The organism is Pseudomonas sp. RGM 3321 (assembly GCF_022836805.1).
GTDB lineage: Bacteria > Pseudomonadota > Gammaproteobacteria > Pseudomonadales > Pseudomonadaceae > Aquipseudomonas.
In genome coordinates this window covers 1-81,023 of record NZ_JALHBH010000094.1, presented here as the reverse complement: position 1 = coordinate 81,023, position 81,023 = coordinate 1, and the positions used below count along the sequence as shown (strand labels likewise).

Below are 81,023 nucleotides of genomic sequence, written 5' to 3'. Positions count from 1 at the left end.
TGGCAGCATCATTTTCAGCAGTGCAGCTTTACGTTCTTCTGAGTAGAAAGGCATGACCATACTCTTGCCGCCCCCGGAATACTTTTTAAAAAGCGGGGGACACGACAACTACCCTGACACCGGGGGAAACCGACAAGCCATTTTCTACCAGCTCGAAACGCCAGGTCGATTTGAGTCGGCTCATCATGACTCACAGCGCATCATTCCTGCTGTTACAAAAGCCATACGTGAAACCTTGCGCAATGTGGTGTTTCTTGATCCGTGTCCTGCGCTGATGCGTGACTATGCGTATGTGAAGGACGACCTCATCAAAGAGGACGGCAGCAATCTGTCTGCGGTCCTCTACAGGATTTCTCAAGAGCCGGAACAGAAAGCCAGACTGCTCGCCTTTATCAAATCCTTGCCCGAACAGGACATCACCGACATAGAGTTTATAAAGACTGACCGCAACGACGTCATGGTGAGGCTGGTGGAGTCTTTCGGACAGAAAAGCAGAACCGTGGACGCACCGCTGCTCTCTGATGGGACCCTTCGCGTTCTAGCCGTCGGCGCAACGCTTTTAGCCGCTCCTGAAGGAGCGCTGGTGGTTATCGAAGAGATTGACAATGGTGTCCATCCCAGTCGGGCGGAAACCCTTGTAAGACAACTCCGAGCTACCGCTGCCGAGAGAAAGCTGCAAGTCCTGCTGACATCACATAACCCTGCTTTGATGGATGCGTTGCCTGATAGTGCGCTGGCTGATGTGGTTGCCTGCTATCGCGACCCTGAACACGGCGACAGCCGTCTGGTGCGCTTGGGAGACCTGAGTCGCTATCCAGAATTGGTCGCGCAGGGGCCATTGGGGCAACTCATGACGCGGAGGGTCCTGGATCGTTTCTTGAAGGACGATACCACGGAGGATGAGCGCAAGGCACAAGCACTGGACTGGTTGACTGAACTGCGCCAAAGCACAGACGGAGGAGCAGAATGACAGCCGTCTGCTTGATTGATACCACTGTTTTCGTCGAAATTCTCAATGTGCCCATCAAGGCGCAACAACACATTAAACCCTTCGTCAGTTAGAACAACGCATACTTGCTGGAGAGCCGCTGTTTTTGCCGATGGCTACGATACTCGAAACCGGCAATCATATTGGACAGAATGGAGACGGAGGCACTCGACGCAAATGTGCAGAGCGTTTTGTCAGGCAGGTACAGGATGCATTGAAAGGGCGTTCCCCGTTCAAAGCCATCAGCTTCCTGCAAGAGGATGAAATGAGCGGCTGGTTACGCGAGTTTCCAGAGCATGCAATGTGTGGCAGCGGGCTTGGCGATCTTTCCATCATTCATGACTGGAGACGACTCTGTTCTCTGAATCCATCGAGACGGGTTTATATCTGGTCTGAAGATGTACATCTCGGTGCGTTCGATCAACTGCCCCGGTTGTAATATCCTCAACGCCGCGCCGACAGCTGCTGCGGTGCCAGAAACGCATCGTGAAAATAGTTACGAAACGCTTGCATCGCCGGGCTCAACTCGCGCTCGCGGTGCCAGGCCAGGCCGACGCTCATTGGCGTTACCGAGTCGGTGACAGTCAACGTTTCAATACGCTTGCCTTCCAGCGACCAGGGGCGATGCACCAGGTCGGAGAGAATCGCCACTCCGCTGCCGTTGGCGACCATGCTGCGCACTGCCTCCACGGAGCTGGTGCGCACTCTGACATTGGGTCGTTGGCCGGCCAGTTCCCAGTAGCGCATTGCACTTTGCTCCGCTTCGTCGACGGTCAGCAGGATATAAGGCTCTTGTGCTACATCGGCAAGGCTCACGGCGGCGCGCTGGCACAGCGGGTGGTGGCTGGACAGCCATAGACGGCGTTCGGAGTTGAACAGTGTCTCCGAGACGATATCCGGGTGAGTGATGTTGGCTGTCAGCACCACCGCCATATCGAAGCGTCCCTCCAACAGACCCTGTTCGATGGCTTGCCGTTCGCGTTCATGAACCTCGATGGCTACATCGGGGTGCCAATGTTCCAGACGTTGCAGGTGGTGAGGCAGAAAGTAGCCAATCACGGTGTAGCTGGCGGCCAGGCGCAATACGCCGCTGGCGCGAATATCGGGTAGCGGGCTGTTCAACGCATCATCGACGCTTCGCAGGATCACGTAGGCCCGGTTCAGAAAATGTCGACCCGCTTCGGTCAGGCTCATGCCCTGAGCCGAGCGCTGGAACAACAGCGTGCCGAGCATGCTTTCCAGTTCCTTGATTGCCGTGGTCACCGCAGACTGGGAAATGTTCAGGTGAATGGCCGCCTGTGAGATTTGCCCGATCTCGGCCGTTGCCACGAAATAACGAACCTGGCGCAACGTCAGGGACATAAGCACTCCAATTGGCGGGTATCTGTTTTTCAGAAGATGATGTATCTGTAAATAGATCTACCCAAGGGGGGGCGAGCGAATCTAACGTGTTTTGTATGAAGCCGGATAGCTTCCTTTCCGGACGGACCCTTAACCCGATAGCCCCAGGAGCAAAAGCCATGCAGGTGGATTTCAACTCGGATATGGGGGAAAGCTTCGGCGCGTGGACCATTGGTGACGGCGTCGATAGCGAATTGATGGCCTTCATCAGTTCCGCCAACGTCGCTACTGGTTTTCACGCGGGTGACCCCGGCACTATGCGCCGGACCATAGAACAGGCAAAACAGCTGGGCGTTGCCATTGGCGCGCACCCTGGGTTCCGCGATCTGGTCGGCTTTGGGCGGAGGCACATCAACGCAGCGCCTCAGGAACTGGTCGATGACATGCTCTACCAGTTGGGGGCATTGCGTGAGCTGGCCCGGGTTCAGGGCGTGACATTGCAGCATTTCAAACCTCATGGGGCGCTGTATATGCACCTTGCCCGGGATGAAGCCGCTGCCCGTCTGCTGGTGGAAAACCTTCAGCGTCTGGAGCCTGAATTACTGCTTTACTGCATGCCCGGTTCGGTTATCTGCAAGATAGCTCAGGAACTCGGTCAGCCGGTAATCCGCGAGTTCTACGCTGATCGCGACTACGACCTGAGCGGCTCCATCGTCTTCACCCGTAATGTGCGCGCGCATGACCCGACCGAGGTCGCGGCACGCGTGGTTCGCGCGTGCCAGCAAGGTCTGGTGCGTACCGTCGAGGGCGAGGACCTGAGCATCGAATTCGATTCGATCTGCCTGCACAGCGACACGCCGGGCGCTCTGGGCCTTGCCGAAGCGACCCGGCAGGCGCTGGACGCTGCCGGGATCACGGTGCGTAAACCACGCTGAGTCAAATGGCATCGTGTGCACAGACACAGGAGCCACGTTACTGATATTTGCCTGCCGTTCTACAAAAAATTCAACAAGGAACAGACATGGCTGATCCGATTCGCTACAGCTTTGGCGCTGATGAACACCTGTTCGCGGAGGTCAGCGAGAGTATGTCGCTGGAGGCCTTTTTCAAAGGGCTGGCGGTGACCCGTGCGGTCGAGCGTCTGGAACTGGACGGTGTACTGGACGTATGCCTGGCCAACGCGTCCTTCCAGATTCGCTTCGACCCGGACCGTATTGCACCGCATGTTTTGCTTGAAGCGGTGAGAGCTGCCGAGGCCGATGCGGTGGCCGAACGTACGCTGCAAACCCGCATCATCGAGATTCCGGTGCTTTACAACGACCCCTGGACCCATGAAACCCTGATGCGTTTTCGTGACCGCCACCAGGATCCGGGTTCGACGGACCTGGAATACGCTGCGCGTATCAATAACCTGGCGGATGTAGATGCCTTCATTGCTGCTCATAGCGGCGCGCCGTGGTTCGTCTCGATGGTCGGTTTTGTGGCCGGTCTGCCATTCATGTTTCAGATGGTCGAACGCGAGCGCCAACTGCAAGTGCCCAAATACCTGCGGCCACGTACCGATACACCAAAGCTTACGCTAGGCCACGGCGGCTGCTTCGGCTGCATCTACTCGGTGCGCGGAGCGGGTGGCTACCAGATGTTCGGCGTCACGCCCGCGCCGATCTACGATCCGCAGCAGGGTCTGGCTTATCTGAAAGAACACATGGTGTTTTTCCGGCCGGGCGACATCGTCCAGTTCAAACCGGTTGATCGGGACACCTATGATGCGGCCGTTGCAGAGGTTGAAGCCGGGCGCTTCGATTTGCGGATTCGTCCCGTCGAGTTTTCCCTGGATGCCTTTCTGGCTGATCCCGCTGGTTATCCCAAGTCGTTGCAGGAGGTGCTGGCATGATCAAGGTGCTCAAACCCGGTCTGGCGACCTCGGTGCAGGATCTTGGCCGCGAAGGCTATTACCACCTGGGTATTCCGCCCTCCGGTGCGCTGGACCAGTACGCGCTCAGCGCTGCCAATCAGCTGGTTGGCAACCCACCTGGTGCCGCCGGGCTTGAATGCACATTGCTGGGGCCGGAGCTGGAGTTCCAGTGCGATACATTGGCCGCGGTCTGTGGCGCGCACATGACGGCGCGCCTCGACGGTGTGGAAATGCACCACGACACCGCCTTTGCGGTAAAAGCCGGACAGGTGCTGCGTTTCGACTTCCCCAAAGACGGCGCGCGCACCTATCTGGCGGTTGCCGGAGGGATTGATGTGCCGCTGGTGCTGGGCAGTCGGTCGACTTACACGCTGGGTGCGCTTGGCGGTTTTCAGGGCCGTCGACTGATGGCTGATGACCAGTTGCCGATAGGCATTCCCGGCGGCAAGGGGCGGGCCGGGGCGAGCTTGCCGATGGCTTTGCGCCAGTCTTTGGGCGGGGAAGTGTATTTGCGTGTGGTGCCGGGCCTGTATTACGAGCGTCTGACCGAATTCGCAGCCACCAGCTTTTTCTCAGAGTCCTGGAGCGTAGGCTCGGAAGCCGACCGCATCGGTTATCGCTTCAAGGGCGGCAGGGCGTTGACATTCCAGCCCAGGGAGCAGCCTTTCGGGGCAGGCTCCGATCCATCGAATATCGTCGACAGCTGCTACCCGATCGGTTCGATTCAGGTGCCTGCCGGGCTGGAGCCGATTGTCTTGCACCGTGACGCGGTGTCTGGCGGAGGCTACGCGATGATCGGCACTGTGATCAGCGCCGACCTCGACCTGATTGGTCAGATGCAGCCCAACCAGAAGGCCCGATTCGTGGCGGTAACGCTGGAGGAGGCTCTGGAGGCGCGAAAGTCGTACAAGAAGAAGCTGGCGTGCCTGAGCAAACTGTTCCCCTCATAGACGCGATCAAAGACCCTGCAGTTGCTCAAGCATTTTCGTACGGCACACATCGAGTATTTCGTCTGCCAGTGGCGAGTCGTTCGGGCAACTGCGCGATAGCAACAGCGCGCCCAGTGCATGGGCGAATATATCGATGGTGTTTGCCCGCGCCTGTTTCCACTCGTTGTCGCCAGGAGATGCATCTGCCGGAGCCAAGGCGGCAAGCATGCTCTCGATGCCCTCGGCGAACGTTGCCTTGACGTCGTCTGACTGACGTGCGGCATCAGCGCTGAGCGCGGCCATCGTGCAGCCTGTGCCAGGGTTATCCCGGTGCTCTCTGGACAGGTAGTACTCGATGAACCGCGCAGGATCGACGTCTTTCGATTGCTCCACGGTGCGCGAGATGGCGCAGGCTGCCGATTCGGCCATCAGGTCGGACTTGGAACCGAAATGCTTGTAGAACCCGCCGTGGGTAAAGCCCGCCGCGGCCATCAGGTCTGCCACCCCGATACCGTCAAAGCCGTGCTCGCGAAACTGAACGGATGCCGTCTCGACAATGTGTGCCCGGTTGGCCTGGGCCTGCGCCTTGGTGACTCTCATGTGGCTTGCCTCTCTTGCTTGCTTGGTTTTTTCCCGTCCGGGTTCGGCAGGATGTGAATATAACATTGATGCTGACCGTCATCAAAGTCATTGACAGTTAAGATGCTGATCGTAATCATAACTGCTCAAAGCTGACTGATATCTGTCCACCTTGTTTCTCAGCAACAGGATCGCACCACGGGCGATCCTCAACCGGCAGGAGCAAAACCATGAAATACAGAACGTTTGGCAAAACCGGGCTCAATGTTTCGCAACTGGCGCTGGGAACAGGAAACTTCGGCACGGCCTGGGGCTACGGTGCCGACCCGGTTGCCAGCAAGGCAATTTTCAACGCCTATGCAGAGGCGGGTGGCAACTTCATCGATACTGCAGACATTTATCAGTTCGGTCAGTCCGAAGAGCTACTCGGTACGCTGCTGGAAGGCCGGCGCGATGATTTCGTGCTGGCGACCAAATTTACCAACGGTGCCTCGGCCAATCCCGGCCGCCTGGCCATCGGCAACAACCGCAAAGCGATGGTCAGCTCTGTGGAGGCAAGTCTCAAGCGCTTGAAGACGGATCGCATCGACATCTATTGGGCGCACCATCCAGACGCTGTTACACCCATCGAGGAAATTGTCAGAGGGTTTGAAGATCTGGCGCGTGCAGGGAAAATCCTTTATGCAGGCCTGTCCAATTTCCCTGCATGGCGGCTTGCTCGCGCGGTTACGCTGGCCGAAATCAGCCGCGCATTACCGATTGCAGCCGCTCAGTTCGAACATAGCCTGGTGCATCGCGAGCCGGAGGCCGATCTTTTTCAGGCTTCTTACGCGCTTGGCCTTGGCGTCGTGACCTGGTCACCTCTGGGGGGTGGCATGCTGACCGGCAAATACCGCAAAGGGGAGAGCGGGCGCGCTGAGGGGTTTGGCGGCAAGGTGTTCCAGCCTGAGAACTCGGCGCAGCGCACACGGATTCTCGATACTGTTCTTGAGGTTGCCGGTGAGCTTGGCGTCAGCGCGGGTCAGGTTGCCATTACCTGGGCCGGTTCGCACGGCGCTGTTCCTATCATCGGGCCTCGTTCGCACGAGCAGATTGCCGATAATCTGGGCGCCTTGTCGCTGACGCTGGCTGACGAACAGATTCAACGGCTCGATGCGGTCAGCAGTCTGGACCCCTCCGCTGGACCAAGGTCGGCGGCTGATTGGTCGAATGAGACTCGCGCAAGGGGCGTTGCATGAGTTGTTGTTGGCCTGGCTCGGATAGTTGGTTACCAGTCGCCAAATGAGCGGCTGGAATCGAGTAAATTGGGTAGTATGAGCCATCAAATAAGATGCGTGGTATCCAGCGATGGTCATTCTGGCAATTCTGATCCTTGCGGTCATGCCGTCTCTTCTTCCAACGTGGCGGAGCACGCTGATAGCGGCATGCAATGTGTTGGTTTCGCATACAGCTGATTAACTTGATTGGTTTGCCCTTCCTCTGGCTATCTCTGGTCATCTGGTGCATGCCAAAAGAGGACGCGAGGTCTTGAGTTAACGAGCTTTGCGACTCAAGGCTTTGACCATCCGAAAGAAAGGCGGTGATCTTCGCCTTGGCGTTGAAAGTGTTAGCGTATTCCCCGCGTTTTTCTTTGTAATGAGAAAGACCAAACTACTCGCAGTCTTGTCTATTCATCGTCCTTGAGCCACGTAGGGTGATGAACGCCATCACCTTCCGCGTGCACAGCCCGTATTACCGAATACCGATGAGCAGCCCTGGCTGCCCCATCAGGAGAGCACCATGCATCGAAAATCAATTTGCGCAGCACTGGCCATCCTGTCCGCAGCCACACTCACCACCTCACTGGCCTACGGCGCGACCATCACCGGGCTCCCTGTAAGCGCCCCTGCCGACAGACCGGTAGGCAAGCTTGAACAGGGGCATGCCTTTTACGATGCGATGCCTACCGGTGTGACGGTCACTGAAACCGGGCGAATTTTCGTCAACTTCCCTCGTTGGGGCGACAAGGTGCCTTTTACGGTGGGCGAGATTCGTGACGGTAAAGTGGTTGCCTACCCGGATCTGGGGGTCAACCGCGAGAATCCGAAGGACCCCGGCGACGGGCTGATCAGCGTGCAGAGTGTGGTGGCCGACGGTAAAGGACGCGTCTGGCTTCTGGACACTGCCGCACCGCAGTTTGCTGCTCCGCGTCCGGGTGGTGCCAAGCTGGTTGCGGTAGACCTGGCCACCAACCGAATCGTCAAGCGGCTGGTGTTTCCGGATAACGTCATATTGCCCAGCACTTATGTCAACGATATGCGCTTCGACTTCCGCAAAGGATCGCAGGGGACTGTCTACGTTACTGACTCTTCGGTGAGCGGTCCGGGTGCGATCATTGTCATGGACATTGCCAGTGGGCATGCCGTACGGCGCCTGAGCGGCGCGAAGTCGACGTCTGCCGACCCGGCTTTCGTGCCCGTGGTCGAGGGCGTGCCGGTACTGGGTGATGGCCCGGACGGATCGCGCAAACCGGTTCACGTAGCCGCAGACGGCATTGCGCTGTCGGCCGATGGCAAGACGCTGTATTTCTCGCCACTGTCCAGCCGCCACCTGTACTCCGTCGCTACCGAGCTGTTGAACGACAGCGGTGTAAGTGAGCAGCAACTGGCTGCAGCTGTTCAGGACCTCGGTGAAAAGGGCGCCTCCGATGGTCTTGAGGCTGATGCAGATGGCGCTGTGTATGCAGGTGACTACGAGCACAATGCAATTCGCAAACGCTTGCCGAGCGGTGTCTGGCAAACCGTGGCGCACGATTCTCGCATGCTGTGGCCTGATACGTTGTCTATCGGTCCAGATGGCTACCTGTATTTCATCGTCAACCAATTGCACCGTCAGGCCGGTTTCAATTCGGGCCACGACAAGCGTGCAAAACCTTATAGCCTGCTACGCGTGAAAGTCGACGCTGCGCCTGCACCCACTCATTGATCGAATTGAATACCGGAGCATTGATAATGAATACACCTGCAAAGCCGTTGGCCTTGATCGCAGTTCTGAAAGCCGTTACGGGCAAAGAGTCCGCATTGAAAGAAGCATTATCGGCACTGGTGGAACCGTCCCGATCAGAGCCGGGCAATATCGAGTACACGCTGTTCGAGGCGCGCGATGAGCACGGCACGTTTTACATGCGTGAATGCTTCAAGGATCAGGCTGCACTGGATGCGCACGTTGCCACGCCGCATTACCAACAGTTTGCAGCTGCAAGCGGCGAGTGGCTGGCAGAGCCACCGCAGCTGATATTCCTGGATCAGGTGTCTGGCTGATCTGGATAAGCGGCTCGACATGTTCGAGCCCCTGTACGGCTACCCCAAACACGCTCTAACCCATGATGGGCACCCTCTCTCAAGAGATAGGTATCATCAGTCATTGATCAAGGCGGGCACTGCCCCGGACATCACTATTATCAGCTGAATGCCTAGCAGTACTGCCAGCCACTTCGGGCCTCTGCGGATAAACCAGTAGGCTGCATTGAGCACTGTCGAGATCAGGTTGGCGAACCACAGCACAGTAATCGCCAGCACTTTCTTCACCTGAAACCAGTCACTTTGCAGGCTTAGGAAAAAGAGGGCGAAACCGATGCCGATCACGACAACTGCGATGGACGCAAAACCGATATACCTGCTTCGATAGAACGAGCTGAAAGGCATGCCCGTCTGGTTTTCCATTACGGGGTAAAGGTCTGCTGGTCTGTCATCGAAGTGCGGATGAGTTGCTTTTAATGGCGTAGCAGGGCCACCGATGACTTCAGGCTTGCCAGGATCGGTTTCAACAACCAGTAAGACAGTGGGGCGGTCGTGATCGGTGGGGGCTTCCGGGATTGTTTTATCCATTGTTTTCGCTTCCTCTGCAGGGTGCAAAAGTTATAACGAATGTTGTGACCAGCACGAGCACTTGTGCATGCGGTCAACCAACCCTCAGGCAGCAGATACACCCCGTATCTGCCACCCACTCGGGTTTTAAAAGATATTAATCGGATAGCTGACAATGATCCGGTGCTCGTCGGCATCACGCTGGCTGGCAAACTCGGTGCGAAGTTGCGCATGGCGCAGAGCAACGCTGAGGTTTTTCGCCGGGCCGGACTGCACCACGTAACTCAGGGTAACGTTGCGTTCCCATTCCTTCTTGTCGCCGTCGGACGTCTGGATGTTCGAACCGCTTTCATACATGGCCAGGAAGTTCAGCCCGGGAACGCCTAGCTTGGCGAAGTCATAGCCGTAACGGACCTGCCAGGTGCGTTCTCCGGCGCGCTGGAACTTGCCGATCATGGATTCGGTCATGAAGTAAGCGGTTGATCCATCGCCCTGATTCAACCATACCGCGTCGCTGTCACCGGTCACGGCCTGATAACCGGCAGCCAAGGTATGACCGTCGATGAGGTAGGTGAACTGAGCGCTGGACAGGCGGCTGTCGACTTCTCCCTTGGTAACGCCGTTGCCGTAATAACCCACCGTGTAGAACGATGGATCGTGACCGTTGGCGCCGTCCGAGCGGTTGTCGAAGTGGCGCAGGTCGGTGCGCAGGGTGCCCGGACCGAGTTGCATGTCGTATTTCAGCCCGAGAAAGTTCTGTTTGTAGAAGTTTTCCAGATTGCCGTAGTAGTACTGCAAGGTCAGGTCTTTGGTCGGTTTGTAATCGACACCTGCGTAGTAGAACTTGTTGACGAATTCACCGGTCAGCGGGTTGTTGGCACCCGGAATCGACATGCCCATCTGGTTGGTCGAACCGCGGCCCATCACATGTTCCAGTTGCCCGGCAGTGAAGGTGAAATCACTCAGGTCTTTCGACTGGATCTGCCCACCGCGAAAAGTCTGTTGCAGCATGCGATCAGTGGACATGACCACCGGAAGCATCGGCACCAGTGTGCCGTATTTCAACTCGGTTTTTGAAACGCGTGCCTTGAGCGTCGCGCCCAGGCTGCTGAACTCATCGACCGCGCGGCCGTCACTGTCAGTCGGGAATATGTTGCCGTTGAATGCGGTACTTTGCGGGTTGTAGTGGCGGCCCTTGCCCGAGTCCAGACGAATGCCCAACTGGCCCAGCGCATCGACACCAAAGCCGACTGTGCCGGGCGTGTAGCCGGACTGGTAGTTGAGCATGAAGCCCTGGCCCCACTCCTGCGTGTAGTTCGGGTCGGCAGCACCGCTGCGGTTGTCTGCGTTGCTGAAGAAGTTGCGCGCCAGAATGCTGGCCTTGCTGTCTTCCAGAAAACCTTCGCCGAAGCTCTGCTGCGCGATCAGCAGGCCACAAAAGCCCGCAACGAAAGGGGTGGCGCGATTGAGACGCTCCATCGGGTTCATCCTCATGCTGTCATTAAGTTTTGTGAGAGGCAGGGTCGGGCGGCAGTCAGGTTTCTTGTTGTTTTAAGAGGCGTGTTTTGCAGCTGAATCCGTTTCAGGTGTCGTTGTGCGAGGCGCTTGATACAGAGCGACGCGAGGTAAACGGGAAAGAACTACCAATGCGAGTACGCCCAGTGCGGCGCAGATCAATAGCCCCGTACCGACTGCATGGGCGAGGGCAGTGCGAGCCATCTGCAACGTGGTGTCGATATCTGTGGGCGTGTGCTGCAGCAGGACCTGAGGGTCGGTCAGACGCGCTATTGCCTGCATCTGGCCTGCCGCGGCCAGCGCATGCTGCAGATTGGCGACGTACAGCAACTTGACCAGCACACCCATGGCCGCAGTGCCCAGCAAGCCGCCAACCAGTCGCAACGATTGAGTGAGTGCTGTGGCGATACCGAGAAACTGCCGCTCGGCAAGCGTCTGGGTGAATACAGTGAGGTTGAGCAGAATGAACCCCAGACCCAGCCCCGCCAGCAGAATCAGTCCCAGCAAGGTAGTGAACCCGGCGTGCAGTCCGACCAGTGCCAAGGCGATGCAGGCAACCGACAAGGCAATGAATCCGCCAATCGGTAACCAATTGGGGTTTGCCAGACGCGTGACGATGCGACTGTTTACGATTGCGCCCAGAGTGATACTCAGGGCCAGCGGTGTCAGCAGCAGCCCGGCGTCCTGCGGCGAGTAGCCGTAGCTGCCCTGCAATAGCAGCGGCAGGTAGTAAAGCAGGGTGAACATGATCGCGCCGGCCAGCAGCGACATGATGAACAGCAGGCGGATGCTGCGATTGGCAAACAGCCCGGCAGGCAGCAAGGCAAATGCGCAACGGCGCTCCCTGAACCAAAGTCCGGTCATCGCGATAACGGTAATGGCGCCGCACAGCAGGCTGATCGCCAGAGAGCGCTGGCCGAGCCATTCAACAAACAATTGCAGGCTGCCCAGGCTCAGGACAATCAACACCGCGCCGATCCAGTCGAGCCTGATCGCATCGGCTGTTTGCGGGCGATACCAGGGTAAAAAGCGCCAGGCAAAAAACAACGCAATCACGCCCAGCGGCAGGTTCAGCCAGAACACCGAACGCCAGCCGAACTCGCCGGACAGGTAACCGCCCAGCCCTGGGCCGATGGCATTGACCACGCTGAACATGGCACTCAGCAGCACCTGCCAGCGCAGCCGCTGGCGGGTGTCGGGAAACAGCTCCGGCACACAGGCAAATGCCGTACCGATCAGCATCCCGCCACCAACGCCTTGCAAGGCCCGGCCAATGACCAGCAGCAGCATGCTGTCGGCCAGCGCGCAGACCAGCGAAGCGAGGGTGAAAATGACCGTGGCGGCCAGCACGAATGGTTTGCGCCCGTAGAAATCGCCCAGTCGGCCAAAGATCGGAATGGTCACGATGGAGGCCAGCAGGTAGCCAGTGGCGACCCAGGCATATAGCTCGAAACCATTGAGTTCCGCTACGATGCTTGGCAATGCGTTGCCGATCACCGTCTGGTCGAGCGCGGAAAGCATCAGCACCAGTGAAATGCCGAGCATGGCCAACAGGGCCTGTTTGAAGGTCAGGGCCGGGTGGCTCGGCGTGGTCATGGCGAGGCGCTCAGCGCAACGCAGCGACAGCAGTCGCAATGCGTGTGCAACCGGTTTCAAGGGTTTCGAGGGCAGTCGCCGTAGACATTCGGAAGAACGGTGCCAGGCCATACGCAGTGCCTGCGACAACCGCAACACCCTGACTTTCCAGCAGGTACAGAACCACATCGGTGTCGGCTTCCAGTACCGAGCCTGACGGGGTGGTTTTGCCGATCAGTGCGCCGCAATTGACGTAGAGATAGAACGCGCCTTCGGGCTTGATGCAGCTCAGGCCGTCAATCGCGTTGATCAACTCCAGGCAGCGGTCGCGGCGTTGTTTGTAGACCTTGACGCTCTCGCCGATAAACGACTGATCGCCATTGAGGGCCGCCACTGCGGCGGCCTGGCTCACCGAGCAGGCGTTGCTGGTGGATTGCGATTGCAAGGTGGCCATCGCGTTGATGATATCGCTGGGGCCTGCGGCATAGCCGATGCGCCAACCGGTCATGGCGTAGGTTTTGGATACACCATTGATGATCAGCACGCGCTCGCGCAGGGCGGGCTCGACAGTCAGCAGATGGCTGAGCGGGGTGTCGTCATAGCGAATGTGCTCGTAAATATCATCGGTCATGACCAGCACGTCCGGGTAGTCGAGCAGCACGTCGGCCAGTGCCCGCCATTCAGTTGCGCTGTAGGTCGCGCCGGTCGGGTTGCTCGGCGAATTGAGCAGCAGCCAGCGGGTGCGTGGCGTGATTGCGTGGCGCAGTTGCTCGGCGGTGAGCTTGAACTGTTTGTCTTCGGGGCATGCCAGGGTCACAGGACGCCCGTCGCAGGCCAGCACCATGTCCGGGTACGACACCCAATACGGCGCGGGGATCAGCACTTCGTCGTCAATGCCCAGGGTCGCTGCGAAGGCATTGAAGATCGCAGCCTTGGCACCGCTGGTGACTACGATCTGGCCGGGGGCGTAGGCCAGGCCGTTTTCACGCTGGAGTTTGGCAACAATGGCCTCGCGCAGGGCGGCCGTACCGGCGTTCAGCGTGTAGCGGGTTTCACCGTTTTCGATGGCGGCAGACGCGGCCTGACGAATGTGGGCAGGCGTATCGAAGTCGGGTTCGCCAACCACCAGATTGATGATCGACTTGCCTGCGCGCCGCAGTTCATTGGCCCGATCGGCAGCAGCGCTGCTTGGCGATGGTTTGATGCGGAGCACGCGGGCAGCGATGCGAGATGCGGTCACGTTGGCATTCCTCGTTGATGGCCTTGACGGGGAATACGTTACGAGCCTGCAGAGGGCAGGCCATAAGACGAGTTTGTTCTGGGTTGATAGGCAGCGCTTATGACCGCATATGAACCAGTGCTGCACCAAAAGCGGGCGAGCAATGCCTGCGGGGGCATCCATGCGTTGCAAACACGCTCGGCAGTTGCTGACATAGCAATTGCTTATGTCTGGTTTTTTCAGAGCTGGCCTGTGTCTTGCTGAAGCATCGGGGTCGTGACTCTGGAGTGCAGCACCTTGAACCTTCGCCGCTTGAAATACTTTGTGAAAATTGTCGACATCGGCAGCCTGACCCAAGCCGCCGACGTACTGCACATCGCGCAACCTGCGTTAAGCCAGCAGTTGGTGACGCTGGAAGCTGAATTGCAGCAGCAGTTGCTGATCCGCACCAAGCGCGGCGTTACACCAACCGAGGCGGGCAAGGTTTTGTATGGCCATGCTCAGGTCATCCTGCGTCAGTGTGAGCAGGCGCAAAGTGATGTCAACGCCAGCGGCCTGGCGTTGTCGGGGCCGGTGTCGGTGGGGCTGGCCCCGGGCACCGCTGCGTCAACCTTGTCGCTGCCGTTGCTCAAACGGGTGCGCGAGCGTCATCCGGGTATTCTGCTGTACCTCAACGAGAACTTTGGCACCACGCTGAGCGAACTGATCATGAACGGACGCATGGACATGGCCGTTCTTTATGGCGGTCGCGAGGTGCATGGCTTGAGTTTTGTGCCGTTGATTCGCGAGCAACTGTATCTGGTCAGCGCCCAGGACACGCTTCAGGGCTGCGAGGAAATAGCGCTCGCCGAGCTGGCCGATATCGACCTGCTGTTGCCGCGCACCTACAACACCATCCGCCGTCTGGTGGACGAGGCATTTGTGCGCATCGAGCGCAGTGCGCGGGTGGTGGCAGAAGTCGAATCATCGACGACTCTGGCTGCCGCAGTAGCGGATCGATTCGGCTCGACCATTCTTCCCGAGTCGGCTGCGCGGGTGCTCGCCGATACGCATGCGGTCAACCTGAGCCGGATCGTCGAACCTGAGATCGAAGCGCCGCTGGCCCTGTGCCTGTCAGGCCACTTGCCGCTTTCGGTTCCGGCCCAGGCGGTCAAGGCCATCCTCCTGGAGCTGGTCGCAGAGATGCGCGGCAATCGCCGTACACAGTAACCCCGGCGTCATAAGGGGCGCTTATCACCCCACAGCCAAACCGTCTTGGCGGTCAAAAACCGCTCTCGTTACATTGCCCTCAGCCACATTTCTTTTGCCAGGCAAGGGCTCTTGCATGAAGCCGGAACGTATCAAAGCACTTATCGACCTGATGGCCGAATCGGATTTGAGTGAACTCAGCCTGTCTGAAGGCGATACGCAGTTGCGTTTGCTGCGTGAGTCGGTTCAGGCCGCCAGCGGCGTCAGTCTCTCTGCATCGACGTCGCTGAAAGCGCCTGCAAGCCAAGCTGTTTATTCCCCTCAGGCAAGTGCAACTGCCGATGCGCAAGCGGCACAGGCCTGCGCCTCGCTTTACGGGGTCTTGCACCTGACCCCGGCGCCCGACCAGCCGCCCTTCGTTGAAGTCGGCACGTCAGTCGACGTGGGACAGACCCTGGCAGTGGTTGAAGCCATGAAGATGTTTCATCCGGTGACGGCTGAAAAGGCAGGGGTCGTGACCGCCATTCTGGTTGCCAACGGCGAAGAGGTTCAGGCCGGACAAGCGCTGTTCAGCATCGGTTGAAGGTCTTGGGTGGCCGTGCGGCTGCCTTTCGGGTTCACAGATCAGGGGTTTTTGATGTTCGATAAAGTGTTGATCGCCAACCGCGGCGAAATTGCCCTGCGCATCCAGCGCGCCTGCAAAGGCCTGGGCCTGCGCACGGTGGCGATCTATTCCGAAGCGGATCGCGATGCCAGCTATGTACGGCAGGCCGATGAGTCACTGTGCATAGGTCCGGCCGCGCCGGGGCAGAGTTATCTGAATCAGGCTGCTGTGCTTTACGCTGCGCAGTTGACCGGTGCTCAGGCGATCCATCCCGGTTACGGGTTTCTGTCTGAAAACGCCGCGTTCGCCGAGCGGATCGAACAGGCTGGCCTGACTTTCATCGGCCCCAGTGCCGCCTGCATTCGGGTGATGGGCGATAAGGTCGCGGCCAAGCGGGCAATGCGTGAGGCCGGCGTGCCGTGCGTGCCAGGCCCGGACACCAGCATGCCTGCCGATCCGCAAGGCATCCTGAAAATTGCCCGTGACATCGGTTACCCAGTCATCGTCAAGGCCGCTGGCGGTGGCGGCGGGCGGGGCATGCGCGTGGTTCAGGAAGAGCAGCAATTGCTCGATGCAATTGCGCTGACCAGCGAAGAAGCCCGCAGGGCCTTCGGTAATCCCGAGTTGTATATCGAGAAGTTTCTGGGTCAGCCGCGCCACGTCGAGATTCAGGTGCTGTGCGATGCCTATGGCAATGCCGTCTGGCTCGGCTCGCGGGATTGCTCGATGCAGCGCCGCCACCAGAAGGTGCTTGAAGAGGCGCCTGCACCGGGCATCGACCCGGCACTCATGGCCAGGGTGGGCGAACGTTGCGCACTGGCCTGCCGGCAGATCGGTTATCAGGGCGTCGGCACGTTCGAATTCCTGTTTGAAAACGATGAGTTCTATTTCATCGAAATGAATACTCGCCTGCAGGTCGAGCACCCGGTCACGGAAATGACCTCCGGCATCGACATCGTCCAGCAGCAGATTCGCATGGCGATGGGCGAGCGCCTGAGTTTCAGCCAGGCCGACGTCAGCGTGTCGGGCCACTCGCTGGAATGCCGGATCAACGCCGAGGACCCACGCAGCTTCATGCCGACCCCAGGGCAGGTCACCCGCTGGGAGATTCCTGGTGGTCTTGGCGTACGGGTCGACTCGCACGTCAGCCACGGTTATCGCGTTCCGCCCTATTACGATTCGATGGTGGCGAAGGTCATTACCTACGGTGCCAGTCGCGATGAGGCCTTGGCACGTATGCGCCTGGCGCTGAGCGAAATGCACGTCGAGGGAATCTCTACCAACATTGCGCTGCATCGCGACATTTTGCAGGACCCTGTGTTCTGCAAGGGTGGCATGGACATTCACCACCTGGAGCGCTGGTTACAGACAAGGAGCCACCCATGACCCTCCAGCAGTTGCCGCCACGAATCACCTTGCTGGGAACCACCGCCTTGCTGTTCGAAGCACCCGGCGAGCTTGAGCTGGCAGCGCAGCAACGCATATGGGCACTGGCCAACCTGAGCAAGGACTGGTCGCAGGTGCGCGAAGCGGTGCCGGGCATGAACAACCTGATGCTGACCTTCGCAGCGCCGCCACGCGACCTGACCGGCTTGAAAACCCGCTTGCTGGAGGCCTGGGAGCAGTGCCAGCCGCTGCCGTTGCAAGGCCGGATCATCGAATTGCCGGTGGTGTATGGCGGCGACGGCGGACCGCACATGGCCGATGTCATCGCCCATACCGGGCTGGATATCGAGACCATCGCCAATCTGCACTGCGAACCCCTTTACCCGGTGTACGCCTTGGGCAGCCACCCCGGTTATTGCTATCTGGGCGGCATGGATCAGCGTTTGGCGACGCCTCGGCGCAAAGTGCCGGTACTCGATATCGGTGCCGGCTCGGTTTCCATCGGCGGCGTGCAGACGGGTATCTCCGCTTCAGCCGGCCCCAGTGGCTGGAACACGATAGGGCGCACGGAAATGGTGTTTTTCGACGCTGATCAGAACCCTCCGGCGCTGTTGCAGCCCGGCGATCAACTGCGCTTGCGTATCGAGAGGATCATTCGATGATCGAAGTTATCAGCGCCACCGCACTGGCGACGGTCCAGGACCTGGGCCGGCATGGCAGCCTGGGCTACGGCGTCGGCACTTCCGGCGCAATGGACACGCTGTCGTTGCAGCTCGGCAATCTGTTGCTGGGCAACGACGAGGGCGCAGCAGGCATCGAAATTCCACTGTTCCCGTTCGAAGTGCGTTTTGTCGAGGACTGCACTTTTGCTATCACCGGTGCTGCCTGTTCTGCACGGCTGGATGGCGAGCGACTGCCGGGTAACTGGGTCGCTCAGGCGCGCAAGAATCAGGTGTTGAAGCTGAGTTACCCAACGACGGGCAGTCGCGCCTATTTATGCCTGGCGGGCGGTGTGGATGTGCCGCAGGTATTGGGCTCGCGCAGCACGCAATTGCGTGGTGCATTTGGCGGCTGGCAGGGTCGCGCCTTGCAGCAGGGCGATCTGATTCCCGCCGGTGCGGCGAATCAACCGCGCGCCGGTGATTTTGGTCTGCAATCTGCTGCGGCGGCCTTGCCGTTGATTATCGACGGGCTACCGGCGATACGCGTACTGCCTGCCGCCGAGTTCGACTGCTTCAGCGTTGAAGCCCAACAAACATTTTTTGCCGGCGAATGGAAAATCACCACGCAAAGCAATCGCTACGGTTATCGCATGGAAGGTACGCCCCTATTGCCACTGGAGGTGCTGGAAATCCGCTCTCACGGCATTGTGCCTGGCGTGATTCAGGTGCCCCACGGCGGCCAGCCGATTGTGCAGATGCGCGATGCCCAGCCCAGCGGCGGCTATCCAAAGTTTGCCACGGTTATCGAAGCCGACCTGTGGCGTCTCGGTCAGGCCCCCATTGGCAGCAAGGTGCGCTTCGTGCAATGCAGTTACGAGGAGGCCGTCGAGGCACTGGACACCAATCACGCCTTCATCGAAGACGCCCGGCGCTTGCTTGCGCTGCGCGGCCTGCAAGGACATCGCTGATGAACATCAATGAAATTCGCCAGTTGGCAGCCTGGATTCGTGATGCCGGGCTCACGGTTCTTGAACTGAAGCGTCCAGGGTTCGAGTTGTTGATCCGACGCGGTGTACGTGCGGATAGCCCTGCATCGCGAGCTGACCTGGGCGTCGCAGTCGAACAGCCGCCAGCCACTGCGCTTGTAATAGCTGCGGATAACCCCGGCGTTTTTGTATCGAGACATCCCGACGAAAAAAACAGCTACGTAAAACCCGGCGACCCCGTTGCAGTCGGTCAATTGCTGGGCCTGTTGCGCATCGGCCTGCTTTATCTGCCGGTGCGCAGCCAGCAGGCAGGGCGTGTGACGCGTTTCCTGGCTGCCGAGCATGAACGGGTCGGTTACGGCCAGCCGCTGATAGAACTGGAGGAGTGACACGATGCGCATCGATCTGAATGCTGATCTGGGTGAGGGCTTCGGTCCCTGGACCATGGGTGAGGATGAGGCCCTGATGCAACTGATCTCCTCGGCCAACGTGGCCTGTGGTTTTCATGCCGGTGATCCATTGATCATGAACAACACCGTGCACCGCGCCAAAGCGCTGGGCATCGATCTCGGCGCACATGTCGGTTTTCCTGATCTGCAGGGGTTCGGACGGCGCAGAATGAACATCGAACTCAACGAGTTGTGCAGCATGGTGGTGTATCAGCTGGGCGCTCTGGCAGGTATTGCAGCCGCCGCTGGTTACCGCATGACGCACATGAGCTTCCACGGCGCGCTGGGTAATATGGCCGCGGCCGATGCCGAACTGGCCAGGCCGCTGGTCAAGGCGGTCGCCAGCTTCGACCTGCAGATGATCATCAGTTCATCCAGCAGCGCGGCCATTGAACAGGCCGCCGAAGCGTGCGGCCTCAGAGTCGCGACCACGTTTCTGGCCGACCGTGCCTACGACGAAAACTGCCTGCTGGTGCCGCGTGGCATTGCGGGGGCGGTGATCAAGGACCCGCAGCAGGTCCGCGCCAGGGTTGCGCAATTGTTGCAGGACGGCACGGTTACGACCCTGAGCGGCAAGCGCGTGGCGGTCAATGCCCAATCAATCCTGTTGCATGGCGACACGCCGGGGGCGGTGGAGCTGGCGCGCAGCATTCGCCAAAGCATCGAAGAGCAGGGCGGTGTCATTACCCCTGTTTCCCGGTTGCTCGGGTCATAAGCGCAGCTTATTGCCACACAACCATTGTGTCTTGGTCGCTGCCCATGACGCTCGTTAAAGTCCGGTACAAGACGATCAGCATTAAATAGCGGCACGACTGATCGACGCTTATTCAAGGAAACCCCGACATGCCTTTTTCCGATTACAAAACCGCGCTGGTCACCGGCGCTTCTTCCGGCATTGGCGAAGCCGTCGTCGAACGGCTGTGTGCCGAAGGTCTGCAGGTCCATGCGCTGGCGCGCAGTGCAGACAAGCTGGTGGCACTGGCGCAGCGCACCGGCTGCATCGCACATGCTATCGACGTGACTGATCTGGCCGGTCTGACGGCACTGTTCCAGGCCCATCAGTTCGATGTTGTGGTCAACAATGCCGGAGTCGACCGGCCCGGTTCGCTGCTCAAGGCCGACGCCGAAGGGATTGATCTACTGGTCGATGTGAACCTGCGCGCGGTATTGCAGATCGCCAGGCTTTCGTTACCGGGGATGGTCGAGCGTGACAACGGGCACATCATCAACATCAGTTCGATTGCCGCCGCCTACAACTTCGGCGGCAACTCGACGTACCACGCCACCAAGGCTGCCGTGAGCATGCTTTCTCGCCAGTTACGTATCGATGCGTTCGGCAAGCGCGTGCGGGTGACTGAAATCTGCCCTGGGCGTGTAGCCACGGATATTTTCGCCCATGTGCATGGCGATTCCGAGGAAGTGCGCAAACGCTTTATCGAGGGCTATGAGCTGCCTGTGGCCAAGGACATTGCCGATGCAATCGCCTACGTGATCGCTGCGCCCATCGCGGTCAATATCGGCCATATGGAAATCACCCCGACGCTACAGGTACCCGGCGGGCTGTCGACCGCGCGCCCGCAGGACTATGAAGGCTGAGACTGCGCCTCGCTGCAAGCGCTGTACCCATCACGAGAGCGGCACCAGCCGCCATGCGACGCCCGCACCAGTACCCCTGGCGCCTTGCTTCTGCCCTGGCTGAATGTCTATGGGAACAACCATGACGAGTAAATTCGATCTTTCAGCGATCCTGCAGGGCGAGTACGCCGAGCTGATCGTCAAGGGCATAGAGACAACCCTGCAACTGGCGTTCGTTGCCTGGTGCATGGCCATGGCGGTGGCCCTGCTGCTGGTGTCGATTCGACTGACCGGCAACAAATACGCGGAGCGTCTGGTGGCGGGTTATGTGTCCTATCACCGCAATGTGCCGACGCTGGTGCAACTGATGCTCTGGTATTTCGGCATTCCCACACTGCTGTCCGAAAACACACAGATCTGGCTGGCCAACTACAGCACCGAATACCTGTTTTCGGTGATCGCGCTGGGGCTGTGCCAGGCCGCCTACTTCAGTGAAGACATCCGCAGTGGGCTGCGCGCCATTCCGGCCGGGCAGGTCGAAGCGTCCCGTGCGCTGGGCCTGGGCTATGTGCGTTCGATGCGCTACGTGATCCTGCCGCAGGGCGTGCGCAACTGCCTGCCGTCGCTGATCAATCACACGGTCCTGTTGTTCAAGAACACCAGCCTGGTCATGGCCATCGGCGTCGTCGAGCTGACTTATGCTACCCGCGAGGTCGAGAATTACACCTTTCGCACCTTCGAAGCGTATCTGGTCGCAACTGTGGTCTACCTGGCCATTTCACTGATGCTGATGGGCCTGGGTGCGTTGCTGGCCCGGCATTTCAGCAAAGCCATGGCGAGGTAGGCGGTGATGTTCGATGTGTTCACGATTGTTCGCGATAACTGGACCTTGCTGCTGGTCGGCCAATATCCTCACGGCCCGATGGGTGGGCTGGTTTCAACGCTGATTCTGGCTGCGCTGGCGCTGTTGCTGGCGTTCCCGCTAGGGCTGCTGCTGTCGCTGGCAAGGGTCTCGCCGTGGCGCTGGCTGCGTTACCCGGCGACGGTCTGGGTCTATGTGATGCGCGGCATTCCGCTGCTGATGGTGATTTTCTGGACCTACTTTCTGGTCCCGCTGCTGATCGGCCATAACATCACCGGCTTCACCACCATGCTCTGCACGCTGGTGGTCTATCAGAGCGCCTACCTGTGCGAAATCATCCGTGGTGCCATTCAGGCGCTGCCGGCTGGTCAGTACGAAGCGTCCCGCGCGCTGGGCATGGGCTATATGCGCACCACGGTCTGGGTGATCTTGCCGCAGGCGCTGTACAACGCTTTGCCAAGCCTGATCAGCCAGTTCATTTCGATCATCAAGGAAACGTCGCTGGGCTACGTGATCAACGTCCAGGAAGTGACCTTCGCCGCCAATCAGATCAACAACCAGCTGCTGACCAAGCCGTTTCAGGTGTTCTTCATTCTGGCGATCACTTACTACGTGCTGTGCTACGGCCTGACCCGGCTGGCCGCAGTGGTGGAACGGCGGATTGCCCGCAAACGGGAGGGCAACGCGTCGCCTGCACGCGTTCCCCGGCCTTTGACTACCGATAATTGAGGGTTGCCCAATGCATCCGATGATCATGTTTTCCAGGATCAATAAGTGGTATGGCGAGTACCAGGCCCTGACCGACATCACCGCTGAAGTGCAGCGCGGCGAGGTGGTGGTGCTGTGCGGGCCCTCGGGCTCGGGCAAGTCGACACTGATCCGCACGGTCAACCGTCTTGAAGATGTTCAGCAGGGCCAGATCCTGTTTGACGGCCACGACGTGAACGGTACCGACGCCAACGTCAATCGCTTGCGCAGTCGGGTAGGTTTTGTATTCCAGAGCTTCAATCTGTTTCCGCATCTGTCGGTGCTCGACAACATCATCCTGACCCCGACCAAGGTCCGCGGCCTGAAAAGCAGCGAAGCACGCGCCCGGGCCATGGAACTGCTCGACCGCGTCGGGCTGGCACACAAGGCCGGCGCTTACCCGGCGCAGTTGTCCGGCGGCCAGCAGCAGCGCGTGGCGATCGCCCGGGCGCTGGCAATGGAGCCGCCCGTGATGCTCTTTGATGAGCCCACCAGCGCACTCGACCCAGAAATGGTCGGCGAGGTGCTTAGCGTCATGAAAGGCCTGGCCAAAGAGGGCATGACCATGATGTGCGTCACCCACGAGATGAATTTTGCCCGTGAAGTGGCCGACACCATCTGGTTCATGGATGCGGGGCAGATCCTCGAAAAATCCAGCCCGGAGGCATTCTTTCAGCAGCCTGAACACCCGCGTGCCCAACGCTTCATTTCAGACCTGCGCAGCCATTGAGCGCAGGCCCTTTTTTTCAACGAATGTTTCAGTGAATCACTCAATTCATCCAGGAGTCTCACCATGCGTATGAAGTCTTTGCTGGCTGCACTGGCGTTGTCGCCACTGGCTGTTGCGGTTGCCCACGCTGATCAGCTCAGTGATGTGATGAGCAAGAAAAGCCTGAGTTGCGGCGTCTATGCCGATGTGCCGCCGTTCTCGGCACCGGACCCGAAAACCCGTGAACTGGTAGGCATGGACGTCGACCTCTGCAAGGCGCTGGCCAAACACATGGGCGTCGAGCTGGAGCTCAAGCCGCTGTCGGTAGAAGCGCGCATTCCGGAAGTCAAAATGGGCCGTGTGGACGTGATCTTCGCCAACCTGGCCTACACCAAGAGCCGCGCCGACCAGATCCAGTTCAGCGACCCGTACTACATCGCCAAGGAAACGCTGGTGGTGCGCGCCGCCAATGCCGATCAGCCAAAATCCTTTTTCAAAGGCAAACGCATCAGCTCGACCAAAGGCTCTACGTCCGAACAGTCGATTCGGTTGGCTGACGCTACGCCTGTGACCTTCCAGGACACCGGTTCTGCCTACATGGCGCTGCAACAGAACAAGGTGGTGGGCCTGGTGACCAACACCATGACCGCGATCAAGCTGGTCGGGCAGGCCAAGTCCAGTGGTGTGGAGCTGGCAATTGCCAAGGAACCGATGGCGCTGGAGCCTATAGGTGCCGGTATGCGTCAGGGCGAGCCGGCATTTCTGGCCAAGGTCAACGAATCGCTGCGTGCGATGGAGGCGGCAGGTGAAATCGATGCGATCTGGGCGCAGTGGATCGGTCCGAATACCGAATACAAAATGGTTCGTGAAGACAAGGTGCAACGCCTCAGCGAATTGAAATTCGACCCGCTGCCTTGATCAAATCTTGATATTTCCTTGAGGGTTTATTGATAGTCCACGTTCAGAGTTTTGCCGACAGTATTAACCGTCGGCATGACCCCGTGTGGGCGCCTCAGAGGAACAAATGTCTGATCGCTCAGGTTCTGTTTCTGCATCGGCAATTGGCGCTTCAATCACTAGAAAAAGGCGATTCGGTGCCTCGCCGGTATGGCTGATTCCTGCGATTGCTGCCCTGGTATGCGTATCGCTGTTGATCAGCAGTTCACTGTCGAAAGGGCCGAGAATTTTCATCAGTTTTCAAAGCGCAGAAGGACTTGAAGCCCATAAGATCAGGGTCAAGGTCAAAAATGTCGTGATCGGCGAGGTGTCGGCCGTCACCCTCAGTAAAGACCCTACGGGTGTGGTGGCGACAGTGGATCTGAATACCGACGCCCGTGCCTCCACTGCCGAGGACTCCATGTTCTGGGTGGTGCGCCCGCGTATCGGGGCCAAGGGCGTGTCCGGCGTGGACACCCTGCTTTCCGGGCCGTTTATCGCAGCAGACAGCGGGACGTCCGAGCACCCGAAAAAACACTTTATTGGTCAGGAAAGCCCACCACCCCTTATGTTTGGCGCAAAAGGCACACGTTTTACCCTGCACGCCGAGGACATGGGCTCACTCGATGTCGGTTCTCCTGTCTATTATCGGCGCATTCAAGTCGGTCAAGTGGGCAGGCCAACGAAAAGATCGTAGAGACATTGGGCACACCCGACGATTCGCGTACCGCGCAGTTGATCGCCGACTTCGTCAAACAGGGCCTGCGCGCACAGCCTCGCAGTGCGAGCCTGCTGACCGGCCAGCTTTGTGTCTCTCTGGGTTTCTTTGCCAACGCTGCGCCAGTTCAATTCGATGTCAACGCACGGCCGCTGATAATCCCCACCATACCGGGGGAACTGCAGAAAATGCAGGAGCAGGTACAACTGATCGTTGAAAAGGTCAGCAAACTGCCGGTCCAGGAGATCGCCGGCAATCTGAATGGCAGCCTTGACGAAGCGCACAAGACTTTCAAACTGTTCAACGCGGACGTGATGCCCGAACTTCACACTGTTCTGGGGCAATCCCGAAACACGGTGGAGATCGCCGAGGCGTCCCTTGCAGAGGACTCGCCGGTACGCCAGCAGGTCAGCCGGACGATGGACGAGGTTCAGCGTACGGCCCGCTCGGTGCGGGTCCTGACCGATTACATAAGCCGCAACCCCGAAGCCTTGATCCGTGGTCGCACCCGGCAGGATGCGCCGAGTGTCTACCCGCCGGCCAATTCCACGCCAAGGCCTGACTGACGCTGTCCCGGCGTGCTCAATACCTTGGTTTTACGGCCTTCCATTGCGGCTGATACTTCTGCATCTGCTTCACATCATCGCGCTGACGAATGCCACAGCTGTGGTACTGATCGTTGAGCTTGCCAAGCTGGTCGTAATCCAGCTCAAGGCCCAGGCCCGGCGCGCGGGTGATGCTGACGCAGCCGTCGACAATCGGCAGCTTACCGCTCTTGATGACTTCCTCGTCCGGCTCCTGCCATGGGTAGTGCGTGTCGCAGGCGTAGCCCAGATTGGGCACGGACGCAGCGACGTGGGCCATGGCCATGAGGCTGATCCCCAGATGTGAGTTGGAGTGCATCGACACGCCCAGGCCGAAGGTGTCGCACATCTTCGCCAGCGTCTGGGTGTCGCGCAGGCCGCCCCAGTAATGGTGGTCGGCGAGTACGATCTGCACGCTGTCGAGGGCCACGCTGCGTCGGAATTCGTCGAAATCGGTCACGACCATGTTGGTCGCCAGTGGCAGGCCGGTGCGCTCGTGTAATTCTGACATACCATCCAGACCAGGGGTCGGGTCTTCGTAGTACTGCAGGTCATCGCCCAGCAGCTCGGCCATGCGAATCGAGGTTTCCAGCGACCAATTGCCGTTAGGGTCGATGCGCAGCGGGTAGCCGGGGAAGGCTTTTTTCAATGCCTTGATGCAGGACACCTCATGTTCCGGCTCCAGCGCACCGGCCTTGAGCTTGATGCTTTTGAAGCCATAGGCTTCGATCATGCGCTGTGCCTGGGCGACGATCTGTTCTTCATTCAGCGCTTCACCCCAGCTGTCAGGCGCGTAAGGCGCATCGGCATGCTGGGCGTATTTAAAGAACAGGTAGGCGCTGAAGGGTATTTGGTCACGAATGGCACCGCCGAGCAGTTCCACCAGCGGCAGGTTCATGGAACGTGCCTGCAAGTCCAGAAACGCCACTTCGAATGCTGAATAAGCGTTGCTTACCGCCTTGCTGGCGTGCGAACCCGGTGCCAGTTCAGCACCGGCCAGGCTGGCAGGTTTGTGTGCCGCAACTGTTGCCTGAACGATGCTGCGCAGTTGATTGAGGTTGAACGGGTCGAGCCCGATCAACTGGTTCTGCACCTGTTGCTGAATGGCCAGCGCCGGGGCGTCGCCATAGCTTTCGCCGAGGCCGATGTAACCGTTGTCGCTTTCCACCTCGATGATCGAGCGCAGGGCAAACGGTTCATGGATGCCGCTGGCGTTGAGCAGCGGCGGATCGCGAAAGGCGATAGGGGTTACGGTTACACGTATGATTTTCAAAGGGCGGTCTCCCGGTGATCAGGGTTTGAGGCTGGAAGGGGTGCCAGGCACGACGGCGCGGTGCGGTGTGGCTGGCTCATCTGTGGACGAGCGGCGCAGGTCACCACGCGGGGTGGTGCGGGCAAAGAAAATCACGACGGCAGCCAGTAACGAGGTGGCAGCCAGCCCATAAAGACCACCCTGAATCGAACCGGTGGTCTGCTCCAGAAAACCGAACGTAGTGGGGGCAACGAAACCGCCGAGGTTGCCGATGGAGTTGATCAGCGCAATGACCGCTGCGGCGATGCGCGCGTCCAGATAGCTCTGAGGGATCGGCCAGAACAGCGCCGATGCGGCCTTGAAACCGATTGCTGCGAAACAGATGGCGACAAAAGCAAACACCGGACCACCAATGGTGGACATGAACATGCCGACGGCGGCGATCACCAGCGTGACAGCGACCCAGGCCTGTTGGTGCTTGAAGCGTGCCGCCAGTGCGGCAAAGCCGTACATGGCCACAATGGAGATGATCCACGGCACCGAGTTGAACAGGCCGACCTCAAAGTCGCTGAAACTGCCCATCTTGCGGATCATGCTTGGCAGCCAGAAGGTAGCCCCGTAAATGGTCAGTGCCACCGAAAAGTAGATGAAGCAGAACAGCAGGATCTGCCGGTCCGCCAGCAAGCGGAACACCGATGGCCTGACGGTCTGAGTTGCTTCGCGCAGACGTTGCTCTTCGGCTATGGCGGTGCTGAGTGCGGTTTTTTCTTCGTTGCTCAGCCAGGTAGCTTCATGCGGGTGTGATTGCAGCCAGAACCAGACGAATCCGCACAGCACTATCGACGCGAAGCCCTCGATCAGGAACATCCACTGCCAGCCGTGCAGGCTCAGGCCTTCTATGCCCAGAAGAGCGCCGGACAACGGGCCGGAAATCACCGAGGCGATTGCCGAGCCACTGAGAAACAGCGCCATGGCCTTGCCGCGATCGCTGGAAGGCAACCATTGGGTGAAGTAATAGATGATGCCTGGAAAGAACCCGGCTTCGGCGGCACCCAGAATGAAACGCAGCACGTAGAAACTGGTTTCACCCTGAACGAACGCCATGGCCATCGCGGCCGCGCCCCAGGTGAACATGATGCGGGTCAGCCAGGCTCGGGCACCATAGCGCTGCAGCAGCATATTGGAAGGTACTTCGAACAGTGCGTAGCCGACAAAGAACAATCCGGCGCCCAGCCCATAGGCGGCCGCACCGATGCCCAGATCGGTTTCCAGATGGCTGCGTACAAAACCGATATTGACCCGGTCTATGTAATTGACGATGAACATCACCACAAACAGCGGCAACACGTGGAGTTTCACCTTGGAGGCCGCACGGGCAAGCACCGTGGGGTCCGTAGTGCCAGGGACGGTATTCAAGAGGCGACTCCCATTCATTGTTTTTTTGGGGATGAGTCGATCATGAGGGGGTGTATTATTCCCGTCCAATCCAGTTAGTGACTTGATTGATACCAGGAGTGGATCAATGTTCGAGCTGTCTCAACTGCGCTGCTTCACCACGGTGGCCACGGAACTCAATTTCCGGCGCGCCGCCGAACGGCTCAACATGACCCAGCCGCCGTTGAGTCGGCAGATTCAGATACTGGAGCACAATCTGGGTGTCGAGCTGTTCACGCGCAGCACCCGCAGTGTGGCTCTGACCGCAGCGGGCAGGGCGTTCTTCATTGAAGCGCAGACGTTGCTGGAGCGCGCGCAGCAGGCAGCCATCTCCGCGCGGCGCTTTGCCGAAGGCGATATCGGTTCGGTGACCATCAGTTTTGTCGGCAGCGCGGTGTACGAATTTCTGCCCAGAGTAATCGCCGAGGCGCGGCTCAAGCAGCCACAGGTGAAGATTTCCCTGACTGAAATGAACACCTATCAGCAGCACGAAGCACTCAGGGCGCGACGCATTGACCTGGGTATCGTGCGAGCGCCGCTGTTTCAGCCGGGCTACGAGAGCGAGTGCCTGGTGCGAGAGCCATTCGTGCTGGCGGTGCCGGGCAATCATCGGCTGGCTTACGCTGATTCAGTTACGGTGGCTGATCTGGAGGGCGCGCCGTTCCTGATGTATTCGCATTCGGCCTATCCACCGTTCAACGAACTGCTGACCGGTATGTTTCGTTCCGCACGAGTGGCCCCGGAGTATGTCCAATGGCTTGGATCATCACTGACTATTCTGGCACTGGTCAACGCCGGTATGGGCCTGGCACTGGTACCGCGCTGTGCGACCAATGTGGTGTTCAAGGATGTCGTGTTTCTTGACATTGATCTGGGCGAGGGCGTGCAGAGCGAGTTGCATCTGGCCTGGCGCGCCGACAATGACAATCCGGCGTGCCAGATGCTGCTCAAGGCCATTCGTGCGGCCGTCAGGGCGGATGAAAATTGACGCGAAAAACCTTGCAATGCGTTGACATCAACTATCATTCATTAGGTCGATAGTCATCATCAAGCAAGGCAAGTTCTGTTTTTCCGGCAAAGGAGGAGGATGGCGCCATAGCCACCTGCTCCAAAGGGAGACGACGCGATGAGAATGTTTAATCTGTTGACGTTTGTTGCCGTGCTAAGCACCAGCATGATGTTCACTGCGCCAGCCAATGCTGCCGTCTCGTCAGTCTCTACGGTCTCCGAACAGTCTTGCCATTTCATGCCGGTGGCCGACAGCGCCTCCAGTCTGCAACACACTCAGTCAGTGGGCGTGTTGTACAGCGAAAACACCGTCAGTAACCTCCAGTACCTGAACAACTATCACTCGGTAGCGCTCAGGAGCGGACAGAATGGCGCGCTCGATTCGCGTATCCGCAATGCATTCATCAGCAGCTCGGACCCGAAACTGGCAACCGACTGGCTGGTAGGCTCATTGCAGAAAGAGTTCGCGTCGGTGACCGTTTACGACAACCTTGACGCGCTGATGAAAGCGCGCCCCGACGTGGTGGTGATGCTTGACACCTATAACCGCCTGATGAGCAAGCGCAACAGTCAGGTCGAAGCGCGGTTCATGGCCCGGTTTTACGACACCAATCTGCAATACATTGGTAAGGCAGAAGGTGAAGTGGTCAAGGAAATGACCTCGGTCTGGGTGCAGGGCAAAGCTGCTCCGGAAATTGCCGCACAGATTGACCAGCAGCGTGAGCTTCAAGTGAATGCGCTAAAACAATTCGATGCGTCGCTCAAGGCGCTGGTCATGCAGGCCGACCGGGCTCAGGTGGCGGCGAACTGAGCCAGGGTCATGCCTGGTTCAAACCTGGTTGTTGATGACCTGAGCAAAATTCTTGCTGAACGCGAACTGCGACACACCCAGCACGGAGGTGATGGTTCGCGAACCGCTGCCTTGTAGTTGTATCTGTCCGCAGTGATTGTCCTGCGGCGTGATGCTCGTGTTGACGGACAGAAACTGCTCGTCGACTTTCGTCGCTTCAATACCGCCTGCCATCAGCATCGTTGCCAGCGGATCGAATATCGGTACCGGATAACCTTCGGCGTGCGTGCCTGATTTGGTTTCAAGCACTTGCCTGACCAGCGTGGCGACAGGGTCGCTCGCGGTAATCAGTTGCGAGTAGCTGGCGTCGAGAATGACCTGGTTGCAGACGTCCAGCGGGACCAGGGTCAACGGCAGGCTCGACTGAAAAACGGTATCGGCCGCCACAGGATCGACGAACACATTCCATTCTGCATAGTGGTTACTGCTGTAGGCCTCACCCTGATCCCATTCCTTTTGAGCGTCGTTCAATGCGGCGACGTTACCGTCAACATAGACAGCCCCTGCCATGGCGACGATCTGCTCGATCATCTGGAAGTCTGCGGGCTGGTTACTCAGTGAGAGCATCTTCGCAATGTTGGTAAAGCCACCCAGTGAAAGAACAGTGATTTTATCCTGGCTGTTCTTCACGGCCTGATACATGAACTCCCACGCGGGAAGGTTTGATAAAGCCGGCAAGGCAGCAGGATTGAGGGTTCCCAGAAGGCCCATGATGTCATTCATATCGTTTTTGAATGGTGGTGGAAACCGGTTGTCGTACTCAAGTGGTTTATCGGTGCCTTTTGCCACTACGGTACTGAGACGGTTGCCAATGCCCAGTAAATGCTGGGCGATGATGACGCCCCAGCCGAGATCCGTTTCGCCACATCCAGTGACCGTGATACCGACGATGTCGATGTCCGGTCTTTTCATCAGGTAGGCGATGGACAGTACGTCGTCCCAGCCCATGTCCGTATCGATAATGACTTTCCTGCTCATGCTAATGCTCCCTGCCCATAGAGGGACGATTGAAAAGAGGGGGTTGCAAGCGTTGTCGATATACCCGAGCACGTGCTCGAAAAGGATATCGCCTGTTTATTTCCATTAAACCGATGCATGGACCGGTTTTACCGTAAAGAATTAATCACACCTGCCGAGAGCATGACAAGTGGGCCGATTATTAATCGGTTCACATGATGAGCAGCAAGCCACGTGTGCTTTGACTGTAGTGACAGAGAAGCCTTGCGATGCTGAAAAAACTAGTGAGTGCCTTGCGCACCCTGATGTCTGTACCCGCTGATAATCCCAGGCTGTTGCAGGCCCAATACGTTGCGTTGTCCCGCCAACTGCCGTTGATGTATTTCGTGCTGCTGGTCAATACCTGGGCATTGGCATTCACCCATTGGGCAACTGCTCCGATGTGGCTGACGCTGCTGGTTCCGGCGCTGCTCACGATTGTTTGCGCTATTCGTGCGCGCAAGTGGCTGCTCACGGTAAACCGGCCGCCACCCGCGCCGACCACCATTCTGGCGACGCTGCGTGGGACCAACGGATTGGCAGGCGTGATCGCAGCCGGTTTTGCCGCATGGTCACTGTCGCTTTACCCCTATGGCAATGCCTATGCCCAGGCGCACGTGGCGTTTTTCATGGGCATCACCGTGATTGTCTGCATCTTCTGCATGATGCACTTGCGGCCTGCGGCGTTGACCACTGCTGTAGTGGTCAACACCGCGTTCGTTATTTTCTTCGCGTCGACGCACAACATTACTTTTATCGCCACAGCAGTGAACATCGTGCTGGTGTCGATTGGCATGCTGATCATTCTTCAGTATCAATACCGCGATTTCACCAGCCTGGTGAACGTGCAGGTAAGAACCGAGCAACTGAGCAATGAGAACCTGCTGCTGGCCAATCAGGACAGTTTGACGGGGCTGCCTAACCGACGACAGTTCTTTCAGACACTGGACGCGGCCATGCACGAGGCGCTGGCGCAGCAAACCGGGCTGGCGGTCGGGGTGCTGGATCTGGACGGGTTCAAGCCAGTCAATGACCTGTATGGGCATCGTACCGGCGACCGCCTGCTGATGCTGGTAGCCGAACGCCTGACCAGTGCCTCCAGCGATACAGTGCACGTGTCGCGACTGGGCGGTGACGAGTTCGCTCTGGTTATCAAGGGTGATATCAGCAACGATGCATTGCTGGCATTTGGCAAACACCTATGTGAACTCATGCATGAAAGCTTCGAGCTGTCGGACATGCCCATCCAGATTGGCGCAACTCTGGGTTTCGCTACGTTCCCGGCCACCGCAGACAACGCCACCCAACTGTTCGAGTTTGCCGACTACGCGCTTTATCAGGGCAAAAACCATAACCCCGGGACTACCTGCCTGTTCTCCGCCAGCCACCGCGAGCAGTTGCACGCCGATGGCGTAACCGAGCAGGCATTGCGGCGCGCCAATCTGGAGACCGAGTTCTACGTGCTGTTTCAGCCGATCATTGAAAGCTGCACACGCGAAACGGTGGCTTTCGAGGCTCTGGCCCGCTGGAACAGTCCGGAACTGGGTTCGGTATCGCCTGCGCATTTCATTCCGATTGCCGAGCGAATCGGCATGATCAACAAACTTACCGCCCCCTTGTTGACTCATGCATTGAAGAGGGCCTTGTCATGGCCGGCGCCCATAAGACTGTCGTTCAACCTGTCGGCGCACGACTGCGCGACCTGGGAAAGTGTCAGTACCATTGTCGAGATCATCGAAAGCAGCGGATTTGATGCCTCACGGCTCGATCTGGAAATCACCGAAACGGCGGTCATGCAGGATATCACCCAGGTTCAGCAGGCCATTGCGCAGTTCCGGCAACTGGGTTGCGGTATCTCGCTGGATGATTTCGGCACCGGATACTCCAGCCTCAGTCAGTTGCACGCGCTGGCGCTGACCAAGCTGAAGATTGACCGCAGTTTTGTAACCGGTGTGCATGACAATCCGGCGAGCTACAAGATCGTTAAATCGCTGGTTGCCTTGAGTCTGGACATGTCTCTTGGCTGCGTGATTGAAGGCGTCGAGACGCAGGATGAGCTGAATGCACTGACTAGCCTTGGGTGCACGATGGTGCAGGGTTACTTCTACAGTCCACCGATCAGTTTTGAACAAACCCTTGTGTGGATCGAAACGCCGGATGAAGAGCGCACCTTCGGTTATGCAGCCTCGTGCCGGATCTGATCGACTACGCTTGAACCATTCCCCTGTGTACGTGGAGTAAGATGCGTTTTTCGATCTCCACGGAATCCTGTCAATGAGCAAACCCGGGCAGACCATTCTTGTTGCGTTGCGCAAGATGATTGCGTCAGGCGAGCTGGCGGCCGGCGAGCGCTTGATGGAAGTGCCGACCGCTGAGCTGTTCGGCGTGTCGCGCATGCCGGTGCGTATGGCGTTTCGTACCCTGGAACAGGAAGGTTTGCTGGTGCCTTTTGGCGGGCGCGGTTTTCAGGTGCGCTCTATCAGCCCGATGGAAATCGCCGGTGCGGTCGACGTGCGCGGTGTTCTGGAAGGGCTGGCGGCGCGGCAGATGGCCGAACGTGGCTTGACGCAGGAGGCGCGGGACGAGCTTGAAGCCTGCCTGGTGCAGGGCGATGCTTTGTTCGAAAAGGGTTATGTCACTGAAGATGATCTTGAGGTCTATCATGACCTGAACATGCGCCTGCATCGGGTGATCGTGGCGGGCAGCGGAAACCGCGCCATTGCCAATGCGCTGGCGCGCAATGACCACCTGCCTTTTGCCTCGGTGACGGCGCTGGCAGTGGATCGCGATAACCTGATTCGCGAATACCGGCGCTTCAATTTCGCCCACATGCAGCATCACGCGGTGGTGGATGCGTTAGTGAGCGGGCAGGGCGCTCGTGCCGAGGCGATCATGCGTGAGCATGCCAATGCGACCCTGCGCTATGCGGAGATTTTCGGTGCCGGCGTCAACGAGCGCATGAAGGTCATTCAGCGCTCGGACTGATCAGATATCGAGCACCAGCAACGGGGTTTTCGAGCGTGAGCAGCATGGCGTGAACTGGTCATTGAGCGCCTGCTCGTCTTCGGTCAGAAACAGATCCCGATGATCCGGAATGCCTTTGAGAACGCGCGTCAGGCATGTGCCACACACACCTTGCTCGCACGACAGCGGAATATCGATGCCGTGGCTTTCGAGCACCTGGGCAACCGTCTTGTTGGCAGGAACGGCAATCACCTGACCGGTGCTGGCAATCTCGATAGAAAAGCTGCCGTCGTTGCTGGTGTCCACCGGCTCTGCGGAAAAATACTCCCGGTGCAGATTGTCTTCAGGCCAGCCGGCAGCACGGGCGCTGTCGAGGATGTGTTGCATGAAGCCACCCGGTCCGCACACATACAAATGGGTATCGGGATGTGGCTGAGCGAGCACATTGGCGGCATCCAGCGCGGTAGCGGGTTGTTCATCAAGGTGCAGTGTGACCCGGTCGGCAAACGGCGAGTGCTTCAGGCGCTCGATAAACGCGCCGCGCTCGACGGAACGAACACAGTAGTGCAGCTCGAAATCGGCACCGTCCAGCGCAAGCTGTTCAGCCATGCACAGAATGGGGGTGATGCCGATGCCGCCGCCAAACAGAAGCGTGCGACGGCTGTTCCCGGCCAGCGGAAACAGGTTGCGCGGCTCGCTGATGCGCAATTGCGCGCCTGACTGAATCTGCTCATGCAGGCTGCGCGATCCGCCGCGTGAAGCCGGATCGTTGAGGACGCCAATCAAATAGCGATGACGCTCGTTCGGCGCGTTGCACAGCGAATACTGGCGGATCAGCCCGTCAGGCAAGTGCACGTCAATGTGTGCGCCTGCCGTGAAGGGAGGCAGCAGCTCGCCATCGGCTCGCACCAGCTCGAAACTGCAGATATCCAGCGCTTCATCGTTACGTGATAACACGGTCACGTCGATCATGGTATTTCCTCGGGTGACCGCAGCAAGGGTCACTTCTGATTGTTTTCAACGCATTCGGGCAGGCAGCAGGCAGTCATCTAGTGGCCATTACGGGAATCTGTTCAGCCGTGCTGGCCCGTTCGGCAGCAATAAGGCGTTCCAGAATCTTGCGCGACTGCACGCCGCCGGCGTCGATGTTGAGCTTGAGCAGATTGCGTTGCGGGTGCTGAAGCAGGTTCTGTTGCTGGCGCTCAAGCATTTCCAGGTCCTCGCTGAAGATCTTGCGCTGACCCTCGCGGATGGTGGCCGTCAGCTGTTCGTCAGCCGGGTTGAAGTTGCGCGCCATGCCCCAGAAGTACCAGATCGAGGTGTCGGTCTCTGGCGTGATGAAGTCGACAACGATGCTCGATGCCTTGAACTCGTGGGGCGCGTGATAGCCACCTTTGCCCGCGTGGGCTACGCCTACCTCGATCAGTACATGGCTTGGCGGAGTGAAGCGGCAGATCTGCCAGCGATCGACTGGCACGTCATCGGCCAGGTTGTTGCCACGCAGCGCCATCTGCCAGAACGGCGGCGGCATGATGTTTTCCATGTGGCGCGCGGTAATGACTTCCTCGCCTTCGACCGTCGTCACAGGTGCCGCTTCGTCGATTTCCTTCTGGCCGATGCTCGACGCATGTACGTAGGTTTCGTGGGTGAGGTCCATCAGGTTGTCGATCATCAGGCGGTAGTCGCACTGAATATGAAACAGACCGCCACCGTAGGCCCATTCGTCGCTGACCGCCCACTCCAGATGATGAATGAGTGCCGGATCGGCCTTTTCCCGGTCGCCAGGCCAGACCCATATGAAGCCGTAGCGCTCGACCGCTGCGAAAGTTTTGTTGCAGGGGAAGCCCCGAACGCGCTGGCCGGGCATCGCGGCGGTCTTGCCATCGCCGCCCATCACCAATCCGTGATAACCGCATACCAGTTGACCGTTCTCGACATAACCCAGCGACAGCGGGGCACCGCGGTGCGGGCAGAAATCTTCTACGGCGACAACCTGCTGGTTCTGATCGCGATAGAAGACCATCTTTTCGTTGCAGATTTGCCGACCCAGAGGCTTGTCGGCGACTTCATCCGCTGTACAGGCGACGTACCACGCATTCTTCGGGTGCATGACGGTTCTCCACGGTTCGATTATCGGTCTTATGGATCCACAGAATGAATCATGTTGTTTTCCTCGTGATTATTAATGCCACAGGATCAAGATTAATCCAATGATTAATTTTATTAACTATTATTTAATGGATCCACAGACTGGCGATCAGGCGGATCTGGACGCCAGCAATGCTGCTCGCAGACGGGGGGCGAGTGCTTCCAGAAGGGTCTGCACAGAGCGCAATGCCCGGCAGTCGGGACGCGTCAGTAGCCATAGATCGGTGCTGCACCCTTGCAGTGGTTCACTCAACCTTTCCACTGAGCCAAGGCCCTGAATCGTGAAATCGGTCAAGGCCGCCACGCCCAGGCCGGCAGCGACCAGTTGAGAGACCGCTGACATGTTGCTGCAGCGATAGCGTGGGCTCACCGCCGGGAATGCCTGTTTACGCCAGATCACCGAAGGATGGTCGGGCATTGAGTCGTCCGGGCTGATCCAGGGAATGGAGGCAGGGCTGTGTGTCAGCGCATCGCGGTATTCGGGGCGGCCACAGATGAGGTAGTCCGCGCTGCCCAGGCATCGTCCGATCAGGTGTTCGGGCGGGGTATTGGTCAGGCGCAGCGCGATGTCGGCATCACGACGGCTGAGGTTGGCGAACGCATTTGAGGTGGCCAGTTCCAGCGTGAGGGCAGGGTACTGCGGCATGAAGTCCGCGAGCGTTGGCAATAGCAGGCTGTGCAATACCGCGTCAGTGCAGGTCAGGCGTACCGTACCGCTGACCACCTGTTCGCCTTGCTGCAAGGCGATACGGGCAGCGGCCAGTGCCTGTTCGGCGTGTTCCGCCTGCTCGGCCATGGCTTGGGCAGTATCCGTCGGAATGTAGCCTCGTCGGTTCTTTTCAAACAGCGCAGCACCGAGGGCTGACTCCAGACGTCGGATCGAGCGGAACACTGTCGAAATATCAACGTGCAGCAGATCTGCAGCACGCGCCAGGGTCCGGCCGCGTACCAACGCCAGTACCAGAGAAAGATCGGCATGGGTGATTTCATATTGCATCGCTGCATTTTTCCTTTGCCTGAATGCCTATTTTTGTTGCGTAGATGACTATCCTAGACTGGTTTTATCCCGGCTGGATAGCGTCATATCGACGTGCTGGCTCACCAGATTTACAAGGACTCAACGTATGTCACGACCTCCCTTGATCGGCGTTACTGCCTGCCGTCAGCAGTTGGGCAAGTATTCCTCCCATACCGCAGGCGATAAATATGTCGAAGCGGCGGCGTTTGCGGGTGTCCCGGTCATTCTGCCCGCGCTCGACGTGCCCACCGAGCCTGCGCAACTGCTGGCCTCACTGGACGGTTTGCTGTTTACCGGCTCGCCGTCCAATGTCGAGCCGCATCATTACAACGGCCCGGCAAGCGTGGAAGGCACTGCCCACGATGTGTTTCGGGACCGCACAACATTACCGCTGCTCAGGACCGCCATCGCCCAGGGTGTGCCGGTGTTATGCATCTGCCGTGGTTTTCAGGAACTGAATGTTGCACTGGGCGGCAGCCTGCATCAGCGGGTCCAGGAATTGCCCGGTTATCTGGATCACCGTGAGCCGCAAAGCGATGTGCTGGCCGTGCAGTACGCGCCGCAACACCCGGTGCAGGTGCAATCTGGCGGGGTGCTGGAAGCGCTCGGGCTGGCGCCGGGGTTCGAGGTCAATAGCCTGCACAGTCAGGGTGTCGATCGTCTGGCATCGGATCTGCGCCCGGAAGCACTGGCACCCGACGGTCTGGTGGAAGCGGTTTCCATGCCCGGTGCGCCAGGCTTTGTGCTGGGTGTGCAGTGGCACCCGGAGTGGGAGTTCATGAACAACCCTGTGTCGTTGAGCCTGTTTACGGCATTCCGTGAAGCCTGCCTGGCGTATGCCCGGAACCGTCAGGACAGGTAGTGCGATGAGCTGCTGAGTGTTGCTGGCAAACGTGATTTAATATCAGGCTTTGCGGCCTTGGGCGATGGACAATCCATTCCTCCTGGGCTTTGCTTCACTCATCGGATATCTTTCGCACAAGGCCACTATGGATACGGGAGCACGACTCAAACTGGTGCGTGAAAGCTACAAGCTGTCACAACGTGAACTCGCCAGACGCAGTGGTGTGACCAATGCCACGATTTCCCTGATTGAGCAAAATCGTGTCAGCCCCTCTATCAGCTCATTGAAGAAGCTGCTTGAAGGCATCCCCATGACGCTTGCGGATTTCTTCACCTTCGACCAGCCACCGGGGCAGGATCAGTATGTATTCCGCGCCGGTGACCAGCCTGACCTGGGGCGTAACGGTGTTCGCCTGCTGCTGGTCGGCGCAACCCTGCCGAGCCGCCAGATGCGTTTTCTGCGCGAGCAGTACGCGCCGGGCGCAGACTCGGGTGAAGAGCCCATCGTCCACAGCGAAGGCGAGGAGTGCGGGCTGGTGACGCGCGGCACCGTGGAGCTGACCATCGATGGGCAGGTCAATATCCTCGGTCCCGGGGACGGTTATTACTTCCCGACCACCTTACCGCATCGCTTCCGCAACATCGGCCAGGACGAGGCCGAGATCATCAGTTCCAACACGCCCGCCAATTTTTAGCGCACAGCGCCTGCGACGACGATAATTCCTGCCGCCTGACACCTCTGGCTGCCCCTCAACTGACCAGAGCTGTCGGCATATAACCCTGGGGGTTCATGCACTGCCAGCGCCAGGCGTCAGTGAGCATTGAATCAAGGTTGAACCTGGCGCGCCAATTCAGCTCACGCAATGCTTTCCCCGGATCCGACCAGCACACAGCAATGTCTCCGGTCCGGCGCGGCTCAAAGATCAAAGGCACGGTTTTGCCGGAGATACGTTCGAAAGCGTGCACCACCTCGAGGACTGAATAACCCTGCCCAGTCCCCAGATTCCAGACGGATAACCCTCGTTCGCTGCGTATCCTGTCCAGCGCCTTCAAGTGGCCCTCAGCCAGATCCATTACGTGAAGGTAATCACGCACACCTGTACCGTCCGGCGTCGGGTAGTCGGTGCCAAAAATGTGCAGGGCAGGGCGTCGTCGATTGGCAACCTGCAGCAGGAAGGGCAGCAAATTATTCGGCGTGTCGCAGGGCGACTCGCCCAGTAAGCCGGACGGATGGGCGCCAATGGGGTTGAAGTAGCGCAGCAGCCCGATGGACCAGCGTGGATCCGAGCGGGCGACGCTTTTCATCACATGCTCGGCCATCAGTTTGGAATGCCCGTAAGGATTGGTCGGTAAACCCAGTGGGCAGTTCTCGTCCAGCGGCATTTGCTCACGGTCGCCGTATACAGTCGCTGATGAGCTGAACAACAGGTTGAACACGCCTGCCTGCGCCATCGCCTGACACATGTTTACGCTGCCACTCACATTGGTCTCGAAATAGCGTAACGGCTCTGTGACGCTTTCGCCCACTGCTTTGAGCCCGGCGCAATGCACCACAGCTTTCACTGGGTGGCGAGCGAATAGCCGGTTCAACGTCGCTTTGCTGCGTACATCGCCGTGGATGAACTCCACCTGTCGTCCGCTGAGTGTCTCCACCCGGCTCAACGTCTCTCGCGAGCTGTTGCACAAGTTATCAAGCACCACGACATCGTGGCCCTCTTCAAGCAATTCAAGCGCAACGTGAGCGCCAATATATCCCGCACCACCGGTAACCAGAATCATGATTATCCTTCCTGGATGTTCGCCGCCTCGGCAAGAGGCGTGCTGAGGGCTCGGCGTCGTGACCTTTATCAACAGGACGACAGAGGAGCCTTGCTTGCGAAAATCAGGACCAGACCACCGCGAGGGGAAAACGTACTGCAGGTGCCAAAAAACATTCGCTCAAGAATAGGGGCGTATTTGTTCCGCCGAGTTCAACGGTTCATTCCCGACGGCGCATACCCTTTATCGGAATCAGCGAACAGCGGCCCGGGCGCATGCTCGAAACTGATGAGAATATCTATAGTTGTTCCATGCACGTGATTGTTCCATGCATGCAACAGCCGCCAACACACATCCTCATCATGAATGCCGTCGAAGTTCAGCCCTTTCGGAGCCCTTCAGTTTCATCCAGGACTTTTTAGAAAAAAGGGAGACTTCATGAACGGTGTCCAGAAAATCCAATCCGGAAGGTCAGCTTCAGCCAGAGTCGAGGCAGCCGTCAGACCGCTGTTGCTGTGCCTGTCCCACCTCAGGTGGGGGTTTGTGTACCAGCGTCCGCAGCACATCATGTCGCGCATGGCGCAGGATTATCGGGTGTTGTTTCTAGAGGAGCCTGTTTTTTCAGACTCGCCTCGCATCTGGCTTGAGTCACTGCCGCAAGCATGCGGTGTCACCATATTGGTGCCGCACCTGCCTTCGCAGATGCAGCCTGACCAGGTGATTACTGCACAGCGCACGTTGCTGGATGGTTTTATGGATGCGCAACAATTTGGGGAGCTGCTGTTGTGGTATTTCACCCCGATGGCCTTGGCGTTTACCGACCACCTCCGCGCGCAAGTGACGATCTTCGATTGCATGGACGAGCTGTCTGCGTTCAAAGGTGCGCCGCCAGAGCTTTTCGAGCAGGAGCAAGCGTTGATGAAGCGCGCAGATGTTGTCTTTACCGGCGGCTTCAGCCTCTGGGAGGCCAAGCGCCTACAGCATGCAAATGCACACTCCATGCCCAGCAGCGTCGATATAGAGCATTTTTCAGCCGCTCGCAGCGTGCAGCCAGAACCGGCGGATCAACACTGCATCCCCCACCCAAGGCTCGGCTTTTTTGGCGTCATTGATGAGCGTTTCGATATTGAACTGATTCGAGAATTGGCGGACTTACAGCCCACATGGCAAATTATTTTGATCGGCCCCGTGGTTAAAATCGATCCGGTAACCCTGCCGCACATGGCCAACGTTCATTATCTGGGCAGCAAGCCTTATGACGATTTACCTGCCTATCTGTCTGGCTGGGATGTCGCATTGATGCCGTTTGCCCTGAACGATTCCACACGTTTTATCAGCCCGACCAAGACGCCGGAGTACCTGGCTGGCGGTCGTCCGGTGGTATCAACCCGGATTGCCGACGTTGTCAGAACTTATGGTGAATCCGGTGTCGTCGCAATTGCCGATGATGCCGACGCGTTTGTGCGCGCGATTCGCGAAGCACTGGCGCATAAGGATTCTGCTGATTTTCTACGCACAGTTGACGCAGTGCTGGCCGGCGAGTCCTGGGACAACACGTGCGCTGCCATGAAGGCGCAAATCGGCCTGTTAACTACCGGGGAGCAAATCCAATGCCTCGGATAAATCCTCAATCAGCCGCGTTTGCAGAGACGCACTATGATTTTCTGATCGTCGGTGCAGGTTTTGCGGGAAGTGTAGTGGCGGAAAGGCTGGCGGGCGGTTTGGGTAAACGCGTTTTGCTGATCGACCGACGTCCACACATTGCGGGTAACGCTTACGACCACCTGGACAGCGCCGGGGTGTTGGTTCATCAGTACGGGCCGCATATCTTCCACACCAATGCCGAGCGCATTGTGGAATACCTATCGCGATTTACCGAATGGCGCGACTACGAACACCGTGTACTGGCCAGCGTGGACGGCCAATTGCTGCCTATCCCGATCAACCTCGATACGCTCAACAGCCTGTACGGTTTGCAGATGAATGAGCAACAAGCCGAAGCCTTTCTCGCCAGCCGGGCCGAGCCGGTAGAGATGATAAGAACCTCCGAAGACGTTGTGATCAATCAGGTAGGCCGGGAGTTGTACGAGAAGTTTTTCCGTGGCTACACCCGCAAGCAATGGGGGCTGGACCCTTCGCAACTGGACAGGTCGGTCACCTCTCGAGTGCCTACCCGTACCACTTCGGACAGTCGCTACTTCACGGATACCTTTCAGAAAATGCCGCTGCATGGCTATACGCACATGTTTGAACGGATGCTCGATCACCCGCTTATCGACGTGGCGCTGGGGGTCAACTTTGCCGATGTACGCGGGGCCTTGCAGTATCGGCACCTGATCTACTGCGGGCCGATCGATGAATACTTCGATTATTGCTATGGCCGTCTTCCATATCGGTCGTTGCGTTTCGAGCACAAGACCGTTGATCAGGCACAGTTTCAATCCGTGGCCGTGGTCAACTACCCGGATGAGGCCATTGCTCATACGCGAATAACAGAATACAAGCACCTCACCGGTCAACGGCATGCCAGGACCAGTATCAGCTATGAGTTCCCGACTGCCGAGGGCGACCCTTACTACCCCATCCCGCGACCGGAAAATGCGGAGTTGTACAAGTGTTATAAGGCTTTGGCCGATCAGTCAGATGAGGTGACGTTCCTTGGGCGGCTCGGTACTTACAAGTATTACAACATGGACCAGGTTGTCGGCCAGGCATTGGCGCTGTACCAGCGGCTGGCCCATGAGTTGCCGGAGCAGATTGCCGAACCGATTGAACAGCCTGCGCGAGGCTGAGCATGGGTCGTCTGTTCGACAGCTTCTTCATAGGCGGATTTGAGTGTGCCAGCCATCGACGACGCGACGGCGTGCGACTCGATCTGCTTCACTCCACCGGGCACGACCGTTGGGCACCCGAAGATTTTGCCGCGATGGCGGCGTGCGGAATACGTACTGTGCGTGACGGTGTGCGCTGGCACCTGATTGAAACCAGCCCGAACTGTTACGACTGGAGCAGTTTTCTGCCCATGTTGCGAGCCGCGCGGCGTCAGGGCACTCAGGTGATCTGGGACTTATGCCATTACGGTTATCCTGATGATCTGGATATCTGGCGGCCGGAATTTGTCGAGCGCTTTGCGCGTTTTGCCGCTGCGCTGGCTCAGGTAGTCAAAGACGAAGGGGAGACCGCCCCCTTTTATTCGCCAATCAATGAGATGTCGTTCTGGAGCTGGGCGGGTGGCGACGTTGCTTATTTCAACCCCGGTAGCCAGCAGCGCGGCATGGAGCTCAAGCAGCAACTGGTCCGGGCTAGCATTGCTGCGATAGACGCAATACGTGCAATAGAGCCAGGCGCGCGTTTTATTCAGGCCGAGCCATTGATTCATGTCGTACCTGCTACGCGCGGTAGTGCGGAGATAGCGGCAGCAGAGTGCTATCGGCAGGCGCAGTTCGAAGCCTGGGATCTTTTATCCGGGCGACAATGGCCTGGGCTGGGCGGCCGCCCCGAGTATCTGGATGTGTTGGGCGTCAACTTTTATCCACAAAACCAATGGCAGCTCAAGGGTCGAAAGCTCACCCAGGACGACCCGCAATACAGGCCTTTTCAGGGCATGTTGAGCGAGCTGCATACGCGATACGCAAGACCGCTTTTGATTTCTGAAACCGGTGCCGAAGATGTTCAGCGTCTGCCCTGGTTCAATTACATCTGTGCCGAGGTCAGTAAGGCTGTGAGAGCGGGCCTACCTGTAGAAGGTATCTGCTGGTACCCCATTCTCGATTATCCGGGCTGGGATGACGGCCGATACTGCCCGACGGGCCTGTTGGGTTATGCAGACGGGCAGGGCAAGCGGGCCCCTTTTCACCCTTTGCAGGTGGCGTTACGCGAGAGTGCGAGTGAATTTGCGGCTCTTATTCGACAAAAGGACGGAAAACCCGCTTTCCAAGTGAACGCTTTTTGAGTACTTAGCCCCTTATATGAATATAATTCGTTTTTTGCCCAAAACCTGAGAACCCTTTCGAGGCTCCACCAGTCCTAGCTTTGAGAACATTTATTACACCCAACCAATATGTGTGGAGTTTCTGGAGTGTCGGAAGAAAAAGCCCGTGTCGACAATGCTGCAACGGGAGATATCCAGCATCAGGGAAAAGATATCTTTTTTGCGGCAGTGGAAACGACACGGATGCCGATGATCGTGACGGACCCCAATCGTGCGGACAACCCGATCATTTTTTCCAATCGCGCGTTTCTGGAAATGACGGGCTATTCGTCAGAAGAAATCATCGGTACCAATTGCCGGTTTCTTCAGGGGCCGGAAACTGACCGGGCTGTGGTGCAGTCCATTCGTGAGGCGATTGACGAGCGTGTCGATATCTCCACAGAAATTCTTAACTATCGCAAGGACGGTTCTACGTTCTGGAATGCCTTGTTTATTTCTCCGGTTTACAACGATGCCGGGGACCTGATCTATTTCTTTGCGTCGCAACTGGATATCAGTCGGCGTCGAGATGCTGAAGAGGCCTTGCGTCAGGCGCAGAAAATGGAAGCTCTGGGGCAGCTCACCGGAGGCATTGCTCATGACTTCAATAACCTGCTTCAAGTCATGGGCGGCTATATAGATCTGATCGGCAGCGCTGCAGAGAAACCCACTATCGATGTGCAGCGTGTCCAGCGCAGCGTTTATCACGCCAAGTCTGCTGTGGAACGCGCGAGTACGCTGACCAAGCAATTACTGGCATTTGCCCGTAAACAGAAGCTGCAGGGGCGAGTGCTCAACCTCAATGGTCTGGTTTCCAGCACAGAGCCCTTGATCGAGCGTACGTTCGGGCCGCATGTGACGGTCGAAACCGATCTGGACCCGGCATTGAAGAACTGCCGTATCGACCCGACCCAGGCAGAAGTTGCCCTGCTGAACATCTTCATCAACGCCAGGGATGCGCTGATTGGCAGGCCTGACCCGAAAATATCCATTGAAACCCGCAATCTGGTCGTCGATGAGTTGGCCAACATGTCTCATGACGGCTTGCTGCCTGGTCGCTACGTCAGTATTGCCATAACGGACAATGGCATTGGCATGCCATCGAGTATTCGTGACCGTGTGATGGACCCGTTTTTTACCACCAAGGAAGAGGGCAAGGGTTCCGGGCTAGGTCTTTCGATGGTCTATGGCTTTGCCAAACAGTCGGGCGGCGCGGCGCGGATTTATACCGAAGAAGGCATTGGCACAACGCTGCGCCTGTATTTTCCGGTAGACGAGGCAATGCTGACCCACTCTGAGCCACCAAAAGCTGTCGACAGGCGCATTGGCAGCTGCGAGCGGATTCTGATTGTCGAAGACCGGCCTGACGTCGCCGAGCTGGCGAAGATGGTGCTGGATGACTACGGCTATGTCTGCGAAATCGTACTCAACGCTCGTGAAGCACTGAAGAAATTCGAATCCGGCAGCAGGTATGACCTGCTGTTCACTGACCTGATCATGCCGGGCGGCATGAACGGCGTGATGCTCGCGCGGGAAGTGAGGCGCAGGTATCCGAAGATCAAGGTGCTGCTGACCACCGGCTACGCTGAAAGCTCGATCGAACGAACCGATATCGGTGGCTCCGAGTTCGATGTGGTATCCAAGCCTTGCATGCCCCAAGACCTTGCCCGGAAGGTCAGGCAGGTGCTGGACGGACCTAACGGTATCGCTTGATTGTTCCGCTAACGAAGACCTGAAGGCCTGACCGTTCTCGGTCAGGCTGATGAGTGTCTGGTTATACCCAATATTGACTGTGCTTTATGGGGGGCGTTGATTATTAATGCCTGTCGAGCATTAACGGACATCAGACAACTTCACGTATACACATAAATAGATAATGAGGTCGCGAAGTTGTAAAGCGCTTGGAACGTAGCCGTCTCTTTCCGTTCCATTGATAGAGATCACTACTCGTAACGTTTTTATGTGACTCTGCAGCCGTGAAAAAAAGTCTATAAAAGTTTTAAACTTCTTGAGCGTCGTCTGGGTCATTAAAGTGTACGCCACACATTTCAGCGTTCACTGCCAATGACTCAAAGGACTATTATTATGATTCGCGACGACCGCATCGCTCCAGGCTCCCCTGTGTATCAAGACACGCATGCCATGGCTCCTCTGCTTAAACGAATTTCCTGGAGCGCTATTCTGGCCGGTGTTGTATTGGCCATGGTTGTTTCGCTTTTGCTGAACCTGTTGGGAACGGCCATTGGAAGTGCCAGTATAGACCCAATGCAGGAAGCCAACCCGTTGTCCGGAATTGGCACAGGTGCGGGTATCTGGGTTGTTGTCAGCTCGGTAATCTCGCTGTTCGTCGGTGGTTGGGCGGCTGGGCGTCTGGCTCAGCGTGAAGGCGCTTTTCATGGTCTTCTGGTATGGGCGAGCGTATCGCTGATCACTGTCTATCTGGTGTCCAGTGCCGTAACAGGCGTCGTGCGCGGTGGCCTTAATCTGGCAGGCAGCGGTATGTCGGCACTGGGCAGCGGTATCGCTCAGGTAGCGCCGGCCGTCGGCGGCAAGATTCAGGATCAGTTGCGCGCTCAGGGTATTGATTTCAATCTGGACGATATCCAGGGTGAAATTGAAACAGCCATGCGCCAGACCGGCAAAGCCGAGCTGAACCCTGACAACGTCAAGCAGGAAGCTCAGGCAACCCAGGAAGATGCCCAGAATACTGCCAAGCAGAGTGCACAAAATCCTCAGCAAGCCGATGAGCAATTGGGTGGTCTGATGGACCGCATCAAAGCCAAAGGCGACCAGGCGTGGGATGCTGCCGATCGTCAGGCGCTGGTTAATCTGATCAAGGCGCGTGGCAACAAGACTGATGCCGAAGCCAATCAGATTGTCGATCAGGCTCAAGCCAGCTATCGCCAGGCTTATGCCAAGTATCAGGAACTGAAAGCTCAGGCAGAACAGAAAGCCCGTGAAGCGGCTGAAGTGACCGCCAAACGCGTTTCGCAAGGTGCCTGGATTCTGCTGATCACTCTGGTGATCTCGGGTCTGGTAGCAGCGGGCGCCGGTGTACTGGGTCGTCGTACTCAGCCGCCAGCCAAAGTTGTCGCTGCGATCTGAACCAACGCAACAAGACTGAACTGAAGTACCAGACGGGGAGCGTTGATCGCTCCCCGTTTTCGTTTCAGCCATTCGATATCGTGTCGGTGCCGATCCGCTTCGACAACACGTTGGTAAAATCCATCCCTCACTCTTTTACCTTATCATCGTGCGGCTCTACAGCTTGCGTAATAGGGCAACTTTCAAAGAGCGTGCTGCGGGATATATATTCAATCTCAACGGTGGCACCTATGCCATTGATGTTGCCAAGTCTATATTCACTGGGTTTTGAGGGTTGTTACTGTGAAGGTGTCCGGATGGAATATCGGGTCGGGCTTTGGCTGTTCGGCAGTGGGCTCAGGCTGGGTGAATTCGGCACTGAGCAAGTATGCTTGTGAGCGTGCAGAATCAAACGTCATGTTGTGCGCCCACAAACGGGTGCTGACACTTCCTTTGGTCCGATACTGCCCATCCGGGTCATGTTCAACCACGGTCAGGCTCGCATCCGGGCCACTGGGTATCAGCAGACGGTCGTGTTGACGATCATAAGCCATGCTGTTGACGGCGCGAGTGGTGGGCAATGCTGCGAGGCGTTTGCCGGTCATCAAGTCGGCAATAATTAACTGAGGGCTCGCGCCACGACAGGCAATGAACAGACGTTGTCGCGATTCATCAGCGGTGACCGCGCTGGGTTTGTTGCAGCCCTCGAACGTCCAGTACTGATGTTTCTCCAGTAGCTGACCTGAAAGAACGGCCACTTGATTCTCGTCACGCATCGGCACTATCAGCGTGCCGTCGCTGAGGACGATCGGCGCGTCGAGTTTCTGTGCCGGAACCTGCCGGGAACCCACGGGTGCGTCGGTACGTGCGTCGATGAAATACAGTGTGGAGTGGTCGCCGCGACGGCCGCTGGTTACGATCACGCGCTGATGCCCGGCATCGTAGATGACATTGTTCAGGTTGCCTGAGTCCAGTTTGAGCCGGTTTTGCACGGCCATGCGGTCCAGCGCGACGATGCCTAATGTGCCGTCCATGTTGGCGACATAGGCGCGATTGTACTCGGGTGCAAAGGCAACGGCATTGGCACCGGTCGAGTTGTCCAGGGTCTTGATCAGAACCTGCCGTTCGACGTCGAACACGGATAAACCGTTCTCGCGGCGTGCGATGTACAAATGAGACTGTGCCGGTTGCAATGCCGCGAACCCCCAACTGTGGCCAGCGCCTGGCAGCACGGTTGCTGCGCGGATGGTGTACAGCAGCGAGTCATCCGCCTGAACCGAAAGAGGTGCCAGCAGCGTGAACACAGTGGCAAAAATCTGTAATCCCGCCACTTTGAGCCACCTGATCAACGACATCATCGGCTTAAAACTCCAGAGTGGTGGAAAGAATGAATTGCCGCGTATCACCAACGGACACGAAATACCGGTTGGCGCTGGAGGTGTAATACGTGCGGTCAAACAGGTTCTTCACGTTGAACTGGATGTTGAGCTTGTGCTCATCGACTTTTGTATCGTAAGACGCGAAGGCATCCGCCACGGTGTAGGCGGGCAGTTCGAATGAGTTGGCAGAGTCTCCCGGGCGCTCTCCGACGTAATGTGCGCCAGCGCCGGTGCGCAAGCGGTCACCGCCGCCGATGATGCTGCCCCAGTCGTATACCGCAGACACTGCCGCTGTGCGCCGCGCCACGTTCCACAACTCGTTGCCCTTGTAGAGCGGGTCCTTGGTGATCTTCGCATCCAGTAGTGCAAAGCTGCTGATCACGCTCCAGCGATCGGTCAATTCTCCAGCCACGTCCAGTTCTATGCCTCGCGAGCGGGCTTCTCCGGATGTCCGCCAGTCGGTGAGCTTGGTCGCATCGTTGAACTGGGAGACCAGAATGTTTTTCTTGCGAATATCGAAGACCGCTGCGGTAGCCGTAATGCGTCCCGGAATGTCCAGTTTGGCACCCAGTTCGTAGGACCTGGCTTGCTCAGGCAGCACGGCAGAGTCAATGACCACGCCACTGCTTAACGGCGCAATGGTTGAGCTGGGTTTCAGTGATTGCGTGTAGCTGCCGTAGAACGACAACACATCGTTGTATTTATAGACGACGCCACCGCGCGGCAGCCATTTCTGCCCATTGATATTGGTGTTTGCCACAAAGGGGCGACCGCGTCCGGCTATTTGATCGTAGGTTTGGTAGCGCGCACCGGCCACCAGAATCCACTGCTCGTTGAGGTGGAACGAGTCCTGAGCAAATAACGAGGTGGCGCGCAGTTTATCGGTCTGGTCACTGTCGCTGGCCGATACCGTGCTGGACGGCGACTCCCGGCCATAGACAGGGTTCAGATAATTGAAGCTGGACCGCGCCGTTTGACGCAGCAGGTCCGAGCGGAAGATTTTGCGCTTCTCATCATCGACGCCGACCTGCAAGTCATTCTGGAAGCCTGCGATCTGAAAGGTGCCTTCCAGGTCGGCAATTGCGAAACTGTCGGTGCTCACAGCACCATGGGTTGCATCGTTACTACGCGTCACTGCGCCCGTGGCGGCATTGATGGCATTGATCCGCAGTTGGTTGGCATCGTAGGTTTCACGGTTCCAGCTGTAACCGAAATGAGATTTCCAGTTGTCGTTGAACTGATGGTCGACGCTCAGTTGCGTGAGGTCCGAGCGACCTTCCATTTCATTGAACGGTTCGTCCAGGCGCCGGGTTCTGGGAATATCCAGCGGGTGATTGGTGCGCGGGTCCAGTGCCGTGCCGCGGTCGAAAGGGTAAAGAAATTCCCTGTGCTCATATGAAAGCACCACTTGTGTCGTGTCGCCGTACCAGGCAAGCGATGGCGCGACCAGCGATTCTCGATGGGTGCCGAAGTTACGCCAGTAATCCTCGTCTTCATAATCCACCACCATGCGATAAGCCAGACTGCTCTCGCCCAGCCCGCCGGTGCTGTCAAAGCTGCCACCGCTACCGTCGCGGCCATGCGCATAGGCGGAGGCGCGACCACTGATTGCGTTGTAGCTCTCCAGCTGCGGGCGTTTACTGACGACGTTGACTACGCCACCTGGGTCCATGATGCCGTAAAGCAGCGATGCCGGACCTTTGAGCACTTCCACGCTGTCAGCAGTAGCGTTCAGGCCACGTCCCTGAACGATGGGCATTCCGTTGTGCATGATCGAACCGTCGCGATTGCCGCCAAAGCCACGCTTCATCAAGGTGTCTTGGGTTGCCGCCAGGGTGTTGCCCTGAGTGATGCCACTGGTATTGGCCAGCGCATCGTCCAGATTGCGCGGCTTCTGATCGCGCAGAACTTGTGCAGAAACCACGTTCACGACCTGGGGCACTTCCAGCGTCGACCTGTCGCTGTGCAGGATCGAACTCGCACCGGTTGGCTGGTAGCTGGTACTGCGATCGGAGTTGGCTTCAACCTGTGTCGCGCGCAACTCCATCGACTCTGACGCAACCAGCGTGTAGCTGCCGTTGCTTTGCTGCGCGGCAAAGATGCCGCTGCCTGCGAGCAATGCGGTCAGTCCTTCAGTGACCGAGTAGTTGCCGTCAAGGCCCGGTCCGACCTTGCCGTCGGTATACGCCGCATTTCCGGCCAACTCGATACCTGCCTGCTGGGCAAAACGGACGAGTTGCCCGGTGAGTGGGCCTTTCTCGATGCTGAACCGGTGAGTCAATGCGCTTGCATCGGCGGCAGAGGCGGTTGAGACCCACGATGCGCTTACACCGCCCACCGTCAATGGAATGATCATGGCCAGCGGCGTCAGGCTGAGATAAAACGGGCGTCGTTTATGGAAATGCATAGTGCTGGCGTCCACGCTGATGAAAGGAAAAATATTGGCTTTCATCTACACCGGACGAGCAGGGCAAAAGGGGAACCACCGCGTGCAAAAAAAATCAGGACCGCGCAATTATGCCCGCGCCTCGACAGTGACCCACCAGGGCAGCGTGCGCTTGATCGCCACGGGCAGTACCGACGCGAGGGCAGCCAGTGCCCTGTCTGTATCCTTGATGGAAAAGGTGCCGACCACTCGCAGCCCAGCAATCTTCTCGTCACAAGCAAGGTAGCCATGCCGGTAGCGGGCCAGTTCATTGACGAACTGCAGGAGCGGCATACCTTCAGCGACCAGAATGCCTGAGGTCCACGCGCGGCCAGAGGCAGGAGCGGGTTGCGGGCTGTCGAGTCGATCCCCATAAAGGGTTATCTGCTGTCCTGCATGTACATCGCAGCGATGATCGGCTGCCATGACCGACACCTCGCCTGAATAGACCGTGATGCAGGTGGCGTCATCATTCAGCAGCCGTGCACTGAATTCTGCGCTGTATGCCTGCGCTTTTCCATGAAGGGTTTTTACCTGCGTCCGCTTGTTCCGCGAGCGGGTAGCGTCGATCAACACTTCGCCTTTCAGCAGTTGCAACGCTTGAACATCAGGGGCGGCCGTAACGTTCAATGCGCTGGCGGTGTTGAGCCAGATTCGGGTGCCGTCAGCCAGCGTGAACTCTCGCGTTTCGCCCGTTGAGGTGGATAAATCGGCCCGAATCGAAGCAAACAGCGAGCCGCTCTCACCGTTGCTCAGCAGTTTCCAGCCCAATGCCCCACCCAGTGCGAGAACGCCCATTGAAAGAAGGGTCTGACGACGGCTCATCGATGAAGAGCTGGTGGACTGTAGAACCTTGTAAGCGCCATTTCTTTCTAGCGGATCCTGAAACTGGGCGAAGCGACCACCTATCTTCTCCACCAATGCCCAGGCCTTGCGGTGTTCCTCGTTCTGGCTCAGCCAATTCTGCCACTTGCGTCGCTCGGAATCGCCAGCATCCTCTGCACCCAGACGCGCATACCATGCCGCAGCTTGGTGCAGAACGGCATAGTGATCACTGCGAGGACTGTTCATGGTCAAAACTCATCGGCACGTGCGGACAGTTCACGCACCATGCACTGATACATGACCTGTGCCATGTACTTTTTCACCATGCGCTCGCTGGTGCCAATCTGTTCGGCAATCTCGCGGTAAGTGTTGCCTGACAGTTGCGCCAGCAAAAAGGCGGTTCGCGCCTTGTGCGGCAAGTCACGCAGCATGGCGTCGATTTCATGCAGTGTCTCGAGAAGAATGGCGACGTACTCGGGGGAGGGGTGCAGGTTCTCGGGCCTGTTTGCCAGCTCTGTCAGCCATGCCTGCTCGATCTGCCCCCGGCGCCATTGATCGATGCACAGGCCGCGTGCAACGGTACATAGGAACGACCGCGCTTCACCGGGCAGCATGAATACTCGTGGCTTGAGCAACAGGCGCAGGAAGGTATCGTGAGTCAGGTCCGCTACGTCGGCAGTGTTGAACGAGTTGCCAAAGCGCCGGGTCAGCCACTGACGTAGCCAGCCGGAGTGCTGTGCATAAAGGTCGTCGATGCGGGTCTGATCAGGAGCGCTTGAGCAGGTCATGAGAAAGCAATTGTTCCGAAGTTATAGAGAATCATACGCATACAATAAACAATCTCATTGATAAAGCACAGAACAAGCGTGCCAATTGTCTTGTTGACTGACGTATGTCTTGCTGGCGTGTTCTGGCGTTGCCGCTCAATACGCTCGCCGCACGAGGGCGGGCGCTGTCGCAGATTCTGATCCTGCGTGCTATACCCACAAGCTATCGTTGATTTGAACCGGTTGCGTAAAGTGTCCAGCGTCGCGATATACCGCCCGTGCGTGATGCACAAACGTATCGTTTTGGTAAGCCATGAATATAAAAACCAACCTGAGACGTCGCATTGTGGTGGTGTTTGCGCTGATGAGCGCATTTGTGGCGGCCATGTTTGGCATCGGTATTTGCATGACCGAGCACTTCGTTGAATCCAGGCTCATTACCATTGATCCTGAAAACGATCTGCACCGTCTCACAACGCGACCCTGTTGCATTCGGTAATGGGGAATCTGCTGCGTAATGCTTGGCATTACACCGATACGGGGTATATCAAGCTGTCGCTGTTCAAGACTGGGTTTTCTGTGGAGGACAGCGGCTCGGGTATTTCCGAAGACAAGCAGAATGCGTTGTTCCGACCCTTCGTACGGAGTGAGGAACAAACGTGGTGAAGGGCTGGGAGTCGGGCTGTCACTGGTTAATCGGATCTGTGCCTACCAGCGATGGCAGGTGACATCAAGCAACCTGCCCGGCGGTTGCAGTTTTCGGGTGGAACTGCAACCGCCGGATGCGGACAACGAGCCCGTCAGAGTCAACTGAGTGATTTATCCGTTCTGGTTTCAAGCGGTTGCGCCAATTGCCGCCAGCCATAAAAAGCGAGCGCGGTAAGCAGCGCGCTGAGCCAGACGATCACACCAGCCCAGAATGTGTGGGACATGAAATGCCAGCCCTGAACAACTCGCGTGGTGCCGTAGATTGCACCCAGTACGGTCGATGCGTAGAGGATTGCCTTGGCATGGCGCCAGCAGTAACGGCGTGCAACGAAATACAGTGCCACCATGGTAAAACCACCCGAAGCATGACCTCCTGGCCAGCAACGACCCGCACCTGCTTCATGGAACAGGCTGAAGTTTTCGAACCACTCCTTTTTCTCCATTGTGCCGCCATACAGAGTGGTTTCCACAGGGCAGTAAATGCTCGTGTGACTTTTGAAAAAGTGGATCATGCCGGTGATCACCGCGAAAGAGACCACGATAAACAGCAGGTCGCGACGGTGACGAGCAGTGAAGCGTAACAATGGTGCTACCCGAGCGGTTTCCAGCAAGCCAATCAATCGGTCATTGCGCCCGGGTTTCAGCAGTGGCCATATAAAGGACAGCAATAGCCCGATCACTGCGGCTTCTCCCGTCCAGTCGGGAATGATCCTGGGCCAGCGGTGGGTCAGATTTTCAAATAGGCGGTCATGCTCAAACGGAAATACCTGAAGCGGGTAGTAAAGCCAGTTGCTGATCGCTTCGTCGAGCGAAGTAAGATCAAAAACGACAAAGGTCAGCAGCGCTATTGCAATCGGCACGCCGAAGTTCCACGCATAGAATCTTGATTTTTCGCTTTGCACTCTTTTTTATTCCGTAGTCATTTGCGTGGCTTGAGAGTTCAGGTCGATGTGCCCAAGTCTTCTGCGAGGCAGAATATACGTAGCAGCCTGTTCAATTCCTAGCAGGACTTTCATGAAAACCGTTTCATTCAGCTTTGGCGTTTTTTTCACATGTCATTGACCTGACAATGACGCGTCCTTGATCAAGCTGGCGGCCTTAAAGGACAGAGCCAGCGTGTTCGGTTGTCCATTGAACAGGCAGGCATACGGGGCAACTTGATGAAACGGTATGATAAATCCGCGTTCAGGGCATCTTCGCTTCTGGGCGGCAGGGTAAATGTTGTTCTGATGGCGGCCGCCATTGTGATTTCTTTGCTCGTGTTGACGGGTTACACCTATCGGCCGCGTTCGCCAGTTCGGCTTGTTCAGGGCGAGAATCTGGCCATGTCCGGTTTGTATGCCAGCTGGAAGAAAGGTGATGTGATGGTACTGGTTCGCCACGGCGAACGCTGCGACCGCTCCAGCAACGAGTGCCTTGGTGCAAACGACGGCATCACTCGCTACGGCAGTTCCGTTTCAACAGATGTCGGCCGGTCGTTCAGCGAACTCGGGCTCGCACACACCGATGTAATAACCAGCCCTTTGACCCGCACAGCCCAGACCGCACAAGCCATGTTTGGCCATCCGGTGGAGGCCCAGGAATGGTTGTACAACTGTGACGAGACGATGCTGAATGAGGTGGTGGCGCACAAGTCTCTGAATCGAAATCTGATTCTGGTGACGCACAGCGGTTGTATCGGTCAACTGGAAAATCTGCATGGGTATCCTCATGCAGCCGCCAGCGAGTACGACAGTGCACTTTTCATTTCGCTCGACAGCCAGGGTAAACCCGTTATACGAGGGATTATAAACCCGGAGGACTGGACGCAACTGGCGCAGCAGAAAAGCCGCTGAGTTGCCAGGTACGCAGGTAGATATTCTGTATGGCGTCGCAGGATGGGTCGATCCGTTATAAGTGATGCTCACCAGAGAGCAGCCGATATGACCTTTGCAGAGGCATCCGTACCGCGACGCACAAGCCGTTTTCCCCGGCTTCATCTGTGAAGGCGCGCCTGATAGTGGCATCCGCGCGATCCACTATCACCTTCACGATTGACAATCCAAGACCCGAGCCGAATTGCTCGCTGCCCAAGCCTCTATGGAACGGGTCAAATACTCGCTCACGCTCTTCTGCCGGTATGCCTGGGCCCGTGTCCTTTATCAGAAGACATGCCTTGTCCTGTTCGATTTCTACCGACAGATCGACCCTGCCGCCGTATGGGGTATAGCGGATCGCGTTATCGACCAGGTTTCTGACCAGCGTGTAAAGATCCAGCTCGTGCATGAACACGGATACGTCGTGATCGCCTTCGACGCCAATATCGATCTGTCTGTCTTCGGCCAGGGCGAGCAGGTCTTCCAGTACACGGCGGTAAATATGGTGTACCGAAACCGGCTGCTGCGGTGGGCTTGAATCGGACTGAGCCCTTGCCAGGGCGAGCATTTGATCGATCAGCTTTCGCCCGCGCTGGATTCCACGGCGCAAGGGTTGCAGGCGTTCGCGGGCGTTGGCAGACATCTCGGCGAGCGCCAGTCTTTATGCCTGCAGGGAAAGAGCGGTAAGGGGCGAGCGCAACTCGTGCGCGGCATCGGCGACGAAGCGATTGTGCAGTTCTACAGACTGACGGACACGGTCCAGCAGCCGATTGATCGCCACGACAAACGGACGAATTTCTGGCGGCACGCGCCTTTCGTCTACCGGGTGCAGTGCCTGATCCGCGCGCTGATCTATTTCACCCTACAACAGGGCGATAGGGCGGAACAGTTTGCGTACCAGATCGCCTACAACGATCAACAGCACCGGGAAAAGAATAAGGAAAGGAAGCAGGCTGCGCTGGGCACTTTCTCTGGCGTCCCGATCACGAATGCCGGTTTCCTGCGCTACCGCGATACGCTCGCCTCGAGAGGTCGTCCTGACCAGTACGCGGAACGGCTCGCCGCCTACATCAAGGGTCAAGAAGCCGTCCGGGAGCGTCGTCGGTAATGCCAGAGGTATGCTGGCGTCATCATCGTGAATGGCCTTGGCACCATCGGTCAGGTGCTGGATGATCACTCGTGACTCTTCGTCGTCACCTTCGATAGCCGCATTGTTAGAGTATTGCAGCGTCATCTGCTGGCGGTCGAACAGCACTGCAACTGAGCTGGGGTCCAGTGTAACCACGCCATTGCCGAGCAGAGGCATGCCGCTGCCTCCCTTACGGCGCAGGACGGCACGTATACGCGCCAGCAATTCGGTCATGTCGAACGGTTTGAGCAGGTAATCATCCGCACCACCGTCCAGCCCTCGCAGGCGATCATCCAGGCTGTCGCGGGCAGTGATTATCAACAAGGGGACAGCATTACTCTGAGCGCGAATACTGCCTAGTACTGCTTGACCATCCTTGCCTGGCAGGCCGAGATCGAGCAGTACCAGGTCGTAGTGTTGAGCGTCGAGCGCAGTCAGGGCGAGGAGGCCGTCCTTGACCCAGTCAGCCGCATAACTTGCATCATCCAGAGCACCCTGAATGGCTTCGCCGATCATGGGATCATCTTCGACAAGCAATATCCGCACTGCTTTTCTCCAATAGCGAAAGCCCTCCATAAGGAGGGCCTGAGCCGACGTAACACGGGTGAAAAATTACAAAAGGAAGAATTCAATCCTTGTGAGCCAGGGTTATTTTTTTCCCTGTAACGTATCGAAGGTTTTCAACAAATCGTCCATGCTGGTCTTGCATGTATTCTGCTCCGGATTGTTGGCCCGCAAGGCAGAAAGCGCACGGTCGATTGCCTTGTCCAGTAAATGCCAGTCGCTTGCTGCGCGTGGCTTGATACCTGCCTCCGCTGAATCCCATGCCGACTCAAGGTCCTTGATTCTGGCTTTGGCACCTTGCAGATCGTTTTTTTCGACGAGCCCGGCAACATCTATCGCTATTTTATGGAATGCCGACAAGTCGCCCAGTTTAGACGCCGCTGCCTGGCTGTCGTCCTTTTGCGACATGACAGCACCTGAGGCCGGCTTTGGCTGATCGGCAGGCTTTGAGCAGCCCGCAGCGACGCTGAGCAGAAAGATCGATGAAACGATAGCCACGTGACGAATTGCATTTTGAAAATAGCGCATGATTATTCCCGTATGTAAATGAAGAGGTTATTGACTGACCGGCTTGTGATGGCCGACGTTGAGCTGTGCAAGAGTCACCAGTATCAGGATGACGCAGAGGAAAATGGCGCTGGTCCAGGTCGCTCCCATCCCCAGGCCGCCATAGGTCTTGGCCTGCGTCAGCAGGTCGCCGAGAGAGGCACCAAACGGTCTGGTCAGGATGTAGGCTGTCCAGAAGGTCAAGACCGCATTTGCCCCCACACGCCAGGCAACGACGGTGGCGGCAATCAGTGCAGCAAAGATCAGGGCACCCAGAGTGAAACCCAGGCCCAGTGCTTCGGTTGCCAGATCACCCGCAGCGGTCCCCAAAGCAAAGGTGCAAAGCACTGTTGCCCAATAAAACAGTTCGCGACGCGGGGTAATAATTTCGTGGATGGACAGGCTGCGCTCGACGCGATACCAGCCAGAAAAGCTGCTAGCCAGAAGCACCGAAAAAACGATCGTACTGGTGTACAGGCTGACATCCAGCATGTCGGTAAGCACATCGGTTATCTGGGTACCGATGATACTGACCAGAACCACGCACAGCCAATAGATCCAGGGTGTGTAGGCTCGCGCCCTGAGTTGGACAGACAGTGCAATCGCCAACAGCACCGTCATCCCCAGCGTTGTTACTCCGGCACCAAGACCTGCATCGACCGCCAGAAAGTCAGCAACCGTTTCGCCCACCGTAGTGGACAGGATCTTGATCACCCAGAACGCAAGGGTGACCTCGGGAACTTTGTTCAGCCAACCGGCTGTTGTCGGATTCATGTGAGATGCTTCTCCGTGGTAACACTGCAATGTGCGCAAGGGAGAAGGTATGCAGTGAAACTTAGCAGTGACTGAGGGAGGCGCATCAAAGATGGTCGACGCGGATAAAGGGCAAACCGTGGCTTGCCCTCTATTAGGTGGCAATGTTGCGTTGCGGCTATGGCTTGGCGTTTTCAGGCTTCCAGCCGAGCAACTTGTGTTTGAACCCGTAACTGGCAACCTGGTAATAGGCGATGGCGCGAGTGATCAATGGATCATCGCTGGTCGCCTTGCTTTCGACACTTTCTCCAAGCGCATTGTCGTGACGACGCAGGCCTTGGCGAGGACTGAGGATCGCAAGGTTGCTGCCGTCAAACAGGCCCAGGTGCTGGTAATTGCCGACTACCACGCGAGGCGGCAACGAGGTGTCCAGAAACAGGTTGCGGCCGAAGAACGTCGATTGATAGTCCATGTTCAACAACCACAGCAAGGTGGGCGCCAGGTCGATCTGACTGGCCAGACGGGATATTTCTGCCGGCTGGATCAGCTTGGGGGCGTAGATGAACAGCGGGATAGCATAGTTATCGATAGGCAGGTCTTCCTTTCCGGCGCTGCCCGCGGTGTGGTCAGCGACGAAGACGAATATCGTGTTGTCGAACCATGGTTTCTGGCGCGCGTCCGCCAGGAACTTGCCAATGGCGTAATCGGTATATTTCACTGCGCCATCACGGCCGTTACCCGACGGGATGTCGATACGTCCTTCGGGATACGTATAAGGGCGATGGTTGGACGTCGTCATGAGTTGCAGCAGGAACGGTTTTTTTGCCGAAAAATCGGCATCCGCCAGGTCCAGTGCCTGACGATAAAGGTCTTCGTCAGCCATGCCCCAGGCATTCTTGAAGTGAATGTCCTCTTCCTTGACGCTGCTCTGATCGACGACGCGATAACCGTTGCCGCTGAAAAAAGCATTCATGTTGTCGAAGTAACCACGCCCGCCATAAACGAAAACGCTGTCATAGCCCACATGGGCCAATTGCTGACCCAGGCTGGCAAAACCACTTTCGCGTCCCACGCGCTTGACCACCGAGCGCCCTGGCGTGGGCGGAATGGAAAGGGTTATAGCCTCCAGACCACGGTCGGTGCGGGTACCTGTGGCGTAGAAGTTGTTGAAGTAAAGACCCTGTTTGCGTAGCGCATCGAGGTTGGGCGTCAGGTTGCGTGTGTCTCCATTGCTGCCCAGATATTTGGCACTGAGACTTTCGATGGTGACCAGTACGATGTTAGGTGTGCGTGGCGTTCCTGGGTTGTTGATCGACCGTCGAATATCCAGAGGGTCGTTGGCAGTGAGCTGGCTGTTGGGCTCGGCAAGCTCGTGGCGCATTTGACCGGCGACCTGAGTATCGGGGAGGGTGGCGTAGAACTGTTGATAGTCCAGTTCATTGTTGCGGAACGCAGCAAAAAATTGATAAGGCCCGTTACTGGCGAGTTCCCGCTGATAGGCATTGCCGCCCATACCGCGTGGTGTGTCCTGATCGACCCATTGCAGGCTGATACCCGCGAACAATAGCAATAATGCACTGGCGGCAAGACGACCACGATAGGACGGCAGGGGCGCTTTCACTGCTGCGGCTACTGCTCGACTGATCAGCAGACTAACGACGATAGCAACCAGCGCCAGAATGCCGAGCAGTTTACCAACAGGGTAGGATTCGAGAATGTTATTAACTACTTCATCGGAATAGACCAGGTAGTCCACCGCGATAAAGTTGAACCTCACCCCGAACTCATCCCAGAACAGCCATTCGGCGACTGACACAAACAGCATGACGAATATACTTATCGTCATGACCCCTTGAAGGAACCAGCGGTGCCCGCGGGCACGCCACAACACCGGCGGGCAGAGGAGTACGTAAATGCCCAGGGGGACGGCAGCGTAGCTCAGAAAGGCAAGGTCGTAGAGAAGTCCTGTTGCGAAGGTGGAGAAAAACTGCGTTCCTGCTTCATCCATATGAGTCGAAAATAAAAAAAGGCGTGTCAGAAAGAAAATGATCAGCCATGTACCAGTCGCCAGCAGCAAGAATCGTGCTGGGGCTGTTGAATAAATTCGCATTTGTCAATTCCTTGGGCGGGAAAAATCTGAAGTTTCAGGGTGAAGTGTTGAGCATCAGCGTCTACGGATGCGGCATGAAAGTTAGAAGAGTTTTTTGCGTTGTCAAATTTCTGTAATCATAAACACACGCGGAAAAATAGTGCATTCTGCATACTCTATTAATGAGTGTTAGCCGATTATTTATACACAAGGGTGAGTATTTGGTTGTGCAGACGTGAAAAAAATGTTTAAGAGCCGTTCAACAATTATTCAACAACTCACTGTTTATAATTTGTCGTCCTGTTGCCTGTCGGTATCCTCTTTCTCGTCAAACCGGTATCTCCCTTGATGACTTCTCGTGTGCGTTTGCCATTGTTGCTGCTGCTGGGTGTCTTGCTGTTTTTTCTCGCACTGGGAAATCACCAGTTGCAAAATTCGACGGAGCCACGCGTGGCTGGCATTGCCATGGAAATGCACCTGAGTGGCAATTGGATTACGCCGAAACTGAACGGCCAGCCTTTTCTGGAAAAGCCGCCGATGAGTGTGTGGCTGGATGCGGCGGCTATTCGAGTATTCGGTCCTGCCCCATGGGCGGTAAGACTTGCTTCTGCCTGCGCGGGCCTGCTCAGCGTGTTGCTGCTTTACAGCATGCTGCGACGTTTTGGGCGGCCGGCATCCGTGGCCTGGGTGGCGGCTTTCATGCTGGCGACCCAGGCCAGCTTCTGGAGCAATTCGCGGCAAGTGGGCGAGGATGCCTTGTTGGCGTTGGGGGTAACCACCGCCTTGCTGGCATTCTTCCATGCCAGTAATCGCCTGCATAGTCATGGGCTCTCGACAGGGCCCTGGCTGCTGTTCACGCTGGGTATCACACTGGCGACCCTGAGCAAGGGCGTGCTGGGTCTGGCAATGCCGGGCGTGGTGATTTTCTCCTGGCTTGTTTGCGAGTCATTGCAGAACAAACGCATTGTTATTGCTCACTGGCTGCGCCCGGCAATGCTCACCCTTGTGGCCCTGATTCCGCTACTCGTGTGGCTGTGTTTCCTGTACGGACAGGGTGGCACGCAGTCATTGAAGGACGTACTGTGGACCAACAGCGTCGGACGTTTCAGTGGTTCGTTCGAAGAGGCTGGGCACTACGAACCTGCCTATTACTACCTGACAAAACTGCCTGAGGCATTCTTGCCGTGGAATATTCTGGTTTATCTGGGGCTGTGGCATTTTCGAAAGCAGTTAATGGCCAATCGTTATCTGCTGTTCTTCGCCCTGTGGTTGGGCGCGCAGTTCCTGCTGTTGTCGCTGGCCTCCAGTAAACGCATGGTTTATCTGATGTCGCTGGCACCTGCGGCGGCAGTGATTGCTGCGGAATATGCTTTTGTTCTGGGTGAGCGATTGCAGGCTCGGTCTGGACGCCTATTTTTTGCGGCGTCTATCGTGAGGAATGGAAAGGCGCTCATGGCTGCGGGCTTTGTGCTGGTTGTAGCGAGCTATCTAAGTGCAGCCCTATGGCTCGTGCCACAAGCCGACAGGCAGTTGTCATTTCTGCCGCTGACCGACAAAGTCCATACCTTGCAGGTTCAGGGACGCCAGGTTGCCTTGTTCCAGCCCAGCGAACGGCTGGCGGGGGCCAGCGTGTTCTATAGTCAGAGCCTGCTGAAAACACTCGCTAGCAACGCTGAATTGACTGGTTTTCTTACCAGCGCTGATGGCAATGTCGCTGTGATGGAAAGCATGCAGCCACCCGAACCACCCCTGCGGATTGTTGACAGCGTAAAGGTCGGGGATCGTATCTACTATTTTGTCAGTCAGGCACCGCTGGCAGTGGCTGTCAGTCACTGACAGCCACTGCCGGCCACTCTGCACGGCGAGCGTCGCAGGTCCGTTATACGGCCTGACTGCTCACCACTTGATCATGCGGTATCCACTGTTTCTGCGGGATAGGCAAATCGCAGGATTTACCACGACCGATGGGGAAGTAGTGAAAGCCGCGTTTTGCCAGCCGTTCAGTGTCATACAGATTCCGGCCGTCGAAGATGATCGGCGCATTCAGCCGCTGCTGTATCAGATCGAAATCCGGGGCTTTGAACTGCTGCCATTCGGTGCAGATGATCAGTGCATCGGCATCGTTGAGCGCGGACTCAGGTGTGCCCATGAGAATCAGGTCCTTGCGATGACCATAGATACGCTGGGTTTCCTGCATGGCCTCGGGGTCGAATGCCCGCACGCTGGCACCGGCTTCCCACAGAGCTTCCATAAGCACGCGGCTGGGAGCGTCGCGCATATCGTCGGTATTGGGTTTGAACGCCAGCCCCCATAAAGCAAACGTTTTGCCGCGCAAGCCGCCTTGGTAGAACGCATTGACCCGTTCGAACAGCTTGCCCTTCTGCCGCTCGTTAATCGCCTCGACCACAGACAGCAGGTCGTTGGAGCAATGCGCCTCTCTGGCGCTGTGAATCAGGGCGCGAATGTCCTTGCCGAAGCATGAGCCGCCATAGCCGCAACCGGGGTAGATGAAGTCGTAACCAATGCGTGAGTCGGCACCGATGCCCAGCCGCACGGACTCGACGTCTGCGCCCAGATGTTCTGCCAGCTCGGCGATCTGGTTGATAAAGCTGATTTTGGTCGCCAGCATGCAGTTGGCGGCGTACTTGGTCAGTTCGGCGCTGCGCAGATCCATGAACATGATCCGGTCATGATTGCGGTTGAAGGGCGCATACAGCTCGCGCATGACTTTGCGCACCGCTTCATTTTCGCAGCCGATGACAATCCGGTCCGGGCGCCGGCAATCATTGACCGCCGAGCCTTCCTTGAGAAACTCGGGGTTGGACACTATATCGAACTGCAACAGCCGACCGGCCTGACGCAATGCCTTGTCGATATGGCTGCGCAAGGCGTCGCCACTGCCGACCGGCACGGTGGACTTCTCGACGATGATCAGCGGCTCACAGCGATGCCGGGCAATGGCTTCGCCTACCGCAAAAAAACCACCGAGATCAGCCGAGCCATCTGCTCGGGAGGGCGTGCCAACCGCGATGAAAAGCACCTCGGCATGCTCCACCGCCAGTCGCTCGTCGGTGGTGAAGTGCAGACGCTCATGGTCCAGGTTGTCACGCACGAGATTGGCCAGTCCAGGCTCGTAAATGTGTACCTGCCCCTGACGCAGTTGATCGATTTTGGTCTGGTCAATGTCCATACAGACAACATCATGGCCGACTTCGGCAAGTACGGTCGCTTGTACCAGACCTACATATCCGCTACCGAAAACGCTGATTCTCATGGGGAAGATCCTGAAGTGACGGGCTGGAGATGCGCCGCAGGTTTATGGTCAAGACACCTGCCACGATCAGCGTGACACCCACAGTTTTCGATACCGTGAACGTCTCATGGAAAAATGGCAGAGTTGCAGCCAGCGTATAAACCAGTGCATAGCTGATACTGAGAAGCGAATAGGCACGGCTGAGGGGCAAATCACGCAGCGCCAGCAGCCAGAAAAGCATGGAGAGTGCATAGGCTGTGATCGAGGCGCAGATGACGGCGACGGCACTGGACTGAACCTGCCCGATATCCTGCAGGTCGAGCCACTGCCCAGGCGAGGGCAGGCGGCTCATACCCCAGCGCATGCCCAATTGCGCCGAACTGACCAGCACAACACTTGTCATGGCGTACATCGTTGCGCTACGGCGGGTCATGCCTGGCGTCCGAGCTGAAACACGCCGACAAGGATCAGCGCGATACCAAGCCAGTGCTGTGGGTCAACCGGCTCTTTGAAGACATAGCGTCCCGCCAGGGTGATCAGCACGAAGTTGAGGCCCAGCATGGGGTACGCGATACCTACATCCATGCGTTGCAGCACCAACAGCCAGACCAGCAAACCCAGCCCCAGGCAGGCAATCGCCAGCCACAGCCATATCGAATGCAGTGCAGCCAATACGCCTGGAAATGTCCCGCGCCAGCCTTCCACAGCGTACTTTTGTGCGATCTGGCCCAGACACGTCAGCAGGCATGCGCTCAGGAGCATCAGCCAGGTCATAACGCTGACTTCTCATAAATGAGGATGGCCAGGTTGCCTTCGTCGTAACGCTGGCCGTCCTTGGGAAGCAGTTCAAGCTCCTCCAGCTCATCATCACTCTTGCCACGCATGATCACGCCGACCCTGCCTTCGCTTCGGGCTTTTCCAATCCAGGCGTCGATGTCCTGCAGACGGACTTGGCGGCCCTGTACATCCGGATAACCCAGGCCGTATTCAAGCTCGCCCCAAGTATTGAAAAGCGCGATGTCCGGTCGTTTCAGGCGCCACGACATGGCAGAAGCAGCGCCCAGATCATTGCTCAGCAAATATGTACAGGCTGCCAGCTCCGTTTGATGCCTGGCGACAAACTGGTCGGGTGTCTTGTTGTACACCACGTCGTTTGGCAGTGCCGCAGGCAGCAATACGATCAGCAGCCAGCTTCCCACCGCTGGCAGAGCCCAGAAGGTCAAAGGGCGGATGCCTTGCAGGGCGTTGGTGAGCGTCCATCCGGTAAGTACGATGACCGCCAGCAACAAGTGCATCGGTTCGTTTTCGTACACGGGCTGTTTCAACTGCACGTAGATCAGCGCTAAAAGCCCGAGCAAGGTCAATGCTGCGTTAACTATTCCGTTAACGCGCAACGCCGTGCCACGGCCTTGATTGAGACGTTCGACCAGAGCGTCAGCCATGAGCAATGCCAGCGGCAGCAAGCAAGGCAGTATGTAGGTCGGCAATTTGCCTTTGCTCACGCTCAGAAATGCCAGCGGCAGGACCAGCCATAACAGCAGAAAGGCGGCGTCGGGCCTGCTTTTTCGTTGCCAGGCCTGCTTCAACGTCACTGGCAGCAGCAGCGCCCAAGGCAGGCAAGCGGCGATCAGCAGAGGCAGGTAGAACCACCAGGGTTGGGCATGCTGTGCATTGTCCCCGGCAAATCGGCGAATGTGCTCGTGCCAGAAAAAGTAACGCCAGTAGTCGGGCTCTTGCTGGTGTACCGCCAGCGCCCACGGCAGACAGACCGCAATGGCAATCACCACCGCAAGCGGGCCGAACCTGAGCAGTTCAGTCAGACGCCGCTGCCATAGCATGTAGGGCAGGGTGATGATGACCGGCAACGCCCAGGCCAGAAATCCCTTGGTCATGAACCCCATACCGCAGGCTACGCCGACTACCGTCCAGGCTACCAGGCGGGCTCGGCCGATGCTGTGCACGGCGTACCAGAACGCTACCAGCGTCAAGTTGGTCCAAAGGGTAAACTGCGGGTCGAGATTGCTGTAACCTGCCTGACCGGCGACGAAACCGAAACTCATGAAAAGCAGTGCGCTGGCGAAGCTTTTGCGCGGGTCGCGCCAGATCTTTCCCGCCAGCAGGTAGGCCAGCAAGACACTTAAACCGGTGCTTATCGCCGAAGCAATGCGCACGCCGAACAGGTTCTCGCCAAACACCGCCTGGCCCAAGGCAATCAGCCAATAACCGGCAGCCGGTTTTTCAAAGTAACGCAAGCCCATGAAGTGCGGTGCGATCCAGTTGCCGCTGTGAAGCATTTCCTGGCCGATCTGAGCATAACGGGTTTCATCGGGAATCCACAAACCATGGAAACCCAGCGGCAGCAGGTAGGCCAGCAAGAATGCCGCTAACAGGAGTGCGCCATCACGGTATCTGGAGTGCATCACTGTTGCACCCCCAGCCAGCCTTCGCGACCGGGCAGGTGACCGCGAACAACTTGCCCGCAAGGCAGTTGCTCGATGGATTCCGGCAGCAGCCGGCCCAGCGGTTTGAACTCGATTCCCCGGGCGTTGGCCTGCTGTAAAAGCTGCCTGAAACCGTCTGCCATGACAATGCCCTCCACTTCAGCATGAATGGTGTAAACGTTGAGCTGCCGCGCAGCGAAGCGGTTGAGAATGTAGTCGTTGAAGGCCCCAGGCTGGAGTTGCGGGCCGACGACCTCATCGAAGGTTGGCAAGTCCACTGGAATCTGTGGCGTGCCGGGGCTGCCATCAGCCAGTAACGGGCGAAACAGGGTGGCACCGCGACAGTCGCTGTTGTAGCGAAAGCCAAACGCCTGCTTGGCCTGCACGACGTGCTGGTCGGCACGCCAGCCCGCTGCTGCGGAGCAGATCACCGGGTTGCCCAAAATGTCGCTCAGGCAGTCGACCCCACGGTGTATCTGTGCGGTCAACTGGCGATCGTTCCAGCGTCCGGCATTGGCTTGCCAGCCATGGTGATCCCACGCATGCAGGCCGACCTCATGGCCTGCATCCAGAGCACGACGCATCAACGGACCGAGGTCACGTCCGATCGGCTTGCCCGGCCACGCCGTACCCGCCAGCAGAATCTCCCAGCCGTACAGGCTCGCGGCTCTGGAGCGAAGCATCTTCCAGAAAAACGTCGGCCTCGCCATACGCCACAGGTGACGTCCCATGTTGTCGGGGCCGACACTGAAAAAGAACGTCGCCTTGACCTGAGCTTCATCGAGTACGTCCAGCAATTTGGGCACGCCTTCACGGGTGCCCCTATATGTGTCGACATCGATTCTTAAGCCTGCCTGCATCAGCGCATATCCGCCTTTTCAGCCATGGCTTCGCGAATGAAGAAGTCCAGGGTTTTGCCAATCGTTTCGCTCAGCTCGATACCAGGTGTCCAGCCAATCAACTGTCGGGCGTTGTCGATGCTCGGTTTGCGATGGCTGACATCCTGATAACCCTTGCCATAGAAGGACTGGCTTTCTACTTCGCGAAAGCCTGCGAATGGCGGGAAGTTGCCGCGCAACGGGTGCGCTTCGAACTGGCGCAGCAGCTCTTCACCCAATTGACGAATGCTGGCTTCATTGTCGGGGTTACCGATGTTGATGATCTGACCATTACAGCGCCCATCGCGATTTTCGATAATCCGCGCCAGCGCCTCAATGCCGTCGACCACATCGGTGAAACAGCGCTTCTGGGCTCCGCCATCCACCAGCCGAATCGGCGTGCCTTCCACCAGATGCAAAATCAGTTGGGTGATGGCCCGCGAACTGCCGATACGCGCCGAGTCCAGTCGGTCGAGGCGAGGCCCCATCCAGTTGAACGGCCTAAACAGGGTGAATTGCAGGCCTTTCTGACCATAGGCCCAGATCACGCGGTCCAGCAGTTGCTTGGACACCGAGTAAATCCAGCGCTGCTTGTTGATCGGGCCAACGATGAGGTTCGATGTGTCTTCGTTGAAGCTCGCGTCCTGGCACATGCCATAGACTTCGGACGTTGACGGGAAGATCACCCGCTTGTTGTACTTCACGCAGTAACGGACGATCTTCAGGTTTTCTTCGAAATCCAGCTCGAACACCCGCAGTGGGTTGCGGGTGTATTCAATCGGTGTAGCGATGGCCACCAATGGCAGCACCACATCGCATTTCTTGATGTGATATTCGATCCACTCGGTGTGGATGCTGATGTCGCCTTCGATGAAGTGAAAGTTCGGCTTGGTTCGCAGGCGCTCGATAGCGTCTGAACTGATGTCCATACCGTAGATTTCGTAACGATCGTCCTGCAGCAAACGCTCCGACAGATGATTGCCGATGAAACCGTTGACGCCGAGGATCAGCACGCGGGTACGGCGGGCCGGGCGGCGCTTTTCTGTGTCGAGTAGTTGCGAGCCTTCCACCAGGCCAAACTCGCGGGCCAGCTGTGCACCACTGAGGTACAAGCCGGTGTCGCCGCGCTGTCCTGCGTTGATCACCAGCGAACCCTCACCGCAGGCGATACGCAACGGGTCGTGGCTGATGACCGTGCCGGGTGCTTCTCCGTTATTGCCTGCCTCGGCATTGGCGGCCCAGACAATCAACTTGTTCTCGCCTACCGGACAAAATGCGCCGGGGTAGGGCTGCGTGACTGCCCGTATCAGGTTGTAAAGTTGCGTGGCCGGAAGCGACCAGTCGATCAAACCGTCGGCCGGGGTGCGGCGACCGAAAGAGGTTGCAAGGGATTCGTCCTGCGGCGTGCCTGAAAGTTGCCCCAGAGCAAGCAGGGGGAGCGTTTCACTAAGCAGGTCTGCGGCGGCTTCACGCAGTTTGCCGTGGAGCGTCAAGGCTGTATCGGCAGAACTGATCGAGACGCGTTGCTGAGCGACTATCGGCCCTGCATCGGCGCGCTTGACCATTTGATGCAAGGTCACGCCGGTTTCGCTTTCGCCGTTGACCAGCACCCAGTTTGCCGGTGCCCGCCCGCGATAGCGTGGTAACAGCGAGCCATGCAGATTCAATGCGCCTTTTTTCGCGCAGGCCAGTAACAGATCGCCGAGAAGCTGGCGGTAATAGAAGGAAAAGATGAAGTCAGGGGCCAGTTTGCCGATGCGTTCCACCCACAAAGGGTGATTGGGGTCCTCAGGAGCATGCACGGGAATGCCATGTCGCGCACACAGCTGCGCCACGGAACCAAAGAAGGTTTTTTCCTTGGGGTCGTCGGCGTGAGTGAAAACTGCAGCAATTTCATAACCTGCGCCCAGCAGCGCTTGCAGGCCGACACAGCCAATATCGTGATAAGCGAAAACGACAGCTTTAGGGCTCATGGCGCAACCTTGTTCATATAGGGAGTTACAGAGGAATCAACGCTTTCGCTGGCAACTTCGGACGAGCTGCGCACGACTTTTTCGATGAAGAAGCGCGGACGCGCACGGACATCGCTGTACATCCGGCCGAGGTACTCGCCCAGTAATCCCATGCCGATGAACTGCCCTCCGGTGAATACGAACAGCACCGCAAACAGCACGAACGTGCCATCACCGGCCCATGACGCACCGAAGATCAGGCGCAGAACGATCAGTACCGCAGCAAACAGCACGCCGAGCAGTGCCATGCTGAAGCCGATAATGCTGAGCAGGCGCAAGGGCGTAGTGGTCATGCAGGTGATCAGGTCGAACATGAGGTTGACCAGGCGCATGGGGCTGTATTTCGAGTCGCCATGTTCACGTTCGGCGTGATCGACCAACACCTCGGTCGTGTGCCGCGCGAAGCTGTTGGCCAGAATCGGAATGAAAGTGCTGCGCTCCCGGCAGGCCAGCATTGCATCGACAATCGTGCGCCGGTACGCGCGCAGCATGCAGCCGTAATCGTTCATGGCCACGCCGGTGGAGCGTTGTACTGCCAGGTTGATGAGCTTGGATGGCCAACGTCGCCAAGCGGAGTCCTGACGATTGCTGCGCACCGTGCCGACAACGTCATATCCTTGCTCTGCAAGCGCAACCAGCCGGGGAATTTCCTCGGGAGGATTCTGCAGATCAGCGTCGAGGGTGATCACCACATCACCTTTGCACTGCTCGAAACCAGCCATGATCGCTGCGTGCTGACCGTAGTTACGATTCAGAATCACCGCAACGAAGGGGCTGCCAGGCTGATGTGCGGCCTGTTGAAGAATCTCTGCCGATTCATCGCGACTGCCGTCATCCACCAGCACGATTTCGAAGCGGTGATTCAATTGTTTACAGGCCGCTTCAGTACGCCGTAGTAACTCGGGCAAGCTCTGGCGCTCGTTGTAGACAGGGATGACAATCGACACAAACTTGATTGGGTAGGGTCTCAATGGCTGGATTCCACGGTCGATTCAATGGCACTGACAACCCGCTCGACATCATCCAGCGTCATGTCAGGGAACAGGGGGATAGAGCAAAGCCTTGATGAGTTCCATTCGGTGTCTGGCAGGCAGACGTCAGGGAAACGCTTGCGGTAATAGCTGTGCAGGTGAGTCGCTATAAAGTGGATGCCGGTGCCGATGTTTTGAGCCTGCAAGGCCTTCATGAACGCGTCGCGATCCAGCCCGCAGCGCTCGGGATCAATGCGCAGAATGAACAGGTGCCAGGCGTGGTGCTGGGCGTAGCGGGGCAGGGCGAGGGGCAGGACCGGGCTCGCGGCCAGCCGTTCGAGATAGTGGCTGGCGAGCGCCTGACGCTTTGCATTGATTGCGTCAAGGCGTTGCAACTGCACCAGGGCAATACTCGCATTGAGGTCGGCCAGGTTGTATTTGAAGCCTGGCTCCATGACTTCTGCCTGGGGTTTGCGACCCAGCGTCAGTCGGTCGTAGGCGTCGACACCCAGGCCATGGAATTTAAGTTGGCGCACCCTATCAGCCAGTTGTGCATTGTCAGTGACGAACATTGCACCTTCGGCGCAGGTCATGTTCTTGATCGCGTGAAATGAAAATATCGCGGTGCCCTGGTTGCCGACCGGACGACCCTTGTAAGCGGTTCCGGCCGCATGGGCAGCGTCTTCTATCACAGTAATGCCGTGGCGATTTGCCAGCGCATAAAGCGGATCGAGATCGAATGCGGCGCCAGCGTAATGCACCGGTACGATCGCTTTGGTTCGTGGCGTGATGGCTTGCGCTATCAGCGCTGCGCTGCTCATCAGAGTGCCACGGTCGACGTCGACAAAAACCGGAGTAGCCCCCAGCAGGCAAATCATGTTGGCCGTCGACACCCAGGTCTGCGAAGGCGTAATCACTTCATCGCCAGGCCCGACCCCCAGTGCCAATAGCGCAACGTGCATCGCCCCGGTAGCGGACGACAACGCAACCGCATGTTGCGCGCCAACCCGCGCCGCAAATTGCTCCTCAAGCTTCTGACATTCCGGCCCGGTCGTGATCCACCCGGAACGCAGCACACGAGTCACTGCAGCAACTTCTTCATCGCCTATGGAAGGCCGTGAAAAAGCAAGAAAAGCTTGGCTCATAGATATTTTTCCACTTTACGTTTCATAGCCAATACATAAAAAACGCATAACACGGGTGCCCAAACATAGGCGTGCATCAACGCCGAGCTGCCAGGACGGGAATACCGGAAGATAGGGGCTCAAACATCAAAATATTGTCCAGACGCCGTTGGTTTTTTGTGGCGCATTGCAGCGCTTGTCAGCCATAGGGTAGGGCGGGTTATATGGGGATAACAATGTCGTCATGACAATATGTAGAATTATTAATGTCGTGTTCAGCGTTCATTTAGGTAATCGCAGACAGACAGCTTGAGTTCAGCTTGGCCATGCTAATTGTGGAAGTTTGTAAGTGATGTTACGTATGACAACGCCATTGGAATTTAATGAAGCTTTCATGACCAGAGTGCGAATTTATATGGCTGGGTGCAGGCGGTGCTGCTTGAGTGCCTGGATGCTAAGGTCGGGGTGATTGGGCCTGTGTGGCGGTAGGTTGCCTTGCGGCTGTCATACTGTGTGCCTGACAGTTTGCTCAGATCAGTTGGCGGAGCGAACGGAGGCGTGGGGGATCAGGCGTTATCTGGTTATTCATATAACTCAACTAAATGTCTGTTTAGTTGAGTTATATTGAATGTATGCCCATTGTATAAGTCTAAATAGGCGAGGGTTGCCGTGCCAAGCCTCCACACTGCCATATTTATCACCTATTAGCTCATCAGGCTACAGGGCGGGTATCGGCAGAGCTGTTAAATGCCTTTCATACACTTGCGTACATCATCGTCTATAACGTTGCCTGGCTTGATGCAGTCCCTTAGCGGCTTTTCGTCTTGCATGTCTTCAAACTCAGCTTTGGCTCGGTTCCGACACTGTTTGTTTACAGCCTTGCCCAGCGGCGATGTGTCGCCTTTGTATGACTCGCATGTCGCTGCATTGGCAGCTTTTTGCATCTGCACGACCATTGGCAGGGTCGCGGGATCTACAGCCCATGCTGGTGAGCTTATACAGGCAATCAAAGTTGCTATTGTCCGTTTCATCATCAGTCCTTGATTTCAGGTCTAACGGGCGCTGGTACCGTCGGGCCAACACTTTACCGCAAAACGCTTTGAATTTGAGTGCTGACTTGGGTTACTGATTCGATGTGATCCGCGCGCAATGGCTCGGTCCGTCATTGATCGTTTCAAGCTGGTGATTACGACATGTTGCAGTTCACGCTGCACTTGGACAGATACTGAAGTGTGAGGGGCTTCGATGTTCACGTTTTTGAAATAGACAGGAGGCAGTTTTCGGGCTTCAAATCTGATAGCCAGGGCTCACCAAGGGCGCATGCTTTAATGCGCATAATGTATATTATGTTAAATTGTATCTATTTGTAACTGCTATCAGTGTGTCACCAGTGAGTAAAAACCGTGGTTTGCCTCGAATTACCAGAGTCCAACCAAATCAACGAGTTCCTCGCCCTACCTCCTGTGCCTTCGAGATTTTCCTTGGCTCTCGTCAGCGATTCCTCAGATTTGAAAACAAGACTTCTAATCCTCACCTCAAAGGCACCAACTATTTCCGCTTAAGCCTCGCCTGACACTCGCCAATGCGATCTTTGTCGTCCTGAACACTTGAGTGTAGGCTTTCTATGAGGAACTGGCTGACCGTTCAGCGCCCACTCCGTCATGAGTCCCAACGATGAATCCCCGTGACGTTTTTAGGCCCGCTGCACTGACCCGGTTGACCCGGTTGACCTGGTTGCCATGACTTGGTTACTTGGCTAACCCAGCAGACCCGGTTGCTCACTTCCCGCTTACCTCAAGCGGTCAACGTGTTCGCATAGGACTTGTAATCCATGGCTGAGCCCACAGTTCCTTATCCTCTGTTCCCACCCTTGGGTTTACTCAACGACCATGCCCACGTTGAGCAGCCCATAAACCTGGAAGTTCGGCGCCGCTTGGAGTTAGTTCCCGAGCATCTGAATGCGCTGAAAGCCTGGCAAACTGGCATGGGCTTTCTTATGAAGCAATCTCGACGGTCTGGATTCCAAGACCGTCACTACAAGATGCTTTGCCCGATCATAGAGTCGATGATGCACTGGAGTTGGTCAATCCGAGGGATAGCCTTGGCTGATTGGGACAGCGCCGACGCAAGAGCTTTTGATGATCCAGGGCTGAGCTCTAAACACCATCGGAACTGGTTCCTTACGCATGGACGGGAGTATTTCGCTTTTACTGATTCGCTTCTCACTGACGCAGGTACCGGAACTGGAAATCCTTTTCGGGACTTATCACCTAAAGACTTCGAAGCCCGCACAGAAAATCGCCGGACAATACTCACGTCGGAGCAACTCTCCGACCTGATGGAGATTACTGAGTCGCTTGCAAACTACAGTGAGAAATTGGAACCGTTTTTGTTCATCGTCGCAGCGGCCGTCCACTCGGACATTCCTATGCGGGCGCTCACTGCCACACAGACCATCAAGCCCACTTTCTCTTACTTCAAACCCCGAGACTTCCAAGTATCCGATCCAGTCCAAAGCCAGCCAAAAACTGAATTTGCCAGCTCTTACTTGGCGTCACGGCTGGCATTTGCCAAGGGCCCAGGCTTCTTCGAGAGTCCGCTTTACCTTGGTCGCCGGTTCCACCTTTCTGCTCCATTCCAGCCCTACTTCCAGCGCTATGCGCAATTTAGACACCAGCATGATCCATTGCTGAGTGCGCATAGCTACCTGCTTCCTTTGATGCACGGCATTGATGCTTATGGCTACGGCAGCCTCATCGAAAAGTTCAGCGAGTTTACCGCCAGCATCTTACAAGACCTCCGCGCTAGGCCTGCATCAGCTAGGATGCACTGGAAAGGTTCGGACAAGCTTGACCCCAGTGCTTCACTGACATTTGCCGAGCTGCGTGAATCGGCAAAGCGCGCAGGCCTCATTCCCAAGGGCTTCGTCTCGCAGGATGTCGGGGCTAACGACAATGTTTGGCCAGATATTGGAATTCGCCAAGACATATCAAAATCCCACTGGTTTCAGACTCACTGAGGTGTACAGGGTAGATTGTCAAAGCTTGGTAACCGAAGCGACTGGTTCGCCTCCTAGCCTGCTTTCCGAGCTTTGGCCTAGCCCCCTCCTCTACGTCGGCCGTAATGATGGATCATTGAGGCGCGCGCCCACAGGGTCGCTGGCGTGCACGTAGCTTTTGATTGGCGTCTCAGAACGCACAACCAAAACCATTCGCGGATCACAACCGCTTCAGCAGCGAATCCAGCTTCCTCTTAACCCCAATCTTTGGGTTCAAGCGCAGAGCTTCCTCATAACACCCGATAGCCTCGCGACCTTGACCAAGCGCCTCATGGGCCAACCCTTGCACCTTCAACGCTGTCGGCTTCCAAGCTGGATTATCGTCCGCCCCCAACACTCGAGATCCAATCACCGCGGCCAGAATCCTCTCCAATTCAGACGTGGAGCATCCAACCTTCAGCATGGCCTCGGCAGTTAGAATGACGTCCGTATAGTTGGTCGAGCTCAGCATGGCTTCATCTGCGGCGTCCTCATCCACCAGAGCCCCGTCAGCCCCGTAACGGTACTCGCCTCCGCCTGAGACCTTGACCACCAGTTGCCGCGACTTCTCATCAAACCCGATGTGCTCGCCGGCACGCTGCGGCGTGACCGCGAAAAGCTCCACGCCTTCTTTGAGGTCATACAAAGCGAGCTTACGCCCATCCTCAGTCGGGCTGTTTGCGGTGAGGCAATACGCCAGGAGGCCATTGCGAGAAATTCCACTCTGCAGAATATTTGCGCTCAGCACCTTGGTGATTACCGGTAGACCCTGAGAAGTGAAGACGTGAAATGTGCCGGACAGCGCGCTCCCGAAGTGCCAGTCTTCCAGGCAGAAGCTGCCGTTGTCCGCGACTGCGCCGTTGTTCGGACGGGGCATTCTGGCATCGACCAAAACAGCATTGTTGGCGACATCAATAAGGACATACCTGCCGTCACCTTCCTCGCGGTGCCCGCCACGCCGTCCATCCGGCGTCGAATCCTTCCAGGAGATCGCCCACGCCTTCTTAGGTGAGTATTTATAGAGCCCGTAGTAATCGCGGGCTGGCACGGTAAGCAGTCCACCTTCGAATTCAAAGCTGTCGCGGCCGCCTGGATTCTTCGGCGGGGATTCAACGCGTACAGCTTTACGCTTCCCAAACAACCAGTCCAACATGCCCATCGCTGCCCGCTCCCCTTGGCAATGGCCTGAATACAATGTTCAGTAAACATAGCTTGCATGATGAAACAACCTCATGCCTGTACGGTGGGATAATCCGTGTCTGCCTCTTTGCCTAAGCGCGGCGCGCCAGTACGACCGCCAGCCGCCAAGTGTTAAGATGTGGCGAACTGCCAGCGGAGCTGGCCAACAAGATAATGAAGTAAAGGGATGTCAGTATGATCAGACGGTTTCGGCTGGAGCAGAAGTCGCTTTACGAGAAACTGGTCATTGCTCAGCGCTTGTCGGACATGTTGGAAAAATTCCTCGACGGGCGTCGGGCTCCGCTAGAAATTGGTGCTGAGCAAGGCGGTATCGAAGAGTGGGATGATGTTGTAATCGTCCATTCACGAGATTCATTCGAGCACCTGCAAATCAAGCGCCAGAGCACGCCCTTCTGCACCAAAGACCCCGATATGCGGGTATATCTGGCCAAACTCGCAGAGAAGAGACTCGCCCGCGAAAAGAGCAAAGCCGCCAAAGCTGCTAAAGCCGCCAAGGGTGGCAAGGCTGCCTCCGTACCCCTCGTTACGGAAAAGCCTGTTACGGACAAGCCTATTGCTACGGATGATGATATTGGTGCGGACGAAGCTGTTGCCACACTGGTTGCCGTAGACGATCCCGCAAATGCTGACGATGCTGCTGACGCGGCCAAGGATAGCCTTTCCGTTCTTGATTCGGCCTTTTCAAGCTTAGCCAGGCACGCTCGCGCCGGCACATTTGCCCAATTGCCTGAACGTCGATTTCAGCTGACGCTTTTAGGGGCACACCTAAGCATCAAGGACAAGCTGACCGTTAACCATCTGGACGAGCTGTGTAAGCTGTGCCGCCAGATAGGACTCAATCCCGACGACTTGGCGAAGCGTGTCGACGGGCCGACAACCCGGGCTCATCTCTGGCTTACGACCTGGTGTGGCTTTGAAGATTGGACGCAGATCATCGACACCCTCAAGCGTGTCACGGTCGTCTGCGTGGGGAACGACGCGACATTACAGCAGCGCTCAGTCGAATCCCTGGGCAGGCATTTCACCAATCCGGAACGCGCCCTCGAACAGCTTATTTCGGTGATCACCGCCGAGGTCTCTGACGTTTCGGCCCTGGGGTGTCATGCGATTATCCATGAGCTCAGAGACGAGCTTCGCCCCGATATCGAAACTTGGGCTCAATACCTGCTAGGGGATGAAGTCCAACCTTCCGGCAAGACCTGGTCGTTTTCTGGCACCCATGATCTCGGTGCGCTCTCCCCCCGAACAGCCCAGGGTGTCGTGAATCACCTTTGGGGCAGTGCACCAGGGAATCGGAAGCTTAGGGTGTATGCACCGTACTCGCCTCCCATAGGAGCGAACCTTACGCTTCCATCCGCAATATTGAGAATGGCGCTGCATCTGCCACACGGCAGTCAAAGCCTGATGCAGGGCGCGCAAACCTGGCGCACCAATGTTGGCCATGAAGTCGGGCACACCCTCGGTTGCGCCGAGAGCGACCTCAAAGATCTCTCGTGGATGGATAACACTGAGGCGCTCGTGAGCTCCCTGGATCATGAGTTCAAGACCCTGAGTGCTGCTCGAGCGGAAGCTGTAGCGCTCGCAAGTGCCATGGACGACTTGGTGTGGCAACGGCTAACTCAAAGTGTTTCTGCAAAGCTAAACGCCGTAAAAGATTCTGACCTTGCTGATGCCATGGAAGCGATTTGGCTAGAGTGGTTGGACGGATTCACGAAGAATCCGGAGAGCCGTCGTCAATTTCTGGAGCAGCTTCTATACCCGGAGACGGAAGGAAAAAATGCTAGCCACGCACTTCGCCTTGGCCCTCGCACCGTAGACCTGCTGGTTAGCGCCGTCGAACTGCTTTTGCTGGTCGCCGTAGGGGTTGGAGGTGCAGGCACCGCTTGGAAGCATTTCCCGGAGTTTGGGGAGGTTCTGAGTATTGCCCTCAAGTACTGGTCTGGCCCGGCAACTGGAGCTCCTGAAGTCCGTGAGATATCCGACGATCTGTTGATCAACGTTATCGGCCCGTCCCCTGCTCCAGTCGTGATCCTGTCTGGCGTCAGCACTCCCCCTTCAGAACTCTTGAATACAGGTATGGCTGACGATGCAGAGTCGGCCACCAGCATGGCTGCAGAACGCCGACCACATCTGCTCGTGACCCGCTCTGGCGTATTCAACCAGTTGCGCTTCGGCACGCTGGCCACAGTGCGGCAACACTTTAGTAAACAATTGCAAGATCGACTGGTGGCGCGCCAGTCCGCCATCGACACGAACACGAAAGGAATCTGACATGCTAACAATCTCGGAGATGGTGGAAGCCATCTCGAACCGTGCCGAAGGTCGCTATGAGGTCGCCTATCCGGACTCGGTGGAACTGCCATCGCCGTTGGCTGAGATCGCGAGCGCAGGGATGCAGCTGAAACGGGTTAATCAGGAAGGTGCGGGCTGGCGGACTGTCTTGATCGCCGCCCTTCCCTACGACGTGTCTAAAATCCAGGGAGCGTTTCGGTGGGCGGCAGATGTCCGTGACATGCTCCCGGAGCCGCAAACTGCTGACCTCTACATGTTCATGCTCATTGAGGGTGTTGCGTCTGAGGACGCTGCTCGGCTCGAGACGGACGACCGCTTCTGCAGAAAGGTAGTCGTCAGAGAGGGCGAAGACGCCGGTTCCTTTCTCGACCGCAGCTTCCTTGCGACACTTTCGATTCCCGGTAGCTCCGACAGCATTAGTGACCCATTGTCAGCTTCCCTCAGCGCCCTCGTCCTGGCGCATACGTGGGTCAAGCCGCATCGCGATGAATGGCGCGAGCTCCTGCTTTCCGGCAAATCGGGTGGCGAAATTGCTGAGGCCCTTAGGATCTCGGCGTTTGGCGAGGAGGACGAGAAATGAATCAATTAAAGTCCATAACGCTCTCGAACATCCGCCGGTTTGGCGCCGAAACGAAGATTGAGCTCAGCCGCGGGGCCACGATCTTGCTCGCCCCCAATGGCACTGGGAAAACCGCGATCTTCGAAGCGGTTGAGTTCGCATTGACGGGCAAGATCTCTCGCCTCGACGGAAACCTCGTCCCAATCATCCGAGACTCTCAATCCATGGCTCGAGTGAGCCTTGATTTCGGTGATCTGCAAGCCAGCGCTCAAGTCAACAAAAGTGGGGACGTTGAGACAACGGGTGATCTGAGCCTTCTATTCCCCTCGAAAGATCCTGCCGACATACCCTTTCTGCTCAGGCTCACCCACCTGCTTGATCAGCGCGAGGGTGAATGGCTGGTCAAGGCAGATCCAAAGGTCGCGGGCTCCCAGTTGGAACGGTTGCCGATTGGCAAAGACGGCAGCCAGGTAAGCTCTGCTCTCGCGAGCATCCGGCGGGCGCTCACAGAGCAGATCAAGCAAGCGAAAGCGTCGCTGGATTCGCTCGAAGCCGAGTTTGCAGAATGGCAAAGCCTGAGCCTTGACCGAGACCAGGCGGCTGTCCAAACCCAAGGGGCGCTGCGCAGCAGGGAAAGCATTGCTGAGTCGATATCGGACATTGCTCAACAGGCGCAAAGCCTCGACCAATTGCCCTCCGGGCTGCTCGTACCTCCATTGGGCCAAGATGGATTGGAGACGGTGCATGATGCACTGGAGCAACTGGTTCAAAACAAGCTCGAGCGACTTCGTGAACAGATCAAGGAATTGGCTGAGGTCGACGGGCTCATAGGCCGGTTTGTGTCTGAACAAGCTCGTTCAGAGCAGCTCAGTACCGAGTTCCTCTCCGCGACGCAGGAACTGAACCAGAAGAGAGAACATCGCTCGGTGGCCGTGGCAGCTCTTGAGCAGCTACAACGAGAGTTGGTCGCTGCAGAAACTGAACGCGACACGATTGCTCAGCAACTCAATCGGTACGTGAATGAGACCAACGCCAAGGAGACGGTTGAGCAACGCCAGCAGGTTCTGAAGACAACCGACGACGCCCTAACCATCGCTGAATCGCAAGCTTCTACGGCGCGCAGAATGCACGAAGGACACGAGCAGCTCGGTGTTCAACATGACCTGATCAATGGTCAGCGCAAGACGCTGCTGCAAATAGACTCCGACCTCCTCACAGCTCAAGAACTCCTGGATCGCTGGGAGCTGACTCTTCAGCGAGTTGCAGAAGTTACCGGCACCATCAGCGGCGAAGCAGCACATGAAGAGCTTCTCAGCGAACAGCTTCGTGTCGCGCTAGAGGCCAGAGCGACCGCTGAGGAAGAAGATCAGGCCGCCAAGGGCCATCATGAAAATCTGACATCTGCGGCTGACTCAATACGCCAAGCTGTTGCAGCCATCGCGGCCCATTTGCCTCCCGACCGCGGTGATTGCCCGCTGTGTGGCGAAGAACATGGCGCGGTCGGCTTACATGAGCGTGTCGCCAAGGCGCTAGCGGCTATCGACCCGAATATCGTCGAAGCCGAACGGCGTGTAAAAAGGGCCGCGGATGTTCTCCGAGAATCTACTGAGGCAGTGACGAACGCTGAAGCAGAACTCAGAGCATGTCAGTACAGGATTATTGACCTAGAGTCGCAGCAGGGATACCTGACAGCCGATATCGTCGAGATCAGCTTGAACAATCTGCTCGGCGGCGACACGGTTCCCTTGGCGAAAGAGTCCATCCGGCTTCGCGTTGATGCCAATGCCGCTGCGAAGCTTCAACTGGACGATAAACAGCGCAACCTCGCTCCGCGGGTAAGCTCAGAAGTCTTTGAGCAGACCAGGAATGAATACGACTCCGCTGTTCGCGCAGTGGACTCCGCGCGGCAGGCCCGTTCAGAGGCCAGTAGCCGGCTGGAGCAAGCGACTGCGGCGTTGGCAGCGATCACCGCAGACGCCCCGCCAGCTCAATCCTTGGAAGATCTGTCTACCGCGCAGAACCAGACCGCCAATCAGCTCGTTGAGTTAGGTGCCAAGATAATTGCCGAACAGACTGCCTTGGATCGTCAGCAGGCCCAACTGACCGATGCCACGATCGCTGCAGCTGGTTTGGAAACACAGCTGTCTGAAGCGCAAGCACGATTGGCTACCATCAGGGCGTCCTGGCGTCAGCTCTCACTCGCCGGCGATCCCACAGCCGCGGTTGCGAGCAGCCATGAGGCTCAGTTGCAGTCCACCAGCACTGAGCTAACTAGGCACTCGGAAACGCTTCAGACCATCAAGATCGAGATCGGAGCGTGGAGCAAGATAGAGCAGGCCCGGCTCGCTCAGGGGCTTCTTGATCGCCGGCGCGGCGAGCGGTCGGAGGATGAGTTCTCGACCCACCTGAATCAACAGGTCGAATCGAAGCGCACGGGCGTGCAGCGCCTATCGCAATTGTCTGCAGCGATGGAGTCGCTCAACCGGTCCCTTTCCTCCGAAATCGCGAACGTCCAGAAAAACGTTCAGGCAGTGATGCCTCGGTGGCAAGCATTGCTCAAACGCGTGGTCAGGGAGCAAAGGTTTACCGGGACGAATCTGAGTTTCCGAAGCTCCTATCAAAAGGCACGTGCTGAGGTATCTGTGCCACTCCACGGGGGGTTAGCCCCAGTACCCTCGATAGCCAGTGAGGCTCAACTGACGGATCTGCAACTGACGTTCCTGCTTTCAATGGCCTTGGAACATCAGTGGTCTCCGTGGCGCGGGCTCCTCCTTGATGATCCCACACAGCATCACGATCTGGTGCATGCCGCGTCCGTCTTTGATGTGCTTCGCGACTACATCATTAATCATGATTTCCAAGTGGTCATCGCGACGCACGATGCCCTTCAGGCCCGCTACTTCATGCGCAAACTGCAGAATGATGGAATCGACGCACGCATATGGTCACTTGTTCCGACCCCTGAGGGCGTAACCGCGGTGGAAACCCCTTGGCCGGGTAGAAGCCAGATCACGATTGACGAGCAGTCACCACCGGCGCTCGACGATGTGTGAGTACTAGATAGGATCTGAAGGCTGCAGCGACTGTGCCGGGTGTTGATCCGGCACGGTCAAATAATAACGACGCTCTCTGCTGCAATTCGGGCTTGCCGCGACCCAACCATTGCCTCTTAGCCTCATAACTCACCATTCACAACAGCGCGAACGGCTCGCTTTTCCTTGAATCAATAACCTTTTTAAATTGGTTGCTCCGGCTTTCGCTCCATAGGCATCATGGAATGAAACAACAATAAGACGCTATCCATGTCCCAGCACCCGATCACATTCCTCATAGGCGATCGCAGTAAAGCGATTGGGGTAGCTGAGTAATGCCTCTGAACTAAGGATTACTGATGAGATTTGCGGCTGGTGTTCAACGACCAGAAGCATTCAACGGCGCACTGGCTAGCATGGTCTGACCTTGCCCCTGAAAAACGTATCCCTTGCCAGGTGCCTCAATAGCCGCAAGGATACGACATGACTAAGCTCAAGACAGACCGCGTTAAATACACCCTCGAGTTCAAGCTTGAGGCCGTGCGA

At 57.3% G+C, this 81,023-nt stretch carries 66 protein-coding genes and 6 pseudogenes; 39 read left to right on the top strand and 33 right to left on the bottom strand.

Going from position 1 to position 81,023, the window contains the following annotated elements; genetic code table 11:
- Positions 1–127: 127 nt before the first annotated feature.
- Both RGM3321_RS05750 and RGM3321_RS05745 read left to right on the top strand, forming a co-directional pair.
- Positions 128–970 (top strand): annotated as a pseudogene (locus RGM3321_RS05750) (ATP-binding protein); the annotation flags it as partial.
- A pseudogene (locus tag RGM3321_RS05745) lies at positions 967–1,427 on the top strand (hypothetical protein). The pseudogenes RGM3321_RS05750 and RGM3321_RS05745, both read left to right, overlap by 4 nt.
- Positions 1,428–1,432: 5 nt before the next feature.
- On the opposite strand, the gene RGM3321_RS05740 reads toward RGM3321_RS05745, so the two are convergent.
- Positions 1,433–2,350 carry a LysR family transcriptional regulator gene (locus tag RGM3321_RS05740; protein ID WP_005731822.1) on the bottom strand — a complete coding sequence of 306 codons (918 nt, stop codon included), beginning with the start codon at positions 2,348–2,350 and terminating at the stop codon, positions 1,433–1,435.
- A gap of 158 nt (positions 2,351–2,508) precedes the next feature.
- Between RGM3321_RS05740 and RGM3321_RS05735 the strand changes: the two genes are divergently transcribed.
- The 3 genes from RGM3321_RS05735 (at position 2,509) to RGM3321_RS05725 (ending at position 5,194) form a co-directional block, all read left to right on the top strand.
- The gene (locus RGM3321_RS05735; protein ID WP_244391964.1) at positions 2,509–3,264 is read left to right on the top strand and encodes a 5-oxoprolinase subunit PxpA; all 756 of its coding nucleotides are present in this window, start codon (positions 2,509–2,511) and stop codon (positions 3,262–3,264) included.
- An 86-nt stretch (positions 3,265–3,350) separates the two neighbouring features.
- Positions 3,351–4,223 (top strand): allophanate hydrolase subunit 1, encoded by an 873-nt coding sequence (locus RGM3321_RS05730; protein ID WP_122259951.1) that lies wholly within the window; start codon positions 3,351–3,353, stop codon positions 4,221–4,223.
- Positions 4,220–5,194 (top strand): biotin-dependent carboxyltransferase family protein, encoded by a 975-nt coding sequence (locus RGM3321_RS05725; protein ID WP_002553463.1) that lies wholly within the window; start codon positions 4,220–4,222, stop codon positions 5,192–5,194. Before RGM3321_RS05730 ends, RGM3321_RS05725 begins: the two co-directional genes overlap by 4 nt.
- A 6-nt stretch (positions 5,195–5,200) precedes the next feature.
- On the opposite strand, the gene RGM3321_RS05720 is transcribed toward RGM3321_RS05725, so the two are convergent.
- Positions 5,201–5,773, bottom strand: coding sequence for a TetR family transcriptional regulator (locus RGM3321_RS05720; protein WP_244391962.1), 573 nt, complete (start codon positions 5,771–5,773; stop codon positions 5,201–5,203).
- Positions 5,774–5,982: 209 nt separating this feature from the next.
- On the opposite strand from RGM3321_RS05720, the gene RGM3321_RS05715 reads away from it, so the two are divergent.
- The 3 genes from RGM3321_RS05715 (at position 5,983) to RGM3321_RS05705 (ending at position 9,051) form a co-directional block, all read left to right on the top strand.
- Entirely contained in the window at positions 5,983–6,990 is a 1,008-nt protein-coding gene (locus tag RGM3321_RS05715) for an aldo/keto reductase (RefSeq protein ID WP_244391960.1), read from the top strand.
- 541 nt (positions 6,991–7,531) lie between these two features.
- Positions 7,532–8,716 carry a major royal jelly family protein gene (locus tag RGM3321_RS05710; RefSeq protein WP_244391958.1) on the top strand — a complete coding sequence of 395 codons (1,185 nt, stop codon included), beginning with the start codon at positions 7,532–7,534 and terminating at the stop codon, positions 8,714–8,716.
- Positions 8,717–8,742: 26 nt separating this feature from the next.
- On the top strand, positions 8,743–9,051 hold the full coding sequence (locus tag RGM3321_RS05705; RefSeq protein WP_057402542.1) for a putative quinol monooxygenase: 309 nt from the start codon (positions 8,743–8,745) through the stop codon (positions 9,049–9,051).
- 96 nt (positions 9,052–9,147) lie between these two features.
- Here the strand turns inward: RGM3321_RS05705 and RGM3321_RS05700 are convergent, their stop codons facing one another.
- From RGM3321_RS05700 to RGM3321_RS05685, 4 genes are all read right to left on the bottom strand, one after another.
- On the bottom strand, positions 9,148–9,618 hold the full coding sequence (locus RGM3321_RS05700; RefSeq protein WP_244391956.1) for a hypothetical protein: 471 nt from the start codon (positions 9,616–9,618) through the stop codon (positions 9,148–9,150).
- A 126-nt stretch (positions 9,619–9,744) separates the two neighbouring features.
- Complete coding sequence (locus RGM3321_RS05695) at positions 9,745–11,076, bottom strand: OprD family porin (RefSeq protein ID WP_244391954.1); 1,332 nt, start codon at positions 11,074–11,076, stop codon at positions 9,745–9,747.
- Positions 11,077–11,148: 72 nt separating this feature from the next.
- Positions 11,149–12,747, bottom strand: coding sequence for an MFS transporter (locus RGM3321_RS05690; RefSeq protein ID WP_244391970.1), 1,599 nt, complete (start codon positions 12,745–12,747; stop codon positions 11,149–11,151).
- On the bottom strand, positions 12,719–13,927 hold the full coding sequence (locus tag RGM3321_RS05685) for an aspartate transaminase (protein WP_244391952.1): 1,209 nt from the start codon (positions 13,925–13,927) through the stop codon (positions 12,719–12,721). The genes RGM3321_RS05690 and RGM3321_RS05685 overlap by 29 nt, the downstream gene beginning before the upstream one ends.
- A gap of 276 nt (positions 13,928–14,203) precedes the next feature.
- Here RGM3321_RS05685 and nac point away from each other — a divergent pair, with 276 nt between their 5' ends.
- From nac to RGM3321_RS05620, 13 genes and pseudogenes are all read left to right on the top strand, one after another.
- Positions 14,204–15,115 (top strand): nitrogen assimilation transcriptional regulator NAC, encoded by a 912-nt coding sequence (nac, locus tag RGM3321_RS05680; RefSeq protein ID WP_058402878.1) that lies wholly within the window; start codon positions 14,204–14,206, stop codon positions 15,113–15,115.
- A gap of 115 nt (positions 15,116–15,230) precedes the next feature.
- Positions 15,231–15,677, top strand: a complete 447-nt coding sequence (locus RGM3321_RS05675; RefSeq protein WP_244391950.1) for an acetyl-CoA carboxylase biotin carboxyl carrier protein subunit — start codon at positions 15,231–15,233, stop codon at positions 15,675–15,677.
- A gap of 54 nt (positions 15,678–15,731) precedes the next feature.
- Complete coding sequence (accC, locus tag RGM3321_RS05670) at positions 15,732–17,084, top strand: acetyl-CoA carboxylase biotin carboxylase subunit (protein ID WP_244391948.1); 1,353 nt, start codon at positions 15,732–15,734, stop codon at positions 17,082–17,084.
- Complete coding sequence (pxpB, locus tag RGM3321_RS05665) at positions 17,081–17,746, top strand: 5-oxoprolinase subunit PxpB (protein ID WP_244391946.1); 666 nt, start codon at positions 17,081–17,083, stop codon at positions 17,744–17,746. Before accC ends, pxpB begins: the two co-directional genes overlap by 4 nt.
- Entirely contained in the window at positions 17,743–18,714 is a 972-nt protein-coding gene (locus RGM3321_RS05660) for a biotin-dependent carboxyltransferase family protein (RefSeq protein WP_244391944.1), read from the top strand. Before pxpB ends, RGM3321_RS05660 begins: the two co-directional genes overlap by 4 nt.
- Entirely contained in the window at positions 18,714–19,121 is a 408-nt protein-coding gene (locus tag RGM3321_RS05655; protein WP_244391942.1) for a biotin/lipoyl-containing protein, read from the top strand. Before RGM3321_RS05660 ends, RGM3321_RS05655 begins: the two co-directional genes overlap by 1 nt.
- Before the next feature lie 4 nt (positions 19,122–19,125).
- Positions 19,126–19,896, top strand: coding sequence for a 5-oxoprolinase subunit PxpA (locus tag RGM3321_RS05650; RefSeq protein ID WP_244391940.1), 771 nt, complete (start codon positions 19,126–19,128; stop codon positions 19,894–19,896).
- Between the two features lie 128 nt (positions 19,897–20,024).
- A complete protein-coding gene (locus RGM3321_RS05645; RefSeq protein ID WP_244391938.1) occupies positions 20,025–20,777 on the top strand; it encodes an SDR family oxidoreductase in 753 nt (250 codons plus the stop codon).
- A gap of 121 nt (positions 20,778–20,898) precedes the next feature.
- A complete protein-coding gene (locus RGM3321_RS05640) occupies positions 20,899–21,600 on the top strand; it encodes an amino acid ABC transporter permease (protein ID WP_244391936.1) in 702 nt (233 codons plus the stop codon).
- 6 nt (positions 21,601–21,606) lie between these two features.
- Entirely contained in the window at positions 21,607–22,347 is a 741-nt protein-coding gene (locus RGM3321_RS05635; RefSeq protein WP_244391934.1) for an amino acid ABC transporter permease, read from the top strand.
- Positions 22,348–22,366: 19 nt separating this feature from the next.
- Positions 22,367–23,095 (top strand): amino acid ABC transporter ATP-binding protein, encoded by a 729-nt coding sequence (locus tag RGM3321_RS05630; RefSeq protein WP_003379556.1) that lies wholly within the window; start codon positions 22,367–22,369, stop codon positions 23,093–23,095.
- Between the two features lie 63 nt (positions 23,096–23,158).
- A complete protein-coding gene (locus RGM3321_RS05625; RefSeq protein WP_244391932.1) occupies positions 23,159–23,992 on the top strand; it encodes an ABC transporter substrate-binding protein in 834 nt (277 codons plus the stop codon).
- 106 nt (positions 23,993–24,098) lie between these two features.
- Positions 24,099–25,294: pseudogene (locus tag RGM3321_RS05620) on the top strand (MlaD family protein).
- A gap of 16 nt (positions 25,295–25,310) precedes the next feature.
- Here the strand turns inward: RGM3321_RS05620 and RGM3321_RS05615 are convergent.
- Positions 25,311–26,585 carry a glucarate dehydratase family protein gene (locus RGM3321_RS05615; protein ID WP_244391931.1) on the bottom strand — a complete coding sequence of 425 codons (1,275 nt, stop codon included), beginning with the start codon at positions 26,583–26,585 and terminating at the stop codon, positions 25,311–25,313.
- Positions 26,586–26,603: 18 nt separating this feature from the next.
- Positions 26,604–27,947, bottom strand: a complete 1,344-nt coding sequence (locus RGM3321_RS05610; RefSeq protein ID WP_244391968.1) for an MFS transporter — start codon at positions 27,945–27,947, stop codon at positions 26,604–26,606.
- 139 nt (positions 27,948–28,086) lie between these two features.
- On the opposite strand from RGM3321_RS05610, the gene RGM3321_RS05605 reads away from it, so the two are divergent.
- Together RGM3321_RS05605 and RGM3321_RS05600 are read left to right on the top strand one after the other, a co-directional pair.
- Positions 28,087–28,986, top strand: a complete 900-nt coding sequence (locus RGM3321_RS05605; RefSeq protein ID WP_244391930.1) for a LysR substrate-binding domain-containing protein — start codon at positions 28,087–28,089, stop codon at positions 28,984–28,986.
- Between the two features lie 138 nt (positions 28,987–29,124).
- Positions 29,125–29,817, top strand: coding sequence for an ATPase (locus RGM3321_RS05600; protein ID WP_244391929.1), 693 nt, complete (start codon positions 29,125–29,127; stop codon positions 29,815–29,817).
- An 18-nt stretch (positions 29,818–29,835) separates the two neighbouring features.
- On the opposite strand, the gene RGM3321_RS05595 is transcribed toward RGM3321_RS05600, so the two are convergent.
- On the bottom strand, positions 29,836–30,834 hold the full coding sequence (locus RGM3321_RS05595) for a nucleoside hydrolase (protein ID WP_244391928.1): 999 nt from the start codon (positions 30,832–30,834) through the stop codon (positions 29,836–29,838).
- A gap of 248 nt (positions 30,835–31,082) precedes the next feature.
- On the opposite strand from RGM3321_RS05595, the gene RGM3321_RS05590 reads away from it, so the two are divergent.
- Entirely contained in the window at positions 31,083–33,053 is a 1,971-nt protein-coding gene (locus RGM3321_RS05590; protein WP_244391927.1) for an EAL domain-containing protein, read from the top strand.
- 73 nt (positions 33,054–33,126) lie between these two features.
- Complete coding sequence (locus RGM3321_RS05585) at positions 33,127–33,837, top strand: GntR family transcriptional regulator (RefSeq protein WP_244391926.1); 711 nt, start codon at positions 33,127–33,129, stop codon at positions 33,835–33,837.
- Here the strand turns inward: RGM3321_RS05585 and RGM3321_RS05580 are convergent, their stop codons facing one another.
- The 3 genes from RGM3321_RS05580 to RGM3321_RS05570 form a co-directional block, all read right to left on the bottom strand.
- The gene (locus RGM3321_RS05580) at positions 33,838–34,788 is read right to left on the bottom strand and encodes a PDR/VanB family oxidoreductase (RefSeq protein ID WP_244391925.1); all 951 of its coding nucleotides are present in this window, start codon (positions 34,786–34,788) and stop codon (positions 33,838–33,840) included. It lies immediately after the preceding gene.
- A 73-nt stretch (positions 34,789–34,861) separates the two neighbouring features.
- Complete coding sequence (locus RGM3321_RS05575; RefSeq protein WP_244391924.1) at positions 34,862–35,926, bottom strand: aromatic ring-hydroxylating dioxygenase subunit alpha; 1,065 nt, start codon at positions 35,924–35,926, stop codon at positions 34,862–34,864.
- A gap of 147 nt (positions 35,927–36,073) precedes the next feature.
- Positions 36,074–36,961 carry a LysR family transcriptional regulator gene (locus tag RGM3321_RS05570; protein WP_244391923.1) on the bottom strand — a complete coding sequence of 296 codons (888 nt, stop codon included), beginning with the start codon at positions 36,959–36,961 and terminating at the stop codon, positions 36,074–36,076.
- A 127-nt stretch (positions 36,962–37,088) separates the two neighbouring features.
- Between RGM3321_RS05570 and RGM3321_RS05565 the strand changes: the two genes are divergently transcribed.
- Complete coding sequence (locus tag RGM3321_RS05565) at positions 37,089–37,844, top strand: gamma-glutamyl-gamma-aminobutyrate hydrolase family protein (RefSeq protein WP_244391922.1); 756 nt, start codon at positions 37,089–37,091, stop codon at positions 37,842–37,844.
- A gap of 127 nt (positions 37,845–37,971) precedes the next feature.
- A complete protein-coding gene (locus RGM3321_RS05560; RefSeq protein ID WP_002553494.1) occupies positions 37,972–38,520 on the top strand; it encodes a cupin domain-containing protein in 549 nt (182 codons plus the stop codon).
- 55 nt (positions 38,521–38,575) lie between these two features.
- Here RGM3321_RS05560 and galE read toward each other — a convergent pair whose 3' ends face one another.
- Positions 38,576–39,604 (bottom strand): UDP-glucose 4-epimerase GalE, encoded by a 1,029-nt coding sequence (galE, locus tag RGM3321_RS05555; RefSeq protein WP_244391921.1) that lies wholly within the window; start codon positions 39,602–39,604, stop codon positions 38,576–38,578.
- 417 nt (positions 39,605–40,021) lie between these two features.
- On the opposite strand from galE, the gene RGM3321_RS05550 reads away from it, so the two are divergent.
- From RGM3321_RS05550 to RGM3321_RS05530, 5 genes are all read left to right on the top strand, one after another.
- Positions 40,022–41,206: a glycosyltransferase family 1 protein gene (locus RGM3321_RS05550; RefSeq protein ID WP_244391920.1), complete on the top strand. Its 1,185-nt coding sequence runs from the start codon at positions 40,022–40,024 to the stop codon at positions 41,204–41,206.
- Positions 41,194–42,375 carry a UDP-galactopyranose mutase gene (gene glf / locus RGM3321_RS05545; RefSeq protein WP_244391919.1) on the top strand — a complete coding sequence of 394 codons (1,182 nt, stop codon included), beginning with the start codon at positions 41,194–41,196 and terminating at the stop codon, positions 42,373–42,375. Before RGM3321_RS05550 ends, glf begins: the two co-directional genes overlap by 13 nt.
- Before the next feature lie 2 nt (positions 42,376–42,377).
- Complete coding sequence (locus RGM3321_RS05540; protein WP_244391918.1) at positions 42,378–43,535, top strand: beta-glucosidase; 1,158 nt, start codon at positions 42,378–42,380, stop codon at positions 43,533–43,535.
- Positions 43,536–43,661: 126 nt separating this feature from the next.
- A complete protein-coding gene (locus RGM3321_RS05535) occupies positions 43,662–45,266 on the top strand; it encodes a hybrid sensor histidine kinase/response regulator (protein ID WP_244391917.1) in 1,605 nt (534 codons plus the stop codon).
- 372 nt (positions 45,267–45,638) lie between these two features.
- A complete protein-coding gene (locus RGM3321_RS05530) occupies positions 45,639–46,658 on the top strand; it encodes a hypothetical protein (RefSeq protein WP_057402377.1) in 1,020 nt (339 codons plus the stop codon).
- A gap of 257 nt (positions 46,659–46,915) precedes the next feature.
- Here RGM3321_RS05530 and RGM3321_RS05525 read toward each other — a convergent pair whose 3' ends face one another.
- The 4 genes from RGM3321_RS05525 to RGM3321_RS05510 all read right to left on the bottom strand — a co-directional run bounded on the left by RGM3321_RS05525 (position 46,916) and on the right by RGM3321_RS05510 (position 52,054).
- Complete coding sequence (locus RGM3321_RS05525) at positions 46,916–47,995, bottom strand: hypothetical protein (protein ID WP_244391916.1); 1,080 nt, start codon at positions 47,993–47,995, stop codon at positions 46,916–46,918.
- 4 nt (positions 47,996–47,999) lie between these two features.
- On the bottom strand, positions 48,000–50,468 hold the full coding sequence (locus RGM3321_RS05520; protein ID WP_244391915.1) for a TonB-dependent receptor: 2,469 nt from the start codon (positions 50,466–50,468) through the stop codon (positions 48,000–48,002).
- 63 nt (positions 50,469–50,531) lie between these two features.
- Entirely contained in the window at positions 50,532–51,512 is a 981-nt protein-coding gene (locus RGM3321_RS05515) for a FecR domain-containing protein (protein WP_244391914.1), read from the bottom strand.
- A 2-nt stretch (positions 51,513–51,514) separates the two neighbouring features.
- Complete coding sequence (locus tag RGM3321_RS05510; RefSeq protein WP_244391913.1) at positions 51,515–52,054, bottom strand: sigma-70 family RNA polymerase sigma factor; 540 nt, start codon at positions 52,052–52,054, stop codon at positions 51,515–51,517.
- A 447-nt stretch (positions 52,055–52,501) separates the two neighbouring features.
- Here RGM3321_RS05510 and RGM3321_RS05505 point away from each other — a divergent pair.
- Positions 52,502–52,847: pseudogene (locus RGM3321_RS05505) on the top strand (ATP-binding protein); the annotation flags it as partial.
- On the opposite strand, the gene RGM3321_RS05500 reads toward RGM3321_RS05505, so the two are convergent.
- Positions 52,840–53,643, bottom strand: coding sequence for a phosphatase PAP2 family protein (locus RGM3321_RS05500; protein WP_244391912.1), 804 nt, complete (start codon positions 53,641–53,643; stop codon positions 52,840–52,842). The pseudogene RGM3321_RS05505 and the gene RGM3321_RS05500 sit on opposite strands and share 8 nt — an antisense overlap.
- A gap of 258 nt (positions 53,644–53,901) precedes the next feature.
- Here RGM3321_RS05500 and RGM3321_RS05495 point away from each other — a divergent pair, with 258 nt between their 5' ends.
- Positions 53,902–54,576, top strand: a complete 675-nt coding sequence (locus RGM3321_RS05495) for a histidine phosphatase family protein (protein WP_244391911.1) — start codon at positions 53,902–53,904, stop codon at positions 54,574–54,576.
- Between the two features lie 55 nt (positions 54,577–54,631).
- On the opposite strand, the pseudogene RGM3321_RS05490 reads toward RGM3321_RS05495, so the two are convergent.
- The 5 genes and pseudogenes from RGM3321_RS05490 to RGM3321_RS05470 form a co-directional block, all read right to left on the bottom strand.
- Positions 54,632–55,858, bottom strand: a pseudogene (locus tag RGM3321_RS05490) (ATP-binding protein); the annotation flags it as partial.
- Positions 55,859–56,272: pseudogene (locus RGM3321_RS05485) on the bottom strand (response regulator); the annotation flags it as partial.
- Positions 56,273–56,374: 102 nt separating this feature from the next.
- Entirely contained in the window at positions 56,375–56,818 is a 444-nt protein-coding gene (locus RGM3321_RS05480; protein WP_244391910.1) for a hypothetical protein, read from the bottom strand.
- Positions 56,819–56,845: 27 nt separating this feature from the next.
- On the bottom strand, positions 56,846–57,610 hold the full coding sequence (locus RGM3321_RS05475; RefSeq protein ID WP_244391909.1) for a hypothetical protein: 765 nt from the start codon (positions 57,608–57,610) through the stop codon (positions 56,846–56,848).
- A gap of 157 nt (positions 57,611–57,767) precedes the next feature.
- Entirely contained in the window at positions 57,768–59,699 is a 1,932-nt protein-coding gene (locus RGM3321_RS05470; RefSeq protein WP_244391908.1) for an LTA synthase family protein, read from the bottom strand.
- A 327-nt stretch (positions 59,700–60,026) separates the two neighbouring features.
- On the opposite strand from RGM3321_RS05470, the gene RGM3321_RS05465 reads away from it, so the two are divergent.
- Positions 60,027–61,514, top strand: coding sequence for a glycosyltransferase family 39 protein (locus tag RGM3321_RS05465; RefSeq protein ID WP_244391907.1), 1,488 nt, complete (start codon positions 60,027–60,029; stop codon positions 61,512–61,514).
- Positions 61,515–61,557: 43 nt separating this feature from the next.
- Here RGM3321_RS05465 and RGM3321_RS05460 read toward each other — a convergent pair whose 3' ends face one another.
- The 9 genes from RGM3321_RS05460 to RGM3321_RS05420 form a co-directional block, all read right to left on the bottom strand.
- Positions 61,558–62,952 (bottom strand): UDP-glucose/GDP-mannose dehydrogenase family protein, encoded by a 1,395-nt coding sequence (locus RGM3321_RS05460; RefSeq protein WP_244391906.1) that lies wholly within the window; start codon positions 62,950–62,952, stop codon positions 61,558–61,560.
- Positions 62,930–63,334: a 4-amino-4-deoxy-L-arabinose-phosphoundecaprenol flippase subunit ArnF gene (arnF, locus tag RGM3321_RS05455; protein WP_244391966.1), complete on the bottom strand. Its 405-nt coding sequence runs from the start codon at positions 63,332–63,334 to the stop codon at positions 62,930–62,932. Before arnF ends, RGM3321_RS05460 begins: the two co-directional genes overlap by 23 nt.
- 26 nt (positions 63,335–63,360) lie before the next feature.
- Positions 63,361–63,705 (bottom strand): 4-amino-4-deoxy-L-arabinose-phosphoundecaprenol flippase subunit ArnE, encoded by a 345-nt coding sequence (gene arnE, locus RGM3321_RS05450; RefSeq protein ID WP_244391905.1) that lies wholly within the window; start codon positions 63,703–63,705, stop codon positions 63,361–63,363.
- Entirely contained in the window at positions 63,702–65,351 is a 1,650-nt protein-coding gene (arnT, locus tag RGM3321_RS05445; protein ID WP_244391904.1) for a lipid IV(A) 4-amino-4-deoxy-L-arabinosyltransferase, read from the bottom strand. The genes arnE and arnT overlap by 4 nt, the downstream gene beginning before the upstream one ends.
- The gene (arnD, locus tag RGM3321_RS05440) at positions 65,351–66,232 is read right to left on the bottom strand and encodes a 4-deoxy-4-formamido-L-arabinose-phosphoundecaprenol deformylase (protein ID WP_244391903.1); all 882 of its coding nucleotides are present in this window, start codon (positions 66,230–66,232) and stop codon (positions 65,351–65,353) included. Before arnD ends, arnT begins: the two co-directional genes overlap by 1 nt.
- Positions 66,232–68,223, bottom strand: a complete 1,992-nt coding sequence (gene arnA, locus RGM3321_RS05435; protein WP_244391902.1) for a bifunctional UDP-4-amino-4-deoxy-L-arabinose formyltransferase/UDP-glucuronic acid oxidase ArnA — start codon at positions 68,221–68,223, stop codon at positions 66,232–66,234. Before arnA ends, arnD begins: the two co-directional genes overlap by 1 nt.
- The gene (arnC, locus tag RGM3321_RS05430; RefSeq protein ID WP_219169000.1) at positions 68,220–69,233 is read right to left on the bottom strand and encodes an undecaprenyl-phosphate 4-deoxy-4-formamido-L-arabinose transferase; all 1,014 of its coding nucleotides are present in this window, start codon (positions 69,231–69,233) and stop codon (positions 68,220–68,222) included. Before arnC ends, arnA begins: the two co-directional genes overlap by 4 nt.
- Positions 69,230–70,378 (bottom strand): UDP-4-amino-4-deoxy-L-arabinose aminotransferase, encoded by a 1,149-nt coding sequence (gene arnB / locus RGM3321_RS05425; protein ID WP_244391901.1) that lies wholly within the window; start codon positions 70,376–70,378, stop codon positions 69,230–69,232. Before arnB ends, arnC begins: the two co-directional genes overlap by 4 nt.
- A gap of 722 nt (positions 70,379–71,100) precedes the next feature.
- Positions 71,101–71,391, bottom strand: coding sequence for a hypothetical protein (locus tag RGM3321_RS05420; RefSeq protein ID WP_244391900.1), 291 nt, complete (start codon positions 71,389–71,391; stop codon positions 71,101–71,103).
- A 797-nt stretch (positions 71,392–72,188) separates the two neighbouring features.
- On the opposite strand from RGM3321_RS05420, the gene RGM3321_RS05415 reads away from it, so the two are divergent.
- Positions 72,189–73,376 carry a hypothetical protein gene (locus RGM3321_RS05415; protein WP_244391899.1) on the top strand — a complete coding sequence of 396 codons (1,188 nt, stop codon included), beginning with the start codon at positions 72,189–72,191 and terminating at the stop codon, positions 73,374–73,376.
- A gap of 199 nt (positions 73,377–73,575) precedes the next feature.
- On the opposite strand, the gene RGM3321_RS05410 is transcribed toward RGM3321_RS05415, so the two are convergent.
- A complete protein-coding gene (locus tag RGM3321_RS05410; RefSeq protein ID WP_244391898.1) occupies positions 73,576–74,553 on the bottom strand; it encodes a tetratricopeptide repeat protein in 978 nt (325 codons plus the stop codon).
- A 215-nt stretch (positions 74,554–74,768) separates the two neighbouring features.
- Between RGM3321_RS05410 and RGM3321_RS05405 the strand changes: the two genes are divergently transcribed.
- From RGM3321_RS05405 to RGM3321_RS05395, 3 genes are read left to right on the top strand one after another with little or no spacing between them, the layout of a single operon-like run.
- The gene (locus tag RGM3321_RS05405; RefSeq protein ID WP_244391897.1) at positions 74,769–76,865 is read left to right on the top strand and encodes an ABC-three component system protein; all 2,097 of its coding nucleotides are present in this window, start codon (positions 74,769–74,771) and stop codon (positions 76,863–76,865) included.
- Position 76,866: 1 nt separating this feature from the next.
- On the top strand, positions 76,867–77,466 hold the full coding sequence (locus tag RGM3321_RS05400) for an ABC-three component system middle component 1 (RefSeq protein WP_005886847.1): 600 nt from the start codon (positions 76,867–76,869) through the stop codon (positions 77,464–77,466).
- On the top strand, positions 77,463–80,498 hold the full coding sequence (locus RGM3321_RS05395) for an AAA family ATPase (protein WP_244391896.1): 3,036 nt from the start codon (positions 77,463–77,465) through the stop codon (positions 80,496–80,498). The genes RGM3321_RS05400 and RGM3321_RS05395 overlap by 4 nt, the downstream gene beginning before the upstream one ends.
- Positions 80,499–81,023: the final 525 nt, after the last annotated feature.

What these genes read in the sequence shown, in the direction of transcription:
- RGM3321_RS05585 (WP_244391926.1), top strand. Translation starts at nt 33,127, where the DNA reads ATGAGCAAACCCGGGCAGACCATTCTTGTTGCGTTGCGCAAGATGATT.
- RGM3321_RS05645 (WP_244391938.1), top strand. Translation starts at nt 20,025, where the DNA reads ATGCCTTTTTCCGATTACAAAACCGCGCTGGTCACCGGCGCTTCTTCC.
- RGM3321_RS05575 (WP_244391924.1), bottom strand. Translation starts at nt 35,926, where the DNA reads ATGCACCCGAAGAATGCGTGGTACGTCGCCTGTACAGCGGATGAAGTC.
- RGM3321_RS05405 (WP_244391897.1), top strand. Translation starts at nt 74,769, where the DNA reads ATGATCAGACGGTTTCGGCTGGAGCAGAAGTCGCTTTACGAGAAACTG.
- RGM3321_RS05465 (WP_244391907.1), top strand. Translation starts at nt 60,027, where the DNA reads ATGACTTCTCGTGTGCGTTTGCCATTGTTGCTGCTGCTGGGTGTCTTG.
- RGM3321_RS05565 (WP_244391922.1), top strand. Translation starts at nt 37,089, where the DNA reads ATGTCACGACCTCCCTTGATCGGCGTTACTGCCTGCCGTCAGCAGTTG.
- RGM3321_RS05600 (WP_244391929.1), top strand. Translation starts at nt 29,125, where the DNA reads ATGAGAATGTTTAATCTGTTGACGTTTGTTGCCGTGCTAAGCACCAGC.
- RGM3321_RS05660 (WP_244391944.1), top strand. Translation starts at nt 17,743, where the DNA reads ATGATCGAAGTTATCAGCGCCACCGCACTGGCGACGGTCCAGGACCTG.
- RGM3321_RS05525 (WP_244391916.1), bottom strand. Translation starts at nt 47,995, where the DNA reads ATGATGTCGTTGATCAGGTGGCTCAAAGTGGCGGGATTACAGATTTTT.
- RGM3321_RS05625 (WP_244391932.1), top strand. Translation starts at nt 23,159, where the DNA reads ATGCGTATGAAGTCTTTGCTGGCTGCACTGGCGTTGTCGCCACTGGCT.
- RGM3321_RS05420 (WP_244391900.1), bottom strand. Translation starts at nt 71,391, where the DNA reads ATGATGAAACGGACAATAGCAACTTTGATTGCCTGTATAAGCTCACCA.
- RGM3321_RS05475 (WP_244391909.1), bottom strand. Translation starts at nt 57,610, where the DNA reads ATGAATCCGACAACAGCCGGTTGGCTGAACAAAGTTCCCGAGGTCACC.
- RGM3321_RS05415 (WP_244391899.1), top strand. Translation starts at nt 72,189, where the DNA reads ATGGCTGAGCCCACAGTTCCTTATCCTCTGTTCCCACCCTTGGGTTTA.
- RGM3321_RS05650 (WP_244391940.1), top strand. Translation starts at nt 19,126, where the DNA reads ATGCGCATCGATCTGAATGCTGATCTGGGTGAGGGCTTCGGTCCCTGG.
- RGM3321_RS05580 (WP_244391925.1), bottom strand. Translation starts at nt 34,788, where the DNA reads ATGATCGACGTGACCGTGTTATCACGTAACGATGAAGCGCTGGATATC.
- pxpB (WP_244391946.1), top strand. Translation starts at nt 17,081, where the DNA reads ATGACCCTCCAGCAGTTGCCGCCACGAATCACCTTGCTGGGAACCACC.
- RGM3321_RS05570 (WP_244391923.1), bottom strand. Translation starts at nt 36,961, where the DNA reads ATGCAATATGAAATCACCCATGCCGATCTTTCTCTGGTACTGGCGTTG.
- RGM3321_RS05460 (WP_244391906.1), bottom strand. Translation starts at nt 62,952, where the DNA reads ATGAGAATCAGCGTTTTCGGTAGCGGATATGTAGGTCTGGTACAAGCG.
- RGM3321_RS05715 (WP_244391960.1), top strand. Translation starts at nt 5,983, where the DNA reads ATGAAATACAGAACGTTTGGCAAAACCGGGCTCAATGTTTCGCAACTG.
- RGM3321_RS05495 (WP_244391911.1), top strand. Translation starts at nt 53,902, where the DNA reads ATGAAACGGTATGATAAATCCGCGTTCAGGGCATCTTCGCTTCTGGGC.
- RGM3321_RS05400 (WP_005886847.1), top strand. Translation starts at nt 76,867, where the DNA reads ATGCTAACAATCTCGGAGATGGTGGAAGCCATCTCGAACCGTGCCGAA.
- arnB (WP_244391901.1), bottom strand. Translation starts at nt 70,378, where the DNA reads ATGAGCCAAGCTTTTCTTGCTTTTTCACGGCCTTCCATAGGCGATGAA.
- RGM3321_RS05630 (WP_003379556.1), top strand. Translation starts at nt 22,367, where the DNA reads ATGATCATGTTTTCCAGGATCAATAAGTGGTATGGCGAGTACCAGGCC.
- RGM3321_RS05530 (WP_057402377.1), top strand. Translation starts at nt 45,639, where the DNA reads ATGATTCGCGACGACCGCATCGCTCCAGGCTCCCCTGTGTATCAAGAC.
- accC (WP_244391948.1), top strand. Translation starts at nt 15,732, where the DNA reads ATGTTCGATAAAGTGTTGATCGCCAACCGCGGCGAAATTGCCCTGCGC.
- RGM3321_RS05725 (WP_002553463.1), top strand. Translation starts at nt 4,220, where the DNA reads ATGATCAAGGTGCTCAAACCCGGTCTGGCGACCTCGGTGCAGGATCTT.
- RGM3321_RS05550 (WP_244391920.1), top strand. Translation starts at nt 40,022, where the DNA reads ATGAACGGTGTCCAGAAAATCCAATCCGGAAGGTCAGCTTCAGCCAGA.
- RGM3321_RS05735 (WP_244391964.1), top strand. Translation starts at nt 2,509, where the DNA reads ATGCAGGTGGATTTCAACTCGGATATGGGGGAAAGCTTCGGCGCGTGG.
- RGM3321_RS05700 (WP_244391956.1), bottom strand. Translation starts at nt 9,618, where the DNA reads ATGGATAAAACAATCCCGGAAGCCCCCACCGATCACGACCGCCCCACT.
- RGM3321_RS05705 (WP_057402542.1), top strand. Translation starts at nt 8,743, where the DNA reads ATGAATACACCTGCAAAGCCGTTGGCCTTGATCGCAGTTCTGAAAGCC.
- RGM3321_RS05590 (WP_244391927.1), top strand. Translation starts at nt 31,083, where the DNA reads ATGCTGAAAAAACTAGTGAGTGCCTTGCGCACCCTGATGTCTGTACCC.
- arnE (WP_244391905.1), bottom strand. Translation starts at nt 63,705, where the DNA reads ATGACCTGGCTGATGCTCCTGAGCGCATGCCTGCTGACGTGTCTGGGC.
- RGM3321_RS05695 (WP_244391954.1), bottom strand. Translation starts at nt 11,076, where the DNA reads ATGGAGCGTCTCAATCGCGCCACCCCTTTCGTTGCGGGCTTTTGTGGC.
- RGM3321_RS05515 (WP_244391914.1), bottom strand. Translation starts at nt 51,512, where the DNA reads ATGAACAGTCCTCGCAGTGATCACTATGCCGTTCTGCACCAAGCTGCG.
- RGM3321_RS05710 (WP_244391958.1), top strand. Translation starts at nt 7,532, where the DNA reads ATGCATCGAAAATCAATTTGCGCAGCACTGGCCATCCTGTCCGCAGCC.
- RGM3321_RS05480 (WP_244391910.1), bottom strand. Translation starts at nt 56,818, where the DNA reads ATGCGCTATTTTCAAAATGCAATTCGTCACGTGGCTATCGTTTCATCG.
- RGM3321_RS05605 (WP_244391930.1), top strand. Translation starts at nt 28,087, where the DNA reads ATGTTCGAGCTGTCTCAACTGCGCTGCTTCACCACGGTGGCCACGGAA.
- RGM3321_RS05635 (WP_244391934.1), top strand. Translation starts at nt 21,607, where the DNA reads ATGTTCGATGTGTTCACGATTGTTCGCGATAACTGGACCTTGCTGCTG.
- RGM3321_RS05740 (WP_005731822.1), bottom strand. Translation starts at nt 2,350, where the DNA reads ATGTCCCTGACGTTGCGCCAGGTTCGTTATTTCGTGGCAACGGCCGAG.
- arnD (WP_244391903.1), bottom strand. Translation starts at nt 66,232, where the DNA reads ATGCAGGCAGGCTTAAGAATCGATGTCGACACATATAGGGGCACCCGT.
- arnT (WP_244391904.1), bottom strand. Translation starts at nt 65,351, where the DNA reads ATGCACTCCAGATACCGTGATGGCGCACTCCTGTTAGCGGCATTCTTG.
- RGM3321_RS05520 (WP_244391915.1), bottom strand. Translation starts at nt 50,468, where the DNA reads ATGAAAGCCAATATTTTTCCTTTCATCAGCGTGGACGCCAGCACTATG.
- RGM3321_RS05510 (WP_244391913.1), bottom strand. Translation starts at nt 52,054, where the DNA reads ATGACCTGCTCAAGCGCTCCTGATCAGACCCGCATCGACGACCTTTAT.
- RGM3321_RS05675 (WP_244391950.1), top strand. Translation starts at nt 15,231, where the DNA reads ATGAAGCCGGAACGTATCAAAGCACTTATCGACCTGATGGCCGAATCG.
- RGM3321_RS05595 (WP_244391928.1), bottom strand. Translation starts at nt 30,834, where the DNA reads ATGAGCAGGAAAGTCATTATCGATACGGACATGGGCTGGGACGACGTA.
- RGM3321_RS05395 (WP_244391896.1), top strand. Translation starts at nt 77,463, where the DNA reads ATGAATCAATTAAAGTCCATAACGCTCTCGAACATCCGCCGGTTTGGC.
- RGM3321_RS05410 (WP_244391898.1), bottom strand. Translation starts at nt 74,553, where the DNA reads ATGGGCATGTTGGACTGGTTGTTTGGGAAGCGTAAAGCTGTACGCGTT.
- arnA (WP_244391902.1), bottom strand. Translation starts at nt 68,223, where the DNA reads ATGAGCCCTAAAGCTGTCGTTTTCGCTTATCACGATATTGGCTGTGTC.
- RGM3321_RS05655 (WP_244391942.1), top strand. Translation starts at nt 18,714, where the DNA reads ATGAACATCAATGAAATTCGCCAGTTGGCAGCCTGGATTCGTGATGCC.
- RGM3321_RS05470 (WP_244391908.1), bottom strand. Translation starts at nt 59,699, where the DNA reads ATGCGAATTTATTCAACAGCCCCAGCACGATTCTTGCTGCTGGCGACT.
- galE (WP_244391921.1), bottom strand. Translation starts at nt 39,604, where the DNA reads ATGATTCTGGTTACCGGTGGTGCGGGATATATTGGCGCTCACGTTGCG.
- RGM3321_RS05560 (WP_002553494.1), top strand. Translation starts at nt 37,972, where the DNA reads ATGGATACGGGAGCACGACTCAAACTGGTGCGTGAAAGCTACAAGCTG.
- arnF (WP_244391966.1), bottom strand. Translation starts at nt 63,334, where the DNA reads ATGACAAGTGTTGTGCTGGTCAGTTCGGCGCAATTGGGCATGCGCTGG.
- glf (WP_244391919.1), top strand. Translation starts at nt 41,194, where the DNA reads ATGCCTCGGATAAATCCTCAATCAGCCGCGTTTGCAGAGACGCACTAT.
- RGM3321_RS05720 (WP_244391962.1), bottom strand. Translation starts at nt 5,773, where the DNA reads ATGAGAGTCACCAAGGCGCAGGCCCAGGCCAACCGGGCACACATTGTC.
- RGM3321_RS05640 (WP_244391936.1), top strand. Translation starts at nt 20,899, where the DNA reads ATGACGAGTAAATTCGATCTTTCAGCGATCCTGCAGGGCGAGTACGCC.
- RGM3321_RS05540 (WP_244391918.1), top strand. Translation starts at nt 42,378, where the DNA reads ATGGGTCGTCTGTTCGACAGCTTCTTCATAGGCGGATTTGAGTGTGCC.
- RGM3321_RS05730 (WP_122259951.1), top strand. Translation starts at nt 3,351, where the DNA reads ATGGCTGATCCGATTCGCTACAGCTTTGGCGCTGATGAACACCTGTTC.